The organism is Cellulomonas wangsupingiae (assembly GCF_024508275.1).
Taxonomy (GTDB): Bacteria; Actinomycetota; Actinomycetes; order Actinomycetales; family Cellulomonadaceae; genus Cellulomonas; species Cellulomonas wangsupingiae.
In genome coordinates this window covers 1-115,343 of the sequence record NZ_CP101989.1, presented here as the reverse complement: position 1 = coordinate 115,343, position 115,343 = coordinate 1, and the positions used below count along the sequence as shown (strand labels likewise).

At 73.8% G+C, this 115,343-nt stretch carries 95 protein-coding genes, 3 tRNA genes, 1 pseudogene and 3 riboswitches (1 of these 102 running past the window's edge); of the genes and pseudogenes, 48 read left to right on the top strand and 51 right to left on the bottom strand.

The window, feature by feature from the left end; genetic code table 11:
- Positions 1-185 carry the 5' end (the start) of an NAD(P)/FAD-dependent oxidoreductase gene (locus tag NP075_RS00500; RefSeq protein WP_227563755.1) on the bottom strand. Its footprint begins 973 nt before the window's first position, so 185 of the gene's 1,158 nt are visible here — the first part of the coding sequence; its start codon is at positions 183-185; its stop codon lies beyond the left edge, outside the window.
- Between the two features lie 230 nt (positions 186-415).
- Positions 416-522: riboswitch (SAM riboswitch) on the top strand.
- A 64-nt stretch (positions 523-586) separates the two neighbouring features.
- Here NP075_RS00500 and NP075_RS00495 point away from each other — a divergent pair.
- The 3 genes from NP075_RS00495 to NP075_RS00485 all read left to right on the top strand — a co-directional run bounded on the left by NP075_RS00495 (position 587) and on the right by NP075_RS00485 (position 5,276).
- On the top strand, positions 587-1,660 hold the full coding sequence (locus tag NP075_RS00495) for a methylenetetrahydrofolate reductase (protein ID WP_227563766.1): 1,074 nt from the start codon (positions 587-589) through the stop codon (positions 1,658-1,660).
- Positions 1,657-4,005: a 5-methyltetrahydropteroyltriglutamate--homocysteine S-methyltransferase gene (gene metE, locus NP075_RS00490; protein ID WP_227563754.1), complete on the top strand. Its 2,349-nt coding sequence runs from the start codon at positions 1,657-1,659 to the stop codon at positions 4,003-4,005. The genes NP075_RS00495 and metE overlap by 4 nt, the downstream gene beginning before the upstream one ends.
- Positions 4,006-4,121: 116 nt before the next feature.
- Positions 4,122-5,276 carry a MalY/PatB family protein gene (locus tag NP075_RS00485; protein WP_227563753.1) on the top strand — a complete coding sequence of 385 codons (1,155 nt, stop codon included), beginning with the start codon at positions 4,122-4,124 and terminating at the stop codon, positions 5,274-5,276.
- A 243-nt stretch (positions 5,277-5,519) separates the two neighbouring features.
- On the opposite strand, the gene NP075_RS00480 is transcribed toward NP075_RS00485, so the two are convergent.
- The 6 genes from NP075_RS00480 to gcvP all read right to left on the bottom strand — a co-directional run bounded on the left by NP075_RS00480 (position 5,520) and on the right by gcvP (position 11,847).
- A complete protein-coding gene (locus NP075_RS00480; RefSeq protein WP_227563752.1) occupies positions 5,520-5,954 on the bottom strand; it encodes an Hsp20/alpha crystallin family protein in 435 nt (144 codons plus the stop codon).
- 186 nt (positions 5,955-6,140) lie between these two features.
- A complete protein-coding gene (locus tag NP075_RS00475; protein ID WP_227563751.1) occupies positions 6,141-6,596 on the bottom strand; it encodes a (deoxy)nucleoside triphosphate pyrophosphohydrolase in 456 nt (151 codons plus the stop codon).
- 160 nt (positions 6,597-6,756) lie between these two features.
- Complete coding sequence (locus tag NP075_RS00470; RefSeq protein WP_227563750.1) at positions 6,757-6,993, bottom strand: helix-turn-helix domain-containing protein; 237 nt, start codon at positions 6,991-6,993, stop codon at positions 6,757-6,759.
- A 317-nt stretch (positions 6,994-7,310) separates the two neighbouring features.
- Positions 7,311-7,682: a glycine cleavage system protein GcvH gene (gene gcvH / locus NP075_RS00465; RefSeq protein WP_227563749.1), complete on the bottom strand. Its 372-nt coding sequence runs from the start codon at positions 7,680-7,682 to the stop codon at positions 7,311-7,313.
- A 47-nt stretch (positions 7,683-7,729) separates the two neighbouring features.
- Positions 7,730-8,953: a glycine cleavage system aminomethyltransferase GcvT gene (gene gcvT / locus NP075_RS00460; protein ID WP_372456690.1), complete on the bottom strand. Its 1,224-nt coding sequence runs from the start codon at positions 8,951-8,953 to the stop codon at positions 7,730-7,732.
- Positions 8,950-11,847, bottom strand: a complete 2,898-nt coding sequence (gene gcvP, locus NP075_RS00455; protein ID WP_227563764.1) for an aminomethyl-transferring glycine dehydrogenase — start codon at positions 11,845-11,847, stop codon at positions 8,950-8,952. The genes gcvT and gcvP overlap by 4 nt, the downstream gene beginning before the upstream one ends.
- 276 nt (positions 11,848-12,123) lie before the next feature.
- Positions 12,124-12,230, bottom strand: a riboswitch (glycine riboswitch).
- 148 nt (positions 12,231-12,378) lie between these two features.
- Here gcvP and NP075_RS00450 point away from each other — a divergent pair.
- The 4 genes from NP075_RS00450 to NP075_RS00435 are packed head-to-tail and all read left to right on the top strand — an operon-like array spanning position 12,379 to position 19,749.
- Positions 12,379-15,465, top strand: coding sequence for a hypothetical protein (locus tag NP075_RS00450; protein ID WP_227563748.1), 3,087 nt, complete (start codon positions 12,379-12,381; stop codon positions 15,463-15,465).
- Positions 15,462-18,116, top strand: a complete 2,655-nt coding sequence (locus tag NP075_RS00445; RefSeq protein WP_227563747.1) for a hypothetical protein — start codon at positions 15,462-15,464, stop codon at positions 18,114-18,116. Before NP075_RS00450 ends, NP075_RS00445 begins: the two co-directional genes overlap by 4 nt.
- The gene (locus tag NP075_RS00440) at positions 18,113-19,069 is read left to right on the top strand and encodes an ABC transporter ATP-binding protein (protein WP_227563746.1); all 957 of its coding nucleotides are present in this window, start codon (positions 18,113-18,115) and stop codon (positions 19,067-19,069) included. The genes NP075_RS00445 and NP075_RS00440 overlap by 4 nt, the downstream gene beginning before the upstream one ends.
- Positions 19,066-19,749: an ABC transporter ATP-binding protein gene (locus tag NP075_RS00435; protein ID WP_227563745.1), complete on the top strand. Its 684-nt coding sequence runs from the start codon at positions 19,066-19,068 to the stop codon at positions 19,747-19,749. The genes NP075_RS00440 and NP075_RS00435 overlap by 4 nt, the downstream gene beginning before the upstream one ends.
- A 407-nt stretch (positions 19,750-20,156) precedes the next feature.
- Here the strand turns inward: NP075_RS00435 and NP075_RS00430 are convergent, their stop codons facing one another.
- A complete protein-coding gene (locus NP075_RS00430; RefSeq protein WP_256791348.1) occupies positions 20,157-21,239 on the bottom strand; it encodes a YeiH family protein in 1,083 nt (360 codons plus the stop codon).
- Between the two features lie 175 nt (positions 21,240-21,414).
- Between NP075_RS00430 and NP075_RS00425 the strand changes: the two genes are divergently transcribed.
- From NP075_RS00425 to NP075_RS00390, 8 genes are all read left to right on the top strand, one after another.
- Positions 21,415-22,650, top strand: a complete 1,236-nt coding sequence (locus NP075_RS00425) for an RNA polymerase factor sigma-54 (RefSeq protein ID WP_227563743.1) — start codon at positions 21,415-21,417, stop codon at positions 22,648-22,650.
- Between the two features lie 242 nt (positions 22,651-22,892).
- Positions 22,893-23,537 carry a hypothetical protein gene (locus tag NP075_RS00420; RefSeq protein WP_227563742.1) on the top strand — a complete coding sequence of 215 codons (645 nt, stop codon included), beginning with the start codon at positions 22,893-22,895 and terminating at the stop codon, positions 23,535-23,537.
- Positions 23,538-23,548: 11 nt separating this feature from the next.
- Complete coding sequence (locus NP075_RS00415) at positions 23,549-24,664, top strand: hypothetical protein (RefSeq protein WP_227563741.1); 1,116 nt, start codon at positions 23,549-23,551, stop codon at positions 24,662-24,664.
- A complete protein-coding gene (locus tag NP075_RS00410) occupies positions 24,661-26,082 on the top strand; it encodes a hypothetical protein (protein WP_227563740.1) in 1,422 nt (473 codons plus the stop codon). The genes NP075_RS00415 and NP075_RS00410 overlap by 4 nt, the downstream gene beginning before the upstream one ends.
- Before the next feature lie 11 nt (positions 26,083-26,093).
- Positions 26,094-27,638, top strand: a complete 1,545-nt coding sequence (locus NP075_RS00405; protein WP_227563739.1) for a hypothetical protein — start codon at positions 26,094-26,096, stop codon at positions 27,636-27,638.
- Between the two features lie 11 nt (positions 27,639-27,649).
- On the top strand, positions 27,650-28,663 hold the full coding sequence (locus NP075_RS00400) for an aminotransferase class I/II-fold pyridoxal phosphate-dependent enzyme (RefSeq protein ID WP_227563738.1): 1,014 nt from the start codon (positions 27,650-27,652) through the stop codon (positions 28,661-28,663).
- Complete coding sequence (locus NP075_RS00395) at positions 28,660-29,430, top strand: amidohydrolase family protein (RefSeq protein ID WP_227563737.1); 771 nt, start codon at positions 28,660-28,662, stop codon at positions 29,428-29,430. Before NP075_RS00400 ends, NP075_RS00395 begins: the two co-directional genes overlap by 4 nt.
- Positions 29,431-29,460: 30 nt before the next feature.
- On the top strand, positions 29,461-30,063 hold the full coding sequence (locus tag NP075_RS00390; protein ID WP_227563736.1) for a hypothetical protein: 603 nt from the start codon (positions 29,461-29,463) through the stop codon (positions 30,061-30,063).
- Here the strand turns inward: NP075_RS00390 and NP075_RS00385 are convergent.
- The 7 genes from NP075_RS00385 to NP075_RS00355 form a co-directional block, all read right to left on the bottom strand.
- Positions 30,027-31,457, bottom strand: coding sequence for a sigma 54-interacting transcriptional regulator (locus tag NP075_RS00385; RefSeq protein ID WP_227563735.1), 1,431 nt, complete (start codon positions 31,455-31,457; stop codon positions 30,027-30,029). The genes NP075_RS00390 and NP075_RS00385 overlap by 37 nt on opposite strands.
- A gap of 248 nt (positions 31,458-31,705) precedes the next feature.
- On the bottom strand, positions 31,706-32,062 hold the full coding sequence (locus tag NP075_RS00380; protein ID WP_227563734.1) for a TFIIB-type zinc ribbon-containing protein: 357 nt from the start codon (positions 32,060-32,062) through the stop codon (positions 31,706-31,708).
- Positions 32,063-32,132: 70 nt separating this feature from the next.
- The gene (locus tag NP075_RS00375; RefSeq protein WP_227563733.1) at positions 32,133-32,597 is read right to left on the bottom strand and encodes an ACT domain-containing protein; all 465 of its coding nucleotides are present in this window, start codon (positions 32,595-32,597) and stop codon (positions 32,133-32,135) included.
- Positions 32,594-33,703, bottom strand: a complete 1,110-nt coding sequence (locus NP075_RS00370) for a lactate/malate family dehydrogenase (RefSeq protein WP_227563732.1) — start codon at positions 33,701-33,703, stop codon at positions 32,594-32,596. Before NP075_RS00370 ends, NP075_RS00375 begins: the two co-directional genes overlap by 4 nt.
- A gap of 318 nt (positions 33,704-34,021) precedes the next feature.
- A complete protein-coding gene (locus NP075_RS00365; RefSeq protein ID WP_227563763.1) occupies positions 34,022-34,906 on the bottom strand; it encodes a DUF72 domain-containing protein in 885 nt (294 codons plus the stop codon).
- A gap of 116 nt (positions 34,907-35,022) precedes the next feature.
- The gene (locus tag NP075_RS00360; protein ID WP_227563731.1) at positions 35,023-35,481 is read right to left on the bottom strand and encodes an SRPBCC family protein; all 459 of its coding nucleotides are present in this window, start codon (positions 35,479-35,481) and stop codon (positions 35,023-35,025) included.
- Entirely contained in the window at positions 35,478-35,828 is a 351-nt protein-coding gene (locus NP075_RS00355; RefSeq protein ID WP_227563730.1) for an ArsR/SmtB family transcription factor, read from the bottom strand. Before NP075_RS00355 ends, NP075_RS00360 begins: the two co-directional genes overlap by 4 nt.
- A gap of 128 nt (positions 35,829-35,956) precedes the next feature.
- Between NP075_RS00355 and NP075_RS00350 the strand changes: the two genes are divergently transcribed.
- Both NP075_RS00350 and NP075_RS00345 read left to right on the top strand, forming a co-directional pair.
- Positions 35,957-36,328: a hypothetical protein gene (locus NP075_RS00350; protein WP_227563729.1), complete on the top strand. Its 372-nt coding sequence runs from the start codon at positions 35,957-35,959 to the stop codon at positions 36,326-36,328.
- 160 nt (positions 36,329-36,488) lie between these two features.
- Positions 36,489-38,429 (top strand): ABC transporter ATP-binding protein, encoded by a 1,941-nt coding sequence (locus NP075_RS00345; protein WP_227563728.1) that lies wholly within the window; start codon positions 36,489-36,491, stop codon positions 38,427-38,429.
- Between the two features lie 28 nt (positions 38,430-38,457).
- Here the strand turns inward: NP075_RS00345 and NP075_RS00340 are convergent, their stop codons facing one another.
- The 3 genes from NP075_RS00340 to NP075_RS00330 form a co-directional block, all read right to left on the bottom strand.
- A complete protein-coding gene (locus NP075_RS00340) occupies positions 38,458-39,633 on the bottom strand; it encodes an aminotransferase class I/II-fold pyridoxal phosphate-dependent enzyme (protein WP_227563727.1) in 1,176 nt (391 codons plus the stop codon).
- A 75-nt stretch (positions 39,634-39,708) separates the two neighbouring features.
- Positions 39,709-41,289 carry a class I SAM-dependent methyltransferase gene (locus NP075_RS00335; protein ID WP_227563726.1) on the bottom strand — a complete coding sequence of 527 codons (1,581 nt, stop codon included), beginning with the start codon at positions 41,287-41,289 and terminating at the stop codon, positions 39,709-39,711.
- Positions 41,290-41,343: 54 nt separating this feature from the next.
- A complete protein-coding gene (locus NP075_RS00330; RefSeq protein WP_227563725.1) occupies positions 41,344-41,877 on the bottom strand; it encodes a low molecular weight protein-tyrosine-phosphatase in 534 nt (177 codons plus the stop codon).
- A 129-nt stretch (positions 41,878-42,006) separates the two neighbouring features.
- On the opposite strand from NP075_RS00330, the gene NP075_RS00325 reads away from it, so the two are divergent.
- Positions 42,007-43,029, top strand: coding sequence for an endo alpha-1,4 polygalactosaminidase (locus NP075_RS00325; protein ID WP_227563724.1), 1,023 nt, complete (start codon positions 42,007-42,009; stop codon positions 43,027-43,029).
- Positions 43,030-43,180: 151 nt separating this feature from the next.
- On the top strand, positions 43,181-44,749 hold the full coding sequence (locus NP075_RS00320; protein ID WP_227563723.1) for a DNA polymerase IV: 1,569 nt from the start codon (positions 43,181-43,183) through the stop codon (positions 44,747-44,749).
- Here the strand turns inward: NP075_RS00320 and NP075_RS00315 are convergent.
- The 3 genes from NP075_RS00315 to NP075_RS00305 form a co-directional block, all read right to left on the bottom strand.
- Entirely contained in the window at positions 44,703-45,149 is a 447-nt protein-coding gene (locus tag NP075_RS00315; protein WP_227563722.1) for a hypothetical protein, read from the bottom strand. The two genes, NP075_RS00320 and NP075_RS00315, sit on opposite strands and share 47 nt — an antisense overlap.
- Before the next feature lie 75 nt (positions 45,150-45,224).
- Positions 45,225-45,989, bottom strand: coding sequence for a type I methionyl aminopeptidase (map, locus tag NP075_RS00310; protein WP_227563721.1), 765 nt, complete (start codon positions 45,987-45,989; stop codon positions 45,225-45,227).
- Between the two features lie 322 nt (positions 45,990-46,311).
- Positions 46,312-46,959 (bottom strand): GNAT family N-acetyltransferase, encoded by a 648-nt coding sequence (locus NP075_RS00305; RefSeq protein WP_227563720.1) that lies wholly within the window; start codon positions 46,957-46,959, stop codon positions 46,312-46,314.
- Between the two features lie 97 nt (positions 46,960-47,056).
- Between NP075_RS00305 and NP075_RS00300 the strand changes: the two genes are divergently transcribed.
- The 5 genes from NP075_RS00300 to NP075_RS00275 all read left to right on the top strand — a co-directional run bounded on the left by NP075_RS00300 (position 47,057) and on the right by NP075_RS00275 (position 51,403).
- The gene (locus tag NP075_RS00300; protein WP_227563719.1) at positions 47,057-47,665 is read left to right on the top strand and encodes a TetR/AcrR family transcriptional regulator; all 609 of its coding nucleotides are present in this window, start codon (positions 47,057-47,059) and stop codon (positions 47,663-47,665) included.
- A 188-nt stretch (positions 47,666-47,853) separates the two neighbouring features.
- Entirely contained in the window at positions 47,854-48,975 is a 1,122-nt protein-coding gene (locus NP075_RS19025; protein ID WP_284439907.1) for an LPXTG cell wall anchor domain-containing protein, read from the top strand.
- Between the two features lie 171 nt (positions 48,976-49,146).
- Positions 49,147-49,515: a hypothetical protein gene (locus NP075_RS00285; RefSeq protein ID WP_227563718.1), complete on the top strand. Its 369-nt coding sequence runs from the start codon at positions 49,147-49,149 to the stop codon at positions 49,513-49,515.
- A 45-nt stretch (positions 49,516-49,560) separates the two neighbouring features.
- Complete coding sequence (locus NP075_RS00280; RefSeq protein WP_227563717.1) at positions 49,561-51,003, top strand: outer membrane protein assembly factor BamB family protein; 1,443 nt, start codon at positions 49,561-49,563, stop codon at positions 51,001-51,003.
- Between the two features lie 16 nt (positions 51,004-51,019).
- A complete protein-coding gene (locus NP075_RS00275) occupies positions 51,020-51,403 on the top strand; it encodes a YchJ family protein (protein ID WP_227563716.1) in 384 nt (127 codons plus the stop codon).
- 15 nt (positions 51,404-51,418) lie between these two features.
- Here NP075_RS00275 and NP075_RS00270 read toward each other — a convergent pair whose 3' ends face one another.
- From NP075_RS00270 to NP075_RS00255, 4 genes are all read right to left on the bottom strand, one after another.
- Positions 51,419-52,879 (bottom strand): YyaL domain-containing protein, encoded by a 1,461-nt coding sequence (locus NP075_RS00270; RefSeq protein WP_227563715.1) that lies wholly within the window; start codon positions 52,877-52,879, stop codon positions 51,419-51,421.
- A gap of 113 nt (positions 52,880-52,992) precedes the next feature.
- A complete protein-coding gene (locus tag NP075_RS00265; protein ID WP_227563714.1) occupies positions 52,993-53,988 on the bottom strand; it encodes an NAD-dependent epimerase/dehydratase family protein in 996 nt (331 codons plus the stop codon).
- A 121-nt stretch (positions 53,989-54,109) separates the two neighbouring features.
- Positions 54,110-54,628, bottom strand: coding sequence for a hypothetical protein (locus tag NP075_RS00260; protein ID WP_227563713.1), 519 nt, complete (start codon positions 54,626-54,628; stop codon positions 54,110-54,112).
- 106 nt (positions 54,629-54,734) lie between these two features.
- A complete protein-coding gene (locus tag NP075_RS00255; protein WP_227563712.1) occupies positions 54,735-56,381 on the bottom strand; it encodes an ABC-F family ATP-binding cassette domain-containing protein in 1,647 nt (548 codons plus the stop codon).
- Between the two features lie 189 nt (positions 56,382-56,570).
- Between NP075_RS00255 and NP075_RS00250 the strand changes: the two genes are divergently transcribed.
- Complete coding sequence (locus NP075_RS00250) at positions 56,571-58,340, top strand: thiamine pyrophosphate-requiring protein (protein ID WP_227563711.1); 1,770 nt, start codon at positions 56,571-56,573, stop codon at positions 58,338-58,340.
- A 25-nt stretch (positions 58,341-58,365) separates the two neighbouring features.
- Here the strand turns inward: NP075_RS00250 and NP075_RS00245 are convergent, their stop codons facing one another.
- Entirely contained in the window at positions 58,366-58,854 is a 489-nt protein-coding gene (locus tag NP075_RS00245; RefSeq protein WP_227563710.1) for an NINE protein, read from the bottom strand.
- Positions 58,855-59,017: 163 nt separating this feature from the next.
- A riboswitch (cyclic di-GMP riboswitch) is annotated at positions 59,018-59,092 on the top strand.
- Between the two features lie 114 nt (positions 59,093-59,206).
- On the opposite strand from NP075_RS00245, the gene NP075_RS00240 reads away from it, so the two are divergent.
- Together NP075_RS00240 and NP075_RS00235 are read left to right on the top strand one after the other, a co-directional pair.
- On the top strand, positions 59,207-59,593 hold the full coding sequence (locus NP075_RS00240) for a DUF7793 family protein (RefSeq protein ID WP_227563709.1): 387 nt from the start codon (positions 59,207-59,209) through the stop codon (positions 59,591-59,593).
- Between the two features lie 5 nt (positions 59,594-59,598).
- A complete protein-coding gene (locus NP075_RS00235; RefSeq protein ID WP_227563708.1) occupies positions 59,599-60,414 on the top strand; it encodes a diguanylate cyclase domain-containing protein in 816 nt (271 codons plus the stop codon).
- A gap of 19 nt (positions 60,415-60,433) precedes the next feature.
- Here the strand turns inward: NP075_RS00235 and yiaA are convergent, their stop codons facing one another.
- Positions 60,434-60,895, bottom strand: coding sequence for an inner membrane protein YiaA (gene yiaA, locus NP075_RS00230; RefSeq protein ID WP_227563707.1), 462 nt, complete (start codon positions 60,893-60,895; stop codon positions 60,434-60,436).
- 376 nt (positions 60,896-61,271) lie between these two features.
- Here yiaA and NP075_RS00225 point away from each other — a divergent pair, with 376 nt between their 5' ends.
- Positions 61,272-61,478, top strand: a complete 207-nt coding sequence (locus tag NP075_RS00225) for a hypothetical protein (RefSeq protein WP_227563706.1) — start codon at positions 61,272-61,274, stop codon at positions 61,476-61,478.
- A gap of 203 nt (positions 61,479-61,681) precedes the next feature.
- Entirely contained in the window at positions 61,682-63,505 is a 1,824-nt protein-coding gene (locus NP075_RS00220; protein ID WP_227563705.1) for a phosphoenolpyruvate carboxykinase (GTP), read from the top strand.
- Here NP075_RS00220 and NP075_RS00215 read toward each other — a convergent pair.
- Complete coding sequence (locus NP075_RS00215) at positions 63,502-64,965, bottom strand: helix-turn-helix transcriptional regulator (protein ID WP_227563704.1); 1,464 nt, start codon at positions 64,963-64,965, stop codon at positions 63,502-63,504. The two genes, NP075_RS00220 and NP075_RS00215, sit on opposite strands and share 4 nt — an antisense overlap.
- Positions 64,966-65,402: 437 nt before the next feature.
- Between NP075_RS00215 and aceA the strand changes: the two genes are divergently transcribed.
- The 6 genes from aceA to NP075_RS00185 all read left to right on the top strand — a co-directional run bounded on the left by aceA (position 65,403) and on the right by NP075_RS00185 (position 72,715).
- Positions 65,403-66,761 (top strand): isocitrate lyase, encoded by a 1,359-nt coding sequence (gene aceA / locus NP075_RS00210; protein WP_227563703.1) that lies wholly within the window; start codon positions 65,403-65,405, stop codon positions 66,759-66,761.
- An 85-nt stretch (positions 66,762-66,846) separates the two neighbouring features.
- Complete coding sequence (aceB, locus tag NP075_RS00205) at positions 66,847-68,514, top strand: malate synthase A (RefSeq protein WP_227563702.1); 1,668 nt, start codon at positions 66,847-66,849, stop codon at positions 68,512-68,514.
- 30 nt (positions 68,515-68,544) lie between these two features.
- Positions 68,545-69,189, top strand: coding sequence for an arginase family protein (locus tag NP075_RS00200; RefSeq protein WP_227563701.1), 645 nt, complete (start codon positions 68,545-68,547; stop codon positions 69,187-69,189).
- Positions 69,190-70,115: 926 nt separating this feature from the next.
- Complete coding sequence (locus NP075_RS00195) at positions 70,116-71,750, top strand: reverse transcriptase family protein (protein WP_227563700.1); 1,635 nt, start codon at positions 70,116-70,118, stop codon at positions 71,748-71,750.
- The gene (locus NP075_RS00190; protein WP_227563699.1) at positions 71,747-72,343 is read left to right on the top strand and encodes a hypothetical protein; all 597 of its coding nucleotides are present in this window, start codon (positions 71,747-71,749) and stop codon (positions 72,341-72,343) included. Before NP075_RS00195 ends, NP075_RS00190 begins: the two co-directional genes overlap by 4 nt.
- Before the next feature lie 63 nt (positions 72,344-72,406).
- Complete coding sequence (locus NP075_RS00185; RefSeq protein WP_227563698.1) at positions 72,407-72,715, top strand: hypothetical protein; 309 nt, start codon at positions 72,407-72,409, stop codon at positions 72,713-72,715.
- Between the two features lie 90 nt (positions 72,716-72,805).
- On the opposite strand, the gene NP075_RS00180 is transcribed toward NP075_RS00185, so the two are convergent.
- From NP075_RS00180 to NP075_RS00165, 4 genes are all read right to left on the bottom strand, one after another.
- Positions 72,806-76,084 (bottom strand): DEAD/DEAH box helicase, encoded by a 3,279-nt coding sequence (locus NP075_RS00180; protein WP_255629112.1) that lies wholly within the window; start codon positions 76,082-76,084, stop codon positions 72,806-72,808.
- A 518-nt stretch (positions 76,085-76,602) separates the two neighbouring features.
- The gene (locus NP075_RS00175) at positions 76,603-78,897 is read right to left on the bottom strand and encodes a hypothetical protein (protein WP_256791338.1); all 2,295 of its coding nucleotides are present in this window, start codon (positions 78,895-78,897) and stop codon (positions 76,603-76,605) included.
- A 259-nt stretch (positions 78,898-79,156) separates the two neighbouring features.
- Positions 79,157-79,318, bottom strand: a complete 162-nt coding sequence (locus tag NP075_RS00170; protein WP_227563695.1) for a hypothetical protein — start codon at positions 79,316-79,318, stop codon at positions 79,157-79,159.
- Between the two features lie 608 nt (positions 79,319-79,926).
- A tRNA-Leu gene (locus NP075_RS00165) sits at positions 79,927-80,009 on the bottom strand.
- A 464-nt stretch (positions 80,010-80,473) separates the two neighbouring features.
- Here NP075_RS00165 and NP075_RS00160 point away from each other — a divergent pair.
- The 7 genes from NP075_RS00160 to pknB are packed head-to-tail and all read left to right on the top strand — an operon-like array spanning position 80,474 to position 89,565.
- Positions 80,474-81,181, top strand: coding sequence for an FHA domain-containing protein (locus tag NP075_RS00160; protein ID WP_227563694.1), 708 nt, complete (start codon positions 80,474-80,476; stop codon positions 81,179-81,181).
- 9 nt (positions 81,182-81,190) lie between these two features.
- Positions 81,191-81,688, top strand: a complete 498-nt coding sequence (locus tag NP075_RS00155; protein WP_227563693.1) for an FHA domain-containing protein FhaB/FipA — start codon at positions 81,191-81,193, stop codon at positions 81,686-81,688.
- Between the two features lie 3 nt (positions 81,689-81,691).
- Entirely contained in the window at positions 81,692-83,140 is a 1,449-nt protein-coding gene (locus tag NP075_RS00150) for a Stp1/IreP family PP2C-type Ser/Thr phosphatase (protein WP_227563692.1), read from the top strand.
- Positions 83,140-84,765: an FtsW/RodA/SpoVE family cell cycle protein gene (locus NP075_RS00145; RefSeq protein WP_227563691.1), complete on the top strand. Its 1,626-nt coding sequence runs from the start codon at positions 83,140-83,142 to the stop codon at positions 84,763-84,765. Before NP075_RS00150 ends, NP075_RS00145 begins: the two co-directional genes overlap by 1 nt.
- The gene (locus NP075_RS00140) at positions 84,762-86,213 is read left to right on the top strand and encodes a peptidoglycan D,D-transpeptidase FtsI family protein (RefSeq protein ID WP_227563690.1); all 1,452 of its coding nucleotides are present in this window, start codon (positions 84,762-84,764) and stop codon (positions 86,211-86,213) included. The genes NP075_RS00145 and NP075_RS00140 overlap by 4 nt, the downstream gene beginning before the upstream one ends.
- Positions 86,210-87,565 carry a serine/threonine-protein kinase gene (locus tag NP075_RS00135; protein WP_227563689.1) on the top strand — a complete coding sequence of 452 codons (1,356 nt, stop codon included), beginning with the start codon at positions 86,210-86,212 and terminating at the stop codon, positions 87,563-87,565. The genes NP075_RS00140 and NP075_RS00135 overlap by 4 nt, the downstream gene beginning before the upstream one ends.
- The gene (pknB, locus tag NP075_RS00130; RefSeq protein WP_227563688.1) at positions 87,565-89,565 is read left to right on the top strand and encodes a Stk1 family PASTA domain-containing Ser/Thr kinase; all 2,001 of its coding nucleotides are present in this window, start codon (positions 87,565-87,567) and stop codon (positions 89,563-89,565) included. The genes NP075_RS00135 and pknB overlap by 1 nt, the downstream gene beginning before the upstream one ends.
- 90 nt (positions 89,566-89,655) lie before the next feature.
- Here pknB and NP075_RS00125 read toward each other — a convergent pair whose 3' ends face one another.
- The 4 genes from NP075_RS00125 to NP075_RS00110 form a co-directional block, all read right to left on the bottom strand.
- Positions 89,656-90,279: an aminodeoxychorismate/anthranilate synthase component II gene (locus tag NP075_RS00125; RefSeq protein ID WP_227563687.1), complete on the bottom strand. Its 624-nt coding sequence runs from the start codon at positions 90,277-90,279 to the stop codon at positions 89,656-89,658.
- The gene (locus NP075_RS00120) at positions 90,279-90,440 is read right to left on the bottom strand and encodes a hypothetical protein (RefSeq protein ID WP_227563767.1); all 162 of its coding nucleotides are present in this window, start codon (positions 90,438-90,440) and stop codon (positions 90,279-90,281) included. The genes NP075_RS00125 and NP075_RS00120 overlap by 1 nt, the downstream gene beginning before the upstream one ends.
- 67 nt (positions 90,441-90,507) lie before the next feature.
- Positions 90,508-91,269 (bottom strand): class E sortase, encoded by a 762-nt coding sequence (locus tag NP075_RS00115; protein WP_227563686.1) that lies wholly within the window; start codon positions 91,267-91,269, stop codon positions 90,508-90,510.
- Positions 91,266-92,156, bottom strand: coding sequence for a DUF881 domain-containing protein (locus tag NP075_RS00110; RefSeq protein ID WP_227563685.1), 891 nt, complete (start codon positions 92,154-92,156; stop codon positions 91,266-91,268). Before NP075_RS00110 ends, NP075_RS00115 begins: the two co-directional genes overlap by 4 nt.
- A 190-nt stretch (positions 92,157-92,346) precedes the next feature.
- Between NP075_RS00110 and NP075_RS00105 the strand changes: the two genes are divergently transcribed.
- The gene (locus NP075_RS00105) at positions 92,347-92,598 is read left to right on the top strand and encodes a cell division protein CrgA (RefSeq protein WP_227563684.1); all 252 of its coding nucleotides are present in this window, start codon (positions 92,347-92,349) and stop codon (positions 92,596-92,598) included.
- 160 nt (positions 92,599-92,758) lie between these two features.
- Here the strand turns inward: NP075_RS00105 and NP075_RS00100 are convergent, their stop codons facing one another.
- Positions 92,759-93,550, bottom strand: a complete 792-nt coding sequence (locus tag NP075_RS00100) for a rhomboid family intramembrane serine protease (protein WP_227563683.1) — start codon at positions 93,548-93,550, stop codon at positions 92,759-92,761.
- A gap of 103 nt (positions 93,551-93,653) precedes the next feature.
- On the bottom strand, positions 93,654-94,193 hold the full coding sequence (locus NP075_RS00095; protein ID WP_227563682.1) for a peptidylprolyl isomerase: 540 nt from the start codon (positions 94,191-94,193) through the stop codon (positions 93,654-93,656).
- 192 nt (positions 94,194-94,385) lie between these two features.
- Between NP075_RS00095 and NP075_RS00090 the strand changes: the two genes are divergently transcribed.
- From NP075_RS00090 to NP075_RS00075, 4 genes are all read left to right on the top strand, one after another.
- On the top strand, positions 94,386-95,249 hold the full coding sequence (locus NP075_RS00090; protein WP_227563681.1) for a hypothetical protein: 864 nt from the start codon (positions 94,386-94,388) through the stop codon (positions 95,247-95,249).
- A gap of 211 nt (positions 95,250-95,460) precedes the next feature.
- Positions 95,461-97,851, top strand: coding sequence for a glycoside hydrolase family 9 protein (locus tag NP075_RS00085; protein WP_227563674.1), 2,391 nt, complete (start codon positions 95,461-95,463; stop codon positions 97,849-97,851).
- Positions 97,852-98,223: 372 nt separating this feature from the next.
- Positions 98,224-98,928 (top strand): GNAT family N-acetyltransferase, encoded by a 705-nt coding sequence (locus NP075_RS00080; RefSeq protein ID WP_227563673.1) that lies wholly within the window; start codon positions 98,224-98,226, stop codon positions 98,926-98,928.
- Positions 98,929-99,002: 74 nt separating this feature from the next.
- Entirely contained in the window at positions 99,003-99,569 is a 567-nt protein-coding gene (locus tag NP075_RS00075) for a hypothetical protein (protein WP_227563672.1), read from the top strand.
- Between the two features lie 107 nt (positions 99,570-99,676).
- Here the strand turns inward: NP075_RS00075 and NP075_RS00070 are convergent, their stop codons facing one another.
- Both NP075_RS00070 and NP075_RS00065 read right to left on the bottom strand, forming a co-directional pair.
- Positions 99,677-99,883, bottom strand: a complete 207-nt coding sequence (locus NP075_RS00070; protein ID WP_227563671.1) for a cold-shock protein — start codon at positions 99,881-99,883, stop codon at positions 99,677-99,679.
- 570 nt (positions 99,884-100,453) lie between these two features.
- Positions 100,454-101,628 (bottom strand): annotated as a pseudogene (locus tag NP075_RS00065) (RtcB family protein).
- Positions 101,629-101,872: 244 nt separating this feature from the next.
- On the opposite strand from NP075_RS00065, the gene NP075_RS00060 reads away from it, so the two are divergent.
- On the top strand, positions 101,873-102,340 hold the full coding sequence (locus NP075_RS00060; protein ID WP_250788354.1) for an ATP-binding protein: 468 nt from the start codon (positions 101,873-101,875) through the stop codon (positions 102,338-102,340).
- 59 nt (positions 102,341-102,399) lie between these two features.
- Here NP075_RS00060 and NP075_RS00055 read toward each other — a convergent pair.
- The 11 genes from NP075_RS00055 to dnaA form a co-directional block, all read right to left on the bottom strand.
- A tRNA-Ala gene (locus tag NP075_RS00055) sits at positions 102,400-102,472 on the bottom strand.
- Positions 102,473-102,487: 15 nt separating this feature from the next.
- Positions 102,488-102,607, bottom strand: a complete 120-nt coding sequence (locus NP075_RS00050) for a DLW-39 family protein (protein ID WP_213319957.1) — start codon at positions 102,605-102,607, stop codon at positions 102,488-102,490.
- 62 nt (positions 102,608-102,669) lie between these two features.
- A tRNA-Ile gene (locus NP075_RS00045) sits at positions 102,670-102,743 on the bottom strand.
- Positions 102,744-102,867: 124 nt separating this feature from the next.
- Positions 102,868-103,353, bottom strand: a complete 486-nt coding sequence (locus NP075_RS00040) for a DUF3566 domain-containing protein (RefSeq protein WP_256791333.1) — start codon at positions 103,351-103,353, stop codon at positions 102,868-102,870.
- 458 nt (positions 103,354-103,811) lie between these two features.
- Positions 103,812-106,406: a DNA gyrase subunit A gene (gene gyrA, locus NP075_RS00035; protein ID WP_227563668.1), complete on the bottom strand. Its 2,595-nt coding sequence runs from the start codon at positions 106,404-106,406 to the stop codon at positions 103,812-103,814.
- A 64-nt stretch (positions 106,407-106,470) separates the two neighbouring features.
- Positions 106,471-108,471 carry a DNA topoisomerase (ATP-hydrolyzing) subunit B gene (gene gyrB / locus NP075_RS00030; RefSeq protein ID WP_227563680.1) on the bottom strand — a complete coding sequence of 667 codons (2,001 nt, stop codon included), beginning with the start codon at positions 108,469-108,471 and terminating at the stop codon, positions 106,471-106,473.
- A 287-nt stretch (positions 108,472-108,758) separates the two neighbouring features.
- The gene (locus NP075_RS00025; protein ID WP_227563667.1) at positions 108,759-109,400 is read right to left on the bottom strand and encodes a DciA family protein; all 642 of its coding nucleotides are present in this window, start codon (positions 109,398-109,400) and stop codon (positions 108,759-108,761) included.
- Positions 109,390-110,586 carry a DNA replication/repair protein RecF gene (recF, locus tag NP075_RS00020; RefSeq protein WP_227563666.1) on the bottom strand — a complete coding sequence of 399 codons (1,197 nt, stop codon included), beginning with the start codon at positions 110,584-110,586 and terminating at the stop codon, positions 109,390-109,392. Before recF ends, NP075_RS00025 begins: the two co-directional genes overlap by 11 nt.
- Positions 110,587-110,591: 5 nt before the next feature.
- Complete coding sequence (gene gnd / locus NP075_RS00015) at positions 110,592-111,521, bottom strand: phosphogluconate dehydrogenase (NAD(+)-dependent, decarboxylating) (protein ID WP_227563665.1); 930 nt, start codon at positions 111,519-111,521, stop codon at positions 110,592-110,594.
- An 86-nt stretch (positions 111,522-111,607) separates the two neighbouring features.
- Entirely contained in the window at positions 111,608-112,738 is a 1,131-nt protein-coding gene (dnaN, locus tag NP075_RS00010) for a DNA polymerase III subunit beta (protein ID WP_227563664.1), read from the bottom strand.
- Between the two features lie 768 nt (positions 112,739-113,506).
- Positions 113,507-115,066, bottom strand: a complete 1,560-nt coding sequence (gene dnaA / locus NP075_RS00005) for a chromosomal replication initiator protein DnaA (RefSeq protein WP_227563663.1) — start codon at positions 115,064-115,066, stop codon at positions 113,507-113,509.
- Positions 115,067-115,343: the final 277 nt, after the last annotated feature.

Sequence of the window (115,343 nt, the reverse complement as noted above, 5' to 3'; positions counted from 1 at the left end):
GCGGCCAGCTGGTGGAGGCGGATGCGTTCCACGAGGTACGGGTGCTCGTCCACCAGCACCACGTGTGCCACCTCGGGCGCGCCCGTCAGCCGGTTGGCGGCCATGGTCCCGGCGTACCCGCCGCCCACCACCACGACCCGCGCGCCCGTCCGACCGTCGGGCCGTGTCGTCCTGCGTCCTCGCATGGCGTCTCCTCCGCTCGTCGCCGCCGGACCACCCGGCCCGTTGCACCTGGGACACCGCGGACGGCCGGGGTGTGACACGCCCGCACGCCGGGGACTCCTGGCGTGCGGCCGCGCCCGCGCCGTACGGTGGCGGGGCGCGAGGCCGGCGGCGAGGTCGCCGGGCGGACGAAGTCGTCTCACATGACGAGCCGCGCTGTCCGCCATCCGGGCAGCCGGGCTACGATCCTCGGCGACCATCCAGAGCGGCTGAGAGACCTGGCTCGACGACGCCGCAGCAACCCCCCTCCTCGCGAGGGTGTGGGTGCTTCCGCCAGGAACGATGGAGTGACGATGATCGTGCGCACCCGTGCCACCGACCCCTCGTGCGGGACGTCCCGCCCGACGCCGACGACCCCGGCCCGATGACCGCCGTGGCCGAGATCGAGACCGTCCCGGGCGCCCAGCGCTCCCGCGCGGCCAGGCGTCGCACCGAGCAGGCCGGTGCCCTGGACCGCCCCACCGTCTCGTTCGAGCTCTTCCCTCCCCGCAACCCCGACGCGGCACCCCGGCTGTGGTCGACCGTGCGGGAGCTGGAGACCGTCGAGCCGGACTTCGTGTCGGTCACGTACGGCGCGTCGGGCCACACGCGGCAGACCACGCGGGCGCTCGTCCGCCGGCTGCTGCGCGAGACGTCGCTCAACCCGATCGCGCACCTGACCTGCGTCGGGACCTCCCGCGACGAGGTCACGACCATCGTCGAGGAGTTCCTCGACGAGGGCGTGCGCTCGTTCCTCGCGCTGCGCGGCGACCCGCCGGCGGGCCAGCCGGACTGGCGGCCGCACCCCGACGGCGTCCACACCGCCGCCGAGCTGGTCGAGCTGCTCCGTGACATCGAACGACGCCGGTGCGGGCGCAGCGCCGCCCAGGCCGTCCGGGCGCGGGTCCGTCCGCTGTCCGTCGCCGTCGCGGCGTTCCCGCGCGGCAACCACGCCACGGGCGGCACCCGTGCTCAGGACGTGCAGGCGCTGCTGGCGAAGCAGGAGGCGGGCGCGGACTTCGCGATCTCGCAGCTCTTCTTCGACGCCGAGGCGTACCTCGGCCTCGTCGCGGAGGCGCGCACGGCCGGCGTCACCATCCCGATCGTGCCGGGCATCATCCCGACCACCGACCCCGCCCGCCTGCTGCGCGTCCAGGAGCTCACGGGCGTCCCCGTGCCCGACCGGCTCCTCGACCTGCTCGGCTCCACCGACGACCCCGCGGAACGTCACCGCCGCGGCACGCGTGCGGGGGTCGACCTCGTCAACCGCGTCCTCGACGGCGGGGCCCCGGGGATCCACGTCTACACCTTCAACAAGCACGAGGCGGCGCTTGACCTGCTCGACGGCGCCGACCTGGTCGGCGGCCGCCGCAGCGCCGTCGCCCCCCACGACCTCACCGCGCCCGACGGCGTCCCCGCCGACGCGACCACGACGACACCGCGAGGAACCCTGTCATGACCGACACCACGCCCGCGCCGGCGATCCCGGCCTTCCCCGCAGGCTCCGTCCTCGGCTACCCCCGCATCGGCCCGCGCCGCGAGCTGAAGAAGGCCCTCGAGGCGTTCTGGGCGGGCCGCACGTCGGCCGACGAGGTCGAGGCCGTCGCCGCCGACCTGCGCCGCCGCACCCGCACGCGTCTGGCCGAGCTCGGGCTGGCGACCGACGCCCCGGCGATCCCCAGCGCCTTCTCCTTCTACGACCACGTGCTCGACGCCACCGCGCTCGTCGGCGCCGTGCCCGCGCGCTTCGCGGACCTGCAGGACGCCGACGGCCGACTCGACCTGGCCGGGTACTCGACGGTCGCCCGTGGCCGCGGCGACGACCTGCCTCTCGAGATGACCAAGTGGTTCGACACGAACTACCACTACCTGGTCCCCGAGATCGGCCCGGACACGCAGTTCCGGTACGCGTCGGACCGTCCGGTCGCCGAGTTCACCGAGGCGCTGGCCGACGGTGTGCTCACGCGACCCGTCGTCGTGGGACCCGTGACGTTCCTCGCGCTCGCGAAGCCGACGGAGGACGCCCCCGCGGACTTCTCGCCGATCGACCGGCTCGACGACCTGCTGCCCGTGTACGCGCGCCTGCTGACCGAGCTCGCCGCGGCCGGTGCGACCTGGGTGCAGATCGACGAGCCCGCGCTGGTCTCCGACTCCGTCGGCGTCTCCGCGGACGTCCTGGCCGAGGCGACCACCCGTGCGTACCGCGCGCTGGCCACCGAGCTCGCGCGACCCCAGCGTCCCGCGATCCTGCTCGCGGCCCCGTACGGCGACCTGGGCGCCGCCCTGCCCGTGGTCGCGGCGACCGACGTCGAGGGTCTCGCGCTGGACCTCGTGCGCGGCGACGCGCCGTCCGTGCCCGTGCCCGGCCTGGCCGGCAAGACGCTCGTCGGCGGAGTCGTCGACGGCCACAACATCTGGCGCGCGGACCTCGACAAGAAGCTCGCGGTCCTCGAGCAGCTGGAGACGCTCGGCGCCGCCGCGGTCACCGTCGGCACGTCGACGTCCCTGTTCCACGTCCCGCACACGCTCGAGGACGAGCCGGCGCTCGACCGCACGCTCGTGGAGTGGCTCGCGTTCGCGGACGAGAAGGTCCGCGAGGTCGCCACGCTCGCCGAGGGCCTGACCGATGGCCGCGAGGCCATCCACGAGCAGCTGCTCGCCGCGTCCGACGCGGTGAGCTCCCGCGCGACGGCCCCGGGCGTCGTGCGTCCGGAGGTGCGCGAGCGTGCGGCCGCCCTGACCGACGAGCAGTTCCGTCGCGGCCCGTTCGACCAGCGCAAGGCCGCGCAGACCGCGCGCCTGGGCCTGCCGGCGCTGCCGACGACGACCATCGGCTCGTTCCCGCAGACCCCCGAGATCCGCAAGGCGCGCGCCGCCTTCGGCAAGGGCGAGCTGACCGCCGACCAGTACCAGGACGAGATGAAGGCGGAGATCCGCCGCGTCGTCGAGCTGCAGGAGCGCATCGGGCTGGACGTGCTGGTGCACGGCGAGCCCGAGCGCAACGACATGGTGCAGTACTTCGCGGAGAACCTCGACGGGTTCGCCGTCACGCAGAACGGCTGGGTCCAGTCGTACGGCTCGCGCTGCACGCGCCCCTCGATCCTGTGGGGCGACGTGTCGCGGCCCGCGCCGATCACGGTCGCGTGGGCGCAGTACGCGCAGTCCCTCACCGCCAAGCCGATGAAGGGCATGCTCACCGGCCCGGTGACGATCCTCGCGTGGTCGTTCGTCCGCGACGACCAGCCGCTCGGCGACACCGCGAACCAGGTGGCCCTCGCGCTGCGCGACGAGATCGCGGACCTCGAGGCCGCCGGCATCGCCGTCGTGCAGGTCGACGAGCCCGCGCTGCGCGAGCTGCTCCCGCTGCGCGAGAAGGACCACGCGGCGTACCTGGACTGGTCGGTCCGCTCGTTCCGGCTCTCGACGGCAGGCGTGCGTCCGGACACGCAGATCCACACGCACCTGTGCTACTCGGAGTTCGGCGAGATCATGGACGCGATCGACGGCCTCGACGCGGACGTGACCAGCATCGAGGCGGCCCGCTCGAAGATGGAGATCCTCGGCGACATCGCCGCGGCGGGCTACCCGCGCGCCGTCGGCCCGGGCGTCTACGACATCCACTCCCCGCGCGTCCCGTCGGAGGCTGAGGTCACGGAGCTGCTCACCGAGGCGGTCCGGACCATCGACGTCGACCAGCTCTGGGTCAACCCGGACTGCGGCCTCAAGACCCGCCGCTACGAGGAGGTCACCCCCTCCCTCGAGCACCTGGTGGCCGCGACCCGCACGGTCCGCGCGACGCTCTGACGCGACCCCGCACGTCCCGAGGCCCCGGCCGCCGCACCACGGCGCCGGGGCCTCGCCCGTCCGCACCTCCCCCTCCCCGCGAGAGGTCGATCCAGTCCGGCCCTACCCTGCGGTGCATGGCCTCCCCGTTCGACGTCACGGTCCCGGACCTCCGCCGCCGCACCTCGCTGAAGTGGCACACCTACCCCGAGGACGTGCTCCCGGCGTTCGTCGCCGAGATGGACGCGCGCCCGCTCGACGCCGTGGTCACCGCGGTGACCGGCGCGATGCTCGCGGGGGACACGGGGTACGAGGTGGGCCCGACGAGCCCGCGCGGCACGGCGTACGCCGAGGCGTTCGCCGACTTCGCCGCCCGGCAGCACGGGTGGGACGTGCCGGTCGACCGGACGCGCATGGTCCCCGACGTGATGCTCGGCCTGGTCGAGGTCCTCGGGCTGCTCACCGGCCCGGGCGACGGCGTGGTCGTCAACCCGCCCGTGTACCCGCCGTTCCGCTCGTTCGTCGAGCACGCCGGGCGGCACGTCGTGGACGCCCCGCTCACAGCGGCCGGGCGCCTCGACCTCGACGCGCTGGACCGGGCGTTCGTCGACGCGCGGGCGTACCTGCTCTGCCACCCCCAGAACCCGACCGGCACGCTGCACACGGCCGACGAGCTCCGCGCCGTCGGCGAGCTCGCGACCCGCCACGGGGTCCGCGTCGTCGCCGACGAGATCCACGCGCCGCTCGTCGTCGGCGACGAGCCGTTCGTCCCCACCACCACCGTGATCCCGGACGCCATCGCGCTGCACTCCGCGTCGAAGGCCTTCAACCTCGCCGGGCTGAAGGCGGCGCTCGCCGTGCCCGGCCCGGCGGCGGACGAGCTGCGGCGCATGCCCGAGATCGTGGGCCACGGCGTCAGCCACGTCGCGTCCATCGCGCACCAGGCGGCCTACCGGCACGGGGACGCCTGGCTCGCCGACGTGCGCGCGGCGGTGCGTGCCAACGGCGACCTCGTCGCCGCGACGCTGGCGGAGCGGCTGCCGTCCGCCCGCTGGATCCGGCCCGCCGCGACGTACTTCGCCTGGCTCGACGTCCGGGACACGCCCGCCGTCGTGACGAGCGGCACGGACCCGGCACGCCTGCTGCTCGAGACGGGTCGGCTGGCGGTGAACCCGGGCCCGACGTTCGGCGCCGGCGGCCACGGGCACGTCCGCCTCAACCTGGCGACGTCGCCCCGGATCGTCGCCGACGCCCTCGACCGCTTGACGACCACGCTCGGGTCACCGGCCTGAGCCCGGCCGGGACGGCCGGAGCGACATCGAGGGGGCGGAAAGACACCTCACCGCCGAGAAGCAGGGCTGGAATGACCTCTCACGCGCGAGAGGCGCGACTGGAATGACATCTCACGCGCAAGAGGCGGGGATGGAATGACATCTCACGCGCAGGGCGCGGGGGTGGTGCGACCTCTCACGCGCGGTGAGGCAGGGCTGGATCGTCCTCTCGTAGAGAGGGCGATCCAGCCCTGGGTCCGTGCGTCAGCCGGCGGTGGGCGCCTCGATGGACGTCGCCGACGCGCCGTGCTGGATCTCGACGCGGCGCGGCCTGGCCTCCTCGGCCACCGGGACGGTGAGCGTCAGCACGCCGTCGGCGTAGTTCGCGGTGATCTTGTCGAGCGCCAGGCCGCGGCCGACGGTGAGCTGGCGGGCGTAGGTCCCGACGGGGCGCTCCTTGGCGAGCCACTGCACGTCGTGCTCCGTGGGGGCGCTGCGCTCGGCGCGGATGGTCAGCGTGCGGTCGTCCACGCTGACGTCGATGGTCCCCGGGTCCGCGCCCGGCAGGTCGACGTGCAGGACGTAGTGGTCCCCGTCGCGGTACAGGTCCATGGGCATGGTCGCGGACGCGCGGTCGGACGCGAGGACCTGCGCGAGCACGCGGTCCATCTCCTGGAACGGGTCGAAACGAGTAGCCACTCCCCTCACCTCCTCGACGTGGGGCCCGGACCCCCCGGGTCCCCGGTGCTCCCGGCGGCTCGGCCACCGGCTGGCTACACGTCAAGGATTAGCACTCGGCGTCCCAGAGTGCCAACAGGTCTGGAGGTCCCGTTCGCTCACAGCGAACGCACAGCCGCCGTCCGCGCGAAGGGTCCGCGGCGGCCCTCAGGCCGTGCGCTCCACCGGGCCCGACCGGTCCTTGCCGAAGCCGGCGACGAAGGTGGCCAGGCCCTCGACGATGCGCACGTCGGCGTCGAGCCACGGCACGTCGAGCCACTGGCCGTCGGGCAACCAGCGCAGCTGGTCGTGCTCGACGAGCGGCTCGGGCTCACCCTCGACGACCTCGGCGAACCACAGCCGCATGACGTACTGGTCGGAGAGCCGCCAGGCTCCGTCGTCGGGACCCAGGAGCTCCACGCCGAGGCCGACGCGCACGCCCAGCTCCTCGCGGAGCTCGCGGTGCAACGCGTCCTCGGGGGTCTCGCCCGCCTCGACCTTGCCGCCGGGGAACTCCCAGCGCCCGGCGAGGCTCGCCGGGGTGGCGCGCCGGGCGGCGAGCAGGAGCCGCGGGTCGTCGAGGTCGTCGACGACGGCGGCCGCCACGACGAGCACAGGGGTCATGCCACGAGTCTGCCAGTCACGGGTCACGGCCGGGTCACGACGGTGTGCGCGGTCGGACGTCCGCTCGCGCGGCCGGGGAGGTCCGGCCGGGCGGACGAGCACGAGCTGGCGTGGTGTGCGGCGCGGGGGCTCCCACCCGGCCACCGCGGCACGTCGGAGGTCAGCGGATGCCGTGGGACTCGGCCCACGCGACGGCCTCGGCGCGCGTGGAGACGCCGATCTTGCGGTAGACGCTGCGCACCTGCGACTTGACGGTGTTGCGCGTGACGAACAGCCGGGTGGCGATCTCCTCGAGGGTCACGTCCTCGGCGAGCTCGCCCAGCACGACCCGTTCGCGGCGGGTGAGCGAGTGCGCGCCCATGGTCTGCATGGTCGCGCTCGTGTCCAGCATGGTCATGATGTCCTCCGGTGGGCGGCGGTCCCGGACTCTCCGGCCCCGCATGGGCTGCGTACCGGATGAGAGCGGCGCGACACGTCGCTATGACGCGACTTTCGCCGATTTCTCTGAATCACCGTGAGATCCCCCCCGCGGTGCCGATAGCTGCACCTGTCATGACGTCTCACCTGACCGCCTGATACATCCGACGGCGGAGGTTGCGTCCGTTTCACTGTGCGCCATGTCACCCGTTCGAGCAAGCACCCTTACGCATGGACGATCGTCCAGAAATTGCGCCTGACGGGTGAATCCTGGGTGCTGTCACCCACCCGTACGGCTCAAGGGTTGAGGGCCCCGTACTGCTGCGCGGAGAGCAGAGCGCCGGTGGACACGACCTCGATGCGCAGCAGCCACCCCTCGCCGTACGGGTCGGTGTTGACCAGAGACGGGTCGTCGACGACCGACTGGTTGACCTCGACGACGGTGCCCGAGACCGGGCAGAACAGCTCCGAGACGGACTTGGTCGACTCGATCTCACCGATCACGGCGCCGGCCTCGACCTCGTCGCCCACGGCGGGCAGCTCGACGAAGACGATGTCCCCCAGCGCGTCGGCCGCGACGGCGGTGATGCCGACCGTGGCGGGCGACCCCTCGTCGACCCACTCGTGCTCGGCGGTGTACTGCAACGTCGTGGGCAGGTCGGTGGCCATGGGTGCTCCTGTCGGGTCGGGCTGAGGGTCGCGGGGCGGGGTTGCCGTCACCGAGGTCGACGGTAGAAGGGAAGGGGCACGACGCGCACGGGTTCGCGCCGTCCGCGCACGTCGACCGCGAGCTCCCGGCCCTCGGCGCTCACCTCGGGGGTCACGTACGCCATCGCGACCGGGTGGCCGAGCGTCGGCGACGGGGCGCCGGAGGTGACCGTCCCGACCACCGGGGCGTCGGGCGCGGTCGACGCGACGACGTCGTACCCGTGCCGGGCGGCGCGCCGCCCCAGCCCCTGCAGCCCCACGAGCACGCGCGCGGGTGCCGACTGCGCGCGCGCCGCGAGCGCGTCGCGGCCCACGAACGGCAGCGGCCGGCCGTCGGCGTCGACCTTGCCCAGCTTGACGACGCGTCCCAGGCCGGCGTCGTGCGGCGTCGTGGTCCGGTCGAGCTCGTTGCCGTACAGCGGCATGCCCGCCTCGAGGCGCAGGGAGTCGCGTGCCGAGAGGCCCGCCGGCGCGATGCCGTGGGCGGCGCCCGCGGTCAGCAGCGCGCGCCACAGCGCGGGTGCGGCGGCGGCGTCGACGAAGAACTCGAACCCGTCCTCCCCGGTGTACCCGGTGCGGGCGACGAGCACGGGTCCGCCCTCGAACCGCATCGGCAGGCAGGCGTAGTACCGCAGGGTCGCCGGCGTGACGTCCGCGGGCGCGGCCGGGTCCGGCACCAGGGCGTCCAGCGCCTCGACGACGGCGAGGGCGTGCGGCCCCTGCACCGCGACGAGCGCGGTCGCGGCCGAGCGGTCGACGACGTCCACGTCGCCGACCTCGCCGCGGACGGCGTCCGCGCGCTCGCGCAGCTCGTGGAGGACGACGTCGTGGTTCGAGGCGTTCGCGACGACCAGGTAGACGTCGTCGCCCGTGCGGTAGACGACCAGGTCGTCGATGACGCCGCCGTCCGGCTGGACGACCATCGTGTAGCGGGCGCCCAGCACGCGCAGGCCCGACAGGTCGCCGACGAGCGCACGGTCCAGGAACGCGCCCGCACCGGGGCCACGCACCTCGATCTCGCCCATGTGCGACAGGTCGAACAGCCCGGCGGCCGTGCGGACCGCCGTGTGCTCGGCGAGGTCGGACGTGTAGCGCAGCGGCATCTGCCACCCCGCGAAGGACGTGAGCACGGCGCCGAGGGCGACGTGCTCGTCGTGCAGCGGTGAGCGCAGCTCGGTCATCGGGTCTCCGGTCGCGGGGGCGGTGGCGTCGGGCGTGCCGGCGGCGGTCATCGGACGTCGTCCGCGTACGCCTCGACGGGCGGGCACGAGCAGACGAGCTGCCGGTCCCCGCGGGCCCCGTCGATGCGACGCACGGGCGGCCAGTACTTGCCGGCCCGCAGGGACGGCACCCCGAACGCGGCCTGCTCGCGCCCGTACGGGTGCTCCCACACGTCGGCGCTGACGGACGCCGCGGTGTGCGGCGCCTGGCGCAGCGGCGAGTCGGCCAGGGGCCAGCGGCCGTCGGCGACCGCCTGGATCTCCGCGCGGATCGCCACCAGCGCCTCGACGAAGCGGTCCAGCTCGGTCAGGTCCTCGCTCTCCGTCGGCTCGACCATGAGCGTGCCGGGCACGGGGAACGAGAGCGTCGGCGCGTGGAAGCCGTAGTCCATGAGGCGCTTGGCGACGTCCTCGGCCGTGACGCCGGTGGCCTTGGTGAGCGGGCGCAGGTCGAGGATGCACTCGTGCGCGACCAGCCCGCCCGGGCCCGTGTACAGGACCGGGAAGTGCTCCCGCAGCCTCGTGGCCAGGTAGTTCGCCGCCAGCACGGCGGTCTCGGTCGCGCGGCGCAGCCCGTCCGGGCCCATGAGCGCGACGTACGCCCACGAGATCGGCAGGATCCCGGCGGACCCCCAGGGCGCCGCGGCGACCGGGGCCACGACCGCGCCGGTCGCACCCGGTGTCGGGTCCCCGGGCAGGTACGGCGCGAGGTGCGCCGCCACCGCGACGGGCCCCACGCCTGGGCCGCCGCCGCCGTGCGGGATGCAGAACGTCTTGTGCAGGTTGAGGTGCGACACGTCGCCGCCCAGCTCGGCCGGGCGGGCCAACCCGACGAGCGCGTTGAGGTTGGCGCCGTCGATGTACACCTGCCCGCCGGCGACGTGCACGAGGTCGCAGACCTGGCGCACGTGCTCCTCGTAGACGCCGTGCGTCGAGGGGTAGGTGATCATGATCGCCGCGACGCGCGGGCCGTGCTGGTCGAGCTTGGCCCGCAGGTCGTCGAGGTCGACCTCGCCGTCCTCGGCGGTGGCGACGACGACGACCTTGAGGCCCGCGAGCGCCGCGGAGGCCGCGTTGGTGCCGTGGGCGGACGCGGGGATCAGGCAGACGTCGCGGTGCTCGTCGCCGTCGGCGCGGCGGGCCTCGTGGTACGCGTGGATGGCCAGCAGCCCGGCGAGCTCGCCCTGCGACCCGGCGTTGGGCTGCACGCTCACGGCGGCGTACCCCGTGATCTCGGCGAGCCAGCCCTGCAGCTCGGCGACGAGGTCCGCGTAGCCCTGCGTCTGGTCGGCCGGCGCGTACGGGTGCACGTCGGCGAACTCGGGCCAGGAGATGGGCTCCATCTCGGCCGTGGCGTTGAGCTTCATGGTGCACGAGCCCAGCGGGATCATCGTGCGGTCGAGCGCGAGGTCCTTGTCGGAGAGGCGGCGCAGGTAGCGCAGCATCGCCGTCTCGGAACGATTCACGTGGAACACCGGGTGGGTGAGGTAGTCGGTGGTCCGCAGCAGCTCGGCGCGCGGCTCGGAGGGCTCGCCCGCGAACGCGCCGAAGGCGACGGCCCCGTCGGCCGCGGCCGTGGTGACGCCCGCGGCGACGAACGCGCCCAGCACCGCCGCCACGTCGGCCGCCGTCGTCGTCTCGTCGCACGCGACCTGCACGTGGTCCGCATCGGCGACCCACACGTTGATGCCCGCGTCGACAGCCGCCCGCGCCACGTCCGTCGCACGGCCTGGCACGTGCGCGCGCACGGTGTCGAAGACGTCGTCGTGGACGACCGTCACGCCCAGGTCGCGCAGCCCGCGCTGCACGCCTCGCGCGTGCCCGTGCACCCGCCGCGCGATCGCCCGCAGCCCGTCGGGGCCGTGGTAGACCGCGTACATCGACGCGACGATCGCCAGCAGCGCCTGCGCCGTGCAGATGTTGCTCGTCGCCTTCTCGCGGCGGATGTGCTGCTCACGGGTCTGCAGCGCGAGGCGGTAGGCGGGCGCGCCGTCGGCGTCGACGGACACCCCCACCAGACGCCCGGGCAGCGTGCGTGCGAGCCCGCTGCGCACCGCCATGAACGCCGCGTGCGGGCCGCCGCCGAACAGCGGGACACCGAAGCGCTGCGCCGAGCCGACCGCGACGTCGGCGCCCAGCTCGCCCGGCGACGTCACCAGCGTGAGGGCCAACAGGTCCGCCGCGACCGTCACCAGCGCACCGCGCTCGTGCGCGGACGCCACCAGCGGCCGCAGGTCCCGCAGCACGCCGGACGCCCCGACCTGCTGCAGCACGACGCCGACGAGCGGGCCGTCGACCTCCGGCAGCCCGTCGGTGAGGTCCGCGACCACGACCGGCAGCCCCACGGCCCGGGCCCGCCCGAGCGCCACCGCGAGCGACTGCCCGAACAGCTCGGCGTCGAGCACCACCGTGCCCGTCGTCGCCTTCGACGCGCGCCACATCAGGGCGACGGCCTCGGCCACCGCCGTCGCCTCGTCGAGCAGCGACGCGTTCGCCACGTCGAGGCCCGTCAGGTCCGACACGACCGTCTGGAAGTTCAGCAGCGCCTCGAGCCGACCCTGCGAGATCTCCGGCTGGTACGGCGTGTAGGCCGTGTACCAGGCGGGCGACTCGAGCACGTTGCGCCGGATCACCGCCGGGGTCACGGTGCCGGAGTACCCCTGCCCGATCATCGGGCGCAGCACGCGGTTGCGCGTCGCGATCGCGCGCAGCGCACGGAGCACCTCCTCCTCGGAGCGCGCCGCGGGGAGGTCGAGCGGCCGGTCGGTGCGGATCGCGGCCGGCACCGCCGCGTCGACGAGCGCGTCGAGGTCGTCGTACCCGAGGGCGGCGAGCATGCGGGACGTCTCGTCCCCCCGCGGGCCGATGTGCCGGTCGGCGAAGTCCTGCGCGGCCGGGGAACGCACGGCGCGGAGGGCGGAGGAGGACGAGGGGCCGGTGGCGGCGGCCACGTGCGGCACGGCGAGGTCGGTCACGGGCTGCTCCACAGGGTCGTCCGGGCGTGGTGGTCCACGCGCCGGGACGGGCAGGGGCTCCCCGCTCTGTCATCCACCCCGTACGGGGTGACCTGAGAGTTTTGCCGGTCCGCCGTGAGCGCGTCCCGCCGGGACGTGGCTCCGGGGCGCGCCGGCTTGCACCGTCGGTGGGCACCGGACCTGGCCGGCGCCGCTTTCCAGAGTTGCCTGGCCACGGCGGTACGGGTGCCTGAGAGATTCCCGGGGAGGGTTGCTCCTTCGGCGCCCCGCGACGCCCCTGTCGGGGTCTGCGGGAGCTCTCCCGCCGCGGTTCGAGCAGCGTGTTGAGTTGTGCGGCCAGCGTACGGCACCGGTCCGGCCGGGAGCATGAGCCCCGCGACCCGGCCCGCGCCGGGAAGGTCCGCGCAGATCGTGCCCGCGAACACCTTCTGCGGGGGGCGCGGACGCGGATAGCCTCCGGCGATGCGCACCGGCGGTCTGCTGACCCGACGCGCGAGGGCGCAGGGCGGGCTGCTCGCGCTGGCCGGCGTGCTCGCGGCGTTGGCGTGCGCCGTCGTCGTCGCGATCGTCGGGCACCTCGACGTCGCGGCACGGTCCGGGCTCGTGACTGCGCTGCGCGAGGCTCCCGCGACGTCGGCCGCCGCACGGTTCACGACGACGCTCTCCGGTGCGCCCGACGAGCAGGACGCGGCGGCGCGGCGGATCCTCGCCCAGCGCCTGGGTCACCAGCCGGTCGACGTCCACCGGTCGGCGCGGTCCGAGCCGCTCCCGCTCGTGCCGGGCGCGACGGCGGCGGACGGTGACCCGTCGCCGGCGAGCGGTGCGGGCGACGACGCCGACGGCGCGCTCGAGGCCACCATCGGCGCGCTGGACCCCACCCTCGTCGTCACGTCGGCGGGGACGTGGCCCACGGACGCCCCCGACGGTGTCGCGATCCCGGTCGACCTCGCGTCGTCCGCCGGCCTGGCGGTCGGGGACGCGCTCACGCTCGGTGCGGGCGACGACGCGCGCCCCTTCGTGGTCGCCGCCGTGTACGAGCCGGCCGACGCGCGCGCCCCGGAGTGGTTCGACGAGGCGGAGGGCGACGCCGACCCCGTGGCGCACCCCGTGCTGGTGGCCGAGTCGGCTCTGGGCGACGCCCCGCAGCGGGTCCGGGTGCACTGGACCGTGGTCCCCGACCTCGACCGGGTGCGCCCGGCGGACCTGGCACCCCTGCGGGCCGCGCTCGAGGGCACGAGGGCCGTGCTCCACGAGGACGACGACGTCATGGTCCTCGGCGTCACGGCGACCGGTGGCCTGGGCGGGCTGCTCGCTAGCACGGACGCCGCCCTGACGGCAGCCCGGGGCATGTCGGTGCCGGCGGCGGCGCTCACGATGCTCGTCGTGGTCCTCACGTTCGGGCAGGCGGCGCGCATGCTCGTCGACGCCCGCCGCCCCGAGACCGTGCTGGTGCGCTCGCGCGGCACGACGCGTGCGGCCGTCGTCGGCACGTCGGCGATCGAGGGTGCGCTGGTCACGGGTCTCGGAGCAGGTCTCGGCGCGGTCGTCGGGGGGACGCTCGTCACGGCCACGGCGGGCGGCAGCGCGCCCGGCGCCGTCGTCACGGGCGGGGCGCTCACCGTCGTCGTCGTGGGCACGACGACGCTCGCCGCGGCGGCGTGGCAGGGCACGGCCGACGGTCGCGCCGAGACGCGTCGTCGCGCGGTCCCCGGCTCGCTCGCGGCCGGAGCGCTCACCCTGCTCGCGGGTGTGACGGCCCTCGCCGTCTGGCGGCTGACCGACCGCGGGTCGCCCGTGCGCGTCGACGCTGCCGGGCGGGCCGTGCTGGACCCGCTCGCGGCCGGGGCGCTGCCCCTCGCGCTCGTGCTCGTCGCGCTGGTCGCGGCGACGCTGCCGGGGCCCGTCGCCGGGCTGCTCGCGCGCGCGGCGTCCCGGCGGCGCACGCTCGACGCGGTCCTCGCCGCCCGGCAGGTGGCCCGGCGGCCGCTGCCGCACGCGACCGCCGCGACGTTCGTCGCGCTGACCGTCGCGACGGCCGTGGTCGCCGCGGCGTTCACGGGATCGTGGCACGCCCACGCCCGCGACCGTGCGGACGCCGCGGTCGGCGCGGACATCCGCCTCGACCTCGGGCGCGACCCCGGGCCGGGCGGCGCCGGGGCGCACGCGGCGCGGGCGGCCACGGTCCCCGGGGTGACCGACGCCGCGCCCGCCCGCGTCGACCGCACGGCCGTCGGGTCCATCGAGGCGCGCACGGTCGCACTGCCTCCGGCCGGACGCGCGGCGCTGCCCGTGGTGGGCGCCGCCTCGCTCACCGACGCACTCGCACCCGCCGCGGCGGACGGGCTGCTCCTGCCGGCGTCCGCGACCCGCCTGGACGTGGAGGTGACGCCCACGCCCGGCGACCCCGGTGGCGACGCGCCACCGGTCGCCGGGACCGTCGCGTGGGTCGCCTCGGCCCCGGGGACGCTCACACCGCTCTCGCTGGCGCGGGGCGGGCGGCACGACACCTGGACCGCTCCGCTGCCGGCCGGGGACGGTGCGTGGCGGGTGCTCGCGGTCGACGTCGCACCGCGCGGCACGGCCGGGTACGGCGTCGCGGTCACGCGCGTGACGACCGACGCCGGGGACGGTGCCGTCGGGCCCGGGGACGTGCCCTGGACCGCCTGGCAGCTCGCGGCGCCGCCGGTCGCGCTGGACGTGGCGCAGGGACGTGCCGATGTGCCCCGACGGGTGGCCGGCGGCGCCCCGACCGCACCCGTGCGGCTGTCCCCCGGTGCCGTCGAGCCGCTGCCTGTCGCGCTCGGCGCGTCCCTGGCGACCGCGCTCGACCTGGGCACCGGTGGGACGACGACCGTGCGCGTCGCCGGTGCGGACGTCCCGGTGACGGTCGCGGCCGTCGTCCCCGTGGTCCCCGGCAGCGGGCACCGGAACGCGCTGCTGGCCGACCTCGACGGGATCGAGGCCGCGCTGCTGCGCGGTGGTGCCGCCGACCCGCCCGCCGTGCACGAGGTCTGGGTCGACGCCGCCACCACTCCCCCGGACACGCTCGTCGCGGCGGTGGTCGACGCGCTGGGCACCCCACCGCGCGCGGTCGCGACCACCGTGCCACCCCCCGCGCCGCTGCTCCGACCTGCGCTCACGCTGCTCGCTGCCGCGGCCGCCGCCACGGCGCTGCTGGCGGTCGGCGGGCTGGCCGTGACCGTCCGGGCGGCGGACCGGCGCCGGTCCGCGGAGCAGCGCATCCTGCTCGCGCTCGGCGTCGCACCCGCGCGGCAGGCACGGGCCCGGTCCGCCGAGCTCGGCGCCACGGTGCTGCTCGCCGCGGTCGCCGGGGCCCTCGGCGGTGCCGCCGTCGCGCGGCTGACCGTCGCCACGCTCGTGGGGGCGACCAGCGGCACGGCGCCCGACGTCCCCACGCTCGCCGTGGCGTCCGCGGTCGACGTCGCCGCTCTCGCGGCGCTGCTCGCCGTCACCGCCGCAGGCGCGGCCGCCGTCCTGATCGCGTCGGCCGTGGGCGTGCGGGCACGCGCGACGGGGGTGCGCGCATGACCCGCCCGCTGACGCTCACCCGCCTGGCGGGCCGCCAGCTCACGACCGACCTCGGGGCGGTGCTGGCCCTGGCCGCGACGACGGTGCTGGTCACCGCGCTGCTCACGGCGTGGCCGCGCGTCGTGGACCACGTCGTCGCGCAGGACCGGGTCGAGGCCGTCGCCGCACTCAACGCCGTCACGCGGGACCTCACACCGCCGATCCCCCGACCGTTGTGGTTGCCGGGCGTGCCGACGCACGACGAGCTCGCCGCCGTGCTCGCCACCGCAGCGGCCGAGGGCGAGGAGCTCGTCGACGGCCTGGGTCCCGAGCTGCGGTCGGTCGTCGGACCGCCCGAGCACGTCGTCGTCGGCCCCGGGTTCGGCATCGAGCTCGGCGAGCGTGACACGCCGTTCTCGGCGATGAACCTGTCGACGGTCGTCGACCCCCGTGCCGACGCGCGGGTCCGCGTCGTCGAGGGCCGTGCCCCGCGCGCTCCGGCGGCGCCCACCGAGGTCGAGGTCATGCTGTCCACGGCCGCCGCCGAGGAGCTCGGGTGGCGGGTCGGAGAGACCCGGGCCTCGCTCCAGCCGTCCGTCCCGGTGGTCGCGCGCCTCAGCGGGACGTTCGAGCCGGTCGACCCGGCGTCGTCCGCGTGGGGCCACACCAGTCCCCTGCTCACCCCGGTGCACGCCGGCAGCGACAACAGCGGCTGGACCGCGCAGGCCGCGGGCCTGGTGCACCCCGACGCCCTGGCTCGGCTGACGACACCCGTGGTGCTGTCCGTGCAGCGTTGGGTCCCGGTCCGCGCGGCCGCGGTCGCCGACGCCGATCCCGCCCGGCTCGTCGCCGACCTCGAGCGTGCCCGCGCGGCGCTCTCCCTGCGGTCCGAGACGAGCGTGGCCGTCGAGGGGGCGCAGCAGCGGGCGACGGCGGTCACGGCCGTGCTCGGCGTCGTCGCCACCGGCGCGCTGGGCACCGCCGGGGTGGCGCTGTGGCTCGGTTCGGTGCTCGTCGCGCAGCGCCGTGGCGCTGCGCTCGTGCTGCTGCGCTCCCGCGGCATGTCCGCGCGCGCCCTCCCGATGCTGGTCGCGGCGCAGACCCTCGTCGCCACCGTGCCGGCCGGCGTCCTGGGCACGGTCGTCGGGATCCACCTCGTGCCGGGGCCGGTGCGCGTACCGGACCTCGTCGCGCCCGCGCTGCTCACGGTCCTGACCGCCGGCCTGGCGGCGTTCGCGGCGTGGCGCCGCAGCCGGCAGGTCGCTCCCGTGCGGCGCGCGCACCACCCGTGGCGGTGGGTCGTGGAGCTGCTCGTCGTGCTGGCGGCGGGCGCGGCCGCCGGGCTCGTCGCCTCGTCACGCGACGCCGGCGACCCCGGGCTCGTCGCGCTGCCGGTGCTGCTCGGCGTGGCCGCCGCTGCCGTGGGCCTGCGCCTGCACCCGCTGCTGCTGGCGCCTGCGGACCGGCCGGCCCGTCGGGGACGCCGGCTCGGCCCCTTCCTCGTCGTCGCGCAGCTCGCCCGCGCCGGCGCGGGTGCGGCCGTGCCGGTCGTCGGGCTCGTCGTGGCCGGCGGCACGGTCGCCCTGATGGCCACGGTGCTGTCGGTGGTCGACGCGAGCACCGCGGAGAGGGCGGCGCGCCGCGTGGGTGGTGACCTGCGGATCGACGTGCTGCTGACCGTCGCGGGGCGGACACCCCTGACCTCCGACGACGTGGCTGCGGTCGCCGGCGTGCCGGGCGTCCGGGCGGTCGCCGCCGTCCGCGACGGGGGCCGTGCGACGCTCCGCACCGGCGACGGGACGGACGCGGTGTCCGTGCTCGTGGTCGACGCCGCCGCGCTGTCCGCGGTGCAGCAGTCCCTGCCGTCCGCCGTCCGGTCCCCGCTGACCACCCTGGCCGCGGACGGGGACGCGCCGCCAGGCGTGCTCCTGCCACGGTCGTCCGATGTCGCGGCCGGCGTCGAGGTCGCGATCGGACGAGGCCCCGACGAGGCACCGGTGGCGGCCGTCTCGGTCGTCGGCGAGGCGCCCGGCGTCGCGAGCGGCACCGCGTGGGCCGTCGTCGACGACACGACGTGGGCGACTCCCTCCGGCGACCCCGGCGCCGTCGAGTCCGTGCTCGTCAGGCTGCAGCCCGGCTCCGACGCCGACGCGGTCGCCACCGCCGTCACCGGCGTGCTCGACGGACGCGTCGGCGTGAGCGCACTGGCGGACCGGATCCAGGACGCGCGGGCGGGCGCCCTGACGGCGGGGCTGCGGTCCGCGCTCGGTGCCGTCGGCGTCGTCACGGTGGCCCTCGCCGCGCTCGTCCTGGGCCTGGCGCTGCTCGGCGGAGCCCTGCCGCGGGAGCGCGCCGCGAGCGTGCTGGCCGGTCTCGGGGCGCCCCGGGCGCTGCGTCGGCGCCTCGTGGTCGGCGAGTCGCTGGGGCTGCTCGCGGCGGCGCTGCCCGCGGCCGTCGCCGTGGCCGTCGCACTGCCGCTGCTCGTGCTGCGGGTCGTCGACCTGCGCGTCTTCACCGGCACCCCCACGTCCACGACGGCCACCGCCGACCCCGTCCTCGTCGTCGGCCTCGTCGGGCTCGGCCTCGTCCTGGGTGGCGCGGCCGTGCTCGTCGCCACCGTGTCCGCCCGCCGGGCGGCCGCGGCCGGTCCGCCGCGAGAAGGAGGAGCATGATGACCACCCCGCCGGCCGCCGACGCGGAGATCCTCTGCGAGGACCTCATCCGGGTCTACGTCACCGAAGGTGTCGAGGTGCAGGCCCTGCAAGGGCTCGACCTGCGGGTCGAGCGCGGTGACCTCGTCGCGCTCGTCGGGGCCTCCGGCTCGGGCAAGTCGACGCTCCTGACCATCCTGTCCGGCCTCGACCGGCCGACCGCGGGCACCGCGTTCGTCGCCGGGTGGGACGTGCTGCGCATGACCGGCGCGCAGCGCCGTGCGTACCGGCGCGACGTCGTCGGCTTCGCCTGGCAGCAGACGGCCCGCAACCTGCTGCCGTACCTGACCGCGGCGGAGAACGTCGCCCTGCCGATGGTCGCGACCCGTACGGCGCGCCTGCGCGAGCGGACGGCGCGCGTCGACGAGCTGCTCGAGGTCATGGGGGTGACGCACTGCCGCGACCGGCGTCCGGCCGAGCTGTCGGGCGGGGAGCAGCAGCGCGTCGCGATCGCGACGGCGGTCGCGAACCGGCCGCGTGTGCTGCTCGCCGACGAGCCCACGGGTGAGCTGGACGAGGAGACGTCGGCGGACGTGCTCGAGGCGATCCGGCACGTCAACGAGACCTTCGGGACGACGACGCTCATCGTGACGCACGACCCGCTGGTCGCCGACCACGTGCGGCGCACCGTGCAGATCCGCGACGGGCGCACGTCGCGCGAGACGCTGCGCCGCACCGCCGTGGGCGAGGACGGGCACGCGCGGCTGCACGCGGAGGAGTTCACCGTGATCGACCGTGCCGGCCGGCTGCAGCTGCCGACGGAGTACGTCGAGCAGCTCGGGCTGCGGGACCGGGTGCGCCTCGGGCTCGAGCCCGACCACGTGCGGGTCCACGCGGGCACGACACCGTCCACCGGCCACGCCGAGGCACCACAGGCACCGCAGGCACCGCAGGCATCGCAGGAGGAGTCGTGAGCACGATCCGCACCGAGGGCCTGACCTGCACGTACGGGTCGGGCGCCGCTGCCGTCCACGCGCTGCGCGGGGTGGACCTGCAGGCCGCGCCGGGTGAGCTGCTGGTCGTGCGCGGCCGGTCGGGGTCCGGCAAGTCGACCCTCCTGCACGCGCTCGGCGGGCTCGTCCGGCCGACGTCGGGCACGGTCCACCTCGACGGCACCGACCTCACCGCTCTCGGTGAGGCCGAGCTGCTGCGGGTGCGGCGCGAGCAGATCGCCTACGTCTTCCAGACGTTCGGGCTGCTGCCCGTGCTGTCGGCGGCCGAGAACGTCGAGGTGCCGCTGCGGCTGCTCGAGCTCGACCCCGCGCAGCGTGAGGCGCGCGTCGCGGCCGCGATCGATGCCGTCGGGCTGACGCGGCACGCCGCGCAGCGGCCGGACGAGCTGTCCGGCGGGCAGCAGCAGCGCGTCGCGATCGCGCGGGCCCTGGCGACGCGCCCGCAGGTGCTGCTGGCCGACGAGCCCACCGGTCAGCTCGACAGCCAGAACGCCCTGTCGGTGGTCGGGCTGCTGCTCGAGCTCGCCCACGAGCACGGCGTCACGACCGTCGTGACGACGCACGACCCGGCCGTCGCGGACCGTGCCGACCGGGTCGTCGAGCTGCGGTCCGGCGTCCTCGCCGCGGCCGCACGCGCCTGACACGCCCGCGGCCGACGGCGGGCCCGACCGGGAAACGGTCGAACCGCAGGTACTGACGTTAAACCAGCAACGCGACAGCATTCGGACAGCCCGTTCTGCAGCGTTGCAGTCGCGACGCTCGAGCCGCAGGACCTGGTGGCGCGGTGGGAGCCGTCGTGGAACCCGTTCGCCCCGGGGACGGTGCACGTGAGCTACCGCGTGAGCAACGCGGGGGACGTCCGGCTGGGCGCGCGGGCGGTGACCTCGCTCGCGGGGCCGTTCGGGGTCGGGGCGACCGAGCAGCGCGCCGAGATCCGCGAGGTGCTGCCCGGGGAGTCGGCGCCGCTCAGCGGCGGCGCACCGCCGCACGCCTGCAGGCCCGGATCGACGCGGCGGTGGCCGGGGCCCGCATCCCCGAGCCGGTGGGTTCACAGCAGACCGGTGAGCGCCTGGACCCCCAGGCTGGTCAGCGCCACGGCGAGTGACAGCGCACCGCCCAGCGCGAGCGGGCGCCACCCCGCGCGGCGCAGGGCGTCGACCGGCGTCAGCAGCCCGACGCCCGCGAGCGCGACGGCGGTCAGCGCGCGGGCGGCGGTGTCGGTCCCGTCCTCCCACGCCGCCGGGAACCAGCCGGCCGTCGTGACGGCGGACGCCACGACGAACAGCACCAGGAAGGGCGGCACGAGCCGCGTCCAGGGCGTGCGGCCGGTGGGCGCGTCGGCGGCGCGGTCCCGGCGGGCCTGCCGCACCGCGAGCGCCAGCGTCACGGGGACGATCGCCAGGGTGCGGGTGAGCTTGACGACCACCGCGGTCTCGAGCGCCACGGCACCGTAGGCGGTCGCGGCGGCGACGACGGACGACGTGTCGTTGACCGCCGTGCCGGCCCACGTGCCGAAGCCGACCTGCGAGAGCCCCATCGCCTCGCCCAGCAGGGGGAAGGTCACGGCGCCGAGCACGTTGAACGTGAAGATCGTGGCCATCGCCGTCGTGATCGACGTGCGACGCGCGCGGATGACGGCGCTGGTCGCGGCGATGGCCGACGCGCCGCAGATGCCGGTCCCCACGCCGATGAGCGTGCGGGTGTCGTCGTCCAGCCCGAGGCGGCGCCCGAGCAGCCGTGCCACGACGAGGACGACGGTGAGCGTCGTCAGCATGACCGGCAGCGCGGCGCGCCCCGCCTGCGCGGCCTGACCGAGCGAGAGGCCGAAGCCGAGCAGGACGACGGCGGCCTGCAGCGCGACCTTCGAGCAGGTGCCGGCACCGGGCTCGAGCGCGCGCGCCCAGCGGACCGGGCCGCGTGCCAGCACCTCGCGCACGGCCACGCCCAGGGCGAGCGCGATCACGGCGCCGCCGAGCACCGGGAGCTGCGCGCCGAGCCCCGCTCCGGCCGCGCCGAGCCCGAGCGCGACGGCGGCGCCCGGCACCTGCCGGCGCCACGGCGCACCCCGGCGGCGGGCGACGCCCGGGACGACCGGTCCGTCGCCCGGCTCGGGAGGACCGTCTGCGCGCACGTCCCCCAGCGTCCTCCCGCGGCGGCGGCCGTGTCGCACCGCGGCGGTCGTGCGGTGCGGCGGCAGCGCCGGTCCCTCGTGCGCGCCGTCCGCCGGGCACGCGCGCCGGACACACGTCTCAGGGCGCGAGACGTCCGGCCGGGCCGCCCGGAGCGCCCGGGGTCAGACTGGTCGGGTGGAGGGGGCCCACGGCCCGGCCCTGGAGCACGGGCTCGAGCAGCACGGCGCGCTGACGACGGTCGCGCGGCAGGTGCTCGACGCCCTCGCCGCGACGCAGGCGGAGATCGACGCGACGGTCGACGCGCGCGTGGCCGACAACCCCCTGCTCGTCCGCGGGACGCCGCGCAGGTGCCGCTGGTGCGCCTGCGCCCTGCACGACGGGCGCTGCCCCGCGTGCAGCGGGTCGGGTGCCGGCCTGCGCCGCCCGGACGCCGCCGCGCCCACCGACGACCGCGAGCGCACCCGGCTCGACGCGCGCGCCCTGGTCCCGCACGGCGCCGAGGGCGACGTCGACGCGGTGCTCGCGCTCCTCGACGACCGCGGGCTGCTGCCGCCGGGCACGCCCGATCCCCCGACGCCCCGGCTCGCCACCGCGCTGGCGGCCGTCCGGGCGGCCGGGCCACCCGGCACGGCGGAGCCCGGGCTGGTCGCGTCGCTCGTCGCACAGGCACGGTGGCACGTCGCGCACGGTGCACCGCCGCTGGTGCTCGTGCTGGTCCGCGACCACCTGGCGCGCCTGGGCACGCCGGACCTCGCGGCGGAGGTGGGCGCGGGGGCCGAGGAGCTCGAGGCGGCGATGCACGTGGTCCGCACCCGCCTGACCCCCGCGCCGCTCCCGGTGGCCGCGAGCGACGGTCCTGCCACGCCCCCGGACGTGATCGTGCGCGACCTGCACGGCCGCCTCGTCGTCGACGCCCTCGGGCCGGACGACCTCGGGCTCGGCATCGACGACGAGCTCACGGCGCTCGCCCTGGACGCACCCGCCGCCGCCTGGCGGGACGCGCACCTGTCCGAGGCGCGGCGGCTCGTCTACCTGCTGGGCCGGCGCGCGGACACCCTGCGCCGCGTCACGGCGGTGGCGGTCGACGTGCAGGAGGGGTTCGTGCGGCGCGGGCGGTCCGAGCACCGGCCGCTGACGCGCGCGGGCGTCGCCGGGGCCCTGGGGCTGCACGCGTCGACCGTGTCCCGGGTGGTCGCGGGCGCCGTCGTCGCGCTGCCGGGACGGCGCGTGCTGCCGCTCGCCGCGCTCTTCGGCACGTCGCAGGCCGCGCGCGACGCGGTGGCGGCGCTGTTCGCGTCCGACGACCCCCCGCGCACCGACGCCGAGGCGTGCGACCTCCTCGCCGCCCGTGGCGTCCACCTGGCGCGCCGCACGGTCGCCAAGTACCGCGCCACCACCCGCCCCCGCTGACCGACCCGTTCCGGCCCTCGCCGAGCGCGGTGGTCGACGCGCGAGCGCGGTACTCGTTCCTGCCGCGCTCGGCGGTCGTGTGCCGCGCTCGGCGTGGAAGCGGGGTTCGCACGGCGGAAGGGGGCTTCGGGGTTGTGGAGGGCTTCCCGGGGCGGGGGCGGGGCGGTGGGCGCGGGGCGGCGTGGCACGGAACGTGCATGGAGGTGGACGACGGAGTCCGCAGCGGGGAAAGGGATGCGCCCATGCATGACATCGACCGAGCCCTCTTCGAGATGGGCCAGGAGAGCGCCTGGGAGGGCGAGCAGGAGGACGAGCTGGGTGGGCAGGCCGAGATCGGCCTGGCGACCGAGCTGCTCGAGGTCACCTCCGAGGAGGAGCTCGACAGGTTCCTCGGGGACGTGCTGAAGAGTGCCGTGAGCGCCGGCAAGGCGTTCATCTCGTCCGACGCCGGACGCGCCGTCGGAGGGCTGCTGAAGTCCGCCGCGAAGCAGGCGCTGCCGCACGTGGGCCGGGCCGTCGGCGGCGCGGTGCCGTGGCTCGGCGCCGACGCGGGCAGCAAGGTGGGCGGGTTCCTCGCCGGCAAGCTCGAGGCCGAGCTGGAGGGCCTGTCGCAGGAGGACCGCGAGCTCGAGGTCAGCCGCGCGTTCGTGCGCTTCGCCGACGAGACCGCCCGGATCGCCGCGGGCGCACCCCCCGGGGTGCCGCCGCAGGTCGCCGCGCAGCGTGCCGCGATCGCGGCCGCGCGTCGTCACCTGCCACCCCTCGGCCCCGTGATCGCGGGCATGCGCCCGCCCCAGCCCGCAGGCCCCACCCGCCCGGGCGGTCCTCGCAGGCGCAGCGGCCGGTGGGTGCGCCGCGGCCGGAACATCGTCCTGCTCGACGCGTGAGGAGAGGTGCCATGACGTACCAGAGCAACGACCGGGAGTGGTCCGGCGAGGTGTCCCTGCAGGAGTGGGAGACGCCCGGCGCGTGGTCCGGCGAGGGTGCCGGTCAGCAGGAGTGGTCCGGCGAGGACGAGTGGTCCGGCGAGTCGGAGTGGTCCGGCGAGGACGAGTCCGAGTGGTCCGGCGAGGACGAGGGCGAGGACGAGGACGAGTGGTCCGGCGAGGACGAGGGCGCGTGGTCCGGCGAGGACGAGGGCGAGGACGAGCTCGCGTACGAGCTGCTGGAGATCACGTCGGAGGAGGAGCTCGACCAGTTCCTCGGCAAGCTCGTCAAGGGCGCCGGCAAGTTCCTGAAGTCGGGCGTCGGCAAGGCCCTCACCGGCGCGCTCAAGAGCGTCGCGAAGGTCGCGCTGCCCGTCGTCGGGTCGGCCATCGGCAGCTTCGTCGCACCGGGCGTGGGCACCGCGATCGGCGGCAAGCTCGGCTCGATGGCCTCCAAGCTCCTCGAGGCGGAGGAGGCCGAGGCGCTGGGCGAGGAGGAGGCCGAGCTCGAGGCCGCCCGCCGGTTCGTGCAGCTCGGCCGGGCCTCCGCCCGGTACGCGGCCGCCGCGCCGCCCTCGGTGCCACCGCGGACCGTCGCACGTGCGGCGACCATCGCCGCGGCGCGGCGCTATGCGCCGGCGCTGCTGCAGCCGTCGACGCCCGGCTGGCGCGGCCGGCGCGGGCAGCGGCTCGGGTCGGCGTACGGCTCGCGCACCGGACGACCCCAGGGCGCCGGGTACGGGTCGCGCGCCGGTTCGTCGCGCGGCGGTTCGTCGCGCGGCGGCTCGGGCTACCGCGGGTCGTCGGGTGGGTACCGCGGCGGGTCCGGGCGGTCGGCCGGGGCCGGCGGGTACGGCCGCTCCGGCAGCACGTCCGGGTACGGCGGCGGGGGGTCCGGCTACTCCCCGCAGCCCCGCCGCCGCACGCGGCCGCGTCCGCAGCCCCGGCCGCCGTGGGGCGTCTGGGGCGGCGCGGCCTGGCCCGTCCCCGCACCGTGGCCCGGCTGGTCGACCCCCTGGGACGACGGGGCGGACGTGTGGGACGGCGTCGACGACGGTGACGTCGAGACCGGGTTCGAGTTCGCATGACCACCACACATGCGGACCGCACCCGCCGCGCGGCACCGGGCCGGTCCCCCAGGGGTCCGGTGCCGCGCGGTCCGGTGCCCGACGGCGCCACGCTCGCACCCGCGCTCGTCGCGCAGGAGGCCGAGGCGCTGCTCGTGCGCCTGGGCCGGCTGCGGCCGTTCGTCATGACGGAGACGATGGTGCTCGCGGCAGCCCTGCCGTACGACGCGCACCGGGCGATCGAGCAGTTCCTGCACACCGGGCGCACGACGCTGCGCGACCAGGTCGAGGGGTTCCTCGACTGGCTGACCGGGCCGGGCGCCGCGGCGCCCGCGTGGGAGCAGCAGCGCCGGTTCGTCGCGATCCGCATGCGCTTCAACGACGTGCTGTCCCAGCTCGACGTGTTCGCCGAGGTGGTCACGCAGCGCAGCGAGCAGGGCACCGGGGTGTGGCTGTCCGGGCTGGACCGGCTGGCCGCCGACGCGGTGCGCCTGCCCGACCCGCCGGTCGAGCCCCCGCCGCTCGTCTGCTACCTGGCGCGCGGTGCCGGCGCGGCGATCCGCCGGGCGCGCACGCGGCTGCCGGGCGGGCGCCTGTCGCCCGTCGCGATCATCCGGGTCCCCCGCGAGCGGATGGTCGGGCACGGGGTCGCGTCGTCGCTGATCCACGAGGTGGGTCACCAGGTGGCGGCGCAGCTCGAGCTGGTGCCGTCGCTGCAGGACGCGATCGCGCGCCGTCGGGCCCGCGCGGGCCCGGCCGAGGCCGCGGCCTGGGAGGGCTGGCACTCGACGGTGTCGGAGTGCGTCGCGGACCTGTGGTCCGTCGGCAAGCTCGGCATCTCCTCGACGCTCGGCCTGCTGGCCGTCGTGAGCCTGCCGCGTGCGCTGACGTTCCGGCCGCCGCACGGCGACCCGCACCCCATGCCGTACGTGCGGGTGCTGCTCTCGGCGGCGATCGGGCGGGCGTTCTACCCGCACCCCCAGTGGGACGCGCTCGTCGCGGCCTGGAAGGCCTGCTACCCGGTGCAGGACGTGACGCCCGAGGTCCGCGCGGACATCGCGCGGCTCGAGGGCACCGCCGACGAGTTCGCCCACCTGATGGCGGCCCACCGGCCGGCGTCCCTCGGCGGGCGGGCGATCAGCGACGTCCTGCCGCTGGCCACGCGCACGCCCGAGCGGCTGCTCGCGCTGCGCCGCACGTGGGGGGACGACCTGGGTGTGCTGGCCCGGCGCCCGCCGACCCTCGTGTTCGCGGTCATGGGCCAGGCCCGCGGGGCCGGGCTCGTCGCACCGCAGCAGGAGTCGGCCGTGCTCGCCGACGTGCTCGCCGCGTGGGCCGTCCGCTCGTCCATCGACGTCATGGCCCGCCCGCACCCCGCGCCCGGCCACCACGCACCCCAGCGCCCCGCGGCACCCGTCGCGGCCAGCGCCCAGCCCTGAAGGGAAGTCTCATGGTCACGATCACGGCACCCGTCCTGGAGCAGGACAAGGTCAAGGTCAAGCTCACCGGACTGAGGAAGGGCACGACGTACGAGGTCCGGCTGCTCGACCCCGAGCGCGACGTCGTCGGGACGGCGCGGATCCCGAGCTTCCAGGGACGCGCGGGGCAGGCGACGGGGATCGCCGAGCGCACCCTCGACCTGCCCGAGAGGGCCGCGACCGGCGCGTTCGTCGTGCAGGTCGTCCGCTTCGAGGACCACGGCGAGGTCGTCGTCGCCGCCGAGCGCGGGTTCCAGCTCGTCGGCACCGCACCGACCGTCGAGGCCCCGCCGGCGGCCCGCGTGCAGCTCGCGCGGACCGCCACGGTGCCGACGAACGACGTCGTGCTCACCCGGGAGATCCTGCGCATCACGGGCGCCCGACGCTTCGCGGCGTACCAGCAGGCGGTCGACGACGCGCTGCGGGACGAGCCCGGCCGTGCGTTCTCACCGACGGCGTACGACGTCATCCTGCGCGCGACGCGCAGGTTCCTCGAGAGTGAGACCACCTCGATCCTCGACCCCGCCGGGAAGTACCTCGAGAACGGCAACCTGCCGTACCTCGAGAACGTCGCGGCCCGGTACCCCGACGCGCGGTTCGGGGAGCTCGACGCCGACGTCGTGTCGGACATCGACGACGCGCTCCTCGACCGTCCGGCGCCCGTCGAGCTCATCTGGACGTACTGGGTCGAGGAGTCGGGCTTCCACCAGGTGCTCAACCTCATCCTCGCCCGGTTCCAGAACCGGCGGATCCCGGGGGGTGCCGCGCTCGAGCGGTTCTCGCTGAGCTACCTGCGCCCGCTGCGCAACCTGCTCTACACGTGGGGCGACAACGAGATCAACCGGCTCACGGTGCGCCGGCGTGCGGCCGAGTACCAGTACGAGTACGGCCTCGACCTCATCGGCCGGGCCGTGCCGGCCTCGCTGCAGTACGTCGAGCGGCGCAGCCAGTTCCTCGAGTCGTTCCACACGCTGCTGCACGAGGCGCTGGTCTTCTACCGCCTCGACGACGACACCACGGTCGTCGCGGACGCGTTCCCCGTGCTCAACGCGCTGCGGGACCTGCACCGGGCGCTCGCGCCGGGTGCGGAGAACCAGTTCGACGGGGTGGCGCTGCAGTCGCGCGTCGAGGCGATGGCCGCGCAGTACGTGCTCGCGCAGCCCGAGATGCGCGAGTTCCTCGGCGGGCGCCCGATGGTGCCCTACGAGGAGCCGTGGATGGACCGCGTCGACACGCTGCGCGCGCTGTGCGGCTGGGGCGACACGTCCGTCATGAGCTTCCACGAGCTGGCGGTGCACGGCGAGCAGATCGTCATGAGCGTGCGGTGGGGCGACTGGAGCGACATCGGCCTCACGGCGGACTCCGCGGCGAACTGGGCGCGGGACATGCGCGACCCCGTGCACCGGTACGTGCACGCGTACCGGACGGTGACGGGGGTCGACCTGCACGACCGGGTCGACACGACGATGCCGGCCGTGCTGCTGGCACGCCGCAACCGCGCCCGCCAGCGCGCGTAGGGGCGTGCGACGTGCTCGACCTGACCTCCTCGCTGTTCCTGGGCCTGCACCACCCGTCGGGACGCCCCGGCGGGTGGGCGTCCCTGACGACGGGCCGCGCGGCGGCGCTCGGTGAGCCGGCGGTGGCCCGCCGGGTCGCGGCGCGCGTCGCGGCCCGGCTCGGCGCGCCCGCGGGCGTCGTGCACCGCTCGGCGTTGCACGCGCTCGTCGACGTGGTCGAGGTTCTGGCACCGTCGGCCGTGCTCGTCGACGCCGGGGCGTACCCGCTGGTCCGGCTCGCGGCGGGGGCGGCCGGGCCGGTGGTGCGGACGTTCGGGCACCACGACGTGGGCGACCTGCGGCGCGTGCTGAAGGGCGCCGGACCGCGGCCCGTCGTCGTGACGGACGGCTGGTGCGCCGCCTGCAACCGGCCCGCACCCCTCGCCTCGCTCGACCGCGTGGCACGCGCTGCGGGCGGCACGCTCGTGGTCGACGACACGCAGGCGTTCGGCGTGCTCGGCCCGGGCGGTGCCGGCACCTGGCGGTGGTCCGGCGGGCGGCCGGTCGCCGCCGTGCAGGTGGTGTCGCTGGCCAAGGGCCTGGGGGCGCCGCTGACCGTGACGGCAGGGCCGACGGGCGTCGTGGCGCGGCTCGCCGGGCACGGCACGCGCTGGCACGCGAGCCCGCCCACCGCGGCGGACCTGCAGGCGGCCGACGCCGCGACGGACCCCGCGGCGCGGGCCGGCCTGGCGCGTCGTCGTCGTCGCCTGTGGTGGCTGGTCCGGGCCCTGCGCGCCGGGCTGCGCAGGCTGGGGGTCGGCGTGGTGGGCCTGCCGTTCCCGGTGGTCCACACGCACCGGCCAGGGCTCGACCCCTCGCGGACGGCCCGTGTGCTGCGCGGCCGCGGCGTGCGGGCCCTCGTCCTGGCGCCCGCCTGCCTGCCGGGGCCCGTCCTGACGTTCGTCGTGACGGCCGACCACGCACCCGCCGACGTCGAGCGCGTCCTGGCCGGCGTGCGCGCCGCGATCGCGGGGGTGCCGCGATGATCGTCGACGCGCACTGCCACGCGGGCCTCGGGGACGTCATGCCCGACCCCCTGGGCGACGCCCGCCCCGACGCCGCGCTGCACCGGTACGCCGCGCGCGCCCGGCGCGCGGGCATCGGCCACACGCTGCTCATGGCGCCGCCGTCGGACGACTACCCGGCCGCGAACCGGCGCGTCGCCCGGATCGTGCGGTCGGCGCCGGGGCGGTGGACGGGCGTCGTGTTCGTCGGGACGCGGGCCGACGCGGGCCGGATCGGCGCGATGGTCGCCACGGCCGTCGACGCGTGGGGGTTCCGCGCGATCAAGGTGCACTGGCGCGACGGGCCCATGACCGACGAGGTCGCGCGGGCCGCGCAGGTCCGCGCGCTGCCCGTCGTGCACGACCCCGGCGGCGACGTCGACCAGGTCGCGCACTTCGCGGCCCGGTACCCCGACGTGGCGTGGGTCGTGCCGCACCTGTCGTCGTTCGCCGACGACTGGCGCGCGCAGACCCGGTTCACCGACCTGCTCGTCCGGGCGCCCAACGTCCGCACCGACACGTCCGGCGTGCGCTACGTCGACGTGCTGCTCGACGCGGTGCGGCGCGCGGGCGCCCACAAGGTGCTGTTCGGCACCGACGGCCCGTACCTGCACCCGGCGGCCGAGCTCGCGAAGGTCACCGCGCTGCCGCTGGCGCGTGAGGACCTCGCACTGGTCCTGGCGGGCAACGTCCGCCGGCTCGTCGCCCGCGTCCGGCGGGCGGCCCCCACCACCCCCGTCCCGGTGTGACCGGGACCGAACCCGCGCGAGGAGACCGCCATGGCCACGAAGAGCACCACGACCGCGAACCAGGGCACGATGCTGCCGCCACCGCCGCTGTCGGGCGGACCCAGGCCGCGGTACGGCGGCGGGGTGCGCGGGTTCGCCGAGGTCAAGCCGCACAACGTGCGGGGGATCCTCGCCGGGCTGAAGAGCATCCGCGAGCACCAGGCCCGCACGCCGTACCCGCAGGCGTTCCTGCTGACGTACCGGCACGACCCGGCCGACCGCGCGCCGCGCGCCGTGACGGCGTACCTCCTGGTCCCGCACTCCGGCACGCGCGCCGCACCGCTCGCCGGGCCCCGGGGCGTGACGCCCGCGGCGTGGCTCGGGTCCCTCGGGACGTGGTTCCCCCTGAGCCCCGCGCCGCTCGTGCTGCCCGCGCACCCCGAGCCGCGCTGGGGCACGGACGTAGGGCCCGTGGTGCGCGGGTCGATGGTGGAGCCGCTGGTCAGGTACGCGTTCTTCCGGTTCTCCGACTACAAGCGGGCCACGGACCTCACGCGCGGCAAGCAGCCGCACCAGGCGGGCGCCGACGTCGCGTGGAAGGAGCTCGCGGAGTACCTCTACGAGCTGGCGTCGGAGCTGGGGTCGGTCGGCTGAGGCCGGTCCTGCGCGGCGGTGCGGTAGTCCAGCGCGCGACGGCTGACGCCGAGCAGGCGGGCCGCGGCGAGGGTGCCGCCGCCCACGTCGAGCGCGACGCGCGTCGCGAGGTCGGCCGTCCGGGCCTTGAGCTCCTTGAGGCCCACCCCGGCCCGCAGCGCGTCGCGCACCGCCCCCTCGAGGCCGTGCTCCCACTGCGGTCCGGGGACGTCGCCCGGGACGACCGACGCCGGCGACGCCGGGACGGCGGGGCGCGGGCGGTCCTCGGGAGGCAGGTCCCCCGGGGTCACCGGGCCCTCGCCGACGTGCCGCGCGGCCACGCGCACCGCCAGCTGCCGCAGCTCGCGCACGTTGCCGGGCCAGTCGTGCCGGCACAGCGCGTCGGCCACCTCGGGCGACAGCTCGGGCCCGTCGTCGCGCGGCCTGCCGGGGCCCCCGCCGGCCGGGCGCCGCGCAGGGCCGCCGACGACGCGCGCGCCCTGCTCGGCGAGGAAGTGCCGGAACAGCGGCAGCACGTCGTCGCGGCGCTCCCGCAGCGGCGGGACCCGCAGCGTCATCGCCGCGAGCCGGTGGTACAGGTCCGCACGGAAGCCGTCGGCACGCAGGTCGCGGTTGGTGGCCGCGACGAGCCGGAAGTCGGTGCGGCGGCGCCGCGTGCCGCCGACGGTCTGGTACGTGCCCTCCTGGACGACGCGCAGCAGCGCCGCCTGCAGCACGGGCGGCAGCTCACCGACCTCGTCGAGGAACAGCGTGCCGCCGTCGGCGCGCGCGAAGGCGCCCTCGTGCGCCGTCGTCGCGCCCGTGAACGCCCCCTTCTCGTGGCCGAAGAACTCGCTGCCGGCGAGCGTCGGGACGACGGTCGTGCAGTCCAGCAGGACCAGCTCGTGCTGGCGCCGCCGGGTGTCCACACGGTGCACGACGTGTGCGGCGACCTCCTTGCCCACCCCTGTCTCGCCGACGAGCAGCACCGGCGCGCTCGACCAGTGCGCGACCTCCACCAGGTCGCGCACGAACAGCTGCCAGGCCTGCGACACGCCGACGACGCCGGTGCGCGCCGTCTCCGCACGCACCAGCACGTCGACGTCCTGCCAGCGGGTCAGACGGTCGAGGACCGGACGCAGGTCGTCGCCGTGCAGCCGCACGACGTCCGACGCCCCGCACGCCAGCAGCGACCAGGGGTCGGCGTCGACCCCCGGGGCGAGGGCCACGACCACCCGGCCGGGTCGGCGCGCGAGGCACGCCGGGTCGACCACGTCCTGCGCCCGGCTGAGCACGACGACGCCCGGCTCGTCCGCCGGGAGGTCCACGTCGCCCGTCGCGTCGCGCAGCCCTGCGGCCGTCAGCCGGGTACGCAGGGAGGAGCGTCCGGGCGCGGGGACGCGGAACCAGGCCATGCCGCCCCCGTCCGCCACGCGGCCGAGCGCGGCCCACGGGTCTCGGCATCCGGACCCGCCCTGGCGTGCTCCCGACCGACGACGCTCCCCTGCGCCGGGGAGTCACGAGCGCCGCATGAGCAGCGACCCGTCCCCGGCGTCCGCGACCGCGCGGTCCGGTATGCCCCCGTTCCGGCAGTCTCTGCCCGGCCCGCGACACCGGTCAAGAGTGAAACCTTCGGGTCCGGTGCACCGGCACGGGGGCGCGCTCAGAAGTCGAAGAGGTCCTCGAGCCACGACTCGCGCTTCTTGCGCTTGCCACGGTCGCCGTACCCCCCGCGGTCGTACCCGCGCCGGTCGTCGCGGTCGTGCCCGCGGTCGTACCCGCGGTCGGGCGTCGCCTCGTAGGAGCCGTAGCGGTCCGCGTCGCGGACCCGCGGGTCCGGCACGGAGGCTCCCGGCACCGCGCGCGGGTCGACGCCCGGCGCCGCGGGCGCGGCCCGGTCGATGATCTTGTCGAGCTCACCGCGATCCAGCCATATGCCGCGGCACACCGGGCAGTAGTCGATCTCGACGCCCTGGCGCTCGGTCATCACGAGCTGGGCCTGGTCCACCGGGCACTGCATGCCGGGACTCCTCTCGACGGTCCGGCCGCCAACCTACGTCGTCGCGGCGGGCGGGTGGGAGTCCCGGCGCTCAGGTCGAGGGCGGTTCGACGACCGTCGCGTCACGTGTGGCACCCGCACCGCGGGCCGCGCGGACGGTCGCCTCGACGTCGGCGAGCGGGCCCTCGACGAGCAGCGGCTCGCCCGCGTCCGTCCGCCCCGACCACCGCACGGCCGCCCCCGGCGGCGGGGTGAACGTCACGCCGGCCGGCAGGTGCACGACGGCCGCGGCGCGCACGTCGGGGTCGTCGACGCGGCACACCCGCACCGAGCGGACCTGCGGCAGCCGCTCGAGCGTGCGCGTCAGCAGGCGCGACCGGCGCTCCCCGGCGCGGAACGTGACGACGACCATCCCGTCGTCGTCGTGCACGTCACCCGTCGCCATCGAGTCCACGTTGACGCCGCGGGTCGAGAAGACGCCCGCGAGCGCGAAGATCGCGCCCGTCCGGTGCTCGGTCCGGACCCAGCCGACCCAGCGCGTGTCGTCGTCGCTCATCGCCGCACCCCCGGCGGGACGGACGGCGCGGCCGGACCGGACGTCCACGGGTCGCAGCCGGCCGCGATGGCGGCCGCCGCCTGCGCGAGGCGGGCGTCCTCGTCCGGCGGGAGCGGGTCGAGGAGCACGCGTGTCCACCCCTCGGGGCCGAGGACGACCGGGACGCCGAGCACCCCGCTCACCGGCGCCCCGCCGACCGTCACCTCGCCGTCCAGCACCACCTGACCGGCGACGACGATGTCGCGCCCGTCGAGCACCGTGTCGAGCAGGTCGATGGTGGCCGACGCGGTGCCGGTGGCCGTCTTCGCGCCCGACTGGTGCGTCATCCACGGGCGGGCGAGGGCCCGCAGGTCCGGCGGCCACGTGTCGATGAGGGCGAACGCCCCTGCCATGTCGGTGGCGGCCACGTCGAGCAGCGCGGCCTTCGCGGCGGCGACCTCCGCGGGGAACGTCGCGAGCGTCCGGTCGCCGCGCAGCCGTGCGACGGCTCGACGTCGCTCGGCGACGTCGAGCCCGCTGATCCGGACCGTCGACCACAGCGGGACGGCGTCGTCGCCGTGCTGCCCGCCAACGAACCCGCCGACGCGGTGGCGGCGCACCCCGAGCTGCACGGCGATCTCCCGGCGGAACCGCAACGTGTCGAGCCAGGCCCCCATCCCGATGACACGGTGGCGACCCAGGCGCTGCGCCATGACGGCGACGCCGAGCTCGACCGGGTTGGACACCACGACGACGACCTCGGAGCCCGACCCGTGCTCGGCGAGCGCGTCGGCGTAGGCGCGGAAGACGGCCGCGTTCTCGGCCGCCAGCTCGGCACGGTCCGCCGGCAGGCCGTCGCTGCGGGGCACGGCGGTGCGTCCGGCGGCCACGACGACGACGTCGGCGACGACGTCCGCGGGGTCCAGCGCGACGTCCAGGACGGGTGCGTGCTCGTCGTAGGCGTCGACGAGGTCGGCACGCAGCCCGTGCACGGCCCGCCCGGACGCCCCGCCGGGCCGCCCGACGAGCTGCAGCCGCGACGTCGTGGGCAGCACCTGCCGCTCGACGAGCTGCGTGCAGATCTGCCGCCCGACGTCACCGGTCGCCCCGAGCACCGCCACATCCATGCGAGCACGCTACGTCCCCGGCGACCCCGGGTGACCAGTGGTCACCTGGGAGGGGGCGGCCGATCGACCACTGGTCAGTGGGGAGGCGGCCGGCCCTCCGCCGATCGACCACTGGTCAGTCGGGAGGCGATGTGAGCGCTCACGACCCGCCCAGCTGACCAGTGGTCACCGGAAGGGGCCAGGCAACGACCACTGGTCAGTCGGGAGGCACGGCAGACCACGCCGATCGACCACTGGTCAGCTGGGAGGCGATGTGAGCGCTCACCACCCGCCCAGCTGACCACTGGTCACCGGAAGGGGCCGGGCAACGACCAGTGGTCACACGGCGGAGGGATGCCCGGGCGTCAGGCGGGAGGTCAGGTTGATGGCGTCGAACGGGGCGTGGACCTTGGCGTCGTTGTCGAAGTACACGTGCACGTCGCGCGGGCGGTCCGGGGCCGGCGCCGTCAGCCGGGGGCCGTCCGGCGGGGGTGCGCCCGTGGACCAGGCGCGGACCTTCGCGGCCCACCGGTCGAGCGCGTCGTCGTCGTAGCCGGAGACGTACAGCTCGGTGTCCCCGTGGAGCCGGACGTAGACGACGTCGCTCGTGACGTCCTCCAGGTGCGGCCAGCGGCCGGCGGTGTCCGCGACGACGAGCCCGATGTCGTGCGCGCGCAGCAGGTCGGGGAACGCGGGGGTGCGGAACGTGTCGTGCCGGACCTCCAGGACGTGCCGCAGGGGCCGGTCCTCCTCGACGGTCGTCAGGGCGCGACCCTCCGGCACCTTGTCGTCGTGCCGGGTGGCCAGCTCGGCGGCGGCGGCGGTCGATCGCGGCAGCAGGTCGAAGAAGCGCGCGAGCCGGTCGGGGTCGAAGCCGAGGTTCGGCGGCAGCTGCCACAGCACCGGACCGGTGCGGTCCTCGAGGGCCAGCACCCCGGACGCCCAGAAGTTGGCCAGCGGCGTCTCGACGTCCGCGAGCTTCTTCATGTGCGTGACGAAGCGCGGGCCCTTGACGGCGAACACGAACCCCTCGGGGGTGTCGGCGCGCCACGCGCGGTAGGAGTCGGGGCGCTGCAGCGAGTAGAACGACCCGTTGATCTCGATCGACCCCATGCGCGACGCGGCGTACTCCAGCTCCCGGCGCTGCGGCAGGCCCGGCGGGTAGAACCTGCCGCGCCAGGGCGCGTACCGCCAGCCGGAGATGCCGATGCGCACCTGCCCGATCGCGGTCACGCCGCGACTCTAGGAGAGGCCGGCGAGCCACGCGCGGGCAGGGCACCACGACGCGGGGGGTGCCGCGCCGTGGTGCCCGGGAGGTCCGGGGACGTCGGATGCCGCCGTCAGCCGCGGGTCAGGTACGCCTCGATGCGGTCGAACGCGCCCTGCCAGCCCATCTCGACGAAGAAGTCGCGGACCTCGACGCTCGGGAAGCCGGTCTGGTGGACCTCGACGAACGTCCCGCCGTCGCGGGCGGTGAACGTCAGGGTGATGCGGGTGGTCATCGTCTGGCCGTCGGGCGTGCTGGCGACCGTGTCGCTGACCAGCCGGTGCGGCGGGTCGACCTCGACGAACGTCTGCACCTCGGTGAAGAGCTGGTCCTCGCTGGGGCCCCAGACGGCGGTCTGGCGGCCGCCGACGCGCAGGTCGGTCTCGATGCGGACGATGCCCGGCTCCTCGTCGAGGATCGAGAACCAGACCTGCTGCTTCTCGGCGTCGGTGTAGACGTCCCAGACGACGTCGGGCGGGGCGGGGAGCTGGCGGCTGGTGCGCAGCTCGAGGTCGGTGGTGTCGGTGGTCATGCGTCCGGTCCCTTCGGTGGCGTGGCGGGGTGGAGCAGGAGGTAGGCCTCGAGACCGTCGAGCCGACGCTCCCAGAGCCGCTGGTAGAAGGTGATCCACGCCATGGCGTCGTCCAGTCGTTCGGTGCCGAGCCGGCACTGCCGCGTGCGTCCGACCTTCTCGGTGACGACGAGCCCGGCGTCCTCGAGCACCTGGACGTGCTTCTTCATGCCGGTGAGCGTCATCGCGTGCGGCTCGGCGAGCTCGCCGATGGTGGCGGGTCCCTGCCCGAGCCGTTCGAGGACCGCCCGTCGGGTGCTGTCCGCCAGGGCGGAGAACGTCCGGTCGAGGGTCGCTTGCTGAACCATGTGGTTCACAGTACGACAGTGAACCGATCGGTGCAACATCCCGGAGGGAACGTCCTTCTCGGGCCGCGCGGACGGGCCACCCGGGCCCCCGGGTTAGCCTGACGGTGACCCCGACCCGAGGAGTGCCCGTGCTCTCGCGCGAGAAGCGCACCCGCGTGACCGCCGTCGTCCTCGTCGCCGCACTGGTCGGCGGGACGCTGCTCGGCGCGCTCGGCGCCGTCGGCGCGTTCACCGGGGACCCGTCGGTCCGGATCCCGGCGCAGGGGCCGTGGGCGGTGCTGGTCGCGGGCGACCTGTCGTCCGCGGACTGCGACGACGACCCCGCCGTCGCGCAGAGCTACCTCAGCGAGGACGTGCCCTCCACGAGCGGCGGCCTCCTGCTCGCGACCGACGCGCGCGTGGCCGACGTCGAGCGCGTCGTGGCCTGCGTGACCCGCGTCGTCGACCCGGCACGCGTCAGCGTCGTGCAGGTGGAGCCCGCGGCGGACCAGCCCGCCTGAGCACCCGGCCCGGCGAGACCGCCGCGGAGCCGGACCAGGGCGAGACCGGCGGCGCACACCCCGGCGAGACCCTTCCGGGGGTGTCGTCGTCCGTGGTACACACGGGGGCTCGCGGCCCCCTGGGCTCGCACCGCGCGCCCGGCCGACGACGAGGAGACCCGTGACGACGACCGAGACCTCCCCTCCTCCGGCCGCCACCGGCAGGCGTCACGTCGACCGGCTGGTGCGGGCGCACCGTGGGCGGTTCGCGTGGTCGTACGCCTTCCAGGTGGTCGGGGGCGTCGCACCGCTGCTGCAGGTGCTCCTGCTGCGGTCGGTCGTGGACGGGCTCGTCGAGGAGCGGACCGTCGGGACGCAGGTCGCCTGGCAGGTCGCCGGGATGTTCGCCCTGGGCCTGGTCGGCGTGTGGGCGGCGTACGCGGCGAAGGTCGTCTCGACCGGCGCGGCAGGCGCGGTGATCGCGGACATGCAGTCGTCGATGTTCCGGCGGCTGACCACGATGCCGATCCACTTCTACACGACGGTCCGCCCCGGGGCGGTCGTCAGCCGGCTCACCAGCGACGCCCACGGCGCCGAGGCGATGTACACGTCGGTGTACCCCGTCGTCGTCTCGGGCGTCACGACGATCGTCGCCTCGGTGGCGATCGTGGCCGTCATCGACCCGCGCCTGGTCGTGCTGCTGGTCGTCATCCCGGTCGCCATCGCCTACGTGCGCAAGGCCGAGGCGCGCATCAACGAGCTCATCGGGAAGTCGTTCGACGTCACCAAGGAGCTCGCGTCCACCGCGGAGACGTTCGTCAGCCGCGACGGTGCCGTCCTCGCCCGCCAGCACGGGCGGACGCGGCACGAGCAGGCCCACTTCGAGGAGCACGCCCGGGAGCTCGCCGTGCTGTCGGCGGCCACGGCGAAGGCGGCGGCGACCTCGGGCGCCAGCTACGGCACGGCCTTCGTCGCGATCACCGCCGGGGCGCTCGGGATGGGGGTGTGGCTCGTCGCCGAGCAGAACGTGACCGTCGGCAGCGTCATCCTCATCGTGCTGTACCTCCAGCAGCTGCAGGCACCGGTCCAGAGCCTGCTCAACACGCGCTACCCGCGGATGCGCTCGTCGATCGCGCTGGACAGGGTCGAGGCCGTGCTCGCCGCGGGGCCGACCGGCGACGAGGACGCGGCACCGTCGACCCGGCCGGGCACCGCCACCGCCGCCGAGCCCTCCCCCGCGGGACCCGGCCGCGACGACCCGGCGCCGGCCCTGCTCATGCGCGGCGTCCGGTACCGCTACCCGGCCGTCGCCTCGTACTCGATCGACGGCCTGTCCCACGCCGGCGACGCGCTGTCGATCGCGTGGCTCCCCCTCACCGGTCTCGACGGGAACATCCGCCCCGTCGCCGTCGCCCGGGACGAGAGCGAGCACGCCAACGCCCTCGACGGCATCGACCTGGCGATCGGCCGGGGCGAGGTCGTCGCCGTCGTCGGCTCCTCCGGCGCGGGCAAGTCGACGCTCGCGGGGATCGCGGCAGGGCTCGTGGACTGCGACGAGGGCGTCGTCGAGGTCGCCGGCCGCACGCTGCGCGACCTGGACGAGGACCGCCGGGCGCAGCTCGTCGCGTACATCCCGCAGGAGCCGTACGTGCTGCACGCCAGCGTGCGCGACAACCTGCGGTACGCGAACCCCGACGCCACGGACGCCGAGCTGCTCGACGTCCTGCGCGCGGTCGCCCTCGACGACCTCGTCCGGCAGCTCGACGACGGGCTCGACTCGGTGATCGGCGAGAAGGGGCACCGCCTGTCCGGCGGCGAGCGGCAGCGGCTCGCCATCGCCCGCGCGGCGCTCAAGCGACCGGCCCTCGTCGTGCTCGACGAGCCGACGGCCCACCTCGACACCTCCACCGAGGCGCGCGTCCGGGCGGCGATGGGCGAGCTGTTCGGTGACGCGGGCGTCCTGATGATCGCCCACCGGCTGTCGACCGTCCGCCACGCGGACCGGATCGTGGTGCTGGAGGGCGGCCGCGTCGTGCAGGCGGGGCGGCACGAGGTGCTCGCGCAGGAGCCCGGCCGCTACCGCGTGCTGCTGGAGTCGTCCTCGCAGGACGCGCTGTCCTGAGCGGCCGCAGCGGGGCGTCGGGCCGGGCTCAGAGCGTCGCCTGCCACGCGACGACCCGGTCCGCCGCCTCGGCGACGACCTGCGGCGACGACGCGAACGACAGCCGCACCCAGCGGTGCCCGTCCGCCGGGTCGAAGTCGGTGCCCGGCGTCAGCGCCACCCCGGCCTCGTCGAGCAGCCGAGCGCAGTACGTCACGGAGTCCAGGCCGCTCGCCGACACGTCCCCGTACAGGTAGAACGCGCCGTCCGCGGGGGCGACGGGGTCCCAGCCGAGGTCGGGGAGCCGGTCCAGCAGCAGGCGGCGCGACGCCGCGTACCGCTCGACGTTGGCGCGCGCGGCCGCCATGCCCTCCGCGCTGAACGCCGCGACGCCCGCGTGCTGCGCGAGCGCCGGCGGGCACAGCGCGACGTTGCCGGCCAGTGCGTCGACGGGCGCGACCAGGTCGTCGGGCAGGACGAGCCACCCCAGCCGCCAGCCCGTCATCGCCCAGTACTTGGAGAACGAGTTCACGACGACGGCGCCGCTGTCGAGGTACTGCGCGGCGGTGGCGGTCGCCGGCGTCGAACCCGCCGCGTCCGGGTACGTGATGCCGTGGTAGATCTCGTCGCTGACGAGGCGGACCCCGTGCTCGCCGCACCACGCCGCGAGGGCCGCGAGCTCGTCGGGCGCGATCATCGTGCCCGTCGGGTTGGCGGGGGACGCGACCACGAGCCCCTCGACCGGCCGGTCCAGCGCCTCGAGCTGCGCGACCGTCGGCTGGTAGCGCTGCTCCGGCCCGCACGGCAGGTCGACGACCTCGCAGCCCAGCGCCGCCAGGATGTTCGCGTACGCGGGGTACCCGGGCCGGGCCAGCGCGACCCGGTCGCCCACGTCGAAGGCCGCCAGGAACGCGAGCACGAACCCGCCGGACGACCCGGTCGTGACCGCGACGCGCGCCGGGTCGACGTCGACGCCGTACGTGTCGCCGTAGTGCGCGGCGATGGCAGCGCGCAGCCCGGGCGCGCCCAGCGACTCGGTGTACCCCAGGTCCCCGGCCGTCAGCAGCTCGATCGCGCGCTGCCGGACCACGTCGGACGCCCCGGTCGACGGCTCACCCGCGCACAGGTTGAGCACGTGCTCCCCGGCGGCGCGGCGCGCGTTCGCGGCAGCGAGGATCTCCATGACAGCGAACGGCGGCACGTGCGCGCGGGCGGCGACCTTCATGACGCCCATCCTGCCGCGCCGCAGCGGACCCGACGGCTGTCGACGCCTCTCGGCACGCGTCGAGGATCCTCGACGTCAGCCCGCCACCGGCACCAGAGGCCGCCGCGCCACCGTCAGCACGTGCGTGTCCGGCCAGTCGATCGCCTCGCCCGTCACCGGGTCCCGCAGCGCCGCGCCCACCCGCAGGCGGTTCTCCACGAGCCAGTCGTTGCGCCACGGCCCGCTGCCCGGCTCGAGCTCGAAGCCCACACCCGTCAGCAGGTCCGCCCAGTCGTCGCCCGTGAGGTCGCAGAACCGCTCGTGGCACTCCGAGAGCCACGAGTCCGTGTAGTCGCGGGTGTACAGGTACTCCATCGCGGTGCGCAGCGTCGTGCGCGCGACGCTGCGGGCGGTCCCCCGCTCGACCCACTCGACCTTCACGTCCGCGCCGGACAGCGCCGGGAAGTCCTGGGTGAACTGCGTGAGCCTGGCCGCGGGCGAGAGTGCCGCGACGTACGCGGCGGCGTCCCCGCGCTCGAGGGCCGTCAGGTCGCGCGCGGGCACGTCGCCGTCGCCGTCGAGGACCAGGTCGACGACGCGGTCCGGCTCGGCCGGGCCCAGCACGTCGGAGTTGATCCACACCCCGCCCGGACGCGTCTGGTCGAAGATGCGGCGCGCGAGGAGCTCGAGGTCCGCGCGGCCGTCGCCGTAGCTGGCGATCTCGTGCGTCAGGGCGATGGTGGTCGTCGTGTCGACGGAGCGCTCGTGGAACACCGGGCCCAGCAGCAGGTTGCGCTGCGCGAAGAACACGTTGGGGTTGGCGAACACGCCCTGCGCGCGGCGGTGCTCCGCCTCGGCGACCAGGTGGCGGGACACGTCGACGCCGTAGAGGTCCGACTCCGCGAGGCGCGGGTCCCGCGCGGCGCGCTCCAGCAGGCCACCGGCCGCGCAGCCCAGGTCGACGACGCGCCCCGGCCGCACGTGCGGCGCGACCTGCGCCCACTTGCGGTCCGACGCGTCGTCGAACGCCGCCGTGTACGTCGCGTAGTCGCGGGTCTCGGTCAGGTCGCCGTCGTCCTGCACGGTCGGGTCGGTGTGGACGAGCCGCACGTGCTCGTCGAGGCGGTAGCGCTCGTAGAACGCGACCGCGTCCGGGTGCGCCAGGGCGCGCCACGCCTCGTCGCCGGCCACCATCCGCTCGAGCACCGCCCACGGCCGGTCGGGGTCGCCCGGTGCGCCGTCCTCGACCGTCACGACGCGGAACCCGTCGGCCGCGTACATCGCCGCGACGTCGGGCGTCGAGCAGGCGACCACGGTGTCGGCCGGCGTGAGCGCGTGCCCGAGCACCAGCTCCGACGTCGCGAGCACCGTGTGCGCGAACCGCGGGCTGGGCAGGACGTCGGCGACCGGCACGACCAGCGACGGCAGCCCGGCGCGCGTCGTGACCGCCTCGATCATGGCCTCGCGGCGGTGCGCCGGGACGGGGTTGCGCCGCGTGCCGCTGTGCGTGGCGGACGTCAGCGCCCACACCACCCGCGCGTCGGGCGCGCACGCGACCGGCTCGCCCGCGGTGTCGCGGACGCGCCCGGCGAGCAGGTCCGTCAGGTACGTGACCTGGAACGACGTGACCAGGTGGTGGCGGCCGGGGAACAGGACGTGGCGGATCGCGGGGGGCACAGCGAGCACCGTGCCACATCGGCGCGCGTCCGCAGCGTCACGACATGGGTGGAGTCAGGCCGGGTCGGCGCGGTAGCGCAGGGCGTCGCGGACGTGGGCGACGATGCCGTCGGCCGCCGCCTCGATCTCCGCCAGCGTCGTCTCGAACCCCTCCTCGGGGCCGTACCAGGGGTCGTCCACGTCGAGCACCTGCTCGGGCTGACCCGGCTCCGCCGGGGCGGCGGGGTCGAAGCTGCGGAACATCCGGATCCGCTCGGTCACCGCCGGGTCGTCGTCGGCCAGGCGCCGCAGCGCGCGGGCGTGGGCCGCGGTCATGGGCAGCACCAGGTCGCGCGCGGCCAGGTGCGACGCACGCGTCTGCCGCGCACCGTGCCCGTCACCGGTGGAGTACCCGTGGCGGCGCAGCACGGACCGGGCGCGCCAGTCCACGGGGTTGCCGTGCTCCTCGCCGCTGATGCCCGTCGAGTCGACCTCGACCACGTCGGCGAGCCCGGCCGCCGCGAACCGCTCCCGCAGCACGATCTCCGCCATCGGCGAGCGGCAGATGTTGCCGGTGCACACGGTCATCACGCGGTAAGGGGTAGGCACACCAGCATCCTCGCAGGTCACCGAACTTCCGTTACCGGCCCGTGATGATTCTCACCGGCCTCGGGCGCCCGGGTCACCCGTCCGTGGCCAGCCGTGGCAGGTCCCCGCGGGGCTGCCTACAGTGACGGCGTGCCGAGGACGACGCCCCGCCGCACGTCAGCCCTCGTGGCCGCGTGCGCGGTCCTCGTGCTGGTCACGGCGTGCCGCGCGCCCGTCGACGGCACTGCACCCGTCACCTCGTCGACCCCCGACGCCCCCACGTCGACCGCGCAACCCGCCCCGGCGGACGGCGCCGCGCCGACGCCCGACGCGGCACCCGCCGCCGGCTCCCCGCCGACGTCGTCGTCACCGTCCGCGCCGACGACGCCCGGGCCGGAACCGGACGGCACACCGGCGGCGAGCCCGTCACCGGCGGCCCGTGCCGTGACGCTGCCCGCGCCGGGCACGCCGTTCGAGTACCAGCTCGGTGGTGCCGACGAGCCCGCGGCGGGCGCGGGCGTGGTCGTCCGGGACTCGACCGCGGCCCCCACCGGCCGGTACGACGTCTGCTACGTCAACGGCTTCCAGACCCAGCCGCACGAGACCGAGCGCCTGCTGCGCACCGACCCCGGCCTGGTGCTCCACCACGCCGGCGAGCCGCTGCGCGACGAGGGCTGGCCGGACGAGGTGCTGTACGACATCTCCGAGGACGACCTGCGGCAGCGCGTCGCCGAGCGCGTCGGCGCGGCGATCGACGCGTGCGCCGCCGCCGGGTTCGACGCCGTCGAGGTCGACAACCTCGACTCCTACACCCGATCGCTCGGCCGCATCTCGACGACGGACACGCTCGCGTACGCCGCGCTGCTCGTCGAGCGGGCGCACGCCGCGGGCCTCGCCTTCGCGCAGAAGAACACCGCCGAGCTGACGACGCAGGTCCGGGCGCTGGGCGCGGACCTCGCCGTCGCCGAGGAGTGCCGCGAGTGGGAGGAGTGCGACGTGTACACGTCGGCCTACCCCGTCGTGCTCGACGTCGAGTACGACCGTGCGGCCTTCGACGCCGCGTGCGCGGAGCAGCAGGACCCCGCGACGCGGGCCACCGGCCTGTCCGTCGTCCTGCGCGACCGCGACGTGCTGCCGCGCACGGCACCCGGTGCCGTCCACGAGAGCTGCTGACGCCCCGCTCGTCCACGTCGTGGGACGCGCCGGTCGCGAGACCGGGCTGACGTCGCTGATGGTCGGCCATGAGCTCACTGAGCCCGGTCTCGCGACGGCCGCGTCCCGAGACGTGGACGAGCACCCCGCGCCGGCATCGGAGGATGGGGGGGTGGACCCGGCAGCCGAGCGAGCGCAGCGGCTCGTGGCCGCCGTGCGCGTGCGCGACTCCGCGACCGTCCTGCACCTCGACGCCGACGCGTTCTTCGCGGCCGTCGAGCAGCGCGACAAGCCGTCGCTGCGCGGCAAGCCGGTGCTCGTCGGCGGGGTCGGCGGGCGCGGCGTCGTCTCGACCGCGTCGTACGAGGCGCGGCGGCACGGGGCGCGCTCGGCGATGCCCATGTCGCGGGCGCGGCGCCTGAGCCCAGGGGCGGCGGTGCTGGCCCCCCGGTTCGCCGCGTACGCCGCGTACTCGCAGGTCATCATGGGGGTCCTGCGGGAGCTGACGCCCGCGGTCGAGCCGCTGTCGATCGACGAGGCGTTCGCCGACCTCGCCCTGTGCCCCGGCGGCACGCCCGAGCCCGAGGACGCGGCCGCGCAGGTGCAGGCCCGCGTCGCCGAGCTGACGGGCCTGACGGTGTCGGTCGGCGTCGGGCGGTCCAAGCTCGTCGCGAAGATCGCGTCCGACCTGCGCAAGCCCGGCGGCGTGGTCGTGGTGCGGCCGCAGGACGAGGACGACGTGCTGCTGCCGCTCGACGTCCGCACCGTCCCCGGCGTGGGCCCCGCGACGCAGGGTGCGCTCGAGCGCCTCGGGGTGCGGACGGTCGCCGACCTGCGCCGCCAGCCGCTGGACACGCTCACCATGACGCTCGGCGAGGCGCACGGCACCGGCCTCTACCTCATGTCCCGTGGCCTGGACGACCGGCCCGTCGTCACGACGACCGAGCGCAAGTCCGCCGGCGCCGAGCGCACGTTCGCGACCGACCTGCGCGGCCGCGACGTCGTGCTGTCCGCCGTGGACGACGTCGTCGACGAGGCCCTGCAGCGGCTCGAGCGCCACGGCGGGGCCGCGCGCACGGTCGTCGCGAAGGTCCGCTACGCCGACTTCTCCACCGTGACGCGCTCGGTGACGTTCCCGCACCCGACGGCGTCCGACGCCGAGCTGCGCGACGCGGCCCGGCGTGCGGTGCTCGCCGCCGGCATCGTCGAGCCGGTGCGGCTGCTGGGCGTCGCGTTCCACGCGCTGTCGTCGCACGCCCAGCTGGCCCTCGACCTCGACGCGCACCTGTTCGACGCGCCGCGGCGCGCGGTCGTCGGGGAGCACGACCACGTCGGCGGGCGGCTGGCGGAGGTCGCGCGCGACGACGACGGTCCCGGTGCAGCACCGGACGACGACGCGTCGGGCGACACCGACCTCGTCGCCACCCTCGTCGAGGACGACGCGCGGCTCGTCGGCGCGGAGAAGGCCGTCGTCGGGCGCCCGCTCGGCGGGTCGCAGGTGGGCCGGCCGCTCGACGAGTCCAACGCGCGGCCCGGGCTCGACGTCGAGCACGCGACCCTCGGCCGCGGCTGGGTCGTGCACGTGCGCGGCCGGGAGGCGACCGTGCGGTTCGAGACGGCGCTGACGCCGCCCGCCCGCTCGCGCGTCCTCGACCTCGACGAGGACCCGCTCGAGCTCGTCGAGCCCGTCGGCGTCACACCGCCGTCGGCCGTGCCGCCCGAGCTGCGCGGCGACGCCTGACGGCGGCGACCAGCGCGACGACGCCCGCACCCGCGAGCGCTCCGACGACGAGCTGCACGGCGAGCTCGCCCGCGGGCAGCGGGCGCAGGCGGTCCCAGAGCACCAGGGCGGCCACCGCGACGGCCCCGAGCGCACCCACCTCGAGGACCGTCCGCCGCACGGCACCGCGTCGGCCCTGCACCTGGCCCACCGCCATGACGGTGATCCCCGCCGCGAGCACCGCGGGCGCGACGTCCGTCGTCTGCCACGCCAGCACCAGGCCCGCCGCGAAGACGGGTGTGAGCCATCGGTAGGTGTCCCGGTACCAGGGCCTCGAGCCGGCGCCCGGCTCCTCGCGGTACGCCCGCACGTCGACGGGCGGTGCGGTGGGGATCTGCCCGGTGCCCTCGCGTCCGCTCATGTCCGTATCGTGTCGCGCCGCCGCGCCGCGCGGGGTGGGATCGAGCGGCGGACCGCGCCGGCGCCGGCCCGGGTGTCAGTCCCGAGCGGTCAGCACCACCGGGCCGCGCTTCGTGATCGCGACGGTGTGCTCGGCGTGGGCCGCGAGCGAGCCGTCGGCGCTGCGGATGGTCCAGCCGTCGTCGTCGATGACGTAGCCGCTGCCGCCGGCCATGAACCACGGCTCGATCGCGATCACCAGACCGGGCTTGAGCCGCTGGCCGCTGCCCGGGCGCCCGTCGTTGGGGACGTGCGGGTCCTCGTGCATCGTGCGGCCCACGCCGTGCCCGCCGAAGTCGGTGTTGATCCCGTACCCGCCCTGGCGCGCGGCGCGGCCGATCGCCGCCGAGACGTCGCCCATGCGCGCGTTCGGCTGCGCGGCGGCGATGCCGGCGGCCAGCGCCTGCTCGGTCGCCGCGATGAGGCGCTGGGCCTCGGGCGTCTGCGTGCCGAGCTGGAACGTCAGCGCCGAGTCCGCGACCCAGCCCTCGACCTGGCACGCGAAGTCGATGCTCAGCACGTCGCCGTCCTGCAGCACCCGCTCCGACGGCAGGCCGTGCAGCGCGCTGTCGTTGACCGACGTGCACAGGACGCCCGGGTACGGCATCGCCCCGAAGCTCGGGTGGTAGCCCAGGTAGACGGAGTGCGCGCCGGCCTTCGCGATCATCTCGCGGGCGTGCGCGTCGAGGTCGGCCGTCGTCATGCCGACGCGGGCCACCTCGCGCAACGACGTCAGGACGTCGGCCACGAACCGCCCGGCGGGGCGCATCTGCTCGATCTCGGCGGGGGACTTGAGGGCCACGGTCCCAGCCTCTCACCTGCCGCGGTGCGGGCAGGGAACAGCCCGTGGGCCGGACCCCTGACGGGGCCCTGCCGCGAAGGACGAGGTCGCGGCTCCCACGGGCTGCGGTGACTGCCGTGGACTCGCCGGCCACCCGGCCGGCCGGTGCCGGCGGAGCAGGAGCGGATCGAGCAGTCCGTCCGATGACTCGGGCGGCTAGCGGGCAGCCACCTCACGCGTCCGGAAAGACTTCATGTCTCGGACCACCTCCCTTCCGTGTACCCCCGACGCTACGACGCGCGCCGTGGCCCGCCAAGGGGTTTTCCCGCGGGACGGCCGGGCGTCAGGCCGTCGGGTCGGGGGTGGCGACGGTGGGGGCGGAGCGCTCGGTGACGGGCGGCCGCCACATCGCCATGGGCGCGGCCGTGACGCCGCGCACGGGGGCCACGTCGACGAAACCGTGGCGCCGGTACAGGCGCCGGTTCCGCTCGGTCGACGACTCGAGGTAGGCGGGTGCGTCCTGCGCGTCGACCACGGCGAGCCGGGCGTCGAGCAGCGTGCCGCCGACCCCCATGCCGCGGGCCTCGGCCACGACGCCGATCTCCTGCAGGTACCAGTGCGGCCGGCGCGGGCGGTGCCGGTCGATCGCGTGCTTGGTCGTCGCCGCTCGGACCAGGCCGCCCGCGCCGCAGGCCCGCAGGAACGACGGGAGCTGACGCGCGAGCCGCGGAATGCTGGTGACCGCGCCCGGGGCCTCCCAGATGGCGACGCCGAGCACGTCGGGGTCGCCCGAGCGCCGCGCGACGTCGACCGTCCCGTCCGCCACGGCGGGCCGCAGCAGGCCGACGAAGAGGTGCTGGGTGCGCGCGAGCCGGTCGGCGGCGGCGCCACCGACGACGGCGCCCGTCACCGGGTCGTCCGCGAACGACCCGGCCAGGACCGCCGCGGCGGCGTGCAGGTCCGAGGGCGCGGCGGGGACGACGACGATCACGGGCCCTCCTGCGGTCGGCGGTCTGCTCACCCGCAGGCTAGGGCGAACTTGGCCATGTGTCCAAGTCAGTTGGCCAAGATCTGCCTACGATGGCGGGGTGACCCCCTCCTCCAGCGGCGCCCACCGCTCCGCCGACGAGCGGCGGGCACAGCTCCTCGACGCCGCGCTCGACGTGCTGCGCGAGCACGGGCTCGCCGGTCTGACCACGCGCGCAGTGACGGCCCGCGCCGGCGTGACGCACGGGATCTTCCACTACGTGTTCGGGTCCAAGGCCGCCCTCGTCCGGGCCCTGATCGACCGCGAGCTCACCGGCGCCGCCGCCGCGTGGGGCGCGGCCACGGCCACGGACGACCTCGAGACCGCGCTCCGGCAGGCGGTCAGGGCACAGCTCGACATCGTGCGCGCCGACCCCGGGCACCAGGCCGCCCTCTTCGAGCTCATCCGGGCGGCGCGCGACGACGCGGACGTCAGCGCGGCGGAGTGGGAGCGGCGCCAGTACCTCGCCGAGATCGAGCGCCAGCTCGTGTCCTGGTCCGACCGCGGCGGCGTCACCTGGGACGCACCCGTCGAGCACGTCGCGGCGCTCGTGCTGTCGGCCACCGACGGCGTCGTCCAGACGTGGGTGGCGGACCACGACGACGCACGTGCCGACGCGTCGGCCGACCTGCTCGCACGTGCGGTCGCCTCCCTCGCGCGACCCGCCTGACCTCCCCTCCGCGGCCGCCGACCCGCGCCCCGCGAACCACCGCACACGGGTCCGAACGGATGATTCATCCACAACTTGGACAGAAGTTCACCAACCGGCAGGCGTTTGCCTCTATTGTCCGTTACGCCCGACGGCGTGGCCGTACCGGCGGGCACCCGTCCAAGCGTCCGCGGCCGAGGAGTCCCCCCGTGAACCGCCGCCTGCCCATCGTCCTCATGTCCGTCGCAGCACTCGTCGTGCTGCCCGCCACCACTGCCGCCGCCGGCGGTGGTCAGCACGGCTCGGGCAAGCCCGGGTACTCGTCCGGTCCCGACAAGGGCCGCCCCGACAAGGGCAAGCCCACCACCTCCCCCGCCGACCTCTGCGGGGGCAAGCGCCACGGCGACCCCATCGCCTGGGAGGCGTACACCTGTGAGAAGGCGACGGGGTACTTCCTCTACAAGAAGAAGGACGTCAGCAAGCCGGCGGGCTGGTCCAACAGCCGCACGCAGCACCGCGTCGCGCTGCACGAGGTCTGGGCGTGGCCCACGGACGACGCGTCGGCCCGCCGGGAGGCGTCGCCGAGGCTGCCGAAGAACGCGCAGGTCATCCCGCTGACGCTCGACGCCAAGGACACCGCCGACGTCTGCGCCGCCCCCGGCGCCTACGGCCTGCAGGTGGACCTGGTCGGCAACGGCGTCGCGGGCCGCAAGCTCGACCTGCTGGCCAGCGTGCCGACCGTCATCACGCCGCCGGACGGCGGGTTCAGTGCGGACACGCTGGCGTACTACGGGCACTACGACGTGACGAAGCTGGTGGACATCGACGCGCTCTGCGACGCGGGCGAGGTCGTCCCGCCGCCGGTCACGACGCCGCCGGTGACGCCGACGCCGACGCCCTCGGCCTCCCCGAGCCCGTCGGCCATCCCGACGCCCGCTCCGTCGCCGTCGCCGTCGGAGACCAGCGACGTGCTGCCGGCACCGGTCGAGACGCCCGCCCCGTCGCCGACACCGACGCCGTCGCCGTCGCCGTCGGAGACGAGTGACGTGCTGCCGGCACCGGTCGAGACGCCGGTCCCGTCGCCGTCGCCGTCGGAGACGAGCGAGGTGCTGCCCGCACCCGCCGAGACGCCCACGCCCAGCGCCACGCCCACCCCCGCGCCGACGCCGACGGCCACCGAGCGCTCGGAGGTGCTCTCGGCCGTCGAGGACGACGACACCCTCGCCGCGACCGGCACGCAGGCGGCCGTCGGGCTCCTGGCCGCGATCGCCGCGATCGCCGGTGGTGCCGCTCTCCTGCTCGTCCGCCGCCGGCGGCACGCGGCGAGCTGACCCGGGCGCCCCGGCGCCCGCCCCACGGGGTGTCGTCGACACCCCGTGACCCGTCACCCCCCGGCCTCCCCCCCGGCCGGGGGGTGACGTGCGCCCGGGTCCGGTGAGGGCGGGACCCGGGCCGTGGGACGACCCCTCCCGGCACGCCACGTGGGCCGCTAGCCTGCGGCGATGGCGCCCCGTGGTCCTCTGCGCACCGTCGAGCTGATCGACGACGACGAGCCCGGCGGCAGCGGCGGGGCGCCGTCGTCGGGACCGGCGTCGAGCACGTCGCCGGGGCCGTCCGCCTCCCCCCGGCCGTACCGGCGGCGCATCGCCGTCGCCGTCGTCGTGCTGCTGGTCCTCGCCGTCGCCGTGTGGTCCGCCGACCCGCTCACCGGCTCGGCCATGCTGCTCGACGGACGCCTGCACGTCAGCCACGCGTCGGGAACGGTGACCTCGGACGCCCGGACCGACGCGGACCTGGTCCGGTCCGTCATGAACATGCTGGTGGTGGCCGACCTGGCACCGACCGAGGCACGGTCGACGGTCCTGGGCTGACGCCCGCCCGCGCCGCGCACGCCGCCGGTCGGTAGCGTGCGTGTCGTGGGTGACCCGGTGCTGGTCGTGCTCGACGACGACGCCGACGCGCCCACCCCGCAGGACCCCGCTCCCTCGGTCCGTCGACGGTGGTGGATCGCGGTGCTGGTCGCGGTCGCACTGGTGCTCGTCGCGGCGCAGGTCGTGGCCGACGCGCGCGAGCGCGCCCGCGTCACCGCCGTGGGGCGGCTGCCCGGCGTGCTCGCGCCGCAGCCGGACCCGCCGCGCGTCGCGTGGCAGGTCGACGACGACACGGTGGACGTCGTGGTCGTCGGACGCGACCTCGTCGAGGAGCGGATCGCGGCGGACGGCGCGATGACGCTCACGGCGCGCGACGTGGCCACGGGCGCGGAACGGTGGACGGTGCCGGTGCTGGGCGCCCCGACCGTGCCGCTGGCCGAGGACACCACGCGGTACGGCCTGCAGTGCGCCGACGGTCCGGGCCTGCCGGGCCGCCTCGTGTGCCTGGCGCACGACGCGACGTCGGTGAGCACGCCGGACGGGCAGGGCGCGGGCGCGTCGACGACGAGGAGCGCACCGGCGACGTCGGCGACGGTCGTCGTCGTGGACCTGGGGGACGGCGAGGTCCGGGAACGGCACGGGGCGGACGAGGGCGGTGCCGTCGCGGCCGCGCTGGAGGTGGTCGGGGACCAGGTGGTGCTGGCGGCGCCGCTGGACGACGGCACGACGGCGTGGGCGCTCGACCCCGCGACCGGCGCGGAACGGTGGCGGGTGCACGCCGAGACCGGGTTCGGCGGTGGCTGGCTGCGGTGGGGCGCCGAGGTGCGCGTGGTCCCGGTGGGCGACGAGGCCGTCGCCGTCCTGGGGGCGGGTGCCGTGCTGCTCGACGCGTCCGACGGGACGGCCACCGGGTCGGCCGGCACCCTCGCGACCGTCCTGGGCGCCCGACCGGACGGGTCCGCGCTGGTCGTGGCGAGCGAGGGCTACACCCGGCTGATGGGGCCCGAGCGTGACGTGCGCCTGGACGGTGGCCCCATCCCGGTGACGGTCGACGACGGCAGCGTCCCGGACCTGGCGCTCACGCTGTCCGGCGGCCTGCGCGCCTGGGACGCCGCGACGGGCGAGATGCGGTGGCGCGCGCGCGACGTCACGGGCACCCAGGAGGCGCTGGTCCTGGGTGGCCGCGTGCACGCGCACGACGGGTACCGCGTGTCGACGCTCGACGCCCGCACCGGCGAGATCCTGTGGGAGGTGACCGCACCGGAGCTGTTCAGCCCGGACGCGGCGGTCGCAGGTCTGGCGACCGACGGCGTGCTGCTCCTCGTCGACGGCCTGGACGCCCCGGCGTCGCGCGCCGAGCTCGTCGCGGTCGACCCCGGCGCCGGCACCGTGCGGTGGGAGGCCGACCTGCCCGACGTGACGAGCGTCGGCACGATCGACGGCGTCCTGGCGGCGCGGAACCCCGCCGGCACGGTCGTGCTGCGGTGACCGGGATACTGCTGCCGTGACCAGATGCCCCTGCGGCAGCGGCCTGCCGTTCGACGAGTGCTGCGAGCCGCTGCACTCCGGCGCGCGCACCGCCGGCACCGCCGAGCAGCTCATGCGCTCGCGCTTCAGCGCGTTCGCCGTCGGCGACGCCGCGCACCTGCTGCGCTCCTGGCACCCGTCCACCCGGCCGGCGGACCTCGCGCTGGACGAGGACGTGCGCTGGTACCGCCTCGACGTGCTCGCGACGTCCGGCGGCGGCGCGTTCGACACCGCGGGCACCGTGGAGTTCGAGGCGTTCTGGCGCGGGCCCGACGGGCGCGGGTCCGTGCGCGAGGTCAACCGGTTCGTGCGCGGGCCGGAGGGCTGGCAGTACGTCGACGGGGACACGACCCCCCGCTGACACCGCCCCGGCCCGTCAGCCCAGTCCGCCCCAGCGCATCGGGTTCGAGCGTGTCGACGCGAGCAGGAACCACGACGTCGCGCCGACGTGCTGCACCTGGAAGTAGCCGAACCCGAAGCCGGTGTCGAGCAGGCTGGACGCGGCGACGACGCCGCCGTCGACCGCCACGCCCCCGAGGTGCTGGCCACCCCCGAGGACGTCCTGCGCGTGCCGCACCTGGGCCAGCAGGTCCTCGGCCCGGTGCCGGTCGCCGCGGCGGTCACGGTCGAGCAGCGACGTCGCGAGCTGGGCGGTGCCCTCGAGCCACACGCCGTCGGGGTGGACCGTGATCCCGTTGTACTGGGCCGTGGACGTGAGGGACGCGGTGCTGAACGTGACACCCGAGACCCGCTCGCCGTCGGGGAGCTGCGACGTCGGTGCCGCGGCGTCGTCCGTGACCGCGAGCGCGGTGGCCGCCCAGTCCAGGGCGCCGTCGTAGCGACGCTCGCGGATCGCCAGCCGGCTCCACGTCGCGGGGTCCAGGGGCACGGGGTCCCGGTTGATCTCGACGCCGTCGTTCGTGCCCGTCCAGAACCAGCCGGAGCGTGGCTCCCACATGCGGTCGACGAACGCGAGCGCGTGCTCGGCGGCGGCCGTCCAGCGCCGGTCGCCCGTGACCTTGCGCAGCATCGTGAAGAACGCGACGCAGTCGACGTTGTGCTCCGTCGACCCGTTGGGCACCGGCTGGTCGCCGCCGTCGACGCCGAACGAGAACCCGCCCAGGGGTGCGGTGGACCAGGTGGTCGTCACGATCCACTCGCCGATGCGCACGGCGGCGTCGCGGTACTCGGGGTCGCGCGTCGCGCGGTACAGCTGCAGCAGCGCGATGCCCGGCCAGGCCATGTCGCCCACGGCCGTGCCCAGGAACCCGAACTGCCACCCGACGTTGGCGTACCCGTCGGCACGCACGAACCCGTCGGGCTGCGGGGTGCCGTCGTAGAACGTGTACGGGCCGACGTTGTAGCCCTGCCGCAGCCGCCCGTCGGCGTGGTCGGGGTCGTGCTGCTGCGCGAACACCAGGCCGTCGCCGATGACCCGGGCCGTCTCGACGCTGCTGCGCCGGCCGTCCGCCAGCAGCGCGCAGACGGCGAGCGCGTTGTCGTAGACGAACGCCGTGGAGAACAGCCCCAGCTCGTCGGTGTAGCTCTGCGCGAGCCGCGGCCCGGTGTTCACGGCCGGGTACGCGTCCGTCGCGGCACGGACGAACGCGACGGCGGCACGCTCGGCGCCGGCCGCGCCGCCGTGGTGGCGGCCGGGGCCGTGCGGCAGCGACGGGCGCGGCCCCCAGGACCGTCCGTCGTGCGCGGCAGCCGCACCGGCACCGGCGACGACGGCCGTGGCCGCGCCGGTCAGCGCGAGGAACCCGCGGCGGCCGAGCACGTGGTGGCCGAGCCCGCGCACGGGCGGCATGACGTGGGTCTGCGGATCGTCCGGCATCGCACGCTCCCGGGGGCAGGGGGGTGTCGCCGCGACGTCGCGGCCCGCCCGCCAGGCTAGGGACCCCGGGCGCCCCTGGGAAGGGGCGCCCCGCGGAGGGGCGCCCCGGCCCGTCAGCCGACGGGAGCGGGCTGCGGGTGCTCGACGCACCACCGGAACGTCTCGCGCACGGCCTCGACCACGTCGTCCGGCTCGATCCCGAGGACGGCGGCGGTCGCCTCGGGGTCGCTGACGGCCCGGCGGTCCTGGAAGCGGAAGCCGTCGACGACGTGGATGCCGTGCTCGACCCCGGCGGCCGCGGCCGCGGCGTCCGCCCGCTCGGCGTGCGGGAGCATCACGTCGAGGGGGACGACCACGACGTCCTGCGGGTCGCGGCCGACGGCCTCGCACGCGAGGCGGTACAGCTCGGCGTACGTCAGCTCGTACGCGTCGATCGCGTACCGCGCCCCGTGCGTGCCGTGCTCGAGCGCGCCGGCCGCGGCCTGCGCGACCTGCCGGACCGTCACGGACGACGTGGATCCGCCGAGCACCGCGACCGGGCCGGGCGTCTGCACCCGGTCCAGGACGAACTGCCACAGCGGGCGGCGCTGCCCGACGATCCCGAAGATGTAGGGCAGCCGCAGCACCATGACGTCCATCGCGCCGTCGCCCTCGAGGTGGGCGACCTCCTCCTGCGCGAGACGCGTCCGGGGGTAGCCGTTGTGCGTGCGGTAGCCGAGGTCCGGCCACCGCTCGGCGAACTCGGCGGTGTACGAGCCGAACAGCACGAAGCGCGAGACGCCCGCCTGCCGGGCGAGGCGTGCGACGCGCTGCGTGGGCCGCACGTTCGCCTCGTGGAACCAGTGCGCCGCCGGGGCCGGCGGCACGGTGCGCTCGTCGGCCCCGGCGGCGTACACGACGGCGTCGACGTCGAGGAGCACGGAGGTCAGCTCGTCGTCGGTCATCGCGCCCAGGTCCGCCCACAGCGTCGCGACGCCCTCGGGGAACGTCACGTCGGTCGCCGCCGGCGGCAGGGACAGGCTGGTGACGCGGTGCCCGCGCGCGACCAGCTCGACGATGGTGTGGAAGCCGAGGAGGCCGGAACCTCCGACGACGAGGACGCTGCTCATGGACGTTCCCTCCGACGCGGTCCACGCGGTGCGTGGCTGTCGCGTCGCAGTCTGTCCGCGCCCCGGCGGGCGGTGTGGGCCCTGGGTCCCGGCACCGCGCCCGCCCGCCGTGGCGAGCGGATCAGCGGCTCTCGGACGGCTCGGGGATCAGCCCGACCGCCGCGCTGAGCACACCCAGGACCAGCGCGGTGCGGGTGTGCGGGTACCGCACCCCGGCCGCCGCGCGTGCCTCTCCGCGGCGGAACACCCACCGCTCGGCGGCGACCGTCGCGACGGTCGAGCCGACCAGCGCCACCGCGGCGGCCGCGCCCATGGCGACCTTGAACCGCACGGACGACCCGGCCCGGACGGCCTCGTCGTCCTGCGCGGCGGCCTCGGTGCCGCCCTCCTGCGCGGCGGCCTCGGTGCCGCCGTCCTGCGCCGCCGCGAGGGCGGCGCGCGCGTCGCGCGCCGACGTGCGCAGCTCGTCCCACTCCTCGCGGGACGTCGGCAGGCTCACCGCGACGACGGGGACCAGGCAGGCCACCTTCGCCCACCCGCGTGCCCGGCGGGAGTGCAGCAGGTCGGGCACGGCGTAGTAGGCGGTCGTGGCCAGCCCGCTCACCACGGCAGCCCGGGCGCGGTCCTTCGGGGTCGTCATGTCGAACCTCCTGGTCGTCGGACCGCCACGCTAACCGGCGCTGACGTGCCCGGGGATCGGTCGCGCGGACGACCGGTCGTCGGCCGCGCGACGGGCGTCGGCCCGGTCAGTCCGGGCGGACCTCGCCGACCCGGCCCTCCTCGACGTGCCAGCGGCGCGTCAGGCGCACGGTGTCGAGCATCCGCCGGTCGTGCGTGACCAGCAGGATCGTGCCGTCGAAGGACTCCATCGCCTGCTCGAGCTGCTCGATGGCCGGCAGGTCGAGGTGGTTGGTCGGCTCGTCCAGGACCAGCAGGTTGACGCCGCGGGCCTGCAGCAGCGCGAGGGCGGCGCGCGTGCGCTCCCCCGGCGACAGCGACGACGCCGGGCGTCCGACCTGGTGCCCGGCGAGCCCGAACTTGGCCAGCAGCGTGCGGACGTCCGCGGTCGTCCAGTCCGGGACCTGGCGGGCGAACGCCTCGCCGACCGGCTCGTCGCCCTCGAACGCGGCGCGCGCCTGGTCCACCTCGCCGACGAGCACGCCGGGCCCGAGCGACGCCGTGCCGGCGTCCGGGGCGAGGCGGCCCAGCAGCAGCGCGAGCAGCGTGGACTTTCCGGACCCGTTCGGCCCGGTGACCGCGACGCGGTCCTGCCAGTCGAGCTGCAGGTCCACGGGCCCGAGGACGAAGTCGCCGCGCCTCACCACCGCGGCCCGCGCGGTCGCGACGACGGCGCCCGAGCGCGGCGCCGTCGCGATGCTCATGCGCAGCTGCCACTCCTTGCGCGGCTCCTCGACGGTCTCCAGGCGCTCGATCATCCGGTCCGTCTGCCGCGCCTTGGCGGCCTGCTTCTCCGACGTCTCGCCGCGGTGGTGCTTGACGTGCTTGTCGTTGTCGCTCGCCTTGCGCCGGGCGTTGCGCACGCCCTTCTCCATCCACGCGCGCTGCATCCGGGCCCGCCCGGCCAGCGCGTCGCGGCGGCTCGCGTAGTCCTCGTACGCCTCGCGCGCCTGGCGGCGGGCGGTCGACCGCTCGTCGAGGTACGCGTCGTACGAGCCGCCGTAGGTGGCGACGCGCTGCAGGCTGCGGTCGATCTCGACCACCGTCGTGACCGTGCGCGCCAGGAACTCGCGGTCGTGGCTGACGACCACGACCGGCGCCTGCGCGCGCTCGACGAACTCCTCGAGGCGGTCGAGACCGTCGGCATCGAGGTCGTTCGTCGGCTCGTCGAGCAGGTAGAGGTCGAAGCGGGACAGCAGCAGCGCCGCGAGGCCGACGCGCGCGGCCTGGCCGCCGGACAGCGCGGTCATCGGCAGGTCGAGGTCGACGCCCAGCCCCAGGTCGTCGGCGACGACGCCGAGCCGCGTGTCGAGGTCCGCACCGCCGAGGGCCATCCACCGCTCGAGGGCGTGGGTGAAGCGGTCGCCCGCGTCGGGCTCGTCGGCCGCCAGCGCGTCCGACGCCGCGTCCATGGCGTGCTGCGCGTCGGCGACCCCGGTGCGCCGCTCGAGGAACGTCCGCACCGTCTCGTCGGCGTGCCGCTCGACCTCCTGCACGAGGTACCCGACCTGCGCCGTGGGGGGCGACAGGGCGATCGAGCCCGCATCCGGAGGCCGCTGACCGGCGAGGATGCGCAGCAGGGTCGTCTTGCCCGCGCCGTTGGGCCCGACCAGCCCGACGACGTCCCCCGGGGCGACGACGAGGTCGAGCCCCGAGAACAGCTGACGGTCGCCGAATGCCGCGGCCACCCCACGGGCCTGGAGTGTCGCGCTCATGCGCCCATCCTCCCGCGTCCCGGGGCCCGACCCCGCACGCGTTCCAGCCGTGCACCCGGCGCCCGCGAGGGGTCGGTCCCGCCGGGAGCGGCGACGTCGCGCGCGGATGCGTCCGCGCGAACCGTCGCGCAGCATGGGTCGCAGGCACCGGCCGCCCCGGCGGTGCCGCACCCGAGGACGGGAGCCGACATGGGCGCGGCGACGGTGGCGGACGGCATCGTGCAGAGGCTGACCGCGTGGGGCGTGGACCGCGTCTTCGGGTTCGCCGGGGACGGCATCGACCCGCTCCTCGCGGCGCTGCACCGGCGCGAGGCCGACGTCGAGCTCGTGACCGCGCGGCACGAGGAGATGGCCGCGTTCATGGCCACGGGGCACGCCAAGTACGGCGGCGGCGTCGGCGTCTGCCTCGCGACGCAGGGCCCGGGCGCCATCCACCTGCTCAACGGCCTGTACGACGCCAAGCTCGACCGCAAGCCCGTCGTGGCGATCGTCGGCCAGATCGTGAGCACGGCCCTGGGCAGCGGCTACCTGCAGGAGGTCGACCTGCACACGCTGTTCAAGGACGTCTGCGCCCAGTACGTGCAGACCGTCGTCTCCCCCGAGCAGCTGCCGCACGTCCTGGACGCCGCGTTCCGCACCGCCCTGGCGACCTCCGGCCCGGCGTGCGTGATCGTGCCGCACGACGTGCAGAAGGCCGACCTGCCCGACGGTGATCAGCATGCGCACGGGCTGGTCAGCTCGTCCACCGCGTTCGCCCGAGGGCACGCGGTGCCGCGCCAGGACGACCTGCGGCGAGCGGCCGACCTGCTGGCCGCCGGCGAGCGCGTCGCGGTGCTCGTCGGCCAGGGCGCCGCGGGCGCGACGGACCAGGTGCGCCGGGTCGTCGAGCGGCTGGGCGCCGGACTCACCACGTCGCTGCTGGGCAAGCCGCTGCTCGACGAGTCGCTGCCGTACCACTGCGGCGTCATGGGGCACCTGGGGACCACCGCGTCGGCGGACCTGATGTCCCGCTGCGACACGCTGCTGATCGTCGGGAGCAATGACCCGTGGACGGAGTTCTACCCGGCCCCGGGTCAGGCGCGTGCCGTGCAGGTCGACGTGACGGGCCGCAACATCGGCACCAAGTACCCGGCCGAGGTCGCGCTCGTCGGGGACGCCGCCGACACCCTGGACGCGCTGCTGCCGCTGCTGCCCGAGCGCACGGGGTGGCGCTCGGAGGTCGAGGTCGCGGTCCGGGAGTGGCACGACGTGGCCGAGCAGCGGGTGCGGCTGCCCGCCGACCCTCTCAACCCCGAGCTCGTGGTGCGCGAGCTGAGCGGCCACCTGCCGGCGGACGCGCAGGTCGCGGTCGACGTCGGCTCCGTCACCTACTGGTACGCCCGGCACCTACGGCTGCCACCGGGCGTGCCCGCTCACCTGTCGAGCACGCTGGCGTCGATGGGTTCGGCGATGCCGTACGGGATCGCCGCGAAGCTGCTGCACCCGGACCGCCCGGTGGTCGCGCTGGCCGGGGACGGGGCGATGCAGATGAACGGCCTGTCCGAGCTGATCACCGTCGCGGCCCGCTGGCGGGACTGGGCGGACCCGCGGTTCGTCGTCCTCGTGCTGCACAACGGCGACCTCGCGGAGGTGACGTGGGAGCAGCGGGAGATGGAGGGCGACCCGCGGTTCGAGACGTCGCAACGGGTGCCGGTGTTCCCGTACGCCGGCTACGCCGAGTTGCTCGGGCTCGTCGGCATCACCGTGCGCAGCCCTCAGGAGCTGGACCACGCGTGGCGCCGCGCGATGGCGGCCGACCGCCCGGTGCTCGTCGAGGCCGTGGTCGACCCCGACGTGCCGCTGCTGGCACCCCGCCAGCCGGAGGAGAAGGTCGAGCAGATGCTGCGCGGCATCGCCCAGGAGCCGGGCAACGAGCGTGCCGCGCAGCGGGTGCGCGAGCAGCGCGCCCACGAGGGCTGATGCCGAGGGCGCCCGGGCCGTCCCGTCAGCCGCGCAGCGGCCGCCCGCGGGCGTCGTGCGCGAAGCGCCCGCGCCGCACGGTCAGCACCAGCAGCCCTTCGGCGAAGCCCCACACCCCCATGACGACGGCGGCGATCCCCAGCGTGAGGAAGCCGCCCACCACCGTGACCGCCAGCATCGTCAGACCGCGGCGCCAGTAGCCGAGGTACAGGCGGTGCAGCCCCAGGCCGCCGAGGAACACCCCCAGCAGCCCGGCGACGACGCGCGACCGCGTCCACGGCCGCACCCTCGCCCACGGGGCCAGCACCCGCGCGAGCCGTCGGGGCGCGGGCGCCACCGGCTCCGTCACGACGTCCTCGACGTCGGCCACCGGCCCCGGCGGGTAACGCACGGTGCTCGACAGCGGCTGGAAGGGCGGGGGCGGCGCGTGCAGCGGTCGACGCGTCACGACGGGCCGCTCGCCGACGTCGTCGTCGTCGAGTCCCAGGTCGGTCCGGTCGATCGTGTCGGTCACGGATGCTCCCGCGGGTGCGTGGCGGATCCTCCCGAGGGTATGCCCGCGTCCCGGATCGCCCAAGCGCCTGCCCGGCCGGCCGGGCAGGTTCTCCCGGAGCGCCACCCCTCGGCACCGGGTGATTCCTCTCATGGAGCACCCTCACCGGGCCGATGCCCCTGGGAAGACGAAAAGGCAAACCCGTCGCGAGGCGGGGACGCAAAGCCACGGGACCCACGCGGTCAGCCGGGCCGCCGAACGAGGGAGCACCTGTGATCAGCCTGCCCACGACCCGGGCCGACGCCCGGCCGACCTGGCCGCGCGAGCGTCGCCACGTCACCCGCACACGCACCGCGAGCCGGGCGGTGACCCGGTGAGCGACGAGGTGGCCGTGTTCACCCACGAGAAGTTCCGCATGTGGCTCCGGTCGGACGGCGTGGTGGAGCTCACCTGGACCCCGCACGTGCCGTCGGGCCTCGAGGACGCGGTCGCGGCGATCGAGGCGATGAGCGGTCTCACCGGTGGTCGGGCCGCACCGCTCCTGGTGCACACGACGGACGCCGGCCCGCAGGACCGGGCGGCGCGGATGGAGTTCGTCCGCCGCCAGGAGATCGTGTCCGCCGTCGCCCTGCTCGTCGGGAACCCGCTCAGTCGCATGATGGCGACGTTCTTCATCAACGTGAGCAGGCCGGAGGTGCCCACGCGGCTGTTCGACGACGCGGACGCCGCCGCCGAGTGGCTCCGGTCACGGCTGGTCTGACGGCGATGGCCGTGTCACCGGAGGCCCACGCCGCTCCGGACCTGGCGGGCCGCCTCGAGGAGGTCGTCCACGTCATCCAGGAGTTCGCCGCCCTGCGGTTCGACGCCCGTGCGACGGTCGGCCGGGCCGGCGACATCGTCGACGCCGTCGCGGCCGGCGTGAACTCGCTCGGTGAGGAGCTCGAGGCGACGTACCGGGAGATCGAGGACCGCATCGCCGAACGCACGGCCGAGCTCGCGATCGCCACCCGCGAGCTGCGCCGCCGAGCGCTCCACGACGACCTGACCGGGCTGGCGAACCGCGCGGCCTTCTGGGAGCGGTTCGCCCACGGCCTGAACGGCGCGGGTCCGCGCGGGAGCGACGTCGCCGTCCTGTTCCTCGACGTGGACGACTTCAAGACGGTGAACGACACCCTCGGCCACGCCGCCGGTGACCAGCTGCTCGTCGAGATGGCGCGACGCCTCACGGACGAGCTGCGAGCAGGGGACGTCGCCGCCCGGGTGGGCGGGGACGAGTTCCTCGTCCTGCTCGACGAGATCCCCACGGCGGAGGCGGCGCTGGCCGTGGCGCACCGCGTCCACGACAGGCTCCGGGCACCGTACGACCTCGGGCCGCACCGACGCACGACGACGACCAGCATCGGCGTGGCCGTGGGGTCGGACGCGCTCACCACGCCCGACGCCATCGTCGCCGCGGCCGATGCGGCGATGTACGACGCGAAGCGCAGCGGCCGAGGGACGTGCGTCCTCTACAGCAGGGAGCGCCACGGCGAGCCGATGTTCGTCGACGGTGGAGCGTCCCGGCCCTCGCTGCCGGCATGACCGTCAGCGGCCGCGCCGGTCACTGGTGCCAGACGGTCGCCTGCACCTCCGGCTCGGCGGGCGTCGGACGCGGCGCGGGCCCGGCCGCGGCCAGGTCGCGGATGTTCTTCTGCACGGCGATGACGGCGAACAGCGCCATCGTGTAGCCGAGCCCGTAGAAGCCCTTCTCCGACAGCGTCAGCGTCGAGTTGACCAGGCCCACGGCCACGAGCAGCAGGGACACCAGGACCATGCTCCAGGACAGCCCGAGGAAGATCCCGGTGACGGGCACGCCCTCGGCGCGGTCCCGGACGGACTTCTGCAGCGCGATCGCCGAGTACAGGCCGAGCAGCAGGAGCGTGCCGTAGAAGCCCTTCTCGGACAGCAGCATCTTCGCGTTCCACAGGCCGATGGCGAACGCGCTGACGGCGATGATCAGGGCCACCCACGACGCGCCGACGAATGCGGCGGTGGGTCGGGCGGGGACGGGGTGCTGCGACATGGGGGCACTCCGGTGGTCGGGGCGCCGGCACCCTGCCGGCAGTCGGACGATGGTCCCGGGCCAGGGCTCCGGCCGCAAGGACCTGGGCGTCCCGGCACCCGGATGCGTCCGTCGTGCGCGGGGTGAAGTAGACGAAGAACAGGAAGACCGTGGACAGCAGCGCGTCGGACGGCGTGCTGAGCACCGTCCGGGCGTCCCCGGGCGTGCAGGGCCGTGCAGGTGACGCCGCCGAGGACCACGGTCGTCGCGGTGGAGCCGGTGAGGGCGTACACGAACACCATGGCGGGCAGCACGGCCCCTGCCAGGTACAGCACGAAGGTGGCCGGCAGACCGAGCAGGTACTGCCGCGGCGACAGCACGCCGACCACCGTCGAGGGTGGGCGACCTCGGCATCGACGTCGACGTGCACGTCTTGCGGGTGGGGCGCGACGGCAACGCGGGTGCCGACGTCCGGCTCGGCGCCGCGGTCCTGCTCACGAGCACCGACCCCGACGGGCTCGCGCACGACGTCGACGTCCTGAGCAGCGCTGCGTGGTTGCGCGCGGCGGACGCCGACGTCCGGGGTGCGTTGGCGCCTCGCTGACGACCGGCCGCACCAGGTCCGCGACGTGCGCCGCTGCCCCGTCCTCTTCCGCTGCCGGGAAGATCCCCCGGACTTCTCCCCCCGCGCGACTCGCCGCGGCGCTCCCGCGGGTCCACGGTGGAGATGCGGCTCCGGTGCGGTGCCGCATCTGCACGGACCACGGCCACGGCGGCGACGCCGTGCCGCACGGGAAGGGACGGACGATGACGACGCTCGAGACCCCGGCCACGGCGACCTACGCCCCGACGCCCCACGCGGACCTGCGCGCCTGGGTCGCGGCGACGGCGGCGCTGACGCTGCCCGACGAGGTCGTCTGGTGCGACGGCTCGCCCGAGGAGTACGCGCGGCTGTGCGAGCTGCTCGTCGCCCAGGGCACGTTCGTGCGGCTGGACCCGCAGCGCCGTCCCCGCAGCTTCCTGGCGCGCTCCGCGCCGGACGACGTGGCGCGCGTCGAGAGCCGCACCTTCATCTGCTCGCAGCGCGAGGCGGACGCCGGCCCGACGAACAACTGGCGCGACCCCGCCGCGATGCGGGCTGAGCTGCGCGGCGTCTTCGCCGGCTCGATGCGCGGGCGGACCATGTACGTCGTGCCGTTCGCGATGGGTGCGGTCGGCTCACCGCTCGCCGAGTACGGCGTGGAGCTGACGGACTCCCCGTACGTCGCGGTGAGCATGCACCTGATGACGCGCGTGGGGACGGCCGTGCTGGAGCACCTCGGGTCCGACGGCGCGTTCGTCCCGGCCGTCCACAGCGTCGGCGCACCCCTGGCACCGGGCGACGACGACGTGCCGTGGCCGTGCAACCCCACCAAGTACGTCGTGCACTTCCCCGAGACCCGCGAGATCTGGTCGTACGGCTCCGGGTACGGCGGCAACGCGCTGCTGGGCAAGAAGTGCTTCGCGCTGCGGATCGCGTCCGTCATGGGCCGCGACGAGGGCTGGCTCGCCGAGCACATGCTGCTGCTGCGGCTGACGTCACCGCAGGGGCGCGCCTTCCACGTCGCCGCGGCCTTCCCGTCGGCGTGCGGCAAGACGAACCTGGCGATGCTCAGCCCGACGCTGCCCGGCTGGACGGCGCAGACGATCGGCGACGACATCGCGTGGATGCGGCCGGGGCCCGACGGGCGGCTGCGGGCCATCAACCCCGAGGCCGGGTTCTTCGGCGTCGCCCCCGGCACGGGGCCGCGCACCAACCCCGCCGCGGTCGAGATGGTCGCGAGCGACACGATCTTCACGAACGTCGCGCTGACCGACGACGGCGACGTGTGGTGGGAGGGCCTGACGCCCGAGCCGCCGGCCCACCTCGTCGACTGGCGGGGCCAGGACTGGACGCCCGACGCGGGCCGGCCCGCCGCCCACCCGAACTCCCGGTTCACGGTCCGCGCGGACCGCTGCCCGACGATCGCCCCGGACTGGGACGACCCCGAGGGCGTGCCCGTCGACGCGATCCTGTTCGGGGGCCGTCGTCCGTCGACCGTGCCCCTGGTGGTGCAGGCGCGCGACTGGGCGCACGGGGTGCTGCTGGGCGCCACCGTGTCCTCCGAGCAGACCGCGGCCGCCGAGGGCACCGTCGGTGAGCTGCGGCGCGACCCGTTCGCCATGCTGCCGTTCTGCGGGTACCACGTGGCCGACCACTGGGCGCACTGGCTGCGCGTCGGCGAGCGGCTGGGGGCCGGCGCGCCCGCGGTGTTCTGCGTCAACTGGTTCCGCACCGACGCCGACGGGCGGTACCTGTGGCCGGGGTTCGGGGACAACGTCCGCGTACTGGCGTGGGCGCTGGGACGGCTCGACGGGTCGTCGGCCGCGGTCGACACGCCCGTCGGCCTGGTGCCCGCCCCGGGCGCGCTCGACGTCACCGGGACGGACGTCGACGACGACGGGCTCGCAGCGCTGCTGGACGTGCCGACGGATGCGTGGCGCCAGGAGGTGGCGCGCACCGCTGCCTGGTTCGACGAGGTGGGGGAGCGCGTGCCGGCCGCGGTGCGGGACGCGCTGACCGATGTCGAGCAGCGCCTCTGGCGGGCCTAGGACCGAGGCGCGTGCCGCTCGAGGAACTCGTACACCTCGGTCTGGTCCACGCCGGGGAACACGCCCACCGGCAGCGCGGCCAGCAGCGACGCGTGCGGCCGCGCGCTCGGGAACGCCTGGTCCTCCCAGCGGCTCGCGAGCGCGCGGGGCGCCTCCCGGCAGCACGACGCGTCCGGGCAGCGCGACGCCGAGCGCTCCGTCGTCTCGCGCCCGCGGAACCAGCGGACGTGCGCGAAGGGCGTCCCGACGCTCACGGAGAAGGCACCCTGGGAGGACCCCTGCACGCGCGACGTGCACCAGAAGGTGCCCGACGACGTGTCCGTGTACTGGTAGTACGGGCTGAACCGGTCGTCGAGCGTGAACACCACGCGCGCCGTCCACTGCCGGCACACGGGCTGCCCCTCGATCGCCCCCAGCGGGTCCGACGGGAACACGACGCCGTCGTTCTCGTACGCCTTGTGCAGCGTGCCGCCCTCGTGGACCTTCATGAAGTGCACCGGGATCTGCAGGTGCCGCGTGGCGAGGTTGGTGAAGCGGTGGGCCGCCGTCTCGTACGGCACGGCGTAGGTGTCGCGCAGGTCCTCCACCGACAGCCGCCGCTCGGCCTTGGCCTCGCCGAGGAACGCCACGGCCGACGCCTCCGGGATCATCAGCGCCGCGGCCAGGTAGTTCGCCTCCACGCGCTGGCGCAGGAAGTCCGCGTAGTCGACGGGCTCGGAGTGCCCCAGCACGTGCGACGCGACCGCCTGCAGCAGCGGCGAGCGTGAGTCGTTGTGCGCGGCACCGGCCTGCGGCAGGTAGATGCGCCCGTGCGCGAGGTCCGTGACCGTGCGCGTCGAGTGCGGCAGGTCGGCGACGTAGTGCAGCGTGAAGCCCAGGTGCGCGGCGATCTCCGCGGTCGCGCGCTGCGACAGCGGGCCGCCGTGGTGCCCGACCGCGTCGAGCAGGGTCCGCGCGTGCTCCTCGAGCTCGGGGAAGTAGTTGTCCTGGGCGCGCATCCGGGCCCGCAGCTCGGTGTTCGCGCGCCGCGCCTCCTCGGGCGTCGCCGCGTTCTCCGTCAGCAGCCGCTGCACCTGGTCCTGCAGCGCGACCAGCGCCTCGAGCGCGTCGGACGGCAGGGAGCGACCCACCTTCACCGTCGGCATGCCGAGGCTGGCGAACAGCGGGCCACGCTGCGCCCGCTCGAGCTCCACCTCGAGCGCGGCGCGGCGCGTCGGGGGCTCGGGGCTGAGCAGGTCGCGCAGCGGGACACCGAGCGCGTCGGCCACCTGCGCCAGCAGCGACAGCTTGGGCTCGCGGTGCCCGTTCTCCAGCATCGACACCTGCGACGGCGCCCGGCCGATGGCGCGCCCGAGGTCGTCGAGCGTCATGCCCCGCGCGGTGCGCAGGTGGCGCACCAGCCGTCCGAGCACGAGCGTGTCGAGCCCGGCGCCGCCGACCGCGCCGCCGGCCTCGACCACCCGCCCCCGAGAGGTCGGTCCAGCCCTCGACGCCGTGCCCGGCGCGATACGGGCGGGCGAGGGGTCGGTCGCACGTCGGGGGTCCGGGGTCCGGGGCGTCGTCGTCGTCACCGAGCCAGCGTCACACCGTGGGAACGATCCCGTCCAGGAGAAGTACCTCGATCCTTCCCGGGCCGGGCGCCTGACCTGGGTGGATGTGCCGATCTTCCGCCCTGAACCGGCCGATCCGCTGGGAAGAACCGTCGCCCTTCACACCCAGCGGTCGGAGCCGCGTCACGACCCACGTCTGTTGCGTGCTGCGGAAGAGTCCCCGATCTTCCGCAGCCGCGACCGCCCCACAGCCCTCGTCGAGCAGGCACGTTGGTCGTGGGACGCCGCCCGGCTCCCCGACCGGACGCCCTCCGGGGCGACGCACCGACGACGCGAGAGGCACGACGATGACCGCTCCCACCACCCCGCTGGACGACCTGCAGGCCCCCACCGCCGCCGTCGCGGGTGCGGTCGACGTCCGTCCCGGCGCGCAGACCCGCACCGCCGAGGACCTCGAGCACGAGTGGCGCACCGACCGGCGCTGGGCCGGCATCGAGCGACGGCACACGGGCGCCGACGTCGTGCGGCTGCGCGGCTCGGTCCGGGAGGACCCCACCCTGGCCCGGCGCGGCGCCGAGCGCCTGTGGGAGCTGCTGCACACCCGCACGCACGTGCCGGCGCTCGGGGCGCTGACGGGCAACCAGGCCGTCCAGCAGGTCCGCGCGGGGCTCGAGGCGATCTACCTGTCCGGCTGGCAGGTCGCCGCCGACGCGAACCTGTCGGGCCAGACGTACCCCGACCAGTCGCTCTACCCGGCCAACTCCGTGCCGGCCGTCGTGCGGCGCATCAACAACGCACTGCTGCGGGCGGACCAGATCGACGTCGCCGAGAACGGCACGCCGACGCGTGACTGGCTCGCGCCGATCGTCGCCGACGCCGAGGCCGGATTCGGCGGCCCGCTCAACGCGTACGAGCTGATGCACGCGATGATCGCCGCCGGTGCCGCGGGCGTGCACTGGGAGGACCAGCTCGCCGCGGAGAAGAAGTGCGGCCACCTGGGCGGCAAGGTCCTGGTCCCGACGTCGCAGCACGTGCGCACGCTGTCCGCGGCACGGCTCGCGGCCGACGTGGCCGGCGCCCCGACGGTCGTCGTCGCCCGCACCGACTCCCTCGGTGCGGACCTGCTGACGTCCGACGTCGACGAGCGCGACCAGGAGTTCCTCACGGGCGAGCGCACGGCCGAGGGGTACTTCCGGGTCCGCCCGGGCCTCGACGCGGTGGTCGCACGGGCGCAGGCGTACGCACCGCACGCCGACCTCATCTGGGTCGAGACGGCGACGCCGGACGTCGCGCTGGCCGTCGAGTTCGCCGAGCGGATCCACGAGACGTTCCCCGGCAAGCTCCTCGCCTACAACTGCTCGCCGTCGTTCAACTGGCGCGCGCACCTCGACGACGCGCAGATCGCCCGGTTCCAGCGCGAGCTGGCGGCCCACGGGTACGCGTTCCAGTTCATCACCCTCGCCGGCTTCCACGCCCTCAACGAGTCGATGTTCACGCTCGCCCGCGGCTACGCCGAGCGCGGCATGAGCGCCTACGTCGACCTGCAGACGGCCGAGCTCGCCGCCGAGGCCGACGGCTACACCGCGACCCGCCACCAGCGGGAGGTCGGCACGGGCTACTTCGACCAGGTCGCCACCGCGATCAGCCCCGACAGCGCCACCCTCGCGCTGGCCGGCTCCACCGAGACGGCCCAGTTCCGCCACTGACCCGCCCGGCCCGACCTCTCGCGGCACGCCGCTCGACCCTCCCGCAGAGGTCCCCTCCACGCTGACCACGAACCAGGAGAACGCCATGACCCTCACCGACACGTCGCCCCGGGCGGCGAGCCTGACCTCGCCGTTCGCGCACCCCCGGCTGACCGTGACCGGGCCCCCGGTCGAGGGCACCGACCTGGTGCTGTCGCCCGAGGCGATGGACTTCCTCACCGCCCTGCACGAGCGCTTCTCGGGTGGGCGGCACGAGCTGCTGCTCGCCCGGCAGCGGCGCCGCGAGCGGTTCGCCAACGGCGCGGACCCCGGCTTCCTGCCGCTGACGGCGCACATCCGCGCCGACCGGACGTGGCGCGTCGCCGGCCCGGGGCCGGGCCTGACGGACCGGCGCGTCGAGATCACGGGCCCGACCGACCGCAAGATGACCGTCAACGCGCTGAACTCCGGGGCGAAGGTGTGGCTCGCCGACCACGAGGACGCCATGAGCCCCACGTGGACGAACGCGATCTCGGGCCAGGTGAACCTGTACGACGCGATCCGCGGGCAGGTCGACTTCACGACGCCCGAGGGCAAGGAGTACCGGGTCGGTGTGACGACGCCGACCATCGTCTTCCGCCCCCGCGGCTGGCACCTCACCGAGAAGCACGTGCAGCTCACCGACCGTGCCGGCCAGTCGTGCGCGGCCTCCGCGTCGCTGTTCGACGCCGGGCTCTACCTGTTCCACAACGCGCAGGCGCTGATCGACGCGGGGCGCGGCCCGTACCTGTACCTGCCGAAGATCGAGGGTCACCTCGAGGCGCGGCTGTGGGACGACGTCTTCCGCTTCACCGAGACGTACCTGGGCCTGCGGCACGGGACGATCCGCGCGACGGTGCTCATCGAGACGATCACGGCCGCGTTCGAGATGGAGGAGATCCTCTACGAGCTGCGCGACCACTGCGCGGGCCTGAACGCCGGACGCTGGGACTACATCTTCAGCATCATCAAGAGCTTCCGTGCCCGCGGGCCGCGGTTCGTCCTGCCGGACCGCGGCCGCGTGACGATGACGGTGCCGTTCATGAAGGCGTACACCGAGCTGCTCGTCGCGACGTGCCACCGCCGCGGTGCGCAGGCGATCGGCGGCATGAGCGCGTTCATCCCGAACCGCCGCGAGCCCGACGTGACGGCCCGCGCCCTGGAGCAGGTCCGCGCCGACAAGGAGCGCGAGGCCGGCCAGGGCTACGACGGCACGTGGGTCGCCCACCCCGACCTGGTGCCCGTGGCGCGCGAGGTCTTCGACACCGCCTTCGGAGACCGCACCGACCAGCGGCACCGCCTGCGCGAGGACGTGCAGGTCACCGCGGCCGACCTGCTCGACATCCCGTCCGCGGGCGGGGCGCAGCCCGGCGCCGTCACCGACGCGGGGCTCCGGCAGAACGTGTCGGTCGCCGTGCGGTACCTCGAGGCGTGGCTGCGAGGGCTCGGCGCCGTGGCCATCGACAACCTCATGGAGGACGCCGCGACGGCGGAGATCTCCCGGTCGCAGGTGTGGCAGTGGGTGCACCAGGGCACGACGACCGCCGAGGGCACGGTGATCGACGCCCCGACCGTCCGTGAGGTGCTCGCGGACGTCCTCACCGACGTCGAGCGCCGCGAGGGCGACCGCTTCGACGACGCCGCCGCGCTGTTCGGCGAGGTCGCCCTCGCGGACGACTTCCCGACCTTCCTCACCATCCCCGCCTACACCCGGCACCTGGTGACGCGGGCCTGATGGGGGCCGGTCCCGGGCGTGCGGTCAAGTGTGCTCGCAGGCAACTGCGGGGTGACGCTCGGGGTCGTCGCCGGCCTGCGTGCCCTCGCGCCCGAGCGGCGCGTGGCGGTCCTGTGGCTCGACGCCCACGGCGACCTGCAGACGCCCGCGACGTCGGCGAGCGGGTTCTTCGACGGGATGAGCCTGGCGATGACCACGGGCCGGTGCCGGCAAGGACTCGCCGCGAGCGTGCCCGGGTACGCGCCGTCGCCCGACGAGCGCACGGTGCTCGTCGGCGGCCACCAGCTCGACGAGGCCGAGCGCCGGCTCCTTGACGGCCCCGGACCGACGTGGTTGACCGTGGCCGACGTCCGGGCGGGGCGGGCGGGCAGCGTGCTCGACCGGGTGCTCGCGCACGCGGACGCGGTGCTCGCGCACGCGGACGCGGTGCACGTGCACGTGCACGTCGACCTCGACGTGCACGACACGTCCCTCCCACCGGCGAACTCCTGCGCCGCGCCGGGTGACCTCACGCCCGACGAGGTGCGCGCCACGGTGCTCGAGGCCGTCACGCGACTCCCGCTCGCGTCGGCGACCGTCGCCTCGTGGGACCCGACCCACGACGTCGACGACCGCATGCGTGACGCAGCCCTGCGCCTGCTGGAGCTCCTGGGCACGCGGGCTCCGGCCCTGTGAGCCCGGGCGACCACCTCCAGCCCGACCCCTGGCACGTCGAGCTCGGAGAAGAACCGTCGCCCGAACCGCTCGACCGGCATACCTCGACCAGAGGCCGGCGGCGCCTGCCGCGGGCGACCGCCTGAGAGTCCACACCTGTTCGCCCGGCCACCGCCGGGCCGCGTCCGTGAGCAGCCCAGAGCAGCCCCATGCACCCCCGGAACCACGAAGCGCCCGGTCAGAGAACCCTGACCGGGAGCTTCGGTACTGCTCGAGCGGTTCCTTTCGGAACCACCCACCTGTGGGTGGTTCGCGAATCTAGCTGACATGGGACGCGCCTCCACCTCGGAGAGCCCAAGGCACACCTTGGGGCGGGGTCCAGGCGCACCCTCGACGAAGAAGCTGTGTCTACGTCGGCAGTGAGCGCCTCCTTGCGTCTCTCAGCGTCCCCGCTGAAGCAGCAGATGAATGGACCCCGCATCGTCCGCCACCTATCGAGAGTGGGGAACGTACCCCGCACGGCTCGTTCGTTCTCCCCTGCGTCGCCCGCACGCCTGCGGCGGTCCGGATCCGGGCTGGAGGCGAGTCCGCTCATGTGCCACATCGTGACGTAACAACGCCAGCAGAGTCTCGCGGTTGGACGAAGCAATTGCATGGCACCACCGTGCGCGGAGAACCGACCTCGAACGCGATCGCCGGCCCTTGGCGTGGCAGTCGACTCGATGGGCATGTCCTTCCGCAACCACCCTCTCTGGGTGGTCCTCGAGAGCCGCTGACCTCGCGCAACGCGCCCGCTCGCGTTGGCCCAGGCACGCCTTCGGGAGCGCCACACGCACACCACTAGGCACTGCAGGTCACGGCGGGTCTGACGACATCGCGACTCCCCTCCAGCGATCCGTTGTCCTGAACACCGTCCGGACCCTGTGGACGTCAGGCACGATGGCCGCATGCAACTCCCTGACATCGCTGCCGCCTCACCCGAGGCGCTCGGCGAAGCCGTCTCGAAGGAGCTGTCCACCCACCACCGGCTCTTGCCACCGCGGCACGACTACGGAGCGTTGCTAGGTCACGTCGAGGCGATCACTCGCTTGATGAAGGGCGTCGCCGCGCGCCCGTCAATCGAGCCAGCGCGGGGTGACGTCATCTTCGCGCGCAAGGGCTGGCGGGGTAGCCGGCCGCTAACGGTGATGGCGCTACACGACGCCGTCGTCTACCGCTTTCTGTGCGACCGCCTCGCAGTGCAACTACCGGAGCGCCTCAGGTCGCGACCTCCCGCCCGGGAGTTCAAGGAGTTGCTGCTGAGTGAGGAGGACGTGACCCACATCGCCGTCACCGACGTGACCGCGTACTACGAGTTCGTCGACCACGGTCTCCTCGCCGACGAACTCGTCGCGCAGACCGGTGACGAGCCGCTGGTGGTGCAGTTGCTCACGGCCCTGCGCGGCGTCATGGGCCGCGATCTCGGGCTCCCGCAGATCCACCAGTCGAGCGACATCCTGGGCGACACCTACATCGATCCCGTACGGCGCCGCCTGCGCCGGCACGGGTTCAAGACTCTCTCGTACTCGGACGACTTCCGCATCGGCGCGACGACGCTGAGCGAGGCGAAACGCGCCCTTGAGGTGTGCTCCGCGGAGATGCGTCTGCTCGGCCTCGTTCAGAACGAGCGCAAGACATTTACCTGGTCTCGGGAACGATATCAAGAAGATCTCGGTTCCTTTGCAGCGGCGGAGCGCGGACTGTTCGAAGGCGTCGATGTGCTGCAAGACTTCTGGGTCGACCTATACGGAGAAGAAGAGGAACTCGCCGAAGCCGCTTCACTCGCAGCGAACCCTCTCGGCGGCGGCATCGACGAAGGTGACGTCGATTTCGACACGCCAGGCCCTGCGTCGATCCCGAAGTATGACGTCACGCCCACCCTCCTGAGCGCGGCAGAGAGAGCTCTTGAGATATGGCTTGACGAAGGCGAGGACGACGACACACAGTCGCGCAAGGGCGCCGCGATCACGCAGTCGCTCCTTGGACGTGCACTCCCCATCCTCGGCGCTGGCGGGTCGTCCGGACCCCTCGCCAACGCCAGCGCAATCCTCCTGTACGAGCCGGCCCTAACCCCCCAGTTTGCGTCGTATCTCATCCAATACTCGAAGCGCAACGGGGACCGACGAGTCGAGGTACGGGATGCCCTCGACGAGATCGTCGACAAGGCGGTCTTGAGCGACTGGCAGGCGATCTGGATCGCCTACGTTGCCGGATTCCTGCGGGGCAGTCAGGCCTCGCGGCCACACGTTAGGTGGTTGCACTGGGCCGTGGAGCACGGTCGCGATGCCGTCGCGGCGCATGCAGCCGCGGCGTTGGGAAGCATCGGCCGCGGGGATCCGGAAACACTTGCCATGGGTGTTGGGCGCGTGGGTCCGGTTTGGCGAAGCTTGGCGCTCTGGGGGCTAGCTCGGATCTCCACGCAGCTCGCTGAGGAAGTTGCGGAAGACGGCATCGAGCGTGTGCTCGTCGGACGGCCCGACGGTCACGGCCCGCAGGGACGCAGCGCTGCTCGGCCGCGCCGTCAGCGGGCGAAGCGTTCATGATCCCCTACGTCCTCACCGAGGAGGCCGAGGAGTCCTGCGCACAGATCCGCCGCGCGCTGGCCGCGCACCTTTCCGAGGCTCGTCGCCCGGTCGTTCCGGTCGGGGGCCGCCGCCTCCGCGCTCAACGCCATGACCGGACAGCCGAGCAGAGGGAAGCAACACTAGTCCGGATTATGTCAATTACAGAGGCGTTTTGCGCCGATAGACTGCTCACTGAGGTCGAGGACGATATCCGGCCAAGAAACCAAGGGGCCCTCGCTCAAATATGGAACACGTCCTCGACGGCCGCGGTATCAAGCTGGTCAAACCAGCAGAAGTACTACAAAGAATGGCTCAGAGTCACAGCAATCGACTGGGGCTACATCAACAGCCTTGCTATCGCCCGAAATGCGATAACGCACGGCCTGGGTAGGCTCACCCGTCAGCAGTTGCTCAAGCGCGAAAGTAACGTATCCAAGCTCAACAGCATCGACATCAACGTGATTCAGGAGCGCATCCAGATAACCGAGGCAAATCTGCGCGATATTGCTTCCCGCTGCGTCGCTCACATCACATCGGTCGACGAGAAAGTCAGCATGCGGGTTCGCCTTTAGGTTTCTTGCCGGGCGTACCGCAGCTGCCAATGTTGGCTTGTCGACCCACGGCACACTCCTCGCGTGATGAACGACGACTCATCGCCGACCGGTGGCGCCAGCCGCGACGGAACGCGCTCACCAGCCCCGAACAGCACCCGTCCGGCAGAGCTGGCATCGCCCGCGGGCGACTCCGCCGCCGCCGAGGGTCCCCCGGTCTGGTTCCTGGACGTCGACGGCGTCTTGAACATCGACACCGACGAGCTCGCCATCGCCGACGTCCAGTCGTGGCCGCCTGGTCGGGAGCTACTGCTCGCGCCGGATCCGCATCTTGGCCTGACCGTTGCTGATCTCGACTTGATCGAAGCGTTCGCCCGCGGACACAAGCCGTGAGCGCTAGGGCGCCGCGTTGCCGTGGACGAGCGGGCGACCACTGCTGCCTTGCAGTGGTTGCCGAGCGCAGCTGCGAACGCGTGGAACCTCTCACGGCGAGGTGAGCACTCTCAGACCTCCCTTCGTGACCGCCCGAACGTACGTCTCCGCGCCCGCGAGCAGCCGCAGCTGCTCCGTCGTGCAGCCAGCAGCACTCAGACCGGGTTGAGCGATGATCGTGACAAACCGCGGGTACAGCTGTGGGGCGCGGCTGGCGAGCCGCAGCAGCGTCTCCAGGTCTCCAATCTCGAACGCGTCGCCGCCGGTGCGCCGGTAGTAGGCCCGAACTCGACGGTCGAGGTGGACGAACAAGGGGTTGAGACTGTTCGAACGCCAACGGGCACCGCGCATGGCCTGGCCGCACACTTCGTAAAGATCCGCTACTCGACCGCCGGGCAGGTCTCCGGTGGAGAACTTGCAGTGCACGAGGGTGACGATCAGCTGGTCATCCTGGACGCGCAGACCGACCAAGTCCGCAGCCTCTCCCGAACGATCGTCGTCAATCAACACGTCAAAGCTCTGCTCGGCACGAAGCACGCTGGCGACGTGCGCCTGAATCGAGTCGGGACGCCGGTGTTCACCCTGAGATTCAACGCGGATGTTCACGCCGGACCAGGGCAGTGGTTCGAGCCGATTGCGATCGAACGGATCGAGATCGCCCCGGGCACGCAGGAGCCGGTCGTCACCGGTGATCAGGACGTCGTTTGACAGAAACATCGTGGGCTTGTGATTGTTCAACCAGTCCGACAGCGGGACCACCGCCCCAGACCGGCCGACGTCGACCTCGATGTCATTGCTGACAGCCTGGTAGTGCATACCGGTCGGACCGACCGTCCCGGTATAGGCGACCTGCCAGGTCGGCGTGACGACAGAGAACCGGAACGGTCCGGTCGTACCGTGGTCCTCGATCCGGAAGTCGGCATCGAGGCTCGAGTACGACGACCCAGCGTGATGCAGACGCGGGCCGCCGGGAGCTCCGAGGTACAACTCCCACGGCCACTCCATGGCAAGAAGGTGCTCGTCCGGTCGATCCGTGAGCGCAACCGGGATGATCATGTCCCGGAAGACGTGCTTCAGGTTCACCGTCGAATCCGTGAGCCGTTCCGCCTGTCTCAGGCACCAGTCGCGCCAGGCGATCAAGCCCGTGGCAGTGCTCATCGACCAAAACCGCCCGGACATCGCAGCCGCGATCGTGACGCTGTCGCCGCCGTCGAACGCCTTGCCCGCGATGTGGGTGTTGCTCTTGTGGCCGCTCTGTGCCTCGGTCAAGGCCGTCTCGACATGGCTCCCGACGTACATGGAGAACCTGGTGTCTCGGTCAACGGCATCCAGCAACCCGACGTTCGTCGGGATGAGTCGATCGAGACCGCCGAACACCCGGAAGGTGTTCGGCCCCGTGAACAGGGTCGCGTTGCCGCCAAGAACGGCGTCCGCGAGCTGTTTATAGTCCTTGCGTGTGTCTGAGCCATGCACGAACAGCAATCCGTGACGGCGGTCGAAGAACAGCACGATAAGGTCGTATGAGAGTTCACGGAGGGTCGGCAGGTGGCCCCAGCGCAGGTCGTCGGTGTTCTCCACGACGAACCACGCGAGGCGTTCGACGCGGCTGACGCTGATGACGTCGTCCATGATCCGTTCGCCGTAGACCGCGGCCGCGGCCAGCGGGTCCCAGTCGGTTTCACTCGTGAGGAACGCGATCGCGCTCATCTTGGGCTGCAGCAGCCTGACCGGGACATCCGGAGGCGCCATGTCGAACGACGCGTCGAACTCCGAGACCTCCTCGGCGCGGGCGGTCTCCCGGTCAGTGATGTCACTCAGGACGGTGTTCCAGTCCGCATCCTCACGAAGTAGTTGGCGCATGGGCGACTGCACCATTCGAGGTTCCTGCATGACAAACACGCTCGCGGTGCCGACCCGTCTGTCCGAGGCGGTCCGCGCGACGCGGCCGACCAGCTGGATCATCGGGCTGAGAGAACGGCGCGGGTCGTGGAATGCGACCACCTTCAGCGTCGGGAGGTCGAACCCCTCGCCGAGCATGTCGACGCACACGATGATCCGGCTGCTGCCATCGCGCAACGCGGCCAGGTTGGCCTTCGCGGTCTTTTGCGGCAGGTGATCCACCAGGATCCGAGGCTGCAGGTCGCCGGCGAGCTTCTCGTACAGAGCGACGATCTCCGCGGCTCGGGCCTTGTTGGCCGCGCGGGCAAGCATGACGTGCTCCAGGCCCGCGTCCAGATCGCTCCGAAGACGAGCTACTGCAGCCTTTGCGAGTTCCTCGTCTGCGTCACCGAGCCCGACCACGGCCTTGAAGTCGATCTTGCTGAAGTACCCGTCGCGCTGTGCCTCGCGGAGCGGGAACCTGAAGATCGTCTTGCCCGGAAGCGCGCGACCATCAGTACGGAAGGGTGTCGCGGTGAACAGCAGGACAGGCCGGCCGGTGAACTCCCGCACGATCTCGGTCCACGTTTCCGCTGCGGCGTGGTGCGCCTCGTCGACGATCAGATGGGTGCATAGGCTGGTCAGAGCGACGCGGACCTCAGGGGTCGCCGCATGTAGAGCGTGTGGGGTCGTCACGATGACGTTCGTGTGCTCGACGAGTGCCGCGGCCTCGTCGGTCGTCTCGATTCGGTGGGCGACGCGGACCACACACGGGCGGAGGGCAGACGGTCTGACGACGCCAACGCTCTGCAGGATCCCCAGCGACTCGAACTTCTGCGCAACCTGATCACGGAGTACGTCCGAGGGGACGACCACGAGCACCTTGGATGGTCGCGCCGCGACCATCCAGGCAACCATGGTCTCCGTCTTGCCCGTACCTGTTGGCATTACGACGACGGCAGGGCCGTCTACCCCTGACGACTGGTATCCGATGATCGAATGCAGTGCAGCCATTTGCGGTCGACGAAGTCCGGCACCCTCGCCGGGGAGTGCGAAGGTGATCGCATCGGCGTACGACCGCGTGACGGCGTCTGGTCCAGTGTTCTCTCGGAGACCCGCCCACGACACCCGCCCAGTCGTAGGCGCGAGTACCGGGAGCACAGCCGTCAACGCGTCGCCTCGGGGACGCGCAGCACCCCGCGCCACAGCCCACGTCCCGCGGGCACTGGACGCAACCTCGTCGACGCCGATGCCACGCAGTTCGATGTCGTCGTGCTCAGGTACGAGGATCTGACGCACCTCATGGGCTCCGATGGTCACGTGCGTGGCCCACACGTTCGCTGTCGAGTACGACACGACGCCTCCCAGCTCATCGCAAGCAGGGTCTGGCTGACCTGGCTCGATGCGTGGATTGTCGCGGATCGACACGAGCCGTCCAAGGACCGGCCCCATTGGGCATACGTACGTGTTGGCCTGACGACTGACAGCCAGGGCGATCGAGCTTGTACGCGGGCCAGTGCTCGCCAAGTCGCGACACCGGTTCCACGCTCACCGTCCGGGTTGCGGCCTGAACGCAGCACCTCACCCTCCTGGGTCTGGGTCGCACTGTCCCGTACATGGACCTGGAGCTGGATCTGTAGAAGAGGCGCGCCGCCGACAGACCGAACTCAACGACGACCGACAAGGTGATCGCGGCGTCATGGCCGGACGCGGTACGCGCGAGACGTCACGGCTCGATCGGGCACTGTTGGCGTGCCGCATTGCGTTCACTCGACCACCGCGGACGGTCTGCCCCGGTCGGCATGCTGTCGTCCGGAAGCGGAGAGCGTGATGGAACATTTGGATGCAAGAGGACAGACGTCCGAGGTGCGGATCGCGTACTGGCGTTCATGGGGCTGGCAGGGCCTCCGGGCCATGATGGAGCCAAGCACTGCAAGGCGTCGCGACCGTTCAACAACCGAGTTGTGCCGTCACGTTGGCTCCTCGCTCGCGGCGATCGGCGGTGGCGGCGGTGCGAGTAACTCAACGGTCCTGAGTGCGACCGCGTGCGAGCACTCCTCGGTGAGCGCGCTCCGCACTCGTTCCACGTCCGTCTGGTTCCACTCAGTCGCGGAAGTGGCGAGGCAGACGGCGTCTGCCCTCAACAGCCTCGCAGCGAGAGCGAGTTTTCTTGCCGTCGCCTTCCGCATGGCCGCCGTCGTGCCGAGGTGGCCTGCACTCTTGGCCTCCACAACGATGACTTCGCCATCAACGTGCGCGAGGAGATCGAACTCCGCTACTGGCTTGCCATCGCGCAGAATCTCCAGCTCCGGGCAATCGTCGTAAGAGACCCTGCGCTGAGCACGCGATGCGAGTTGTTCGCCTGCCAGAAAGGGCACGGCCCCGTCCTGGTTGATGACTTCCCGCAGGGTTGAGTGGAGGTCGTACGTCCACTCCGGCTCCGCGCTCTTGGTAAGCCATGCGTGGGCATTGAGGGCGTTGGATGCGTCGCATCGCGGGCAACGAAACAACTGGCTCAGAGAGTCGACAGAGTGGAAGGAAGCTCTGCGGCAGCTTGTGCACTTCAGAATCAGCCCGCGGCGTGCGAGCTCCGCGGTGCAGAGTCGGTCCAGCAGCTCTCGCACCTCAGGGACAACTGCGTACCCAGCTGCCTTGCCGATCGCTTGAGCCGACAAGTAGGCGCGGTCGCCGTCGAGATCGACGACCCCGTCGACGTGACGCTTGCTCTTGACCCGGACCTGCGACGCTCGACGGTCGAACTGGCGGAGCGCGTGAAGGAACGGGCTGTTCACGAGGTCGGTGAGTGCCTGACGCGAACCCAGCCGAGACGCAACGAACTGCGCCCGTTGACCCGACGCCGAGTGGCGGACCGAGTGGCCCTCCCGGCCAGCCATCGCGTCAGCCCAGTCGCGTAGACCTGGGAATCGGAGGATCGGTCGCGCCAGTCGACCACTCATGACCGCTCCCGCGGCGACGAATCCCTGCGATGCTGGATTGAGCGTCGAACCAAACCGGCTCGCGCGAATAGTCGGTGGCCACTCGTTGTCTGGCGCAAGCAGCGCGCCGGGCGCCAGCCCGCGCCCCGACGGGAATGACTGCGGGCGCGTCTGCACGTCGACGAGCCAGTAGACGGAGTTCAAGATCAGTCCACTCTGCGTCGGCGTCGGCGGCATGAACGACGTCAGCGTTGTCGAAGTGCCGCCAGCGTCGACCCGGACCGGAATGGCCAACTGCGAACCGACACCCTCCTCCAGGTACCGGCTGGCCAGACCCGACTCAAGTGCGGGTGGACCGGTGGTGAACCCCTCGTGCGACCGAGGTTCGTCGTCGATCACTACGACCGGCGCGGATCGCATCAGTGCCGCGAACTGCTCCTCGACTCGGTCCGAGCTGAGCGAGGTCGAGACGAGGTTCAGCTTCTCGCCGACGTGCTCGAGGTCGAGTTGCGTCGACCGGAGGGCACCCGCGAGGTGCGCCTCAGATGAGGGATCACGAAGCACTTCATCCGGTACCCAATGCGCCGTCCGGAGCAGCACGCTGTAGATCGCGGCGAGTGCGAAGTCCGACGCGGTGTCGCCCAAGACGACCGCGATGCGATCGTGCGCGTACCCCTGGACTATCTCCGCCACGCCTGAGTCCAGGCGCGCGAACCAAGTCGGCGCTTGCTCGGGTTCGCCGTCTTCGGCCGCGCCCCCGATCACCAAGTCCGGCGGTGGCGTGGGGGCAAGCCAAGAGCGAGAGCCGAGGGCCCACTTCCACAGTTCGGTGGCCGGTGGCTCGGGGCGAGCGGATGACCCGGACCACTGTGCGGGCGGCAGCCCATGCGTGGCAGACACCCAGAGCGCTCCGTCGCTCGTCCAGCCAGGATCAGGTGCAAGCACGCGCATCGGACCGGTGGGCAAGAACCGCTCGGCCGTGACCAGCCCCGCATACGACTCGACGCCGATGCGGGACTGCAGGTCGGCGCGGTCGGGGTCGTCTCGATACGGGGACCGAAACGGCGTGCATCGCGCTGCGACCAGGAGCCGAGCGGTGTGCCCCTGTCTGGTCGGGCCCGGTACGAAGTTGGGGTTCGCCCGCAGCAACTCTGCGCGCTCATCCCCCTCGAGGAGTCCACCTCTTCCATCGCCGACCTGGACCGAACCGGGCTCCACGGCCTCGAGTTCGGCGAACGTGGGCGCGTAGAGCACGACGTGGTCGGGGTCGTACGCGGCGACAGCGTCGAGCACCAGCGCCTCGACGTGGCCATCTGAGTCGTAGGGCACGAAGACATGCCCACCTCCTGCCCACGTACTCGAGGCGGCAGCGATGGCGAGTCGAGCCCATCGCCGCCAGTTGTCGTCGCCCGAGAACAGGATCGCGACCCGCGGCGGACGCATCGCTGTCTCCAACGTCAGGAACTCGACGGCATCTATCGTCACTGCACCGTCGTACCGCATTCGCCCTGGCACCGGGGGCCTTTCGTAGGTCGTTCGAGGGCGGAGCGGGTGCTGCTACGACACCTCGCCTCGCGCACCCGACCCGTCATCCGTTGATGACGACGGGCCGCCAGGCCGCCTTCACACCGCGCCGCTTCGACTGCGTCACGAGCTCCACCGCCGCGGGAGGAGCCTGGAATGCTCCCGTGACGACCTGGGCGATGTCTGCACCCCCAACGAGCACGATCTGCCCGTCTCCGACCGTCACCGCGACCACAGCGTCACAACGGCCACGTCCAGGCGGCCACGGGCAGCAGCGGGCAGTGTCAGCCGGCCCGCGACGTATCGCGACGGGACCTCGAGCGGACTGGTCGACACACCGACGCTGGCGCAGACACGACCCGGCTCGATGCGGAAGGCGACCGCCACGTCGTCGACCCAGCCCAGCGCTGGAGCCAGCTTCGTGATCGAGAGCCGGTTCTGCGCGCGTCAAGTACGCCACACACCATGCCTCTCGTGACCCCGTCTCGCTCGGCCCACGGGGAAGACTCCTGACCTGCGGTGTGCCAAGACTGCTCACCGGCGGCGACGGGAGCGGCGGCGGTGCCGCGGATCGCGTGCAGGCGCGTCTGGGTGGCGTGGTGAGAGACAAGTCCGTGCACCATGTCCGGACTGGTCCTCGGTAGGACGGGTTCGGCAACTGCCACATCAGTCTCTGGCTCAGAGACGGCGACAAGGGATGGCTGCGCTTGGTCGTCGCCTCCGGACTGTGAGGAGCGCGGAGCGACTGACTCGGCATCCTCGCGGGAACGACAAAGAGTCGGGGACCCTGAGGTCCCCGACTCTCGGTCTCCCTGGAGAACTCCCAAGGATCTGTGCGCGAGGCGGGATTTGAACCCGCACGCCCTTTCGGACACTGGCACCTGAAGCCAGCGCGTCTGCCGTTCCGCCACTCGCGCGCGCCGCAGAACGTTAACACGCCGGAGGCCCCGCCCACGACCACCGCTCCTCCAGAACCTCACCCGCAGGCGCCCACTGCTCACCCGGCGGCGACCCGCTCCGCCGACCAGTGGTCACCACCGAGCCCAAGCACGCGACCACTGGTCACTTGGCCCCACCTCCAGCACCCACATCCCCTCCCAACTGACCAGTGGTCACCACCGAGCCACCGCACGCGACCACTGGTCACTCGGGCCCACCACCAGCACCCCGCACCCCCTCCCCACCGACCACTGGTCACCACCGACCGGGCAGACCTCCCCCCGCCGATACGCGCCGCGCGCACCTCGTCACCCCCACGGGCACCCGTCCAGGCCATGGCACGGATACCATCGACGCGGACCGTCGTCGCACCGCGTCGCACGAGCCGACGAGCACGTGGGACGGGCCTACCGGCCCGACCGTCAGCGGGAGGGAGGTGGCCGTGGGATTCCTCGACAAGTTCGAGAACGGTGTGGAGCGCGTCGTCAACAACGCGTTCGCCCGTGCCTTCCGCAGCGAGGTCAAGCCCATCGAGCTCGCCGACGCGCTGCGCCGTGAGCTGGACGACCGGGCCGCCGTGGTCGGCCGCGACCGCACGGTGGTGCCCAACGAGTTCACCATCGAGCTGTCCACGCCGGACTACGACCAGGTCGAGGCGTGGGGCGCCGAGGCGCTGGCGGAGGAGCTGGCGGCCAACGTCACCGAGCACGCCGGCAGCCAGCACTACGCGTTCGTCGGGCCCGTGACCGTCTCCTTCAGCGAGAACACGGAGCAGGACGCCGGCCGGTTCGCCGTCCACAGCGCGACGGTGCGCGGTGCGGTGGCCCCCGCGACCAACGCGGCACCCAGCCCGCGCCACCCGCTGATCGACATCGACGGGCAGCGGTACATCCTCACCGGCCCGGTCACGGTCATCGGCCGCGGCTCGGAGGCGGACATCATCGTCGACGACCCCGGCGTTTCGCGCCGCCACCTGGAGATCCGGGTGACGCCCGACGGCGTCGTCGCGAGCGACATGGGCTCCACCAACGGCCTGTTCGTCGAGGGGCACCAGGTGCCCGCGGCGACGCTGCTGGACGGCAACACCCTGACCATCGGGCGCACCCGGATCCTGTTCTGGACCGGGGGCGACGCGGACGTGGACGAGTGATGCCGCGGCATGAGTGAGCTCACGATCACCCTGCTGCGCCTGGGGTACCTCGCGCTGCTGTGGTTCCTCGTCCTGTCGGCGATCACGGTGCTGCGCCGCGACCTGTACGGCACGCGGATCATCGACCGGCGCCGCGCGCCCGGCAAGGCCGCGCCCGCGGGCGACGCTCCCGCCGCCGACACGCCCCGTGCCCCCCGGCGCAGCCGCAGCAACGGCGGACCCACCCGGCTCGTCGTCACCGAGGGCCCGCTGCGCGGCACGACGCTGCCGCTGGGCTCGTCGGCCGTCCTCGTGGGCCGCGCACCGAGCTGCACGCTCGTCCTCGACGACGACTACTCGTCCTCACGCCACGCGCGGATCTTCCCCCAGGGCGACCGCTGGTTCGTCGAGGACCTGGGCTCGACGAACGGCACGTTCGTCGGCGAGCAGCGCGTCGACCAGCCCACGCCCGTCCCGACCGGCACCCCCGTGCGCGTCGGGCAGAGCCTCCTCGAGCTGCAGAGGTAGCGCGTGACGGTCGCCCTCCGCTACGCCGCGCGCTCCGACGTCGGCCTCGTGCGCTCCGACAACCAGGACTCCGCCTACGCCGGCCCCCACCTGCTGGTCGTCGCCGACGGCATGGGCGGCCACGCGGGCGGTGACGTCGCCTCGTCCGTCGCGGTCGCCGCGCTCGCGCCCCTGGACGGGGAGTCGCACGGCCCCGACGACGCCCTGGACGAGCTCGAGACCGCCCTCGACGACGCACGCTCCGAGATCATCGCGCGCAGCGACGCCGAGCCGGACCTGGCCGGCATGGGCACGACCGTCACGGCGATCCTGCGCGCGGGCAACAAGCTGGCCATGGTGCACCTGGGCGACTCGCGTGGCTACCTGTTCCGCGACGGCACGCTCACGCAGGTCACCGCCGACCACACGTTCGTGCAGCACCTGGTCGACACGGGCCGCATCACGCCCGAGGAGGCCGAGCACCACCCCCAGCGGTCGGTCGTCATGCGGGTCCTCGGCGACTTCGACACCGACGTGACCGCCGACCTCTCGGTCCGTGAGGCGCGGCCGGGCGACCGGTGGCTGCTGTGCTCCGACGGGCTGTCCGGGTACGTCTCGGCGGAGACCATCGCCGAGACGCTCGCGGAGATCGAGGACGTCGACGCCTGCGCGGACCGGCTCGTCCAGCTGGCGCTGCGCGCCGGTGGCCCGGACAACGTGACGGTCGTGCTCGCGGACGTCGTCGAGCTGGACGACCTGCCCGACGGTGCGATGCCGTCGACCGCGAGCGCGGTGGTCGGTGCGGCCGCGGTGAGCCGCAACCGGCCGTCGGCTGCCGCGGACGGGCCCGCGGCCCGCGCCGCGCGGCTGTCGCACCGTGCGCGCACGTCCGCCGGCCCGCGCGACGACGAGGACGGCCGCGACGAGGACCCCGCGGACGACGACGCCGCGCGACCCGTGACCACGGCCCCGCGCGACGACAGCCCCGACGACGAGGACGAGGACGAGCCCCTCGCGCCGTCCCCCCGCCGCCGCGGGCTCGCGCTCACGTGGGTCACCGTGGGGATCGCCCTCGTCGCGGCCGTCGCCGGCGGCTACGCCTGGACCCAGACGCAGTACTTCGTGGGCGCCCCGGACGGCACCGTCGCGGTGTACCGGGGCATCCCGCAGTCCCTCGGACCGTTGGACCTCGCCTCGCTGGTCGAGACGTCGGAGGTCTCCGTCGACGAGCTGCCCGGCTACCTGCGTGAGCGCGTCGAGCAGACGATCACCGCGGGGTCCCTCGCCGAGGCGCGCCGCCTGGTCGAGATGCTCGCGGACGACGTCGCCGACGACGAGCCGGCGCCCACCCCGTCCGTGACGCCACCCCCGACCCCCGCACCCGTCGACCCCGCCGTCACCGCCCCCGCCGCACCTACCCCCGCCGCCGGTGGGCCGACCCCGGGCCTCCCAACGGTCGCGCCCGCGCTGTGATGGCCAGCGTCCAGCCCCACCGGGTCCGCCCCGGGCGCGGGACCGAGCTGCTGCTGCTCGTCCCGGCGCTCGGCATCGGCATCGCCGGGTACGTCCTGGCCGGCCTGGGTGCGACCGGTGCGGTGCCCCCGCACGTCGTCGCGTACGCGGTCGGCACCACGGTCCTGGCGTTCGCGGTGCACGTCGTGCTGCGCCTGCGGGCGCCGTACGCGGACCCGGTGATCCTGCCCGTCGTCGTCGCGCTCAACGGCATCGGCCTGGCGATGATCTACCGGATCTCGATCGCGTACGCGGCCCGCGACCGGTCCGACGCGGACATCGCCGACCGCCAGCTCGCGTGGACGGCGATCTCGGTCGCCCTGGCGATCGCGGTGCTGCTCCTGCTGCGGGACCACCGCACGCTGCGGCGCTACACGTACACCGCCATGGTCGTCGGTCTCGTGCTCATCGTGCTGCCCCTGGTCCCGGGCCTGGGGCAGACGATCAACGGCGCCCGGATCTGGGTGCGCGTCGGGCCCGTCGGCATGCAGCCCGCGGAGTTCGCGAAGATCGCCCTCGCCGTGTTCTTCGCCGGCTACCTCGTCACGCACCGCGACACCCTGGCCCTGGCGGGCAAGCGGGTCCTCGGGCTGCAGCTGCCGCGGGCGCGCGACCTGGGACCGATCCTGCTGGTGTGGGCGGCGTCGCTCGCGGTCCTCGTGCTGCAGCGCGACCTGGGGACGTCGCTGCTGTTCTTCGGCCTGTTCGTCGCGGTGCTGTACCTGGCGACGGAGCGCACGTCGTGGATCGTCATCGGCCTCGTGCTGTTCGTCGGCGGTGCCGCCCTCGCGGCAGCGACGTTCGGCCACGTGGGCGCACGGTTCGACGTGTGGCTGCACGCGCTCGACGACGACGTCTTCCGGCGCGAGATCGGCGGCTCCGGCCAGCTGGTGTACGGGCTGTTCGGCATGGCCAGCGGCGGCCTGTTCGGCACCGGGCTGGGTCAGGGACGGCCCGACCTCGTGCCGTTCGCGTACTCGGACTTCATCGTCGCGGCCCTGGGCGAGGAGCTGGGCCTGACGGGCCTCATCGCGATCCTCCTGCTGTACACGGTGCTCGTGGAGCGGGGTCTGCGCACCGCCATCGGCGTGCGCGACGGGTTCGGCAAGCTGCTCGCGGGCGGTCTGTCCTTCGTCATCGCGTTCCAGCTGTTCGTGGTCGTCGGCGGAGTGACCCGCCTCATCCCGCTGACGGGTCTGACGACGCCGTTCCTCGCCTACGGCGGGTCGTCCCTCGTCGCCAACTGGATCATCGCGGCCCTGCTGCTGCGCGTCTCCGACGAGGCCCGCCGCCCGGTGCCCGTGGTCCGCGCGATCGCGACGCCGGACATCGGCGTCCCGGTGTCGTCGCCCGGACGGACGCGGCCCGCCGGCAACGGCCGCAGCACGGGCCGCAGCACCGGCCGCACGGGGACCCCCGTCGGGGGGACGCCCGTGGTGGACGCGCCACCGGTGCGCACCTCGGGCGTGACGCCTCCCGCGCGGACGGGTCCGGACCCGGACGACCGGCCCACCGAGCACGTCGGACCCGACGTCCCGGACCGCGACCACCCGCCCGTCGAGCCGCCGGGAGGTGAGAGCCGGTGAACACCCCGCTGCGTCGCCTCGCGACGATCACCCTCGTCATGTTCGTCGCGCTCATGGGCGCGGCCACCTGGGTGCAGTTCTTCCAGGCGGAGTCGCTCAACACCGACCCCCGCAACGTGCGCATGCTCTACCGCGAGCACGGCAACGCCCGTGGCCCCATCGTCGCCGGCGGCGAGGCCATCGCGGTCTCCGTGCCCGTCGACGACCCGTTCGGCTACCAGCGGACGTACCCGCAGGGCGACCTGTACTCGGCGGTCACGGGGTTCTACTCGATCGCGAACGGCAGCACGCAGCTCGAGAAGGCCGAGAACGACCAGCTCACCGGCCGCTCGGACCAGCTGTTCTTCACGCGCATCCGCGACCTGCTGACGGGCAAGAAGCCCGAGGGCGCGGCGGTCGAGACGACGATCCTGCCCGCCGCGCAGCAGGCCGCGCGCGAGGCGATCGGCGACCAGGAGGGCGCGGTCGTCGCCGTCGAGCCGTCGACGGGCCGGATCCTCGCGCTCGTGTCGACGCCCGGCTTCGACCCCAACGCCCTGGCCGTGCACTCCACCAGCGAGGCCGCCGCCCAGTACCGCGCGCTCGACGAGGCCCAGGGCAACCCGCTGCGCTCGAAGGTCATCCAGGAGCGGTTCGCGCCCGGCTCGACGTTCAAGCTCGTCACCGCCGCCGCGGCGCTGGAGTCGGGCAGCTACACGTCCGAGACGCTCGTGCCGTCCCCGGTCGAGCTCCCGCTGCCGCAGACGAGCGCGACCATCGGCAACTTCGGCGGGAGCAGCTGCGGGGGTGAGCAGGTCACCCTGGCCGACGCGCTGCGGATCTCCTGCAACACCGCGTTCGCGAGCCTCGGGATGACCCTCGGTGAGGACGCGATGCGCGAGCAGTCGGAGCGCTTCGGCTTCCTCGACCCGGACCTGACGGTGCCCATGGAGGTCGTGGAGTCGGTGTTCCCGAGCGACCTGGACCCCGCGATGCTCGCGCAGTCCGCGATCGGGCAGCGCGACGTGCAGGCGACCCCGCTGCAGATGGCCATGGTCTCCTCGGCGATCGCGAACGGCGGGCGCCTCATGACGCCGTACCTCGTCGACACGGTCCGCGCCGCCGACCTCACGGTCGTCTCCCGGACCCGGCCCCAGGTGTACTCGGACGCCGTGTCGGCGTCCACCGCGAGCCAGCTGACGCAGATGATGGTGGGTGTGGTCGAGTCCGGCTCCGGACGCTCCGCCCGCATCGACGGTGTGCAGGTCGCGGGCAAGACGGGCACGGCCCAGACCACCGAAGGGCAGGCCCCGCACGCCTGGTTCACCGCGTTCGCGCCGGCGGACGCACCGCGGGTGGCGGTCGCCGTGATCGTCGAGAACGGCGGGAACCTGGGTAACGAGGCGACCGGCGGTGCCGTCGCCGCGCCGATCGCGCGGGCCGTCATCGAGGCGGTGCTCGCGTCATGAGGACGGCACCGGGTGTCGCGCTGGGCGGTGGCCGCTACCGGCTGCTGCGTCGCATCGCCGTCGGCGGCATGGGTGAGGTGTGGGAGGCGAACGACGACTCCCTCGCCCGGGCGGTCGCCGTCAAGGTGCTGCGCAACGAGTTCGCCGGCGACGCGGGCTTCCTCGAGCGGTTCCGCACCGAGGCGCGCAACTCCGCAGCGCTGCACCACCCGCACATCGCCGCGCTCTTCGACTACGGCGAGCAGGACGGGTCGGCGTACCTGGTCATGGAGCTCGTCGTCGGGGAGCCGTTGTCCGACCTCCTCGAGCGCGAGCCGGTGCTGGCGCCGCGGCGGCTGCTGCCGGTGCTGGCCCAGACGGCCCGCGGTCTGCACGCGGCGCACCTGGCCGGGGTGGTCCACCGCGACGTCAAGCCGGGCAACATCCTGCTGGCGCGCTCCGGCAAGGTGAAGATCACCGACTTCGGCGTGTCGCTGGCTGCCGACCAGAAGACCATGACGGCCACCGGCATGGTCATGGGCACGGCGCAGTACCTGTCGCCCGAGCAGGCCGTCGGCCGCCCGGCGACCCCCCTGTCGGACCTGTACTCGCTCGGTGTCGTCGCGTACGAGGCGCTGGCGGGCCGGCGCCCGTTCACGGGGCCGACGGCCGTCGACATCGCCGTCGCGCACGTCAACGACCCGGTCCCGCCGCTGCCCGCGACGGTCGAAAGGCGCCTCGCGGCCCTGGTGATGCGGCTGCTGTCGAAGGAGCCGTCGGAGCGTCCCGCGTCGGGCGAGGAGCTGGCCGGGCTGCTGGACCGCCTGGTGCCGCAGACGCCGCCGTCCGGGGTCGCGGTGCTGGTCAGCAAGCCGACACGCGCCCAGGACCGCCGGAGCCCGGCCGCGCCGCGCACCGCGCCCGACCGGCCCGCGCAGCACGTCGGCACGCCCGGCGCAGCCCCGTCCCACCTCCCCGCCGGGGACGACGCACCCCCGTCGTACCCCCCGTCGCGCCGGGAGCGCGCGGGCCGCGCACCGGCCCACGACGAGAGCACGCGGCGTGGCCGGCACGGCTCACCGCCGGCACGTCCGCTCGACGCGGCGACCACCTGGGTCCGCCGGCTGCGGCTGCCCCTGGTCACGCTGGTCCTGGTGCTCGTCGCCCTGCTCGGTGCTGCGCTGGCCGACCGGCTCCTGGGTGCCGCCCCCGCCGACCCGCGCGGGCAGGCGGTGACCGCCGAGTACCCTCGTGGCGGCCTGCAGGGTGGGATGATCGCCGCAGAACCGACCCGGGACGGCGATGCCGTCCCCACAGACGGGACACGGGCACACACCGATGGCCCGCGACCGACGGAAGTGAAGGACCTCTAGTGGTGGACGACGGATCCCGCATCCTTGCCGGCAGGTACGAGGTCGGCGAGCTCATCGGGCGCGGCGGCATGGCCGAGGTGCACATCGGGCACGACACGCGACTGGGACGCACGGTCGCCATCAAGATCCTGCGCTCCGACCTCGCCCGCGACCCCTCGTTCCAGAACCGGTTCCGGCGCGAGGCGCAGTCGGCCGCGGCGCTCAACCACCCTGCGATCGTCGCCGTGTACGACACGGGCGAGGACGTCTTCACCGAGCCCACCGGCACGGTGGCGCACGTGCCGTTCATCGTCATGGAGTACGTCGAGGGCCACACGGTGCGCGACATCCTGCGCGACGGGCACGCCGTGCCCATCGACGAGGCCGTCGAGATCACCGCGGGCGTGCTGTCCGCGCTGGAGTACTCGCACCACGCGGGCATCGTGCACCGTGACATCAAGCCGGCGAACGTCATGATCACGCCGACGGGCGCGGTGAAGGTCATGGACTTCGGCATCGCCCGCGCCGTCGCTGACTCCGCCGCCACCATGACGCAGACGCAGGCCGTCATCGGCACCGCGCAGTACCTCTCGCCCGAGCAGGCGCGCGGCGAGCAGGTCGACACCCGCTCCGACCTGTACTCCACGGGCTGCCTGCTGTTCGAGCTGCTCACGGGTCGGCCGCCGTTCGTCGGCGACTCCCCCGTCGCCGTCGCGTACCAGCACGTGCGCGAGATCCCGCCGGTCCCCAGCACCATCGCCTCCGACGTCCCCGAGGCCCTGGACCGCATCACCCTCAAGGCGCTCGCCAAGGAGCGGGACGCCCGCTACTCGACGGCCGCCGAGTTCCGCTCCGACCTCGAGGCCGTCCTGCGCGGCGGTCACGTCAACGCCCCCTCCGTGGGCGCGGCCCTCGCGGCCGTGCCCGCCACCGAGGCGACCCAGGTCATGGCACCGCCCGTGGCGACGACCCAGGCGATGCCGCCCGCGTCGGCCCCGTGGGGTGCCACCGGGCTGGCGACCGCCACGTCGGACCAGGAAGCGGACGAGGAGGAGCGCAAGCGGCCCTGGCTCATCTGGGTCCTCGCCGCCGTGGCGCTGCTGGCCGTGGGCGGGATCATCTGGGCGGTCGTGGCGAACAGCGGCCCGCCGCCCGCGACGACGGTCCCGGTCCCGAACGTCGAGGGTCTGTCCGAGGCCGAGGCGCTGCAGGAGATCCGTGACGCGGACCTCCTCCCCAAGCCACTCCAGGAGCCCAGCGACCTCGCGGCAGGCCTCGCGACCCGCACGGACCCGGTGGCGGGCACGGACGTGGCCAAGGAGTCCGAGGTCAGGGTCTACATCTCGACCGGTCCGGCCGAGGTCACCGTCCCGGACGTGACGGGCATGACCGAGGCGGAGGCGGCCGCGGCTCTCGAGGCCGTGAACCTCAAGGTGTCGCCGACGCGGCAGAAGGAGGACGTCGCGACCGTCGAGGAGGGCCGGGTCACCAAGACCGAACCGGCCGCGAACAGCCCTGCCAAGCCCGGCGACTCGGTCACGCTGTTCGTGTCGTCCGGCAACGTCATGGTCCCGAACGTCACGGGCCAGAACGTCGAGGTCGCGACGGAGGCCCTGGCCGCCGTCAACCTGCGCGTCAACACCCGCGAGGTCGAGTCGACGGAGCCCGAGGGCAACGTGGTCTCCCAGGACCGCGCGGAGGGCGACATCGTGCCGCAGGGCACGGTCATCAACCTCTCCGTCGCGGCGCCGCCGAGCACCGCCGTCGTCCCGACGAACCTGCGGGGCCTGAGCTACGACGCGGCCGTGCAGGCCCTCCAGGCCGTCGGGCTGACCAACGTCAAGCGTGAGGACGTGGAGTCCGACGAGGCGGCCAACACCGTCGTGTCGTCCGACCCGGGCGGCGGGACGCAGATCGCCAAGGAGCAGCAGGTCACGCTGCGCGTCGCCCGCGGACCGCGGGGCGGCGGGGGCGGGCAGCCCTCCCCGACCGCGTCACCCACGCAGCCCGCCGACGACTGACGACGCACGACCGACGACGCACGGACGCGAACGCCCCCGGCCGCGAGGCTCGGGGGCGTTCGTGCTCAGTGCGTACGTGCGCGGCGTCGCTCAGAGCCGGACGAGCGGGTGCAGCCCTTCCGAGCGCTCGACGGCGTCGGTGGCGCCGCACAGCTCGAGCCAGTTCGCGAGCAGGCGGTGGCCGCCCTCGGTGAGCACCGACTCGGGGTGGAACTGCACGCCGTGCAGCGGCAGCTCGCGGTGCTGCAGGCCCATGATGATCCCGTTCGCGCGGGCCGTGACGACCAGCTCGTCGGAGAACGTCCCGTCGACGACGGCCAGCGAGTGGTAACGCGTCGCCGTGAACGGCACGGGCAGCCCCGCGAGGACGCCCTGGCCGCCGTGCTCGACCTCGCTCGTCTTGCCGTGCATCAGCTCGGGCGCGTGCGTCACGGTCCCGCCGAAGACCTCGCCGAGGGCCTGGTGGCCGAGGCAGACGCCGAGCATGGGGGTGCCGGCGGCCGCGCAGTCGCGGATCACCTGCGTGCTGGCGCCGGCGGCGGCCGGGGCGCCGGGCCCGGGTGAGACGAGGACGCCGTCGTACCCCGCCCGCTCGGCCGCCGACGGGACGGCGTCGTTGCGGACGACCTCCGTCTTGGCACCGAGCTGGTCGAGGTAGCCGACGATCGTGTAGACGAACGAGTCGTAGTTGTCGACGACCAGGATCCGCGTCATCACTCACCCACCGTGGTCTCGTTGAAAGGCATGTAGGGCGCCACCGCGGGGTAGACCCACAGGAAGCACGCGGCCAGCGCGGCTGCGGCCAGCAGCACGGCGAGCACCAGGCGCACGGGCGTCGGGCCCGGCAGGTGCCGCCACAGCCATCCGTACATCATGTGCCTCCCGTCGTCGTGCGCCCAGCCCGGTCCCGACTGGCGGTCACCCGCGCTGTCACCCGAGCCGTCACCCGAGCAGCTCGGCGGGCGTGCCGTCGGCCGTCGCCGCCCAGTACTCGAAGACGCCGTGGACGACGTACCGCTCGCGCGCCGAGAACATCGGGTGGCACGTCGTCAGGGTGATGAACCGCTCCGTCGGTGCGACGCCCGGCTCGTTGGGCACCGGCGCGATCACGCGCACGTCCTTCGGCAGGACGACCTCCGTCGACGTCACCCGGTACACGTACCAGGCGTCGGTGGTCCACACGACGAGCGGGTCGCCGACCTGCAGCTCCTCGATGCGGTTGAACGGCTTGCCGAACGTCACGCGGTGACCGGCGAGCGCGAGGTTGCCGACGCCGCCCGGCATGGCCGTGCCCTCGTAGTGGCCGATGCCGAGCACGTCGAGCACGGTGCGGCGGTCCGTCCCCTGGCTGATGGGGCGCGCCGGCTCGCCCACCCAGCGCGGCACGGTCAGCGTCGCGAAGGACGCGGCGTGCGCCGGCTCCGCGAGCACGGGCGGCTCGCCGGGCTGCGGCTCGGCCACGCCGTCGTCGCGCTCCACGGTGGCCGTCGGCGCGCCGAGGTCCCGCACGATCTCCGCCTGCGCGCGGTCCCCCTCGACGTCGGTCCACCACAGCTGCCACACGAGGAACCCCAGCAGCAGCACGCCGAGCGTGATGAGCAGCTCGCCCAGCACCCCGATCGCGCCGTACGCGACCGACGCACCCCGGCGCGGGCGCGACGTGCGGGCGTGCGCCGGCGGGAGCACCACGCGCGGCGTGGTCACAGGCGTCTCCCCGCGGGCGCGGACGACGGCACGGTGACGACGGGCGCGGCCGGCTGCGGCCCGCCGGCCTTCGCGTCGTCACCGCCGTCCGTCGGCACCGTCGGCGCCGGGGCGGGCAGGCCGGGGAGCACCTCGACGTCGTCGGGCACCTGCGCCCAGGACAGCTCCGTCGCGCCGGAGTACGCGGGCAGCTCGACGCTGTCGCGGTCCTCGACCTCCCAGCCCAGCCCGAGCTCCCCCGCGTCGCGCACGTAGCTGCGGACGGCGGGGTCCTCCCCCAGCGCGTTGCGGAGCTGACCGGGGTCCCCGACGACGGTGATGACGAACGGCGGCGAGTACATGCGCCCGTGCAGCCGCAGCACGTTGCCCTGGCACTGCACGCCGGTCGTCGACACGACGCGCTGGTCCATGAGGCCCATCGCCTCGGCCCCGCCGGCCCACAGGGCGTTCATGACGGACTGGATGTCCTGCTGGTGCACGACCAGCAGGTCCGCGTTGACGTCGTCGCGCCGCGTGTCGACCGGGGCGTCGTCGAGCGAGACGACGAGACCGCGCCCGGTGACGGGTGACGAGCCGGCGGCGACGACCTCGCCGGGGTCGGGGGCGACCTCGGGACGCCCCGCCAGCGCGTTCTGCTCGGCGGTGAGCGCCTCCACCTCGGCCCGCAGCTCGTCGACCTCGGCGGACAGCCGCTCGACCGTCGCCGCCTGCTGCTGCGTGAGCTCCTGGAGGTCCTGCGGGTGCCGCGCGTCGTCCGCGCCGGCGCTGCGGGCGTTGACGGTGAAGAGCATCCCGGACATCCCCAGGACGAGCCCCACGGCACCGGCGCCGCGAGCCAGACCGCGGCGGCGCGGTCCGCGGCTCGGTGGGGTGGCGTTCTCGGGCACAGCCACTCCCTCCGCACGGTCCCCGCACGGCCCGCGGGACGACAGCACTACGCTAGGTCACGTTCGGCGGCACGCCGACACCGGTGAGCAGGTCGATCACGCCGGACACCCGGTCGGCGCACGCGCGGTCGACCCGGTGGTGTCGATGCCACGCCCGCTCACCGCACCGTCGCAGACAGGAGCCCCGCCCGTGCCCGAGTCGAAGCCGCGCAAGAAGGCGACGTACACCCCGCCGCCGACGAAGGCGTCCGCGCCCAAGCCGCTGCCGCGCTGGTTCCTGCCCGTGTCACTGGGCCTGATGATCCTCGGCCTCATCTGGCTGGTGGTCACGTACCTGTCCCCCGGTGCCGGCTACCCGGTCCCCGGGATCGGCCAGTGGAACCTCGCCATCGGCTTCACGATCATCATCGTGGGCTTCGGCATGCTGACCCGCTGGCGCTGACGTCCCCGGCGTCCGCCGACGACCCTCACGAGGCTGTGTGCACCGCGCGTGCACACAGCCTCGTCCACAACCGGCCACGTTCGGTGTCCACAGGCGGTGCACAGACCTGTGGAAAACTACACCGGTGTAATTCCACAGGTGTGAGCAACTCTGGGGAGCGTCACGCCAGCCCGTAGGCGGCGTACATCGACCACGTGGCGCCGACCAGCACGACGAGCGTCACCAGCGGTGCCGCCCACCCCACCAGCCCTCGCCGCTCCCGCGGGGCGTACGCGAACGCGGCCCCCAGGAGTGCTCCGACGAGGAGCCCGCCGAGGTGCGCCTGCCAGGCGATCCCCGGCAGCACGAAGCCGAGCACGCCGTTGAGGACGATGATGCCGAGGATGGGTCCCGCGTCGCGTCCCATGCGGCGGAGCACCACCAGGACCGCGCCGAAGAGGCCGAACACGGCCCCGGAGGCGCCGACCATCGGCGTCAGCCACGTGCCGGTCGCGGGTGCCAGCAGCACGGCACCCACCGAGCCGCCGAGCGCGCTGAGCAGGTAGAGCGTCGCGAACCGCGCACGCCCGAGGGTGCTCTCGAGGTACGGCCCCACCATCCACAGCGCGATCATGTTGAACAGGATGTGGAACACCTGGCCCGGCGAGTGCAGGAACGCCGCCGTCAGGAAGCGCCACGGCTCCACCGAGCCCGCCACCGGGCTGAACGCCCACCGGGACGTCCAGGCCGGCACGGTCAGCTGCAGCAGGTACGACACCGCGCACAGCCCGATGAACGTCAGCGTGACGACGGGGCGCCCGCCGCGCACGCGCCCACCGAGGACGGTGCGCCCGTCACGCGCGCCCTGCGCCGCCTGCGCCACGCAGTCGACGCAGTGCACGCCGACCGGTGCGGGGCGCTGGCACTCCGGGCACGCCGGGCGCCCGCACCGCTGGCACCGCACGTAGGCCACGCGGTCCGGGTGGCGCGGGCAGACCGGAGGCTGCGCCGCGTCGTCACCCGGCACAGCGGGCGGCCCCGCGACGGGGCCGCCCGGCACGTGGGAACCGCTGATCTCAGTCCTCCACCGTGATCGACGTGATGGTGACGTCCTCGACCGGACGGTCGCCCGGACGCGTGCGCACGGCGGCGATGGCGTCGACGACCTTGCGGCTCTCCTCGTCCGCGACCTTGCCGAAGATCGTGTGCTTGCCGTTCAGCCACGTCGTCGGGGCGACGGAGATGAAGAACTGCGAGCCGTTGGTCCCGCCGACCTTGCCGGTCACGGGGTTGAGCTGCTTGCCGGCGTTGGCCATGGCGAGCAGGTACGGCTCGGAGAAGGTCAGCTCGGGGTGGATCTCGTCGTCGAACTGGTAGCCCGGGCCGCCGCGGCCGGTGCCGAGCGGGTCCCCGCCCTGGATCATGAATCCGGGGATCACCCGGTGGAAGACGACGCCCGAGTACAGGGGGTCCGTGCGGGGCGCGCCGGTGGACGGGTCGGTCCACTCGATGGTGCCCTTCGCCAGCCCGACGAAGTTCTCGACGGTGCGCGGCGTGTGGTTCTCGTAGAGCTCGACCCGGATGTCACCGGCGGACGTGTGGATGGTCGCGAACATGCCTCCAGTCTGGCACCCGTCACCGACGCCGCACTGCGGCACGTCACAGGATTCGCGCCGGGCGAACCACCCCTGTGCACCGGGCACGAGAGCCGCAGCGGTGGCAGAGTGTGAGGTCACAGCGTCGAGCAGCATGTGAGAAGACGTCAGCAGCAGCAGCCGAGACCAGCCGAGACAGCGCGGGAGTCGCAGATGACCCATCGTCCGAAGATCGACGTGGACACCGAACGCCTCAAGGGACAGGCAGCCGGGCTCGGCGCCTCGCTCGCCGACGGCGCCAGGTACGGCGCCACGAAGGCAAGTGACGCCGCCGGCCAGGCCAAGGACTGGACGACGCCGAAGGTCGAGGCCTTCGTCGCGTGGCTCGTGCCGCAGGTGGAGCACCTGTACAAGGAGAGCGTCAAGACCGCCGCGCCGCAGGTGGAGAAGGCCGCGAAGCTGGCGACGCCGGCCATCGACACCGCGCACGACAAGCTGGTCGACGACCTCATCCCCCAGCTCGTCGCCGCGGTGAACCTGGCCGCCGCGCGGGCGGGTGCGCAGGTCGAGCACGCGGCGGACGTCGCCGCGACGCAGGCGGGCAAGCACTCCAAGAAGGTCGCCAAGGCGGCGAAGAAGGCCGCCAAGGAGGCCGCCAAGGCGGACCGCAAGCACTCGGGCGTCAAGGTGTTCTTCCTGGTCGCAGGGCTCGTGGGTGCCGGTGCCGCGGCGTTCTCGTGGCTCCGCTCGCGATCGACCACGGACCCGTGGGCCGAGCCGTGGGAGCCTGCCGACTCGCTCGGCGGCGAGTCCCTCAAGGCTCGCGCGAACACGGCCACGGCGGACCTGTCCGACGCCGTGGGCAACGCCGCCGACGCGGTCGGCGAGGCGGCCGGTTCCGCGGTGGCCAAGGGCCGCGACGCCGTGGGCAAGGCGGCGGAGGCCGTCGGCCACGCGACCGAGGAGCTCGGGGACAAGGCCAAGGAGGCCCGCGACGCGGCGCAGGAGACCGCCCGCCGGGCGACGCGCCGCTCGACCCCGAAGACGCCGGACGAGGGCGAGACGCCCGCGTCCTGACACGCGACCACGCTCGCTGCCGCCGGCCCCGGCCCGTCGATGACGGACCGGGGCCGGCGCACTTCTCTGCCTAAGCGTTTTGGGCGTTGACCGCCACCCGCGCCCTCAGCACGATCGGCGCAGGCCCCCACCGTCACGTGCGACGTCGTCGCGCGACGGGCGGAGCCTGTGGGAGCGCTCCACCGGCGCCCCTTCGTCGAAGGGAAGTGCCATGCCACGCACCCCCACCCGCCGCGCGCAGAGCCGCGCGCTGTGGGCCGGAGCCGCCGTCGTCGCGGTCGTCGCCGGAGCCGTCACGCTGCCTGCGCAGGACGCCCAGGCCGCCCCCGCGTACAACTACGCCGAGGCGCTGCAGAAGTCGATGTTCTTCTACCAGGCGCAGCGCTCGGGCGACCTGCCGGCCGACTACCCCGTCTCGTGGCGCGGCGACTCCGCCCTCGACGACGGCAAGGACGTCGGCAAGGACCTGACCGGCGGCTGGTACGACGCCGGCGACCACGTGAAGTTCGGCCTGCCGATGGCCTTCACCGCGACGATGCTGGCGTGGGGCGCCATCGAGAGTCCCGCCGGGTACACGCAGGCGGGCCAGACCGACGAGCTGCGGGACAACCTGCGCGCCGTCAACGACTACTTCGTCAAGGCGCACACGGCACCCGACGAGCTGTACGTGCAGGTCGGCAAGGGCGACGACGACCACAAGTGGTGGGGCCCCGCCGAGGCGATGACGATGGCCCGACCGGCGTACAAGATCACCGCCGCGTGCCCCGGGTCCGACGCCGCAGCCGAGACGGCGGCCGCCATGGCCTCCGCGTCCATCGTCTTCCAGGGGTCCGACGCCGCCTACTCCGCGACGCTCCTGACGCACGCGAAGCAGCTCTACTCGTTCGCCGACACGTACCGCGGCAAGTACTCCGACTGCGTGACCGACGCGCAGTCGTTCTACAAGTCGTGGTCCGGCTACCAGGACGAGCTCGTCTGGGGCGCGTACTGGCTCTACAAGGCCACCGGCGACGCGACGTACCTGGCCAAGGCCGAGGCGGAGTACGACAAGCTCAGCAACGAGAACCAGACGTCGACCAAGTCGTACAAGTGGACCGTGGCCTGGGACGACAAGTCGTACGCGACGTACGCGCTGCTCGCGATGGAGACGGGCAAGCAGAAGTACGTGGACGACGCGAACCGCTGGCTCGACTACTGGACCGTGGGCGTCAACGGCGCGCGCGTGAACTACTCCCCCGGCGGCATGGCCGTCCTCGACTCGTGGGGTGCGCTGCGGTACGCCGCCAACACGTCGTTCGTCGCCCTGGTCTACAGCGACTGGCTCACCGACACCACGCGCAAGGCCAGGTACCACGACTTCGGCGTCCGGCAGATCCACTACGCGCTGGGCGACAACCCCCGCAAGTCCTCGTACGTCGTGGGCTTCGGTGCCAACCCGCCGAAGAACCCGCACCACCGCACGGCCCACGGGTCCTGGCTGGACTCGCTGAAGGACCCGGTCGAGACGCGGCACGTGCTGTACGGCGCGCTCGTGGGCGGGCCCGGCTCGGCCAACGACGCCTACACCGACGACCGCGGGGACTACGTCGCCAACGAGGTGGCCACCGACTACAACGCCGGGTTCACCGGTGCGCTGGCGTACCTGGCGGCCGAGTACGGGGGCACGCCGCTCGCGTCCTTCCCCCAGCCGGAGGAGCCGGACCAGGACGAGCTGTTCGTCGAGGCCAAGCTCAACCAGCCCGCGGGCGGCACGTTCACCGAGGTCAAGGCGATCATCCGCAACCGGTCGGCGTTCCCGGCCCGCTCGCTGACGAACGCGTCGATCCGGTACTGGTTCACGCTGGACGCCGGCGTGCCCGCGTCGGCCGTGACCGTGTCGACCAACTACAGCGAGTGCGGCACGACGCCCGCGAAGGTGGTCCACGCCGGCGGCAGCCTGTACTACGCCGAGCTGAGCTGCGCGGGGCAGAACATCCACCCCGGTGGGCAGTCGCAGCACCGGCGTGAGATCCAGTTCCGGGTGGCCGGCGCCGCCGGGTGGGACGCGACGAACGACCCGTCGTTCGTCGGCCTGCCGGCCACGGGGGACCCGGTCAAGACGACGGGGATCACGCTGCACGAGGCCGGCACCCGCGTCTGGGGCACCGTCCCGGACGGGACGGGGCCGACGCCCACGCCGACGGTGTCGCCGACGCCGTCCGTGTCGCCCACGCCGACGGTGTCGCCGACGCCCAGCGTGTCGCCGACGCCCAGCGTGTCGCCGACGCCCACGCCCGGCTCCGGCCCGGCGGCGTGCGCCGTGACGTACTCGGCGAACAGCTGGAGCTCGGGCTTCACCGCGTCGCTCCGGCTGAAGAACAACGGCTCGACGAGCCTGACCTGGTCCCTGGCGTTCGACCTCACGGCCGGGCAGAAGGTGCAGCAGGGCTGGAGCGCGACCTGGTCGCAGACGGGCACGAGGGTCACGGCCACCGGCTCGGCGTGGAACGCCACGCTGGCGCCCGGCGCGTCGGTCGACCTCGGTTTCAACGGCTCGCACACGGGCCAGAACCCGGCCCCGACGTCGTTCACGGTGAACGGCGCCACCTGCGCGGCCGGGTGACAGACGGGTCCCGGTCCGGCTCGACCCCCGACGTCGCCGGACCGGGACCGATCCAACCCCCGGGCGGGCGGCCCGTTCCGCCCGTCCGGGCTGGTGTCCGACGCGGGGGCGGTCGGACACCGCACGAGGGCGCCGCGCGATGCGCGGCGCCCTCGTCGCGTCCCCGGGCGCGGCCTACCCGTCGCCGGGTGACCACTGGTCAGTTGGGAGACCCGATCGAGCACCACAGACCCACCAACTGACCACTGGTCACCCGGAGGACCCCTCGGTGACCACTGGTCAGCTGCGCGTCCTCCACCGCCCGCCCTCACGCTCAGGGTGGGTCGTCCGCGTCGGGTTGACCCCGTACCGGCGACCGGGGACGCTGCGGGCATGGACGACTCCCCCGCGACGCAGACCTCCCCGGCGGTGCCGGTGACGCTCACCGACGAGCAGGTCTGGCCGCTGACCGGGCTGCGCGTGATCAGCGGGGACCTCGAGCTGCGGGCGCCGGACGACCGGATGCTGCTCGACCTGGCCCGGCTCGCCGCCCAGGGTGTGCACCAGCCGGACTACATGCCCTTCCTGGTGCCGTGGACGCGCGGCACGCCGGTGCAGGTCGCCCGCAGCGTGATGACGTACCAGTGGGGCCTGCGCCAACGTACAACGCCGTGGGACTGGGCGATCGAGCTGGCCGTGGTGCGCGACGGTGAGCCGTTGGGGACGCAGGGCGTGTACGCCAAGGACTTCCTGGTGACGCGGACGGCCGCGACGGGCTCGTGGCTCGGTCTGCGGCACCAGCACGGCGGCGTGGGCACGCGGATGCGGCTGCTCGTCCTGCACCTGCTCTTCGAGGGGTTCGACGCCCGGCACGCGACCAGCTCGGCTTTCGTCGACAACCCCGGCTCCTCGGGCGTCAGCCGCAAGATCGGCTACCGGCCCAACGGCATCCTGCACCAGGCACGCGAGGACGGGCCGATCGACAGCCAGCTGTTCGTCCTCGACCGTGCCGACTGGGACGCCCGGCCGGACGAGCTGCGCCTCGACGTCCGGATCGAAGGACTCGGCCCGGTGCGCGAGCAGCTCGGCATGGTCTGACGCGCAGACACCTGCCGCCCCGTCACGGCCAGAAGTCCCTGCGCAGGACCGCCGTCGCGCAGTAGCGTCCCGGCATGCTCCTCGCCGACCTGCAGGCCCGGGTACGCATCGCACTCACCACCACTCTCGTCGACGAGTGGACGCTGTTCGCGCCGTCCGCCGGCACGAGCCGTCCCTCCGAGAGGACCATCTCGTTCCACCTCGGCTGGTCGCTGCGCTCCATGATCGAGAAGACGTGGGACGTCGACGCGGAGTACGACCGCTCGGGCATGGTGCTGGAGTCGTCCGTGCGCCTCGACGGGACGACCCACCGGCCGCCCCACCTGATCGTGCACCAGCGCGGCCGCCTGGGGCCGGAGCACAACCTGCTGCTGGTCGAGCTCACGGCCGACGCGGCGACCGCGGCCCCCGGGACGGCCGACCTGACCGCGGCGCGGGCCATCCAGCGACGGTTCGGGTACCGCTACGCCGTCGTCCTGGACCTGCAGCTCGACGACGACGGCCCGACGGCCGAGGTGCGGCCCCACTGGCACTGGGCGACGCTCGAGGACGGTACGACCACCGACGAGCCGCGGCCGGTCTACACCGACGACGTCCTCGCCGACATCCTCCGCCGGGCACGCGGCGGCGTCCGCGCCTGACGTCGGACAGGACCGACCCCCGGACACGACGAGGGCCGCGCAGCAGTGCTGCGCGGCCCTCGTGGGCGTCAGTCAGACCCGTGCAGGCACGGGGACGACGGTGTGGATCAGAGCGGACGGATGTCCGACGCCTGCAGGCCCTTGGGGCCCTGCGTGACCTCGAACTCGACCTGCTGGTTCTCCTCGAGCGTGCGGAAGCCGCCCGTCGAGACGATCGCGCTGAAGTGTGCGAACACGTCGGCGGAGCCGTCCGAGGGGGAGATGAAGCCGAAGCCCTTCTCCGCGTTGAACCACTTCACGGTGCCGGTGGTCATGATGTCTTCTCTCGTTCGGTCGGTCGGCGCGCTGGTGCGGCGCCGGTTGCCACGCCCCGAGGGGCGCAGACGGTGAAGGGTCGACGTGCGACGTGCCCGGTGGGGGCGGGTGCGGGCCGGTGCCAGGAGGCACGTCGCACGGTCGAACGTCGGGGCGATGCCCACGTGCCGCGTCCAGCGGTCGTGGGCATGGAAGCCGTCGGGGTCACGGACGATCAGCCCGGCGTACTCACCGTCGACGGTCCCGACCCACAGGTCGTCGTCGACGGACCGCCAGACGGCGTCCGTTCCTGAGCTCTCGTCGATCGCAGCAGCGACCGGCCGGTGCTCGAAGGTGGTGTGTGTGATGTTCTCTGCTTCCGCTCCGCCCCCTGTGGGCGGAGATCCTGGCCGGCAGCGGCGCTGCCGGGTGCGTATGGTTCTCGCTTCGATGCTGAGAGACCGAAGAGCGCCGCGGACGTGTTCGCGCGGCTTGACGCAGCAATGACTGTACACCACATCTGCCGTGGCTCGTGCACGGTGCCCGGCACCCGTCGGTCGGACGGGTACCGGACGCCGCATTCGTGCAGGTCAGCCCTTCACACACACGATCGTGCGCAGTCGTGCGACGACCTCCACGAGGTCCGACTGCGCCGCGATCACCTGGTCGAGGTCCTTGTACGCACCGGGGATCTCGTCGAGGACGCCGACGTCCTTGCGGCACTCGACGCCCGCGGTCTGCGCCGCGAGGTCGTCGAGCGTGAAGGTCCGCTTGGCCGCCGCACGGGACATGCGCCGGCCGGCGCCGTGGGACGCCGACCAGTACGACGCCGGGTTCCCCAGGCCCCGCACGATGTACGAGCCCGTGCCCATCGACCCCGGGATGAGGCCTACGTCGCCCGCGCCGGCCCGGATCGCGCCCTTGCGGGTGACGACCAGGTCGGCGCCGTCGATGTGCTCGGTCGCGACGTAGTTGTGGTGCACGTTCGCGACCTCCTCGAAGACGACGTCACGGTCCGCGAACGTGGCCCGGACGGCGTCGACGAACAGCGTCATCATCACCGCACGCGACCGCGCCGCGTACTCCTGCGCCCACCACAGGTCGTGCAGGTAGGCGTCCATCTGGGGCGTGCCCGCGAGCAGGACCGCCAGGTCCCGGTCCACCAGGCCCTGGTTGTGGGGAGCCCTTTGGCGACGGCGACGTGCACCTCCGCGAGCGACTTGCCGATGTTCCGCGAGCCGGAGTGCAGCTGCAGCCACACGCCGTCGTCGTCGTCCAGGCACACCTCGAGGAAGTGGTTGCCGCCGCCCAGCGAGCCGAGCTGACGCCGCGCACGGGTCTCCAGGTCGCGGACACGGGGTGTCAGGGACCCGAACCGCGCCCAGAACGCGTCCGCGCCCCGCAGTGCCTCCGCGGTCCGCGCACGCGCGCCGATCGGGCGCAGCCGACGCAGGTCGACCGCCTCGTCGTGCGAGCGGAAGCCGACCGGGATGCGGGACTCGACCGCGGACCGCAGCGCGTGCAGGTCGTCGGGCAGGTCGTCGGCCGTCAGCGACGTCCGCACCCCGATCATCCCGCAGCCGATGTCGACGCCCACCGCGTTGGGCGACACGGCGTCGCGCATCGCGATGACCGAACCGACGGTCGCCCCCTTGCCGAGGTGGACGTCGGGCATCACGCGCACCCCGTGCACCCACGGCAGGGCGGCGATGTTGCGCAGCTGCTGCAGGGCGGCGGGCTCGACGTCCTGCTCGTGGGCCCACATGAGCGTAGGTGCGACGGCACCGCGCAGGGCGACGGGGAACGTGCCGGTCACGACTTTCCTCCTCGGTCGTCGCCCGGGGTCGCCGGGCGGAGGACCCGGCGGACGTGTCCCGGCGGGCCACGCAGGAGGATCCCCGTCTCACGGGACCCGTGTCGTGCTCATTTCGTGTCGGCACGCCGTGCGAGGTGCGCGATCGCCTGCGGCCTGTGAGGCTCGTTCCTGGACGAGGGGAGGTCAGGACGTGGTGGACAGCAGGCTGGACCGACTGGAGCTGACGGACGAGGACGCAGGGCTGCCGGTGCGCCTCCCGCCCGAGGGGTTCGCGCCCGTGCGGCGCTGGGCGCTCGCATCGACCTCGCAGCTGCGCACGCTGCGGCACGAGCTCGCCGACGAGATCGGCGGCCACGCCGCGGGTGCCCGGCAGGACCTCGGGTCGACGCCCGACAAGCTGGTCCTCATCGCGACCGAGCTCGCGGCGAACGCCCTCACGCACGGGGTCCCGCCGACGACCGTGGCGCTGTCGCGGACGGACGAGCAGTGGCTCCTCGACGTGGCGGACCACGACCCGGGGTCGCAGCCGGTCTACGCCGGCACGCGCATCACCGGCGCCGGGGGACTGGGCCTGCACCTGGCGCGGCAGCTGTCGCTGAAGGTCGGCTGGTACGCCACGGACGAGGCCAAGAACATCTGGGCGACGTTCCCCGCGCAGTGAGCCGTCCGGGCACGTGCAGAACGACGCAGGACGTCAGTGTCCTGCGTCGTCCGCCGACGTGGAGCCAAGGGGACTCGAACCCCTAACCCCCTGCTTGCAAAGCAGGTGCGCTACCAATTGCGCCATGGCCCCCGGTCGGGCGAGCGGTCACTCGAAGGTGTCGGTGACCTCTGCCCACAGGTCCCGCTCGTCGCGGTCCTGCGCGTACTTCTGCCAGGCGACGTAGCCGACAGCCGCGACCGCGGCCAGGAGCAGGAGCTTCTTCATCGGTTCCCCCGTCTCGGGTGGGTGCCGGCAGACCGCGGAGCACGCGGTGCGTGCCTGCAGAGTGGGCCTAACAGGACTTGAACCTGTGACCTCTTCCTTATCAGGGAAGCGCTCTAACCGTCTGAGCTATAGGCCCGTGACACGTCCGACCGGTTCGATCCTCGGGGGATCCGCACCGGGTGGGCGCGACGGTCGAGACTACCCCAGGCGAGCCGCCGCGCCCAAACCGGTCGCGTCGGCGTCGGGGTGTCCCGGACGGCTCACTCGTCCGTCATCGTCACGTGCACGCCGCCGACGAGCGCCGCCACGATGTTGTAGAGGAACGCGCCGATGGTCGCGAGCGCCGTGAGCAGGAAGACGTCGATGACGCCGACCAGCGTGGCAGCCGAGACGGTCTTCTCGAACGACACGTACGCCAGGATGTCCAGCGGGCTCTCGGTGCCGACGACCTGCGTGACGAGGTCGTCGATCTGCGTGAACACGTGGAGGCTGTCGAGCGTGAACCACACGACGATCGCCGCGACGACGATCATGATGCCGATCGCGACGGACAGCAGGAACGCGAGCTTCATGACCGACCACGGGTCGACCCGGGAGATCGCGAGCCGCACGCGGCGCGGTCCACCGCCGATCGTGGGGATGCGTCCCGTCGTGGGACGCGCCGTGGCACCTGTGACGGGCGCCGTCGTCCGGGGGACGGGGCGCTCGGTGGTGGCGGCACCGGCTGCCGTCGGCGTCGTGGTCATGTGGTCGTCCTCGGTGCGGGGGCGGGTCAGCTGAGAGTACGCCTTCGAGAGTCCCGATCCAGTGGCTTCGGCGGCCTTCTTCAGCCAGACGGTGGTCGCGTCGACCGCCGTGACCAGTGGCGAGGGCGGCTCCTGGTCGTCCCCGGCCCCCTCCTCCGCAGCCGGCGCGGGGGCCGGCCGAGGCGACTCCGCCGACGGCCGCGGCGCCGTGTCCGTCCGCGGGCCCGACGGGCTCGTGGAGCGCCCCGTCGACGACGTGGGGACGGCGCTGCTGCGCACGTCGACCGTGTACGTCGGGGGCGTCGACCGTCCGGCACCGCCGACCGATGACCAGGAGCTGCCTGCCGCGTCGTGCTCCGGGGCCCGGACGGACCCCTTCTGCTCGGCCGGCTGGGGCCCGCCGTCCGTCAGGGGACCCGTCGGCCGCTTGCGCGGCGGGATCGAGGGGGGCGTGTCACTCATGCGTCCTCCGCGGGCCGGTCACCGCTGTCGGGCACCGACCCGTCCGGGTCCGGTACGTCGGTTGCGTCGGTGTTGTCGACGCTCTCGCCCACGGTACCGCCATCGTCCTCGAGGTGTCGTTCGCTGTTCCGGGCGACGGCGATGATCCGGTCGTTCGCGTCGGGCTTGGCGAAGATGACGCCCTGCGTCGTGCGACCGGTCGCGTTCACCTCCGACGTCGAGGAGCGCACGATCTTCCCGCGCTCCATGATGACCAGCACCTCGTCGTCCGCGTCGGTGACGAGCGCACCCACGAGGTCGCCGTTCGCCTCGGGGAGGTTGGCGACCTTGATCCCCAGGCCACCGCGTCCCTGCTGGCGGTAGTTGTCGACGGTCAGGGCCGTGCGCTTGGCGATGCCGCCCTGGGTGACGGTGAACAGGTAGGCGTCCTCACGGACGACGTCCATCGCGAGCAGGTCGTCGTCGCCGCGGAACTTCATGCCCGTGACGCCGCTGGTGGCCCGCCCCATGGGACGCAGCGCGTCGTCCGACGCGGTGAAGCGCACCGACTGGCCCTGGCGTGAGACGAGGATCACATCCTGGTGGGAGTCGACCAGGCGCGCCGCGACCAGCTCGTCGGGACGGCCCTCGTCGTCCTCGCGCAGGTTGATCGCGATGACGCCGCCGCTGCGGTTGGAGTCGTACTCCGTCAGGCGCGTCTTCTTCACCAGACCGCGCTTGGTCGCCAGCACGAGGTGCTCGGCCTGCTGGTAGTCGCTCAGGTCCAGGACCTGGGCGATCTTCTCGCCCGGCTGGAAGGCCAGCAGGTTCGCGACGTGCTGACCCTTCGCGTCGCGGCCCGCCTCGGGCAGCTCGTACGCCTTGGCCCGGTACACCCGGCCCAGGTTGGTGAAGAACAGCAGCCAGCGGTGCGTCGTCGTGACGAAGAAGTGGTCGACGATGTCGTCCTCGCGCAGCTGGGCGCCGCGCACGCCCTTGCCGCCGCGACGCTGCGCCCGGTACGCGTCGACGCGCGTGCGCTTGGCGTAACCGCCGCGCGTGATCGTCACGACCACGTCCTCCTCGGCGATGAGGTCCTCGATCGAGACCTCGCCGTCGAACGGGAGGATGTGCGTGCGCCGCTCGTCGCCGAACTTCTCGACGATCGTCGCGAGCTCCTCGCTGACGATCTGCCGCTGACGCTCCGGCGACGCGAGGATCGCGTTGAGCTCGGTGATGACGGCCTCGAGCTCGGCGTGCTTGTCGAGGATCTCCTGGCGCTGCAGCGCCGCGAGCCGGCGCAGCTGCAGGTTGAGGATGGCCTGGGCCTGGAGCTCGTCGATCTCGAGCAGCTCCATCAGGCCGTTGCGGGCCTGCTCGGCGTCGGGGGAGCGCCGGATCAGCGCGATGACCTCGTCGAGCGCGTCGAGCGCCTTGAGGTACCCGCGGTAGATGTGGATGTCCTCCTCCGCCTTGCGCAGGCGGTAGCGCGTGCGGCGCTGGATGACGTCGATCTGGTGCGACGTCCAGTGGCGGACGAAGGCGTCGAGGCTCAACGTGCGCGGGACCCCGTCGACGAGCGCGAGCATGTTCGCGCCGAACGTGTCCTGCAGCTGCGTGTGCTTGTAGAGGTTGTTGAGGACGACCTTGGCGACGGCGTCGCGCTTGAGCACGATGACGAGGCGCTGGCCCGCGCGGCCCGAGGTCTCGTCGCGGATGTCCGCGATGCCCTGGACGCGGTTCTCCTTGACGAGGTCCGCGATCTTCTTCGCCAGCGTGTCGGGGTTCACCTGGTACGGCAGCTCGGAGACGACCAGGCACTGCCGGCCCTGGATCTCCTCGACCTCGACGACCGCGCGCATCGTGATGGACCCACGGCCGGTGCGGTACGCGTCCTCGATGCCCCGGCGGCCCAGGATCGTCGCGGCCGTGGGGAAGTCGGGGCCCTTGATCCGGGCCATGAGGGCCTCGAGGAGCTCCTCCTTGGAGGCCTCCGGGTGGTCCAGGTGCCACTGCACACCCGCGGCGACCTCGCGCAGGTTGTGCGGCGGGATGTTCGTCGCCATGCCGACGGCGATGCCCGCCGAGCCGTTGACCAGCAGGTTCGGGAAGCGCGACGGCAGGACCGAGGGCTCCTGGGTGTGCCCGTCGTAGTTGTCCTGGAAGTCGACGGCGTCCTCGTCGATGTCCCGGACCATCTCCATGGCCAGCGGGGCCATCTTGGTCTCGGTGTACCGCGGGGCGGCCGCCGGGTCGTCGCCGGGGGAGCCGAAGTTACCCTGCCCGGAGGCCAGCGGGTAGCGCAGCGACCAGTCCTGCACGAGGCGCACCAGGGCGTCGTAGATCGCCGTGTCACCGTGCGGGTGGTACTTGCCCATGACGTCGCCGACGACGCGGCTGCACTTGGAGAACTGCCGGTCGGGCCGGTAGCCGCCGTCGTACATCGCGTAGATGACGCGCCGGTGCACCGGCTTGAGGCCGTCGCGCACGTCCGGCAACGCACGGCCCACGATGACGGCCATCGCGTAGTCCAGGTAGGAACGCTGCATCTCGAGCTGCAGGTCCACCTGGTCGATGCGGCCGTGCTCGATCTCGCCCGGGGTCTCGGTCACGTGCGGGTCACTCCAGTCGTCTTAACCAGCTCGGTCGCGTGCGCCGGCGTCCCCGGCACCCGCGTCAGATGTCGAGGAAGCGCACGTCCTTGGCGTTGCGCTGGATGAACGCGCGTCGCGCCTCGACGTCCTCGCCCATCAGCACGGAGAACGTCTCGTCGGCAGCGGCCGCCTCGTCCATCGTCACCTGCAGCAGCGTGCGGTGCTCCGGCGCCATGGTGGTCTCCCACAGCTCCGTGTAGTCCATCTCGCCCAGACCCTTGTAGCGCTGGACGGCGTTCTCCTTGGGCAGGCGGCGGCCGTTCGCGCGCCCGTCGGCGATCACCGCGTCCCGCTCCCGGTCGGAGTAGACGTAGTCGTGCGGGGCGTTGCTCCACTTGATGCGGTACAGCGGCGGCTGCGCCATGTACACGTGCCCGTGCGTGATGAGCTGCGGCATGTACCGGAACAGCAGCGTCAGCAGCAGCGTGCGGATGTGCTGGCCGTCGACGTCGGCGTCGGCCATCAGCACGATCTTGTGGTACCTCAGCTTCGCGAGGTCGAAGTCCTCGCCGATGCCGGTGCCGAACGCGGTGATGAGCGCCTGCACCTCCTGGTTGCCCAGGGCCTTGTCCAGGCGGGCGCGCTCGACGTTGAGGATCTTGCCGCGGATCGGCATGATCGCCTGTGTCCGGGGGTTGCGACCACGGACGGCCGAGCCACCGGCGGAGTCGCCCTCGACGATGAACACCTCGCACTCGGCCGGGTTGTTCGACTGGCAGTCGCGCAGCTTGCCGGGCATCGAGTTGGACTCGAGCAGGCCCTTGCGGCGGGTCGCCTCACGCGCCTTGCGGGCCGCCATGCGGGCGGCAGCCGCCTGGATCGACTTGCGGATGACGTCCTTCGCCTCGACCGGGTGCGCGTCGAGCCACGCGCCGAGCTGGTCGTTGACGACCTGCTGGACGAAGCGCTTGGCGTCGGTGTTACCGAGCTTGGTCTTGGTCTGGCCCTCGAACTGGGGCTCGCCGAGCTTGACGGAGATGACGGCCGTCAGACCCTCGCGGATGTCGTCACCCGTGAGGTTCTCGTCCTTCTCCTTGAGGATGCCCTTCTCGCGCGCGTAGCGGTTCATCAGCGACGTCATCGCCGCACGGAACCCCTCCTCGTGCGTGCCGCCCTCGGTCGTCGAGATCGTGTTGGCGAACGTGTGGACCGACTCGGAGTAGGCGGTCGTCCACTGCATCGCGATCTCGACCGCGATCTTGCGGCTCTTGTCCTCGGCCTCGAAGTCGATGACCTCGGGGTGCACGTGGTCGACCTTCTTGGCCGAGTTCAGGTGCGTGACGTAGTCGACCAGGCCGCCGTCGTACTTGTACGAGACGGTCCGGACCGTCGACGCGGGCTGCTGGGCGTCCCCGGCCTCACCCGTGACCTCGTCGTCCGTGCCCGTGTGCTGCGGGCGCTCGTCGGTGAGCGAGATCCGCAGGCCCTTGTTGAGGAACGCGTACTGCTGGAACCGCGCGCGCAGGGTCTCGAAGTCGTAGTCGACCGTCTCGAAGATGGTGCCGTCGGCCCAGAACGTCTGCGACGTGCCGGTCTCGTCCGTCGCGTCGCCCTGGCGCAGGCCGCCGACGGGCTTGCCACCGTCCGCGAAGTCCTGGCTCCACACGTGCCCGTCGCGCTTGACCACGGTCTCGACGCGCGAGGACAGCGCGTTCACCACGGAGATGCCGACGCCGTGCAGACCACCCGAGACCGCGTAGCCGGCGCCGCCGAACTTGCCGCCCGCGTGCAGGATCGTCATGACGACCTCGACGGTCGGCCGGCCCTCCGTCGGGTGGATCGCCACGGGGATGCCGCGCCCGTTGTCGGTGACGCGCACGCCGCCGTCAGCCAGCAGGGTCACCTCGATGGTGTCGCAGTACCCGGCCAGCGCCTCGTCGACCGAGTTGTCGACGACCTCGTACACCAGGTGGTGCAGGCCGCGGGCGCCCGTCGAGCCGATGTACATGCCGGGACGCTTGCGCACGGCCTCGAGACCTTCGAGGACGGTGATCGCACTGGCGTCGTACGATCCGTCGTCGATCGGGCGCGTGCGCGGGGGGGTTGCCGCGCCCTGCCCCTCGGCGGTCTCGTCGTGCGGGTCGCGAGGGGTGCTCTGGTCGGCCACGGGCAGCGGTTCTCCTCGAGAGCTCGTACGCGCCAGGGCGCGTCGTGAGCGGCTGTCAGCCACCAGGAGACCGGATCACTCCACGTCGGTGGAGTTCTCGGCTCACGGGGCCAGGCAGGCTCCTTTGTTGACCTGTCCAGTCTACCTGGTGGACGCCCGTGAGCGGGCAGGTCGGGGGCGTGCCGCCCCGGTGCGGACGGTGGTCAGCCGTACGTGTCGCGCGGGCCCCGCCCGGCGACGCGCCGCGGACCGCGGCCGAACCCGTGACCGACGGGTCCGAGCACGTCGATCTGCACGACGACGCCCTCCCCGAGGGTCTCGTCGAACCGCGCCAGCATCGCCGGGGCCAGCAGCCGCAGGTTGGCCGCCCACGCCGTGGACGACGCGCGCACCGTGAGCAGCCCCGCGGTGAACGACACGTACTCGCAGTGCTCGGCGACCTGCGGCCCGACGATGTGCGCCCACCGGTGCACGAGATCACCCACGACGAGCCCGGGCTCCCAGCCCAGGTCCCGCGCGAGCAGGCCCGCGGACACCGCCAGCGGCTGGGGATCGCGCGGACCGGGTGCGGAGCCGCTGGTCAGCGGCCTGCTGCGGACCACGCCAGGTCGCAGGCCGCGGGCGCGTGCCGCCGCCTTCGCCCGGGCCAGGGCCGCACGCACCACCTGCTCGGGCGGCGTGAGCGTCACGAGCTCGGAGACGGGGACCCCGTCCGGGACCTCCGTCGGCGCGGGCAGCAGGGCGCCGTCGTCGGGCGCCGGCTGCTCGGGAGCGGTGCGTCCCGACGTCCCGGCGGTGTCCGCGGGGCGCGTGGGGGAGGCGGCACGGCCGCGCCTAGAGGACACGTGCGACCTCGCCGCCCATGACGTCGACACGCGCACCCGCCAGCGGCTCGGGCACGTCCTGCGCCACCGCGGCGGTGACCAGCACCTGGCGCGCGCCGGCGACGAGCTCCGCCAGCCGCTCCCGCCGGCGGGTGTCGAGCTCGGCGAACACGTCGTCGAGGATCAGCACCGGCTCGCCGTCCGGTCCCCAGTCCGCCGCCCAGGCACCCGCGTCGTCGACCCCGTGCGTGAGCAGCGCGTACGACGCCAGCCGCAGCGCGAGCGCCACGGACCAGGACTCGCCGTGGCTCGCGTACCCCTTGGCCGGCAGGTCTCCGAGCGTGAGCTGCAGGTCGTCCCGGTGCGGGCCGACGAGGCACACGCCCCGTTCGATCTCCTTGGAGCGCAGCCGGCCCATGGCGTCGAGCAGGCGCGCCTCGACGAGGTCGACGGTCGCGTCGGCTCCGACGACCGGCTCGCCCGCGTCCGGCCCGGACGCCGCGTCCAGCGACGAGCGGTACGTCAGCCCGAGCTCGCCCTGCCCGGAGCTGACCTGGCGGTAGGCGTCCGCGGCACGCGGCCGCAGGGCGGCGACGAGCGCCTGGCGTGCGACGACGACCTGGGCACCGGTCTGCGCGAGCTTGGCGTCCCACACGTCGAGGGTGCGCAGGTCCGCGCCCGCGCGGGCCCGGGTCGCCGCCGCTGCCGACTTGAGCAGCGCCGACCGCTGGCGCAGGACCCGCTCGTAGTCCCCGAGCACGCCCGCGATGCGGGGCGTGAGCTGGACCAGCAGGTCGTCGAGGAACCGGCGCCGGCCGTCGGGATCGCCCTTGACGAGGGAGAGGTCCTCCGGGGCGAACAGGACGGTCCGCAGGATGCCGAGCACGTCGCGCGCGCGGCCGGGGGAGCCGCCGTTGACGCGCGCCCGGTTCGCCTTGCCCGGGGTGATCTCGACCTCGACGAGCGTGGGCCGCTCCTCGCGCACCACCTTGGCGCGCACGACGGCGCGGTTCGCGCCGGCACGCACCAGCGCGGCGTCGGACGGCACGCGGTGGCTGCCGAGCGTCGCGACGTACCCGACGGCCTCGACGAGGTTGGTCTTGCCCTGCCCGTTCGGGCCGACCAGCGCCGTGATCCCCGGCTCGAGCGGCAGCTCGACCTGGTGGTACGACCGGAAGTCGGTGAGGGACAGGTGCGCGACGTACACGCGGCTCAGGCCTCCGACGTCGGCGGTGCCGACGGGGTCACCGTCTCGGCGCCCGCGGCGCGCACGGCGTGGCCACCGAACTGCTGGCGGAGCGCGGCGACGGCCTTCATGGCGGGGGACTCGCCCTGCCGCGACGCGAAGCGCGCGAACAGCGCCGCGGAGATCACGGGCGCCGGGACGGCCAGGTCGATCGCCTCGTCGACGGTCCACCGGCCCTCGCCCGAGTCCTCGACCCAGTCGTCGATCGCACCGAAGCGCGGGTCCTGCTCGAGGGCCTGGACCAGCAGGTCCAGCAGCCACGACCGCACGACCGTGCCCGTCGACCACGCGCGCATCGTCGCCGGCACGTCCGTGATCAGGTCCTTCGCGGCCAGGAGCTCGTAGCCCTCGGCGTACGCCTGCATCAGGCCGTACTCGATGCCGTTGTGCACCATCTTGGCGTAGTGACCGGCCCCCACCGGCCCGGCGTGCACGAAGCCGTCGGCACGCTCGCCCGCGGGCCGCAGGGCGTCGAAGACGGGCATCGCGCGCTCGACGTCGTCGGGCGCGCCGCCGACCATGAGGCCGTACCCGTTCTCCAGGCCCCAGATGCCGCCCGAGACCCCGGCGTCGACGAAGCCGACGCCGTGCTCGGCCAGCACGGCGGCGTGCGCCGCGTCGTCCTGGTAGTACGAGTTGCCGCCGTCGATGACGAGGTCCCCGGGCGCCAGCAGGCCGGCGAGGTCGCGGATGACGGCGTCCGTGACCGCTCCCGAGGGCACCATCACCCACACGACGCGCTCACCGGCGGGGAGCGCGTCGACGAGGGCCTCCAGGGAAGGCACGTCCGTCACGTCGGGGTTCCGGTCGAACCCCGTGACCTCGATGCCCGCGTCCCGGAGCCGCAGACGCATGTTCGCGCCCATCTTGCCCAGACCCACCAGACCGATGTGCATGCCGTCGCTCCTCTTCCGCGCCGGGCCCTGCCCGCCGTCCGTCCCGGTCACTGTGCCGCACCTGCGGCGTGCCCGCCCGTGCGGCGTCAGCTCGCGAAGCGGATCGGCACCAGCAGGTAGCGGTAGTCCTTGAGGTCGTCGCCCTCGAGCGACTCCTGGCCCGTGAACTCCACGGGCTTGTTCGGGTGCGTGAACGACATCCGCACGAAGGTCGTGTCCAGCGCACCCAGGCCGTCGGCCAGGAAGTGCGGGTTGAACGCGACCGAGATGTCGTCACCGACGAGGACCGCCTCGAGGGCCTCCGACGCCTGCGCGTCGTCGCCCTGCCCGGCGTCCAGCACGACCTGGCCCTCGCTGAACGTCAGCCGGATCGGCGTGTTGCGCTCCGCGACGAGCGCGACGCGCTTGGCGGCCTCGGTCAGCGCCTGCGTGTTGACGATCGCGTGGATCGGCGTCTCGTCGGGGAAGAGCCGGCGCACGGGCGGGTAGTCGCCGTCCACGAGCAGGCTCGTCGTCTGGCGACCGGCGGCCTCGAAGCCGATGAGGTCGACACCGCCACCGGTCGACAGGGCGACCGAGACCGAACCCGCGCCCCCGAGCGACTTCGCGGCGTCGGAGAGCGTGCGTGCGCGGACCAGTGCGACGGCCTGGACCGCGGGGTTGGCCGGCTTCCAGGTCATCTCGCGCAGGGCGAGGCGGTAGCGGTCGGTCGCGAGGAGCGTGACCTTCTCGCCCTCGATCTCGACGCGGACGCCCGTGAGCAGCGGCAGCGTGTCGTCCCGGCTCGCGGCGACGGACACCTGGGCGACCGCGTGCGTCAGCTCGTCGCCGTCCACGGTGCCCGTCAGCTCGGGCATCACCGGCAGGTTCGGGTAGTCCTCGACGGGCATGGTCAGCAGCGTGAACCGGCTGGCCCCGCACGTGACCTGGACCTTCGTGCCGTCCAGGACGACGTCGACCGGCTTGGCCGGCAGCGCACGGGAGATCTCCGCCAGGAGCCGGCCGGACACCAGCACGGTGCCGGGCTCGCTCACGTCCGCCGGCAGCTGTGCCCGGGCCGAGACCTCGTAGTCGAAGCTCGACAGCTGGATGGTGCCGGTGGTGTCCGCCTCGATGCGTACACCTGCGAGGACGGGCACAGGAGGCCGGGTCGGCAGGCTGCGTGCGGTCCACGTGACGGCATCGGCGAGCACGTCACGATCGACGCGGAACCTCATGCATCACCTTCTCGTCGTCCGGCCCGGGTGCTCTTCGGTGCGGGCGGGTGCGGGCACGTCCGGGCACGGCAGCGGGCGCTGGCGGGGCTGTGCCGAACACTACGCGACAGGTCCGACGGCCGGTACACCGTGACGACGGTGATCCGGGCGGTTGTCGGGCCGGCCCTGGTCGCAGCGGTCCGCAGCCTCACGTCGGTGTGTGGATCTCTTCCTGGTAGATGGGTCGTCGTCGTCATCGGGGCTGTTGATCATGTGGATGACGGGTCCGTGTGCAGGTCAGGTGCCATGGAGGCCTGTGAGGCCGGCTGTGGCGCCAGGGGTGTCGTCCGTGGACGTCGGTGCACGCCGCGAGCACCGTCCGCCGCCGTCCACCGACAGGTGCCCTCCTGTCCACAGCTCCAGCACGTGTCGTCCACCGTCGTCCACAGGCCTGTGCACAGGTGTGAACATTCGTCCCATGCGTGTTTCACCCGCCCTTTCACCGCGCCGTCAAGTGTTTGGTGGCGGTTTGTCGTGAGAGTCCTCTCATAGCGAAGCGCTTCGACGCTGGTGAGAGCGGGTGAGGGCGTCGCGTGGGCCGGAAGGACCGCGTGCTGTCGATGCAGGTCAGCGCGGTCGTGCGCGCGCCTGACCCGGCTCGTCGCCTGCCGTGGGGCCTTGTTGGGTGAAGGAGTTCACAAGTGTCCCCAGGCGGTGGGCAAACCTGTGGACAACTGTCCGGCGCGGTGGAGAACTCCTCGGACGCACCGTCGCGGCCGGGGAGGGCGGTCAGCCGCGGTGCTGCTGCTTGATCCGGTTCGTCAGCTCGGTCACCTGGTTGTAGATCGACCGGCGCTCGGCCATCAGCTCGCGGATCTTGCGGTTCGCGTGCATCACCGTCGTGTGGTCGCGCCCGCCGAAGGCCTGCCCGATCTTGGGCAGCGACAGGTCCGTGAGCTCACGGCACAGGTACATCGCGATCTGACGGGCCGTCACGAGCACGCGCGAGCGGCTGGAGCCGCAGAGGTCCTCGATCGACAGACCGAAGTACGCGGCGGTCTGGCCGATGACGGTCGTCGACGTGATCTCCTGCGTCTGGTCGTCGGAGATGAGGTCCTTGAGCACGATCTCCGCCAGGGACACGTCGACCAGCTGGCGGTTGAGGTTGGCGAACGCGGTGACGCGGATGAGGGCACCCTCGAGCTCGCGGATGTTGGTGGAGATCCGCGACGCGATGTACTCCAGCACGTCGTCCGGGGCCTGCAGGCGCTCGCTCGCGGCCTTCTTGCGCAGGATCGCGATCCGGGTCTCGAGGTCGGGCGGCTGGACGTCGGTGATGAGGCCCCACTCGAAGCGCGAACGCATCCGGTCCTCGAAGCCGTTCAGCTGCTTGGGCGGGACGTCGGACGTGATGACGACCTGCTTGCTCGCGTTGTGCAGGGTGTTGAACGTGTGGAAGAACTCCTCCATCGTCTGTTCCTTGCCCTGCAGGAACTGGATGTCGTCGATGAGCAGGACGTCGACCTCGCGGTAGCGACGCTGGAACGCGCCCGCCTTGCCCTCGCCGATGGAGTTGATGAAGTCGTTGGTGAACTCCTCGGAGTTCACGTAGCGCACCCGCACCGTCGGGTACAGGTTCTGCGCGTAGTGCCCGATCGCGTGGAGCAGGTGCGTCTTGCCCAGTCCCGAGTCGCCGTAGATGAACAGCGGGTTGTAGGCCTTGGCCGGCGCCTCGGCGACCGCCACGGCTGCCGCGTGCGCGAAACGGTTGGACGAGCCGATGACGAACGTCTCGAAGAGGTACTTCGGGTTCAGCCGTGCCGGCTCGGACAGACCCCGGCGCGGCGCGGGGGAGTCCTGTCCCGACCGGTCGACCGAGCGCAGCGGGGCCCGGCTCTCGCCGCGGGGCTCAGGGTCGGGCGGGTCCTCGGAGCGCGAGCCCTCGGCGGCGCCGTCCGTGCTCTGCGCGTAGGCGTGGTGCGACGAGACGAGCGCGAGATCGGGCCGGGCGTCGCCGTTGCGCTCGTACGACGGCGTCGGGGCGGAGGTCGGCACCACGCGCAGCGCGGGCGGCACGTCGTCGGCCACCTCGGGGTCGACCGTGATGGCGAACCGGGCCTCCCGGCCGAGCGCCTCCGACAGCGCCTGGGTCACCTCGCCGCGCACCCGCGACTCGAGGTACTCCTTCGTCAGGTCGTTGCCGACGGCGAGCAGCATGGTGCCGTCGAGCAGGCCCAGCGGGTGGGCGAGACGGACGAACGCCAGCTGGCGGGGGGTGATGTCGGGGCTCGCCTCGAGGCTCGCGACGACGTGACCCCAGACGCGGGCCGGCTCTTCGTCCTGTGGCAACGTCCTACCTCGGTCCTCGGTCCAGCGGGCTCGGTGAGTGTGGCACGGACGGTCGTCATCCACATAGTTGTCCACACCTGTGCGCTCGTTGCGCGCGGGGTCGTGCGAGGTGCGCACGGCGGTCCGGGGACGGTCGTCCCTCGTCGCGCCCGGCACGCGGACCCTCGGCGGGCACGGGCCCACCGCCGCACGGCACGGTCGGGCTGCCCGTGCGACTCACCGATGCTAACGAAGGTCCTCCGGCAGGCATAAGTACGCGAGAGGGTGAGACGGCGGA

Excerpts from the sequence above, each read along its gene's own strand:
- NP075_RS00235 (WP_227563708.1), top strand. The coding sequence starts at position 59,599 with ATGGCCGTGTCACCGGAGGCCCACGCCGCTCCGGACCTGGCGGGCCGC.
- NP075_RS00440 (WP_227563746.1), top strand. The coding sequence starts at position 18,113 with ATGATGACCACCCCGCCGGCCGCCGACGCGGAGATCCTCTGCGAGGAC.
- NP075_RS00190 (WP_227563699.1), top strand. The coding sequence starts at position 71,747 with ATGATCCCCTACGTCCTCACCGAGGAGGCCGAGGAGTCCTGCGCACAG.
- NP075_RS00370 (WP_227563732.1), bottom strand. The coding sequence starts at position 33,703 with ATGGATGTGGCGGTGCTCGGGGCGACCGGTGACGTCGGGCGGCAGATC.
- NP075_RS00420 (WP_227563742.1), top strand. The coding sequence starts at position 22,893 with ATGCATGACATCGACCGAGCCCTCTTCGAGATGGGCCAGGAGAGCGCC.
- NP075_RS00090 (WP_227563681.1), top strand. The coding sequence starts at position 94,386 with ATGACCCATCGTCCGAAGATCGACGTGGACACCGAACGCCTCAAGGGA.
- NP075_RS00135 (WP_227563689.1), top strand. The coding sequence starts at position 86,210 with ATGAGGACGGCACCGGGTGTCGCGCTGGGCGGTGGCCGCTACCGGCTG.
- NP075_RS00360 (WP_227563731.1), bottom strand. The coding sequence starts at position 35,481 with ATGACCACCGACACCACCGACCTCGAGCTGCGCACCAGCCGCCAGCTC.
- NP075_RS00395 (WP_227563737.1), top strand. The coding sequence starts at position 28,660 with ATGATCGTCGACGCGCACTGCCACGCGGGCCTCGGGGACGTCATGCCC.
- NP075_RS00220 (WP_227563705.1), top strand. The coding sequence starts at position 61,682 with ATGACGACGCTCGAGACCCCGGCCACGGCGACCTACGCCCCGACGCCC.
- NP075_RS00180 (WP_255629112.1), bottom strand. The coding sequence starts at position 76,084 with ATGGGGCCGGTCCTTGGACGGCTCGTGTCGATCCGCGACAATCCACGC.
- NP075_RS00050 (WP_213319957.1), bottom strand. The coding sequence starts at position 102,607 with ATGAAGAAGCTCCTGCTCCTGGCCGCGGTCGCGGCTGTCGGCTACGTC.
- NP075_RS00085 (WP_227563674.1), top strand. The coding sequence starts at position 95,461 with ATGCCACGCACCCCCACCCGCCGCGCGCAGAGCCGCGCGCTGTGGGCC.
- gnd (WP_227563665.1), bottom strand. The coding sequence starts at position 111,521 with ATGCACATCGGTCTGGTGGGTCTGGGCAAGATGGGCGCGAACATGCGT.
- NP075_RS00450 (WP_227563748.1), top strand. The coding sequence starts at position 12,379 with ATGCGCACCGGCGGTCTGCTGACCCGACGCGCGAGGGCGCAGGGCGGG.
- NP075_RS00485 (WP_227563753.1), top strand. The coding sequence starts at position 4,122 with ATGGCCTCCCCGTTCGACGTCACGGTCCCGGACCTCCGCCGCCGCACC.
- NP075_RS00355 (WP_227563730.1), bottom strand. The coding sequence starts at position 35,828 with ATGGTTCAGCAAGCGACCCTCGACCGGACGTTCTCCGCCCTGGCGGAC.
- metE (WP_227563754.1), top strand. The coding sequence starts at position 1,657 with ATGACCGACACCACGCCCGCGCCGGCGATCCCGGCCTTCCCCGCAGGC.
- yiaA (WP_227563707.1), bottom strand. The coding sequence starts at position 60,895 with ATGTCGCAGCACCCCGTCCCCGCCCGACCCACCGCCGCATTCGTCGGC.
- NP075_RS00285 (WP_227563718.1), top strand. The coding sequence starts at position 49,147 with ATGGCGCCCCGTGGTCCTCTGCGCACCGTCGAGCTGATCGACGACGAC.
- NP075_RS00145 (WP_227563691.1), top strand. The coding sequence starts at position 83,140 with ATGGCCAGCGTCCAGCCCCACCGGGTCCGCCCCGGGCGCGGGACCGAG.
- NP075_RS00120 (WP_227563767.1), bottom strand. The coding sequence starts at position 90,440 with ATGATGTACGGATGGCTGTGGCGGCACCTGCCGGGCCCGACGCCCGTG.
- NP075_RS00155 (WP_227563693.1), top strand. The coding sequence starts at position 81,191 with ATGAGTGAGCTCACGATCACCCTGCTGCGCCTGGGGTACCTCGCGCTG.
- NP075_RS00375 (WP_227563733.1), bottom strand. The coding sequence starts at position 32,597 with ATGAGCGACGACGACACGCGCTGGGTCGGCTGGGTCCGGACCGAGCAC.
- gcvH (WP_227563749.1), bottom strand. The coding sequence starts at position 7,682 with ATGGCCACCGACCTGCCCACGACGTTGCAGTACACCGCCGAGCACGAG.
- NP075_RS00195 (WP_227563700.1), top strand. The coding sequence starts at position 70,116 with ATGCAACTCCCTGACATCGCTGCCGCCTCACCCGAGGCGCTCGGCGAA.
- NP075_RS00405 (WP_227563739.1), top strand. The coding sequence starts at position 26,094 with ATGGTCACGATCACGGCACCCGTCCTGGAGCAGGACAAGGTCAAGGTC.
- NP075_RS00475 (WP_227563751.1), bottom strand. The coding sequence starts at position 6,596 with ATGACCCCTGTGCTCGTCGTGGCGGCCGCCGTCGTCGACGACCTCGAC.
- NP075_RS00385 (WP_227563735.1), bottom strand. The coding sequence starts at position 31,457 with ATGGCCTGGTTCCGCGTCCCCGCGCCCGGACGCTCCTCCCTGCGTACC.
- NP075_RS00255 (WP_227563712.1), bottom strand. The coding sequence starts at position 56,381 with ATGAGCGCGACACTCCAGGCCCGTGGGGTGGCCGCGGCATTCGGCGAC.
- aceB (WP_227563702.1), top strand. The coding sequence starts at position 66,847 with ATGACCCTCACCGACACGTCGCCCCGGGCGGCGAGCCTGACCTCGCCG.
- NP075_RS00250 (WP_227563711.1), top strand. The coding sequence starts at position 56,571 with ATGGGCGCGGCGACGGTGGCGGACGGCATCGTGCAGAGGCTGACCGCG.
- NP075_RS00390 (WP_227563736.1), top strand. The coding sequence starts at position 29,461 with ATGGCCACGAAGAGCACCACGACCGCGAACCAGGGCACGATGCTGCCG.
- NP075_RS00445 (WP_227563747.1), top strand. The coding sequence starts at position 15,462 with ATGACCCGCCCGCTGACGCTCACCCGCCTGGCGGGCCGCCAGCTCACG.
- NP075_RS00340 (WP_227563727.1), bottom strand. The coding sequence starts at position 39,633 with ATGAAGGTCGCCGCCCGCGCGCACGTGCCGCCGTTCGCTGTCATGGAG.
- dnaN (WP_227563664.1), bottom strand. The coding sequence starts at position 112,738 with ATGAGGTTCCGCGTCGATCGTGACGTGCTCGCCGATGCCGTCACGTGG.
- gcvT (WP_372456690.1), bottom strand. The coding sequence starts at position 8,953 with ATGACCGCCGCCGGCACGCCCGACGCCACCGCCCCCGCGACCGGAGAC.
- NP075_RS00080 (WP_227563673.1), top strand. The coding sequence starts at position 98,224 with ATGGACGACTCCCCCGCGACGCAGACCTCCCCGGCGGTGCCGGTGACG.
- NP075_RS00315 (WP_227563722.1), bottom strand. The coding sequence starts at position 45,149 with ATGAGCGGACGCGAGGGCACCGGGCAGATCCCCACCGCACCGCCCGTC.
- NP075_RS00125 (WP_227563687.1), bottom strand. The coding sequence starts at position 90,279 with ATGACGCGGATCCTGGTCGTCGACAACTACGACTCGTTCGTCTACACG.
- NP075_RS00095 (WP_227563682.1), bottom strand. The coding sequence starts at position 94,193 with ATGTTCGCGACCATCCACACGTCCGCCGGTGACATCCGGGTCGAGCTC.
- NP075_RS00495 (WP_227563766.1), top strand. The coding sequence starts at position 587 with ATGACCGCCGTGGCCGAGATCGAGACCGTCCCGGGCGCCCAGCGCTCC.
- NP075_RS00075 (WP_227563672.1), top strand. The coding sequence starts at position 99,003 with ATGCTCCTCGCCGACCTGCAGGCCCGGGTACGCATCGCACTCACCACC.
- aceA (WP_227563703.1), top strand. The coding sequence starts at position 65,403 with ATGACCGCTCCCACCACCCCGCTGGACGACCTGCAGGCCCCCACCGCC.
- NP075_RS00380 (WP_227563734.1), bottom strand. The coding sequence starts at position 32,062 with ATGCAGTGCCCGGTGGACCAGGCCCAGCTCGTGATGACCGAGCGCCAG.
- NP075_RS00265 (WP_227563714.1), bottom strand. The coding sequence starts at position 53,988 with ATGAGCAGCGTCCTCGTCGTCGGAGGTTCCGGCCTCCTCGGCTTCCAC.
- NP075_RS00410 (WP_227563740.1), top strand. The coding sequence starts at position 24,661 with ATGACCACCACACATGCGGACCGCACCCGCCGCGCGGCACCGGGCCGG.
- NP075_RS00470 (WP_227563750.1), bottom strand. The coding sequence starts at position 6,993 with ATGACCATGCTGGACACGAGCGCGACCATGCAGACCATGGGCGCGCAC.
- NP075_RS00415 (WP_227563741.1), top strand. The coding sequence starts at position 23,549 with ATGACGTACCAGAGCAACGACCGGGAGTGGTCCGGCGAGGTGTCCCTG.
- NP075_RS00270 (WP_227563715.1), bottom strand. The coding sequence starts at position 52,879 with ATGCCGGACGATCCGCAGACCCACGTCATGCCGCCCGTGCGCGGGCTC.
- NP075_RS00040 (WP_256791333.1), bottom strand. The coding sequence starts at position 103,353 with ATGACCACGACGCCGACGGCAGCCGGTGCCGCCACCACCGAGCGCCCC.
- NP075_RS00070 (WP_227563671.1), bottom strand. The coding sequence starts at position 99,883 with ATGACCACCGGCACCGTGAAGTGGTTCAACGCGGAGAAGGGCTTCGGC.
- NP075_RS00260 (WP_227563713.1), bottom strand. The coding sequence starts at position 54,628 with ATGACGACCCCGAAGGACCGCGCCCGGGCTGCCGTGGTGAGCGGGCTG.